This window comes from Cronobacter sp. HA18003 (assembly GCF_011605905.1).
Taxonomy (GTDB): domain Bacteria; phylum Pseudomonadota; class Gammaproteobacteria; order Enterobacterales; family Enterobacteriaceae; genus Cronobacter; species Cronobacter sakazakii.
Genome location: NZ_JAANQO010000011.1, coordinates 1,609,492 through 1,722,940, shown reverse-complemented (window position 1 = coordinate 1,722,940; position 113,449 = coordinate 1,609,492). Strand labels below are relative to the sequence as shown.

General features: G+C 57.9%; 103 protein-coding genes, 5 tRNA genes, 1 pseudogene and 1 riboswitch (2 of these 110 running past the window's edge). Of the genes and pseudogenes, 60 read left to right on the top strand and 49 right to left on the bottom strand.

The genetic code is table 11. The features are described 5' to 3' along the window. Together G6041_RS09255 and nei are read left to right on the top strand one after the other, a co-directional pair. Nucleotides 1-868: the 3' portion of a DUF2891 domain-containing protein gene (locus G6041_RS09255; RefSeq protein WP_012125338.1), read on the top strand. The gene continues 128 nt to the left of window position 1, outside the view; 868 of the gene's 996 nt are visible here — the last part of the coding sequence; its start codon lies beyond the left edge, outside the window; it ends in the stop codon at nt 866-868. 105 nt (nt 869-973) lie between these two features. Next, a complete protein-coding gene (gene nei / locus G6041_RS09250) occupies nt 974-1,765 on the top strand; it encodes an endonuclease VIII (protein WP_012125337.1) in 792 nt (263 codons plus the stop codon). A 148-nt stretch (nt 1,766-1,913) separates the two neighbouring features. Here the strand turns inward: nei and G6041_RS09245 are convergent, their stop codons facing one another. Beyond that, nucleotides 1,914-3,200: a citrate synthase gene (locus G6041_RS09245; protein ID WP_004387835.1), complete on the bottom strand. Its 1,287-nt coding sequence runs from the start codon at nt 3,198-3,200 to the stop codon at nt 1,914-1,916. Nucleotides 3,201-3,432: 232 nt separating this feature from the next. Further along, nucleotides 3,433-3,522: a hypothetical protein gene (locus tag G6041_RS21670; RefSeq protein WP_419715445.1), complete on the bottom strand. Its 90-nt coding sequence runs from the start codon at nt 3,520-3,522 to the stop codon at nt 3,433-3,435. Nucleotides 3,523-3,839: 317 nt separating this feature from the next. Between G6041_RS21670 and sdhC the strand changes: the two are divergent. The 8 genes and pseudogenes from sdhC (at nt 3,840) to sucD (ending at nt 13,717) form a co-directional block, all read left to right on the top strand. Continuing rightward, nucleotides 3,840-4,243, top strand: a pseudogene (sdhC, locus tag G6041_RS09240) (succinate dehydrogenase cytochrome b556 subunit). Beyond that, nucleotides 4,237-4,584: a succinate dehydrogenase membrane anchor subunit gene (sdhD, locus tag G6041_RS09235; protein WP_012125336.1), complete on the top strand. Its 348-nt coding sequence runs from the start codon at nt 4,237-4,239 to the stop codon at nt 4,582-4,584. Before sdhC ends, sdhD begins: the two are co-directional and overlap by 7 nt. Further along, nucleotides 4,585-6,351 carry a succinate dehydrogenase flavoprotein subunit gene (gene sdhA / locus G6041_RS09230; RefSeq protein WP_007781922.1) on the top strand — a complete coding sequence of 589 codons (1,767 nt, stop codon included), beginning with the start codon at nt 4,585-4,587 and terminating at the stop codon, nt 6,349-6,351. Nucleotides 6,352-6,366: 15 nt separating this feature from the next. Then, nucleotides 6,367-7,083, top strand: coding sequence for a succinate dehydrogenase iron-sulfur subunit (locus tag G6041_RS09225; RefSeq protein WP_004387831.1), 717 nt, complete (start codon nt 6,367-6,369; stop codon nt 7,081-7,083). 442 nt (nt 7,084-7,525) lie between these two features. Continuing rightward, nucleotides 7,526-10,333, top strand: a complete 2,808-nt coding sequence (sucA, locus tag G6041_RS09220; RefSeq protein WP_007848384.1) for a 2-oxoglutarate dehydrogenase E1 component — start codon at nt 7,526-7,528, stop codon at nt 10,331-10,333. A gap of 14 nt (nt 10,334-10,347) precedes the next feature. Then, nucleotides 10,348-11,571: a 2-oxoglutarate dehydrogenase complex dihydrolipoyllysine-residue succinyltransferase gene (odhB, locus tag G6041_RS09215; RefSeq protein WP_007900435.1), complete on the top strand. Its 1,224-nt coding sequence runs from the start codon at nt 10,348-10,350 to the stop codon at nt 11,569-11,571. 110 nt (nt 11,572-11,681) lie between these two features. Beyond that, on the top strand, nt 11,682-12,848 hold the full coding sequence (sucC, locus tag G6041_RS09210) for an ADP-forming succinate--CoA ligase subunit beta (RefSeq protein ID WP_004385341.1): 1,167 nt from the start codon (nt 11,682-11,684) through the stop codon (nt 12,846-12,848). Beyond that, nucleotides 12,848-13,717 (top strand): succinate--CoA ligase subunit alpha, encoded by an 870-nt coding sequence (gene sucD / locus G6041_RS09205; RefSeq protein WP_004385340.1) that lies wholly within the window; start codon nt 12,848-12,850, stop codon nt 13,715-13,717. The genes sucC and sucD overlap by 1 nt, the downstream gene beginning before the upstream one ends. A gap of 81 nt (nt 13,718-13,798) precedes the next feature. Here sucD and G6041_RS09200 read toward each other — a convergent pair whose 3' ends face one another. After that, complete coding sequence (locus G6041_RS09200; protein ID WP_012125335.1) at nt 13,799-14,515, bottom strand: GntR family transcriptional regulator; 717 nt, start codon at nt 14,513-14,515, stop codon at nt 13,799-13,801. A 181-nt stretch (nt 14,516-14,696) separates the two neighbouring features. On the opposite strand from G6041_RS09200, the gene mngA reads away from it, so the two are divergent. The 20 genes from mngA to pnuC all read left to right on the top strand — a co-directional run bounded on the left by mngA (nt 14,697) and on the right by pnuC (nt 31,885). After that, nucleotides 14,697-16,613, top strand: a complete 1,917-nt coding sequence (mngA, locus tag G6041_RS09195; protein ID WP_041460570.1) for a PTS 2-O-a-mannosyl-D-glycerate transporter subunit IIABC — start codon at nt 14,697-14,699, stop codon at nt 16,611-16,613. A gap of 24 nt (nt 16,614-16,637) precedes the next feature. Continuing rightward, entirely contained in the window at nt 16,638-19,280 is a 2,643-nt protein-coding gene (mngB, locus tag G6041_RS09190; protein ID WP_041460569.1) for a mannosylglycerate hydrolase, read from the top strand. Nucleotides 19,281-19,963: 683 nt separating this feature from the next. Further along, the gene (gene cydA, locus G6041_RS09185) at nt 19,964-21,532 is read left to right on the top strand and encodes a cytochrome ubiquinol oxidase subunit I (protein ID WP_004387907.1); all 1,569 of its coding nucleotides are present in this window, start codon (nt 19,964-19,966) and stop codon (nt 21,530-21,532) included. 15 nt (nt 21,533-21,547) lie between these two features. Continuing rightward, complete coding sequence (cydB, locus tag G6041_RS09180) at nt 21,548-22,687, top strand: cytochrome d ubiquinol oxidase subunit II (RefSeq protein ID WP_012125331.1); 1,140 nt, start codon at nt 21,548-21,550, stop codon at nt 22,685-22,687. Nucleotides 22,688-22,700: 13 nt separating this feature from the next. Further along, nucleotides 22,701-22,814 (top strand): cytochrome bd-I oxidase subunit CydX, encoded by a 114-nt coding sequence (gene cydX / locus G6041_RS09175; protein ID WP_004387905.1) that lies wholly within the window; start codon nt 22,701-22,703, stop codon nt 22,812-22,814. Further along, nucleotides 22,814-23,107, top strand: a complete 294-nt coding sequence (ybgE, locus tag G6041_RS09170; protein WP_004387904.1) for a cyd operon protein YbgE — start codon at nt 22,814-22,816, stop codon at nt 23,105-23,107. The genes cydX and ybgE overlap by 1 nt, the downstream gene beginning before the upstream one ends. Nucleotides 23,108-23,240: 133 nt before the next feature. Then, nucleotides 23,241-23,645, top strand: a complete 405-nt coding sequence (gene ybgC / locus G6041_RS09165) for a tol-pal system-associated acyl-CoA thioesterase (RefSeq protein ID WP_004387903.1) — start codon at nt 23,241-23,243, stop codon at nt 23,643-23,645. Continuing rightward, a complete protein-coding gene (gene tolQ / locus G6041_RS09160) occupies nt 23,642-24,346 on the top strand; it encodes a Tol-Pal system protein TolQ (RefSeq protein WP_071818018.1) in 705 nt (234 codons plus the stop codon). The genes ybgC and tolQ overlap by 4 nt, the downstream gene beginning before the upstream one ends. 3 nt (nt 24,347-24,349) lie before the next feature. Next, the gene (gene tolR / locus G6041_RS09155; protein ID WP_004387901.1) at nt 24,350-24,778 is read left to right on the top strand and encodes a colicin uptake protein TolR; all 429 of its coding nucleotides are present in this window, start codon (nt 24,350-24,352) and stop codon (nt 24,776-24,778) included. A 39-nt stretch (nt 24,779-24,817) separates the two neighbouring features. Beyond that, the gene (tolA, locus tag G6041_RS09150; RefSeq protein WP_012125328.1) at nt 24,818-26,056 is read left to right on the top strand and encodes a cell envelope integrity protein TolA; all 1,239 of its coding nucleotides are present in this window, start codon (nt 24,818-24,820) and stop codon (nt 26,054-26,056) included. A gap of 123 nt (nt 26,057-26,179) precedes the next feature. Next, complete coding sequence (gene tolB, locus G6041_RS09145; protein WP_004386752.1) at nt 26,180-27,472, top strand: Tol-Pal system beta propeller repeat protein TolB; 1,293 nt, start codon at nt 26,180-26,182, stop codon at nt 27,470-27,472. A gap of 34 nt (nt 27,473-27,506) precedes the next feature. Then, nucleotides 27,507-28,025: a peptidoglycan-associated lipoprotein Pal gene (gene pal, locus G6041_RS09140; RefSeq protein ID WP_004386751.1), complete on the top strand. Its 519-nt coding sequence runs from the start codon at nt 27,507-27,509 to the stop codon at nt 28,023-28,025. A 9-nt stretch (nt 28,026-28,034) separates the two neighbouring features. After that, nucleotides 28,035-28,832 (top strand): cell division protein CpoB, encoded by a 798-nt coding sequence (gene cpoB / locus G6041_RS09135; RefSeq protein ID WP_012125325.1) that lies wholly within the window; start codon nt 28,035-28,037, stop codon nt 28,830-28,832. Nucleotides 28,833-28,996: 164 nt separating this feature from the next. After that, nucleotides 28,997-29,072, top strand: a tRNA-Lys gene (locus G6041_RS09130). A 107-nt stretch (nt 29,073-29,179) separates the two neighbouring features. Further along, nucleotides 29,180-29,255: transfer RNA gene (locus G6041_RS09125), tRNA-Val, on the top strand. Between the two features lie 3 nt (nt 29,256-29,258). Continuing rightward, a tRNA-Lys gene (locus G6041_RS09120) sits at nt 29,259-29,334 on the top strand. Nucleotides 29,335-29,412: 78 nt separating this feature from the next. Continuing rightward, nucleotides 29,413-29,488: transfer RNA gene (locus G6041_RS09115), tRNA-Lys, on the top strand. Between the two features lie 96 nt (nt 29,489-29,584). Beyond that, nucleotides 29,585-29,660 (top strand) — tRNA-Lys (locus G6041_RS09110). Between the two features lie 422 nt (nt 29,661-30,082). Next, a complete protein-coding gene (gene nadA, locus G6041_RS09100) occupies nt 30,083-31,144 on the top strand; it encodes a quinolinate synthase NadA (protein WP_004386749.1) in 1,062 nt (353 codons plus the stop codon). A gap of 21 nt (nt 31,145-31,165) precedes the next feature. After that, nucleotides 31,166-31,885 (top strand): nicotinamide riboside transporter PnuC, encoded by a 720-nt coding sequence (gene pnuC, locus G6041_RS09095; RefSeq protein WP_012125323.1) that lies wholly within the window; start codon nt 31,166-31,168, stop codon nt 31,883-31,885. Here the strand turns inward: pnuC and zitB are convergent. Next, nucleotides 31,882-32,844, bottom strand: coding sequence for a CDF family zinc transporter ZitB (zitB, locus tag G6041_RS09090; protein WP_012125322.1), 963 nt, complete (start codon nt 32,842-32,844; stop codon nt 31,882-31,884). The two genes, pnuC and zitB, sit on opposite strands and share 4 nt — an antisense overlap. A 127-nt stretch (nt 32,845-32,971) precedes the next feature. Then, nucleotides 32,972-33,364 carry a protein YbgS gene (locus G6041_RS09085; RefSeq protein ID WP_014729294.1) on the bottom strand — a complete coding sequence of 131 codons (393 nt, stop codon included), beginning with the start codon at nt 33,362-33,364 and terminating at the stop codon, nt 32,972-32,974. 324 nt (nt 33,365-33,688) lie between these two features. Here G6041_RS09085 and aroG point away from each other — a divergent pair, with 324 nt between their 5' ends. Next, nucleotides 33,689-34,741 carry a 3-deoxy-7-phosphoheptulonate synthase AroG gene (gene aroG, locus G6041_RS09080; RefSeq protein ID WP_004386745.1) on the top strand — a complete coding sequence of 351 codons (1,053 nt, stop codon included), beginning with the start codon at nt 33,689-33,691 and terminating at the stop codon, nt 34,739-34,741. 202 nt (nt 34,742-34,943) lie between these two features. Here aroG and gpmA read toward each other — a convergent pair whose 3' ends face one another. The 7 genes from gpmA to modE all read right to left on the bottom strand — a co-directional run bounded on the left by gpmA (nt 34,944) and on the right by modE (nt 42,722). After that, nucleotides 34,944-35,696: a 2,3-diphosphoglycerate-dependent phosphoglycerate mutase gene (gene gpmA / locus G6041_RS09075; RefSeq protein WP_004386744.1), complete on the bottom strand. Its 753-nt coding sequence runs from the start codon at nt 35,694-35,696 to the stop codon at nt 34,944-34,946. A gap of 207 nt (nt 35,697-35,903) precedes the next feature. After that, the gene (galM, locus tag G6041_RS09070) at nt 35,904-36,944 is read right to left on the bottom strand and encodes a galactose-1-epimerase (RefSeq protein ID WP_004386743.1); all 1,041 of its coding nucleotides are present in this window, start codon (nt 36,942-36,944) and stop codon (nt 35,904-35,906) included. Then, the gene (galK, locus tag G6041_RS09065; protein ID WP_012125319.1) at nt 36,938-38,086 is read right to left on the bottom strand and encodes a galactokinase; all 1,149 of its coding nucleotides are present in this window, start codon (nt 38,084-38,086) and stop codon (nt 36,938-36,940) included. The genes galM and galK overlap by 7 nt, the downstream gene beginning before the upstream one ends. Before the next feature lie 2 nt (nt 38,087-38,088). Continuing rightward, entirely contained in the window at nt 38,089-39,135 is a 1,047-nt protein-coding gene (galT, locus tag G6041_RS09060; protein WP_012125318.1) for a galactose-1-phosphate uridylyltransferase, read from the bottom strand. A gap of 10 nt (nt 39,136-39,145) precedes the next feature. Continuing rightward, nucleotides 39,146-40,162: a UDP-glucose 4-epimerase GalE gene (gene galE, locus G6041_RS09055; RefSeq protein WP_004386741.1), complete on the bottom strand. Its 1,017-nt coding sequence runs from the start codon at nt 40,160-40,162 to the stop codon at nt 39,146-39,148. A 224-nt stretch (nt 40,163-40,386) separates the two neighbouring features. Continuing rightward, entirely contained in the window at nt 40,387-41,859 is a 1,473-nt protein-coding gene (modF, locus tag G6041_RS09050) for a molybdate ABC transporter ATP-binding protein ModF (protein WP_041460568.1), read from the bottom strand. A 71-nt stretch (nt 41,860-41,930) separates the two neighbouring features. Further along, complete coding sequence (modE, locus tag G6041_RS09045; RefSeq protein ID WP_012125314.1) at nt 41,931-42,722, bottom strand: molybdenum-dependent transcriptional regulator; 792 nt, start codon at nt 42,720-42,722, stop codon at nt 41,931-41,933. A gap of 128 nt (nt 42,723-42,850) precedes the next feature. On the opposite strand from modE, the gene G6041_RS09040 reads away from it, so the two are divergent. The 4 genes from G6041_RS09040 to modC all read left to right on the top strand — a co-directional run bounded on the left by G6041_RS09040 (nt 42,851) and on the right by modC (nt 45,667). Continuing rightward, nucleotides 42,851-43,000 carry an AcrZ family multidrug efflux pump-associated protein gene (locus G6041_RS09040; protein ID WP_004386739.1) on the top strand — a complete coding sequence of 50 codons (150 nt, stop codon included), beginning with the start codon at nt 42,851-42,853 and terminating at the stop codon, nt 42,998-43,000. Between the two features lie 143 nt (nt 43,001-43,143). Next, on the top strand, nt 43,144-43,920 hold the full coding sequence (gene modA, locus G6041_RS09035; RefSeq protein ID WP_012125312.1) for a molybdate ABC transporter substrate-binding protein: 777 nt from the start codon (nt 43,144-43,146) through the stop codon (nt 43,918-43,920). Next, on the top strand, nt 43,917-44,609 hold the full coding sequence (gene modB, locus G6041_RS09030; RefSeq protein WP_012125311.1) for a molybdate ABC transporter permease subunit: 693 nt from the start codon (nt 43,917-43,919) through the stop codon (nt 44,607-44,609). Before modA ends, modB begins: the two co-directional genes overlap by 4 nt. Further along, complete coding sequence (gene modC, locus G6041_RS09025) at nt 44,609-45,667, top strand: molybdenum ABC transporter ATP-binding protein ModC (RefSeq protein ID WP_012125310.1); 1,059 nt, start codon at nt 44,609-44,611, stop codon at nt 45,665-45,667. The genes modB and modC overlap by 1 nt, the downstream gene beginning before the upstream one ends. Here the strand turns inward: modC and G6041_RS09020 are convergent. Then, on the bottom strand, nt 45,664-46,482 hold the full coding sequence (locus G6041_RS09020; RefSeq protein WP_012125309.1) for a pyridoxal phosphatase: 819 nt from the start codon (nt 46,480-46,482) through the stop codon (nt 45,664-45,666). The two genes, modC and G6041_RS09020, sit on opposite strands and share 4 nt — an antisense overlap. 151 nt (nt 46,483-46,633) lie before the next feature. On the opposite strand from G6041_RS09020, the gene pgl reads away from it, so the two are divergent. Then, nucleotides 46,634-47,635, top strand: coding sequence for a 6-phosphogluconolactonase (gene pgl / locus G6041_RS09015; protein ID WP_007888520.1), 1,002 nt, complete (start codon nt 46,634-46,636; stop codon nt 47,633-47,635). Between the two features lie 186 nt (nt 47,636-47,821). Here the strand turns inward: pgl and G6041_RS09010 are convergent, their stop codons facing one another. From G6041_RS09010 to bioA, 4 genes are all read right to left on the bottom strand, one after another. After that, nucleotides 47,822-49,129 carry a putative acyl-CoA thioester hydrolase gene (locus G6041_RS09010; protein ID WP_041460567.1) on the bottom strand — a complete coding sequence of 436 codons (1,308 nt, stop codon included), beginning with the start codon at nt 49,127-49,129 and terminating at the stop codon, nt 47,822-47,824. 112 nt (nt 49,130-49,241) lie between these two features. Continuing rightward, nucleotides 49,242-49,718, bottom strand: a complete 477-nt coding sequence (locus G6041_RS09005) for a kinase inhibitor (RefSeq protein ID WP_007896459.1) — start codon at nt 49,716-49,718, stop codon at nt 49,242-49,244. 13 nt (nt 49,719-49,731) lie between these two features. Continuing rightward, on the bottom strand, nt 49,732-50,412 hold the full coding sequence (locus G6041_RS09000; RefSeq protein WP_007896458.1) for a type 1 glutamine amidotransferase domain-containing protein: 681 nt from the start codon (nt 50,410-50,412) through the stop codon (nt 49,732-49,734). Between the two features lie 67 nt (nt 50,413-50,479). Further along, nucleotides 50,480-51,772, bottom strand: a complete 1,293-nt coding sequence (gene bioA / locus G6041_RS08995) for an adenosylmethionine--8-amino-7-oxononanoate transaminase (protein WP_012125307.1) — start codon at nt 51,770-51,772, stop codon at nt 50,480-50,482. Nucleotides 51,773-51,853: 81 nt separating this feature from the next. Between bioA and bioB the strand changes: the two genes are divergently transcribed. From bioB to bioD, 4 genes are read left to right on the top strand one after another with little or no spacing between them, the layout of a single operon-like run. Then, nucleotides 51,854-52,894: a biotin synthase BioB gene (gene bioB / locus G6041_RS08990; protein ID WP_004385710.1), complete on the top strand. Its 1,041-nt coding sequence runs from the start codon at nt 51,854-51,856 to the stop codon at nt 52,892-52,894. Further along, complete coding sequence (gene bioF, locus G6041_RS08985; RefSeq protein ID WP_012125306.1) at nt 52,891-54,042, top strand: 8-amino-7-oxononanoate synthase; 1,152 nt, start codon at nt 52,891-52,893, stop codon at nt 54,040-54,042. Before bioB ends, bioF begins: the two co-directional genes overlap by 4 nt. Further along, complete coding sequence (bioC, locus tag G6041_RS08980) at nt 54,026-54,784, top strand: malonyl-ACP O-methyltransferase BioC (RefSeq protein ID WP_012125305.1); 759 nt, start codon at nt 54,026-54,028, stop codon at nt 54,782-54,784. Before bioF ends, bioC begins: the two co-directional genes overlap by 17 nt. Then, a complete protein-coding gene (bioD, locus tag G6041_RS08975) occupies nt 54,777-55,460 on the top strand; it encodes a dethiobiotin synthase (protein WP_012125304.1) in 684 nt (227 codons plus the stop codon). The genes bioC and bioD overlap by 8 nt, the downstream gene beginning before the upstream one ends. Here the strand turns inward: bioD and G6041_RS08970 are convergent. Continuing rightward, the gene (locus tag G6041_RS08970) at nt 55,457-56,164 is read right to left on the bottom strand and encodes an ABC transporter ATP-binding protein (protein WP_004386468.1); all 708 of its coding nucleotides are present in this window, start codon (nt 56,162-56,164) and stop codon (nt 55,457-55,459) included. The genes bioD and G6041_RS08970 overlap by 4 nt on opposite strands. 152 nt (nt 56,165-56,316) lie before the next feature. Here G6041_RS08970 and G6041_RS08965 point away from each other — a divergent pair, with 152 nt between their 5' ends. Next, nucleotides 56,317-56,574, top strand: coding sequence for a hypothetical protein (locus G6041_RS08965; RefSeq protein WP_012125303.1), 258 nt, complete (start codon nt 56,317-56,319; stop codon nt 56,572-56,574). Nucleotides 56,575-57,054: 480 nt separating this feature from the next. Continuing rightward, on the top strand, nt 57,055-59,076 hold the full coding sequence (gene uvrB / locus G6041_RS08960) for an excinuclease ABC subunit UvrB (RefSeq protein ID WP_004386467.1): 2,022 nt from the start codon (nt 57,055-57,057) through the stop codon (nt 59,074-59,076). Nucleotides 59,077-59,300: 224 nt separating this feature from the next. On the opposite strand, the gene yvcK is transcribed toward uvrB, so the two are convergent. Beyond that, nucleotides 59,301-60,209: a uridine diphosphate-N-acetylglucosamine-binding protein YvcK gene (yvcK, locus tag G6041_RS08955; RefSeq protein ID WP_012125301.1), complete on the bottom strand. Its 909-nt coding sequence runs from the start codon at nt 60,207-60,209 to the stop codon at nt 59,301-59,303. 221 nt (nt 60,210-60,430) lie between these two features. Next, a riboswitch (molybdenum cofactor riboswitch) is annotated at nt 60,431-60,566 on the top strand. Between yvcK and moaA the strand changes: the two genes are divergently transcribed. The 6 genes from moaA to G6041_RS08925 all read left to right on the top strand — a co-directional run bounded on the left by moaA (nt 60,554) and on the right by G6041_RS08925 (nt 64,060). Then, nucleotides 60,554-61,543, top strand: a complete 990-nt coding sequence (gene moaA / locus G6041_RS08950; protein ID WP_004387506.1) for a GTP 3',8-cyclase MoaA — start codon at nt 60,554-60,556, stop codon at nt 61,541-61,543. Its footprint overlaps the riboswitch before it by 13 nt. Nucleotides 61,544-61,564: 21 nt before the next feature. Further along, nucleotides 61,565-62,077: a molybdenum cofactor biosynthesis protein B gene (moaB, locus tag G6041_RS08945; RefSeq protein WP_004387505.1), complete on the top strand. Its 513-nt coding sequence runs from the start codon at nt 61,565-61,567 to the stop codon at nt 62,075-62,077. Between the two features lie 3 nt (nt 62,078-62,080). Beyond that, a complete protein-coding gene (gene moaC, locus G6041_RS08940; RefSeq protein ID WP_004387504.1) occupies nt 62,081-62,566 on the top strand; it encodes a cyclic pyranopterin monophosphate synthase MoaC in 486 nt (161 codons plus the stop codon). Beyond that, entirely contained in the window at nt 62,559-62,804 is a 246-nt protein-coding gene (moaD, locus tag G6041_RS08935) for a molybdopterin synthase sulfur carrier subunit (RefSeq protein WP_004387503.1), read from the top strand. Before moaC ends, moaD begins: the two co-directional genes overlap by 8 nt. A 1-nt stretch (nt 62,805) precedes the next feature. Next, a complete protein-coding gene (gene moaE / locus G6041_RS08930; RefSeq protein ID WP_007896449.1) occupies nt 62,806-63,258 on the top strand; it encodes a molybdopterin synthase catalytic subunit MoaE in 453 nt (150 codons plus the stop codon). Between the two features lie 94 nt (nt 63,259-63,352). Then, nucleotides 63,353-64,060, top strand: a complete 708-nt coding sequence (locus G6041_RS08925; RefSeq protein ID WP_004387501.1) for a Bax inhibitor-1/YccA family protein — start codon at nt 63,353-63,355, stop codon at nt 64,058-64,060. A gap of 217 nt (nt 64,061-64,277) precedes the next feature. Here G6041_RS08925 and G6041_RS08920 read toward each other — a convergent pair whose 3' ends face one another. Genes G6041_RS08920 through G6041_RS08910 form a run of 3 tightly spaced genes read right to left on the bottom strand, consistent with a single transcriptional unit; the run spans nt 64,278 to nt 67,305 of the window. Beyond that, nucleotides 64,278-65,306 (bottom strand): lysylphosphatidylglycerol synthase transmembrane domain-containing protein, encoded by a 1,029-nt coding sequence (locus G6041_RS08920; RefSeq protein ID WP_012125298.1) that lies wholly within the window; start codon nt 65,304-65,306, stop codon nt 64,278-64,280. Next, entirely contained in the window at nt 65,306-66,547 is a 1,242-nt protein-coding gene (gene clsB / locus G6041_RS08915; protein WP_004387498.1) for a cardiolipin synthase ClsB, read from the bottom strand. The genes G6041_RS08920 and clsB overlap by 1 nt, the downstream gene beginning before the upstream one ends. Then, nucleotides 66,544-67,305: an endonuclease/exonuclease/phosphatase family protein gene (locus G6041_RS08910; protein WP_004387497.1), complete on the bottom strand. Its 762-nt coding sequence runs from the start codon at nt 67,303-67,305 to the stop codon at nt 66,544-66,546. Before G6041_RS08910 ends, clsB begins: the two co-directional genes overlap by 4 nt. 135 nt (nt 67,306-67,440) lie before the next feature. On the opposite strand from G6041_RS08910, the gene G6041_RS08905 reads away from it, so the two are divergent. Beyond that, nucleotides 67,441-67,857, top strand: coding sequence for a YbhQ family protein (locus G6041_RS08905; RefSeq protein WP_004387496.1), 417 nt, complete (start codon nt 67,441-67,443; stop codon nt 67,855-67,857). On the opposite strand, the gene G6041_RS08900 is transcribed toward G6041_RS08905, so the two are convergent. Genes G6041_RS08900 through cecR form a run of 5 tightly spaced genes read right to left on the bottom strand, consistent with a single transcriptional unit; the run spans nt 67,819 to nt 73,462 of the window. After that, nucleotides 67,819-68,925 (bottom strand): ABC transporter permease, encoded by a 1,107-nt coding sequence (locus G6041_RS08900; RefSeq protein WP_012125297.1) that lies wholly within the window; start codon nt 68,923-68,925, stop codon nt 67,819-67,821. The genes G6041_RS08905 and G6041_RS08900 overlap by 39 nt on opposite strands. Before the next feature lie 9 nt (nt 68,926-68,934). After that, entirely contained in the window at nt 68,935-70,056 is a 1,122-nt protein-coding gene (locus G6041_RS08895) for an ABC transporter permease (protein ID WP_012125296.1), read from the bottom strand. Further along, entirely contained in the window at nt 70,053-71,783 is a 1,731-nt protein-coding gene (locus tag G6041_RS08890) for an ATP-binding cassette domain-containing protein (RefSeq protein WP_012125295.1), read from the bottom strand. Before G6041_RS08890 ends, G6041_RS08895 begins: the two co-directional genes overlap by 4 nt. Beyond that, nucleotides 71,770-72,771: a secretion protein HlyD gene (gene hlyD, locus G6041_RS08885; RefSeq protein ID WP_012125294.1), complete on the bottom strand. Its 1,002-nt coding sequence runs from the start codon at nt 72,769-72,771 to the stop codon at nt 71,770-71,772. Before hlyD ends, G6041_RS08890 begins: the two co-directional genes overlap by 14 nt. After that, a complete protein-coding gene (cecR, locus tag G6041_RS08880) occupies nt 72,764-73,462 on the bottom strand; it encodes a transcriptional regulator CecR (protein ID WP_012125293.1) in 699 nt (232 codons plus the stop codon). Before cecR ends, hlyD begins: the two co-directional genes overlap by 8 nt. Before the next feature lie 225 nt (nt 73,463-73,687). Between cecR and rhlE the strand changes: the two genes are divergently transcribed. Further along, complete coding sequence (rhlE, locus tag G6041_RS08875) at nt 73,688-75,112, top strand: ATP-dependent RNA helicase RhlE (RefSeq protein WP_012125292.1); 1,425 nt, start codon at nt 73,688-73,690, stop codon at nt 75,110-75,112. A gap of 416 nt (nt 75,113-75,528) precedes the next feature. Here rhlE and G6041_RS08870 read toward each other — a convergent pair whose 3' ends face one another. The 4 genes from G6041_RS08870 to licT all read right to left on the bottom strand — a co-directional run bounded on the left by G6041_RS08870 (nt 75,529) and on the right by licT (nt 81,223). Further along, complete coding sequence (locus G6041_RS08870; protein WP_054628494.1) at nt 75,529-76,920, bottom strand: glycoside hydrolase family 1 protein; 1,392 nt, start codon at nt 76,918-76,920, stop codon at nt 75,529-75,531. Between the two features lie 9 nt (nt 76,921-76,929). Further along, complete coding sequence (locus G6041_RS08865; RefSeq protein ID WP_012125290.1) at nt 76,930-78,402, bottom strand: glycoside hydrolase family 1 protein; 1,473 nt, start codon at nt 78,400-78,402, stop codon at nt 76,930-76,932. An 11-nt stretch (nt 78,403-78,413) separates the two neighbouring features. Further along, nucleotides 78,414-80,270, bottom strand: a complete 1,857-nt coding sequence (locus G6041_RS08860) for a beta-glucoside-specific PTS transporter subunit IIABC (RefSeq protein WP_012125289.1) — start codon at nt 80,268-80,270, stop codon at nt 78,414-78,416. A 107-nt stretch (nt 80,271-80,377) separates the two neighbouring features. Beyond that, nucleotides 80,378-81,223, bottom strand: a complete 846-nt coding sequence (gene licT / locus G6041_RS08855) for a BglG family transcription antiterminator LicT (RefSeq protein WP_054628493.1) — start codon at nt 81,221-81,223, stop codon at nt 80,378-80,380. Between the two features lie 292 nt (nt 81,224-81,515). Between licT and dinG the strand changes: the two genes are divergently transcribed. Further along, nucleotides 81,516-83,696 (top strand): ATP-dependent DNA helicase DinG, encoded by a 2,181-nt coding sequence (dinG, locus tag G6041_RS08850; RefSeq protein WP_012125287.1) that lies wholly within the window; start codon nt 81,516-81,518, stop codon nt 83,694-83,696. Here dinG and G6041_RS08845 read toward each other — a convergent pair. From G6041_RS08845 to G6041_RS08825, 5 genes are all read right to left on the bottom strand, one after another. Then, the gene (locus G6041_RS08845; RefSeq protein ID WP_004385900.1) at nt 83,687-84,196 is read right to left on the bottom strand and encodes a fimbrial protein; all 510 of its coding nucleotides are present in this window, start codon (nt 84,194-84,196) and stop codon (nt 83,687-83,689) included. The two genes, dinG and G6041_RS08845, sit on opposite strands and share 10 nt — an antisense overlap. Before the next feature lie 10 nt (nt 84,197-84,206). Beyond that, on the bottom strand, nt 84,207-85,181 hold the full coding sequence (locus tag G6041_RS08840; protein WP_041460724.1) for a fimbrial protein: 975 nt from the start codon (nt 85,179-85,181) through the stop codon (nt 84,207-84,209). A 23-nt stretch (nt 85,182-85,204) separates the two neighbouring features. Continuing rightward, complete coding sequence (locus G6041_RS08835) at nt 85,205-87,757, bottom strand: fimbria/pilus outer membrane usher protein (RefSeq protein ID WP_139153176.1); 2,553 nt, start codon at nt 87,755-87,757, stop codon at nt 85,205-85,207. Between the two features lie 41 nt (nt 87,758-87,798). Continuing rightward, complete coding sequence (locus tag G6041_RS08830; protein ID WP_012125284.1) at nt 87,799-88,470, bottom strand: fimbrial biogenesis chaperone; 672 nt, start codon at nt 88,468-88,470, stop codon at nt 87,799-87,801. Between the two features lie 66 nt (nt 88,471-88,536). Next, nucleotides 88,537-89,073, bottom strand: coding sequence for a fimbrial protein (locus G6041_RS08825; RefSeq protein WP_041460566.1), 537 nt, complete (start codon nt 89,071-89,073; stop codon nt 88,537-88,539). A 329-nt stretch (nt 89,074-89,402) separates the two neighbouring features. Between G6041_RS08825 and ybiB the strand changes: the two genes are divergently transcribed. Continuing rightward, the gene (ybiB, locus tag G6041_RS08820; protein WP_041460565.1) at nt 89,403-90,371 is read left to right on the top strand and encodes a DNA-binding protein YbiB; all 969 of its coding nucleotides are present in this window, start codon (nt 89,403-89,405) and stop codon (nt 90,369-90,371) included. A gap of 88 nt (nt 90,372-90,459) precedes the next feature. Here ybiB and ybiJ read toward each other — a convergent pair whose 3' ends face one another. The 3 genes from ybiJ to G6041_RS08805 form a co-directional block, all read right to left on the bottom strand. Continuing rightward, entirely contained in the window at nt 90,460-90,720 is a 261-nt protein-coding gene (ybiJ, locus tag G6041_RS08815) for a DUF1471 family protein YbiJ (RefSeq protein ID WP_012125281.1), read from the bottom strand. A gap of 259 nt (nt 90,721-90,979) precedes the next feature. Beyond that, the gene (locus G6041_RS08810) at nt 90,980-91,246 is read right to left on the bottom strand and encodes a DksA/TraR family C4-type zinc finger protein (RefSeq protein WP_007902057.1); all 267 of its coding nucleotides are present in this window, start codon (nt 91,244-91,246) and stop codon (nt 90,980-90,982) included. 92 nt (nt 91,247-91,338) lie between these two features. Beyond that, nucleotides 91,339-91,956 carry a flavin reductase family protein gene (locus G6041_RS08805; protein ID WP_012125279.1) on the bottom strand — a complete coding sequence of 206 codons (618 nt, stop codon included), beginning with the start codon at nt 91,954-91,956 and terminating at the stop codon, nt 91,339-91,341. 111 nt (nt 91,957-92,067) lie between these two features. On the opposite strand from G6041_RS08805, the gene rlmF reads away from it, so the two are divergent. After that, nucleotides 92,068-92,997, top strand: a complete 930-nt coding sequence (gene rlmF / locus G6041_RS08800) for a 23S rRNA (adenine(1618)-N(6))-methyltransferase RlmF (RefSeq protein WP_012125278.1) — start codon at nt 92,068-92,070, stop codon at nt 92,995-92,997. Here the strand turns inward: rlmF and ybiO are convergent, their stop codons facing one another. From ybiO to rhtA, 6 genes are all read right to left on the bottom strand, one after another. Next, the gene (gene ybiO / locus G6041_RS08795) at nt 92,998-95,256 is read right to left on the bottom strand and encodes a mechanosensitive channel protein (RefSeq protein ID WP_038881141.1); all 2,259 of its coding nucleotides are present in this window, start codon (nt 95,254-95,256) and stop codon (nt 92,998-93,000) included. A 463-nt stretch (nt 95,257-95,719) separates the two neighbouring features. Next, nucleotides 95,720-96,442 (bottom strand): glutamine ABC transporter ATP-binding protein GlnQ, encoded by a 723-nt coding sequence (gene glnQ / locus G6041_RS08790; RefSeq protein ID WP_004388458.1) that lies wholly within the window; start codon nt 96,440-96,442, stop codon nt 95,720-95,722. Next, nucleotides 96,439-97,098 (bottom strand): glutamine ABC transporter permease GlnP, encoded by a 660-nt coding sequence (glnP, locus tag G6041_RS08785; RefSeq protein ID WP_004388457.1) that lies wholly within the window; start codon nt 97,096-97,098, stop codon nt 96,439-96,441. The genes glnQ and glnP overlap by 4 nt, the downstream gene beginning before the upstream one ends. Nucleotides 97,099-97,181: 83 nt before the next feature. Next, nucleotides 97,182-97,925, bottom strand: a complete 744-nt coding sequence (gene glnH / locus G6041_RS08780; RefSeq protein WP_007782268.1) for a glutamine ABC transporter substrate-binding protein GlnH — start codon at nt 97,923-97,925, stop codon at nt 97,182-97,184. A 375-nt stretch (nt 97,926-98,300) separates the two neighbouring features. Continuing rightward, nucleotides 98,301-98,804, bottom strand: coding sequence for a DNA starvation/stationary phase protection protein Dps (dps, locus tag G6041_RS08775; RefSeq protein ID WP_007768605.1), 504 nt, complete (start codon nt 98,802-98,804; stop codon nt 98,301-98,303). 315 nt (nt 98,805-99,119) lie between these two features. Beyond that, nucleotides 99,120-100,007, bottom strand: coding sequence for a threonine/homoserine exporter RhtA (rhtA, locus tag G6041_RS08770; RefSeq protein WP_007902071.1), 888 nt, complete (start codon nt 100,005-100,007; stop codon nt 99,120-99,122). A gap of 349 nt (nt 100,008-100,356) precedes the next feature. On the opposite strand from rhtA, the gene ompX reads away from it, so the two are divergent. Next, nucleotides 100,357-100,869, top strand: a complete 513-nt coding sequence (ompX, locus tag G6041_RS08765) for an outer membrane protein OmpX (RefSeq protein ID WP_004388453.1) — start codon at nt 100,357-100,359, stop codon at nt 100,867-100,869. Between the two features lie 79 nt (nt 100,870-100,948). Here ompX and G6041_RS08760 read toward each other — a convergent pair whose 3' ends face one another. Both G6041_RS08760 and mntS read right to left on the bottom strand, forming a co-directional pair. Then, nucleotides 100,949-102,532 carry a phosphoethanolamine transferase gene (locus G6041_RS08760; protein WP_012125275.1) on the bottom strand — a complete coding sequence of 528 codons (1,584 nt, stop codon included), beginning with the start codon at nt 102,530-102,532 and terminating at the stop codon, nt 100,949-100,951. A gap of 292 nt (nt 102,533-102,824) precedes the next feature. Next, the gene (gene mntS / locus G6041_RS08755; protein ID WP_007848577.1) at nt 102,825-102,959 is read right to left on the bottom strand and encodes a manganase accumulation protein MntS; all 135 of its coding nucleotides are present in this window, start codon (nt 102,957-102,959) and stop codon (nt 102,825-102,827) included. Nucleotides 102,960-103,142: 183 nt separating this feature from the next. On the opposite strand from mntS, the gene mntR reads away from it, so the two are divergent. The 5 genes from mntR (at nt 103,143) to G6041_RS08730 (ending at nt 109,100) form a co-directional block, all read left to right on the top strand. Beyond that, a complete protein-coding gene (mntR, locus tag G6041_RS08750; RefSeq protein ID WP_004388452.1) occupies nt 103,143-103,610 on the top strand; it encodes a manganese-binding transcriptional regulator MntR in 468 nt (155 codons plus the stop codon). Between the two features lie 2 nt (nt 103,611-103,612). Beyond that, on the top strand, nt 103,613-104,731 hold the full coding sequence (locus G6041_RS08745) for an anion transporter (protein ID WP_012125273.1): 1,119 nt from the start codon (nt 103,613-103,615) through the stop codon (nt 104,729-104,731). Nucleotides 104,732-104,831: 100 nt separating this feature from the next. After that, nucleotides 104,832-105,989 carry an HlyD family secretion protein gene (locus G6041_RS08740; protein WP_012125272.1) on the top strand — a complete coding sequence of 386 codons (1,158 nt, stop codon included), beginning with the start codon at nt 104,832-104,834 and terminating at the stop codon, nt 105,987-105,989. Then, a complete protein-coding gene (locus G6041_RS08735; RefSeq protein ID WP_007792070.1) occupies nt 105,986-107,557 on the top strand; it encodes a DHA2 family efflux MFS transporter permease subunit in 1,572 nt (523 codons plus the stop codon). The genes G6041_RS08740 and G6041_RS08735 overlap by 4 nt, the downstream gene beginning before the upstream one ends. Before the next feature lies 1 nt (nt 107,558). After that, nucleotides 107,559-109,100 (top strand): efflux transporter outer membrane subunit, encoded by a 1,542-nt coding sequence (locus tag G6041_RS08730; protein WP_012125271.1) that lies wholly within the window; start codon nt 107,559-107,561, stop codon nt 109,098-109,100. A gap of 72 nt (nt 109,101-109,172) precedes the next feature. Here the strand turns inward: G6041_RS08730 and ldtB are convergent, their stop codons facing one another. Continuing rightward, nucleotides 109,173-110,093 carry a L,D-transpeptidase gene (ldtB, locus tag G6041_RS08725; protein WP_004388448.1) on the bottom strand — a complete coding sequence of 307 codons (921 nt, stop codon included), beginning with the start codon at nt 110,091-110,093 and terminating at the stop codon, nt 109,173-109,175. Nucleotides 110,094-110,312: 219 nt separating this feature from the next. On the opposite strand from ldtB, the gene G6041_RS08720 reads away from it, so the two are divergent. Then, nucleotides 110,313-111,905, top strand: a complete 1,593-nt coding sequence (locus G6041_RS08720) for an ABC-F family ATPase (protein WP_007902094.1) — start codon at nt 110,313-110,315, stop codon at nt 111,903-111,905. An 80-nt stretch (nt 111,906-111,985) separates the two neighbouring features. On the opposite strand, the gene G6041_RS08715 is transcribed toward G6041_RS08720, so the two are convergent. Next, nucleotides 111,986-113,449: the 3' portion of a filamentous hemagglutinin N-terminal domain-containing protein gene (locus tag G6041_RS08715; RefSeq protein ID WP_041460563.1), read on the bottom strand. 681 nt of this gene lie beyond the right edge of the window; the window shows 1,464 of its 2,145 coding nt (coding positions 682-2,145); the start codon falls outside the window, past its right edge; the stop codon is at nt 111,986-111,988.

The following is a 113,449-nucleotide window of genomic DNA, read 5'->3' as shown; positions in this document are numbered from 1 at the left end:
GCACCCGATTTTCTACGGCTGCTTTGACTGGCATTCGGCGGTGCATGGCTACTGGCTGCTGCTGCGCTGTCTGCGCCGCTATCCGACGCTGTCGTGCCGCGAAGAGATTATCGCGCTGTTCGATGAACACATCACGCCTGCGAATGTGGCGCGCGAAGTGGCGTATTTCACCGCGCCGTTCCGCGCCTCGTTTGAGCGCCCGTATGGTTACGGCTGGCTGCTGGCGCTCGCCCAGGAGCTGCACGAATCCGATCTGCCGCAGGCCGCGCGCTGGCATGAAATACTGGAGCCGCTGACCCAGGATATCCGCACGCGCCTTATCGATTACCTCAGCAAGCTGACGTACCCGATTCGCGTCGGCACCCATTACAACACAGCGTTTGCGCTCGCCCTCGGGCTGGATTACGCCCGCGCGCTTGGTGATGAGACGCTTGAGCGCGCCATTACTGACGCGACGACACGCTTTTATCAGGCCGACACCGACTACCCGGCGCACTACGAGCCGGGCGGCGATGAGTATCTCTCCGGCGCGCTCACCGAAGCGCTGCTGATGAGTAAAACGGCGGACAATTTCCCGGCCTGGTTTGACGCGTATCTGCCGGATATCGGCAACGTGGCGGCGCTGATGCACCCGGCGGTGGTGAGCGATCGCGCCGACCCGAAAATCGCCCACCTCGACGGGCTTAACTTAAGCCGCGCCTGGTGCATGAAGCATATCGCCGCGGCGCTCCCGGAAGATCACCCTGCGCAGACAGCGCTGCAGGAGGCGGTGCAGCGCCATCTCGCGGCAAGCGTTGAGCATGTGGTCGGCAGCCACTACAGCGGCGGCCACTGGCTGGCAAGCTTTGCGCTGCTGGCGCTGGAGTAAGCCGTTAACCGCCGCTTTTTTGCGGCGGTGGCCTGTTTCTCTTCGCCCGTGCTGCTACAGTTTATCCTTACGTTTTAATGCTTAAGTAACCTGAAAGGATGAACGATGCCGGAAGGACCGGAGATCCGCCGCGCGGCGGACAAGCTTGAAGCGGCAGTCGCGGGCAAACCGCTGACCCACGTCTGGTTTGCGTTTCCTGAATTGAAAGCGTTTGAAGCGCAACTGACCGGCGCGCGGGTCGAGCGTTTTGAAACCCGCGGCAAGGCGCTGCTGACGCATTTTTCCTGTGGGCTGACGCTCTACAGCCACAACCAGCTGTATGGCGTCTGGCGCGTGGTGAAAGCGGGGGAAACGCCGCAAACGACGCGAAGCCTGCGCGTGCGGCTCGAAACCGAAGATGCCGCGGTGCTGCTTTACAGCGCCTCGGAAATTGAGATGCTGGATGCCGACGGCGTGGCGGCGCACGCGTTTTTGCAGCGCGTCGGGCCGGACGTGCTGGATATGTCGCTGACGGTGGAGCAGGTGAAAGAACGGCTCCTGAGCCCGCGCTTTCACCGCCGTCAGTTCAGCGGGCTGCTGCTGGACCAGGCGTTTCTCGCGGGGCTTGGCAATTATTTGCGTGTGGAGATCCTCTGGCAGGCGCAGCTTGCGCCGCGCCACAAGGCAATAGAGCTGAATAATACGCAGCTTGATGCGCTGGCCCGCGCGTGTCTTGAGATCCCGCGGCTGTCTTATCAAACGCGCGGCACGGTGGATGAGAATAAGCATCACGGCGCGCTGTTTCGCTTCGAGGTGTTTCACCGCGCCGGGAAAAAATGCCGCCGCTGCGGGGGGATTATCGAGAAGACGACGCTGTCGTCGCGGCCGTTTTACTGGTGTCCGGGGTGCCAGGCGTAGGGGATGCGTGGACCAGGGAAATGGCGGGTGCGCGTTGCTTACCTTTGTGAAAACCCGGTGGGTGCGCTTCGCTTACCCACCCGCCGCCAACACGCCCATAAAAAAACGCGCCCGAAGGCGCGTTTTTCAGATTAACCGCAGCGTGGAATTAACGCTTCGTCAGATCGGATTTGAAATCACGCTGCTCGTAGCCGGTGTACAGCTGACGCGGACGCGCGATCTTCATGCCTTCGCTGTGCATCTCGTTCCAGTGCGCAATCCAGCCCACGGTACGCGCCATCGCGAAGATAACGGTAAACATAGACGACGGAATGCCCATCGCTTTCAGGATGATGCCGGAGTAGAAATCCACGTTCGGGTAGAGTTTCTTCTCGATGAAATACGGGTCGTTCAGCGCGATGTTTTCCAGCTCCATCGCCACTTCCAGCAGATCGTCTTTGGTGCCCAGCTCTTTCAGCACTTCGTGACAGGTTTCGCGCATTACGGTGGCGCGCGGGTCATAGTTTTTATAAACGCGATGACCAAAGCCCATCAGGCGGAAAGAGTCGTTTTTGTCTTTCGCGCGACGCACGAATTCCGGAATGTGCTCAACGGTGCTGATCTCTTCCAGCATCTTGAGCGCGGCTTCGTTAGCGCCACCGTGCGCCGGTCCCCACAGGGAGGCGATGCCCGCGGCGATACACGCGAACGGGTTCGCGCCGGAGGAGCCTGCGGTACGCACGGTAGAGGTTGACGCGTTCTGCTCATGATCCGCGTGCAGGATCAGAATGCGATCCATGGCGCGCTCCAGCACCGGGTTGACCTCGTAAGGCTCGCACGGGGTGGAGAACATCATATTCAGGAAGTTGCCGGAGTAGGAGAGATCGTTACGAGGATAAACAAACGGCTGGCCGATCGAATACTTGTAACACATCGCTGCCACGGTCGGCATTTTAGAGAGCAGACGGAATGCCGCAATCTCGCGGTGACGCGGGTTATTGACGTCCAGCGAGTCGTGGTAGAACGCCGCCAGCGCGCCGGTCACACCGCACAGTACGGCCATCGGATGCGAGTCGCGACGGAAACCGTGGAACAGACGCGTGATCTGCTCATGGATCATGGTGTGGCGGGTGACGGTGGTTCTGAATTCGTCATACTGCTCCTGGGTCGGCTTCTCGCCGTAGAGCAGGATGTAACATACTTCGAGATAGTTGGATTCAGTGGCTAACTGATCGATAGGAAAACCGCGGTGCAGCAGGATACCTTCGTCACCATCGATAAAGGTGATTTTGGACTCGCAGGATGCGGTGGAAGTAAAGCCGGGGTCGAACGTGAAAACACCTTTAGAACCAAGACTACGGATATCGATTACATCCTGACCGAGCGTGCCTTTTAGCACATCCAGTTCGATAGCACCATCACCGTTATAGGTTAGGTTTGCTTTTTTATCAGCCATTTACGGTCTCCTTAGCGCCTGTTGCTTGCGACGATTAACCGCCGATTTACCTCCAGCCAGCAGGGGGACAGTTGCCAGTTTGTTGTGTGGCGCGCAGCTCTGTTTCAGAGGGGAAACCAGGGTACAGAGCGATGGGCGGCTTGCAGGCAACCATTCAAACCTGGGTGAAACAACAGTAAATCAGGGTGTTAGCCGTCAGTATTTGTCAAACCTGTTTATCACTAATACCGGGCTAAATTACTGCGGTCAATACTGGCACACTGTTACATAACTTATTGTCAGGTGAAAGCATGACCCCATAACTTTTGCGAATTATATGCATTTCCTGGTGATGTTTGTAACTAATTTGTTTAACATTTGTCAAATCAGATGATTAAAATTTAAAATAATGTTGTTATCGTGATCCTGGTCACTGTTCCGACCAAAAGCGGCCAAAGAATTTGTAGGTTAATTGTAATGATATTGTGAACATCCTATACTGCCGCCAGGTCTCCGGAACACCTTGCAACCGCGAGCCACCCAGCGTAGTAACGCGTCATGCAGCCTTTGGAAGCGGTGATTTTGCATGACGCGGAGTTATAGAAAAATGACGCTGCTTGACCCGCCTGCAGACCGGAGGAAGGACACAATAAGAACAGCATGTGGGCGCATTCATGATAAAAAAGGTGAATAAACAACGACCTGTCAACCTGGATCTGACAACGATCCGGTTTCCTGTCACCGCGATTGCTTCTATCCTCCACCGCGTTTCCGGCGTGATTACCTTTGTCGCCGTCGGCATCCTGCTGTGGTTGTTAGGACTCTCTCTCTCGTCTCAAGAAGGCTTTCTGACTGCGTCCAACATCATGGACAGCTTCTTCGTTAAATTCATCCTGTGGGGCATTCTGACAGCGCTGGCTTACCACGTTGTTGGCGGCGTTCGCCACATGCTGATGGATTTCGGCTATCTTGAAGAAACCTTCGCAGCAGGCCAACGCTCCGCTAAGTTCGCTTTTATTATCACTGTCGTGCTTTCAATTCTCGCAGGAGTCCTCGTATGGTAAGCAACGCCTCCGCATTAGGACGCAACGGCGTACATGACTTCATCCTGGTTCGCGCCACCTCCATCGTAATGACGCTGTATATCATTTATATGATCGGTTTCTTCGCGATGAACGGCGACCTGACATATGAAGTCTGGACTGGTTTCTTCTCATCCACCTTCACCAAAGTGTTCACCCTGCTGACCCTGATTTCCATTCTCGTCCATACCTGGATTGGGATGTGGCAGGTGCTGACCGACTACGTAAAACATCTGGCGCTGCGTCTGTTTTTGCAGCTCGCGATTGTTGTCGCGCTGGTGGTTTACGTGATTTATGGATTTGTTGTGGTGTGGGGTGTGTAAATGAATTTGCCAGTCAGAGAATTTGATGCCGTTGTTATTGGCGCAGGCGGCGCAGGTATGCGCGCGGCGCTGCAGATTTCCCAGAGCGGCCAGACCTGTGCGCTGCTCTCCAAGGTGTTCCCGACCCGTTCTCACACCGTATCCGCCCAGGGCGGTATTACCGTTGCGCTTGGCAATTCCCATGAAGATAACTGGGAATGGCACATGTATGACACGGTAAAAGGTTCCGACTATATCGGCGACCAGGACGCGATTGAATATATGTGTAAAACCGGCCCGGAAGCGATTCTGGAGCTTGAGCACATGGGGCTGCCGTTCTCCCGTCTTGATGACGGCCGTATTTATCAGCGCCCGTTCGGCGGCCAGTCGAAAAACTTCGGCGGCGAGCAGGCGGCGCGCACCGCGGCGGCGGCGGACCGTACCGGTCACGCGCTGCTGCATACGCTCTATCAGCAGAACCTCAAAAACCACACCACCATTTTCTCTGAGTGGTATGCGCTGGATCTGGTGAAAAACCAGGATGGCGCGGTGGTGGGTTGCACCGCACTGTGCATTGAAACCGGCGAAGTGGTCTACTTCAAAGCCCGCGCGACCGTGCTGGCGACCGGCGGCGCAGGCCGTATTTATCAGTCTACCACCAACGCCCACATCAACACCGGCGACGGTGTCGGCATGGCGCTGCGCGCAGGCGTGCCGGTGCAGGACATGGAAATGTGGCAGTTCCACCCGACCGGCATCGCCGGCGCGGGCGTACTCGTCACCGAAGGGTGCCGCGGCGAAGGCGGTTACCTGCTGAACAAACATGGCGAGCGCTTTATGGAGCGTTACGCGCCGAACGCGAAAGATCTGGCGGGTCGCGACGTCGTGGCCCGCTCTATCATGATCGAAATCCGCGAAGGCCGCGGCTGCGACGGGCCGTGGGGCCCGCACGCCAAGCTGAAGCTCGACCATCTCGGTAAAGAAGTCCTGGAATCCCGCCTGCCGGGCATTCTGGAACTCTCCCGTACCTTTGCTCACGTTGACCCGGTTAAAGAGCCGATCCCGGTTATCCCGACCTGTCACTACATGATGGGCGGTATTCCGACCAAAGTGACCGGCCAGGCGCTGACCGTGAATGAGAAGGGCGAAGACGTGGTGATCCCGGGCCTGTTCGCCGTTGGCGAAATCGCCTGCGTATCGGTACACGGCGCCAACCGTCTGGGCGGCAACTCGCTGCTTGACCTGGTGGTGTTTGGCCGCGCGGCGGGCCTGCATTTGCAGGAATCCATCGCCGAGCAGGGCCAGCTTCGCGACGCCAGCGACTCCGACGTGGAGTTCTCGCTGGAGCGCCTCAACCGCTGGAACAACAACCGCAGCGGCGAAGATCCGGTCGAAATCCGCAAAGCGCTGCAGGAATGTATGCAGCATAACTTCTCGGTATTCCGCGAAGGCGACGCGATGGCCAAAGGGCTTGAGCAGCTGAAAGCTATCCGCGAGCGCCTGAAAAACGCCCGTCTGGACGACACCTCCAGCGAGTTCAACACCCAGCGCGTCGAGTGCCTGGAGCTGGACAACCTGATGGAAACCGCTTACGCCACCGCCGTATCGGCGAACTTCCGTACCGAGAGCCGTGGCGCGCACAGCCGCTTCGACTACCCGGACCGCGACGACGAAAACTGGCTGTGCCACAGCCTCTATTTGCCGCAAACCGAGAGCATGACGCGTCGCGAAGTGAATATGCAGCCTAAGCTGCGCCCGGCTTTCCCGCCGAAAGTGCGTACTTATTAAGAGCGGAGCAATGTGATGAAACTCGAGTTTTCCATTTATCGCTATAACCCGGATGTCGACGACGCGCCGCGCATGCAGGATTACACCCTGGAGCAGGAAGAAGGGCGCGACATGATGCTGCTCGACGCCCTGATGCTGCTGAAAGAGAAGGACCCGAGCCTCTCTTTCCGCCGCTCCTGCCGCGAAGGCGTCTGCGGCTCCGATGGCCTGAACATGAACGGCAAAAACGGCCTCGCCTGTATTACGCCGGTCTCAAGCCTGGGCGCGGGCAAGCAGAAAATCGTTATCCGTCCGTTGCCTGGCCTGCCGGTTATCCGCGACCTGGTAGTGGACATGGGACAGTTCTACGCCCAATATGAGAAGATTAAGCCTTACTTGTTGAATAATGGGCAGAATCCGCCAGCGCGTGAACATTTGCAGATGCCGGAGCAGCGCGAGAAGCTCGACGGGCTGTACGAGTGCATTCTGTGCGCTTGTTGCTCCACGTCGTGCCCGTCGTTCTGGTGGAACCCGGACAAGTTCATCGGTCCGGCAGGCCTGCTGGCCGCGTACCGTTTCCTTATCGACAGCCGCGATACCGAAACCAACGCGCGCCTGGATGGCCTGAGCGATGCGTTCAGCGTGTTCCGTTGCCATAGCATCATGAACTGCGTGAGCGTCTGTCCGAAAGGGTTAAACCCGACGCGCGCCATCGGCCATATTAAGTCGATGTTGTTGCAGCGCAGCGCGTAAGTAAGTGTTGCGGTAGTGGCGGGTGCGCTTACCCGCCCTACATATCAGTGTCCCTCTCCCTGAAGGGAGAGGGAAAAGCAGGAAACCTTTAAAAACCGCCATACAGAGAAAGGTCACTACTATTTTCTGTGCGATAACGTGGTGGCGGGTGCGCTTGCGCTTACCCGCCCTACGAAATCCGCTATGGAGAAATAGGTAACCGAGATTTTCTGAGCGAGACAAGGCGCGGCTGAACGAGTCCCCAGGAGCATAGTGAACTATGTGACTGGGGTGAGAGAAAGACGCAACGCCGTCGCAGCCAGAAAAGCGAGAGTTACAGACGGTTTTTAAAGGTTCCTTCGCGGGCCCCACTAACAAGAGCTCGCAGGTGAACCCCGGCACGTACAACACTGTACGTGGTAGTTTCTACGGCGAAATAAGCAGACATGCTTAAGGGATCACGATGCAGAACGGCGCAATGAAAGCCTGGCTGGACTCTTCTTACCTCTCTGGCTCTAACCAGAGCTGGATAGAACAGCTCTATGAAGACTTCTTAACCGATCCTGATTCAGTGGACGCCCACTGGCGCTCTATGTTCCAGCAACTGCCTGGCACCGGCGCGAAACCGGATCAATTCCATTCAAAAACGCGTGATTATTTCCGTCGTCTGGCGAAGGATGCCTCACGTTACTCTTCCTCGATTTCCGACCCTGACACGAATGCGAAGCAGGTTAAAGTCCTGCAGCTTATTAACGCCTATCGCTTCCGTGGCCACCAGCACGCGAATCTCGATCCGCTGGGCCTGTGGCAGCAGGAGCGCGTCGCGGATCTGGACCCTGCGTTCCACGATCTGACTGAAGCCGATTTCCAGGAAACCTTTAACGTAGGCTCTTTTGCGCTCGGCAAAGAGACCATGAAGCTCGGCGACCTCATCGAGGCGCTTAAGCAGACTTACTGCGGCTCCATCGGCGCGGAATACATGCATATCACCTCGACGGAAGAGAAGCGCTGGATCCAGCAGCGTATCGAATCCGTCGCGGGCCACGCGGGCTTTAGCGCGGACGAGAAAAAACGCTTCTTAAGCGAACTGACCGCCGCCGAAGGCCTGGAGCGTTATCTGGGCGCGAAATTCCCTGGCGCGAAACGCTTCTCGCTGGAAGGCGGCGATGCGTTAATCCCGATGCTCAAAGAGATGATCCGCCACGCCGGTAAAAGCGGCACGCGCGAAGTGGTGCTGGGTATGGCGCACCGCGGTCGTCTGAACGTGCTCATCAACGTGCTCGGTAAAAAACCGCAGGATCTGTTTGATGAATTCGCCGGTAAACATAAAGAACACCTCGGTACCGGCGATGTGAAATATCACATGGGCTTCTCGTCGGATATCGAAACCGAAGGCGGCCTGGTCCACCTGGCGCTGGCGTTTAACCCGTCGCACCTGGAGATTGTCAGCCCGGTGGTGATGGGCTCGGTGCGCGCGCGTCTCGACCGTCTGGACGAGCCGAGCAGCAACAAAGTGCTGCCGATCACCATTCACGGCGACGCAGCGGTTGCCGGGCAGGGCGTGGTTCAGGAAACCCTGAACATGTCCAAAGCGCGCGGCTACGAAGTGGGCGGTACGGTCCGTATCGTTATCAACAACCAGGTGGGCTTCACCACCTCTAACCCGCTTGATGCCCGTTCTACCCCGTACTGCACCGACATCGGCAAAATGGTCATGGCGCCGATTTTCCACGTCAATGCAGACGACCCGGAAGCGGTCGCGTTTGTGACCCGCCTGGCGCTGGATTTCCGTAACACCTTTAAGCGCGACGTGTTTATTGATCTGGTGTGCTACCGCCGTCACGGCCATAACGAAGCCGATGAGCCGAGCGCCACCCAGCCGCTGATGTATCAGAAAATCAAAAAACACCCGACCCCGCGCAAAATCTACGCCGACAAGCTGGAGCAGGAAGGCGTGGCGAAACTCGAAGACGCGACCGAAATGGTCAATCTCTACCGCGACGCGCTGGATGCCGGCGAGTGCGTGGTGAAAGAGTGGCGTCCGATGAATATGCACTCCTTTACCTGGTCGCCGTATCTCAACCACGAATGGGACGAAAGCTACCCGAACAAAGTGGAGATGAAGCGCTTACAGGAACTGGCGAAGCGCATCAGCACCGTGCCGGACGGCATCGAGATGCAGTCGCGCGTGGCGAAAATCTACGGCGACCGTCAGCTGATGGCGAACGGCGAGAAACCGTTCGACTGGGGCGGCGCGGAAACGCTGGCCTATGCGACGCTGGTCGATGAAGGCATTCCGGTGCGCCTGTCCGGTGAAGACTCCGGCCGTGGCACCTTCTTCCACCGTCACGCCGTGGTGCATAACCAGGCTAACGGTTCTACCTGGGTGCCGCTGCAACACATTCATAACGGCCAGGGCCAGTTCAAAGTCTGGGACTCCGTGTTGTCTGAAGAAGCGGTACTGGCGTTCGAATATGGCTATGCGACCGCAGAGCCGCGCACGCTGACCATCTGGGAAGCGCAGTTTGGCGACTTCGCCAACGGCGCGCAGGTGGTTATCGACCAGTTCATCAGCTCCGGCGAGCAGAAATGGGGCCGTATGTGTGGCCTGGTGATGCTGCTGCCGCACGGCTACGAAGGCCAGGGCCCGGAGCACTCCTCCGCGCGTCTGGAGCGTTATCTGCAACTCTGCGCCGAGCAGAACATGCAGGTGTGCGTGCCGTCGACCCCGGCGCAGGTTTACCACATGCTGCGCCGTCAGGCGCTGCGCGGTATGCGCCGTCCGCTGGTGGTGATGTCACCGAAATCGCTGCTGCGTCACCCGCTGGCGGTATCAAGCCTTGAAGAGCTGGCCAACGGCGCCTTCCTGCCGGCTATCGGTGAGGTTGACGAGCTTGATCCGCAGGGCGTGAAACGCGTCGTGCTCTGTTCTGGTAAGGTTTATTACGACCTGCTGGAACAGCGTCGTAAGAATGATCAGAAGGATGTGGCGATTGTCCGTATCGAACAGCTCTACCCGTTCCCGCACCACGCCGTGCAGGAAGCGCTGAAGCCGTTCGCGCACGTGCATGATTTCGTCTGGTGCCAGGAAGAGCCGCTCAACCAGGGCGCCTGGTATTGCAGCCAGCACCACCTTCGTGAAGTGATTCCGTTTGGCTCTGCATTACGTTATGCAGGCCGCCCGGCCTCCGCCTCGCCGGCGGTAGGGTATATGTCCGTTCACCAGAAACAGCAACAAGATCTGGTTAATGACGCGCTGAACGTCAATTAATTAAAGGATAAATAATGAGTAGCGTAGATATTCTTGTTCCCGACCTGCCTGAATCCGTTGCTGACGCAACCGTCGCCACCTGGCATAAAAAGCCGGGCGACGCGGTGAAACGCGATGAAGTGCTGGTAGAAATCGAAACTGACAAAGTGGTACTGGAAGTACCGGCGTCGGCTGACGGCGTTCTGGATGCGGTACTGGAAGACGAAGGCAGCACCGTCACCTCTCGCCAGATCCTGGGCCGCCTGCGCGAAGGCAACAGCGCGGGCAAAGAGAGCAGCGCCAAACCGGAAGCGAAAGAATCTACCCCGGCGCAGCGCCAGCAGGCGTCTCTCGAAGAACAAAATAACGACGCGCTGAGCCCGGCTATCCGCCGTCTGCTCGCCGAACACAACCTGGACGCGGCCGCCATCAAAGGCACCGGCGTCGGTGGCCGTCTGACCCGTGAAGATGTGGAAAAACATCTGGCGAAAGCGAACGGCAGCGAATCTGCCAAAGCGCCGGAACAAGCCGCCGCCGCGCCGCAGCCGCAGCTCGGTTCCCGCAGCGAAAAACGCGTACCGATGACCCGCCTGCGCAAACGCGTGGCCGAGCGTCTGCTGGAAGCGAAAAACTCCACCGCGATGCTGACCACGTTCAACGAAGTGAACATGAAGCCGATTATGGATCTGCGTAAGCAGTACGGCGACGCCTTCGAAAAACGTCACGGTATCCGTCTGGGCTTTATGTCCTTCTACGTGAAAGCGGTCGTTGAAGCGCTCAAACGCTTCCCGGAAGTGAACGCCTCCATCGATGGCGACGACGTGGTGTATCACAACTATTTCGACGTCAGCATGGCGGTCTCTACGCCGCGCGGCCTGGTGACCCCGGTTCTGCGTGATGTGGACGTGCTGGGCATGGCGGACATCGAGAAGAAAATCAAAGAGCTGGCGGTCAAAGGCCGTGACGGCAAACTGACCGTGGAAGATCTGACCGGCGGTAACTTCACCATTACCAACGGCGGCGTTTTCGGCTCGCTGATGTCCACGCCTATCATCAACCCGCCGCAGAGCGCGATCCTCGGCATGCATGCCATTAAAGATCGTCCGATGGCGGTGGACGGCAAGGTTGAGATCCTGCCGATGATGTACCTGGCGCTCTCCTACGATCACCGTCTGATCGACGGCCGTGAATCGGTAGGTTTCCTGGTGACCATTAAAGAGTTGCTGGAAGATCCGACTCGTCTGCTGCTGGACGTGTAGTTTCACAAGGGCGGCCCGACCGCCCTCAGGTAGTGTTTATGGTCGCGCCGCGAGGCGCGGCAATTTCGAACTCCGAGCGTGAATGCGCTTTTTCTTGATGGACTGAAGAGATGAACTTACACGAATATCAGGCGAAACAGCTGTTTGCCAGATCAGGCCTGCCGACGCCGGTAGGTTATGCCTGCTCGACTCCGCGTGAAGCAGAAGAAGCCGCCTCTAAAATCGGCTCCGGCCCGTGGGTGGTGAAATGCCAGGTACACGCAGGCGGCCGCGGTAAAGCGGGCGGTGTAAAAGTCGTTAAGAGCAAAGAAGAGATTCGCGCCTTTGCCGAGCACTGGCTGGGCAAACGCCTGGTGACCTATCAAACGGACGCGAACGGCCAGCCGGTTAACCAGATCCTGGTGGAAGCGGCGACCGATATCGCGAAAGAACTCTACCTCGGCGCGGTGGTTGACCGTGGCTCCCGTCGCGTGGTGTTCATGGCCTCTACCGAAGGCGGCGTGGAAATTGAAAAAGTGGCGGAAGAAACCCCGCACCTGATCCACAAAGTCGCTATCGATCCGCTGACCGGCCCGATGCCGTATCAGGGACGCGAGCTGGCCTTCAAACTGGGCCTTGAAGGGAAACTGGTTCAGCAGTTCACCAAAGTGTTTATGGGTCTTGCGAACATTTTCCTGGAGCGCGACCTGGCGCTTATCGAAATCAACCCGCTGGTTATCACCTCTCAGGGCGACCTGATCTGCCTCGACGGCAAACTGGGCGCTGACGGCAACGCACTGTTCCGCCAGCCGGATCTGCGTGAAATGCGCGACCAGTCTCAGGAAGATCCGCGCGAAGCGCAGGCAGCGCAGTGGGAGCTGAACTACGTGGCGCTCGACGGCAACATCGGTTGCATGGTGAACGGCGCGGGCCTCGCGATGGGCACTATGGACATCGTGAAGCTGCACGGCGGCGAACCGGCTAACTTCCTGGACGTGGGCGGCGGCGCGACCAAAGAGCGCGTGACCGAAGCGTTCAAAATCATTCTGTCTGACGACAAAGTGAAAGCCGTACTGGTTAACATCTTCGGCGGTATCGTGCGCTGCGACCTGATTGCCGACGGCATCATCGGCGCGGTGGCGGAAGTGGGCGTGAACGTTCCGGTTGTCGTGCGTCTTGAAGGCAACAACGCCGAGCTGGGCGCGAAGAAACTGGCCGACAGCGGCCTGAATATTATTGCAGCGAAAAGTCTGACGGATGCAGCTCAGCAGGTTGTTGCTGCTGTGGAGGGGAAATAATGTCCATTCTGATCGATAAAAACACCAAAGTTATCTGCCAGGGCTTTACCGGCAGCCAGGGGACATTCCACTCCGAACAGGCTATCGCTTACGGCACCCAGATGGTTGGCGGCGTAACGCCGGGCAAAGGCGGCACCACGCACCTCGGCCTGCCGGTGTTTAACACCGTGCGCGAAGCGGTAGAAGCGACCGGCGCGACCGCGTCCGTTATCTACGTTCCGGCACCGTTCTGCAAAGACTCCATTCTGGAAGCCATCGACGCAGGCATTAAGCTCATCATCACCATTACTGAAGGCATCCCGACGCTGGATATGCTGACGGTGAAAGTGAAGCTGGATGAAGCGGGCGTGCGCATGATCGGGCCGAACTGCCCGGGCGTTATCACCCCAGGTGAGTGCAAAATCGGCATCATGCCGGGCCACATCCACCAGCCTGGCCGCGTGGGCATCGTTTCCCGCTCCGGCACCCTGACCTACGAAGCGGTTAAACAGACCACCGATTACGGTTTTGGTCAGTCGACCTGCGTGGGTATCGGCGGCGACCCGATCCCGGGCTCTAACTTCATCGATATCCTGAAGCTGTTCCAGGAAGATCCGCAGACCGAAGCGATCGTGATGATCGGCGAGATCGGCGGCAGCGCGGAAGAAGAAGCGGCGGCGTATATTAAAGATCACGTCACCAAACCGGTAGTGGGCTACATCGCAGGCGTAACCGCGCCGAAAGGCAAGCGTATGGGCCACGCGGGCGCGATTATCGCGGGCGGCAAAGGCACGGCGGATGAGAAATTCGCGGCGCTGGAAGCGGCAGGCGTGAAAACCGTGCGCAGCCTGGCGGACATCGGCGACGCGCTGAAAACCATTCTGAAGTAAACGTCTTACCTCGTGGGTGGGAGGCTAAACCACCCGATAATAAGATTCGACATGGTTGGCTACTCGTAAGGGTAGCCTTTTTTATTGCCGGCGGCGCGCCACCAGCGTGAACTGGTAGTCGTCGCTTTTAAAGACGTTACGGCTGTATTCAAATACCTGGCCGTCGCGCAGGTAACCCTGTGAGCGCTTCTCAAGCGTCGGCTGCGCCGGGTCGATGCCAAGCGCCTGCACCACTTCGGCATCGGGCATGACCGGCAGGATCTCCTGTTCGCTGCGGTCAATAACGAGCTTTTTCACCTGCTCGATATAGTGATATTTCGACTGCTCCATCACCTCCCAGGTGAGATCGGTAAAAAGCCGCACCGGCATCCACGTCTCCTCCAGAATCACCGGCTTTTGCTTGATAAAGCGCACCCGTTTCACGTGCCACACTTTATCGGCGGTGGTGAGCTGAAGCCGCGTCGCCAGCGTCTCATCGGGGCGGATCACCTCAAACAGCAGCACTTCGCTGCGGGTCTCTGCTTGTCTGTCCGTCAGCTTTTCCTGAAAGCCGGTGAGCTGGTAGATGTCATAGCGCACGCGCTCTTCTTTCACATAGGTGCCGCTGCCCTGAACGCTCTCCACGATCTGCTCGCTGATGAGCTGTTTCAGTGCCTGGCGCACCGTCACACGGCTGACGCCGAACTGTGCCTGCAGCGCCGATTCCGTCGGCAGCGCGTCGCCGGGTTTCAGCACACCTTCGCGAATCTGCTCGCGCAGAGTATCGGCTATCTGGCGGTATTTGGGTTTGGCAGCCACAGCGTCTCCTGATTCGTCGTCCTGGTATTTTCTGATTATGCCCGTAATGTATTATCTGTAAATAAAACAAATTAAATACAAATTATCGGTAATATGAAAATGATCCCATAAAGGTGTGGTTATTGCTGGCAGGATCGGAAGCCTTGCTGGCGAAAGCTGGCGTCATTCCATGGAGGTAATGATGAATCTCAGGGCATTAACGGATCCGGGGCTTATCCAGATCCAGGCGCCGTTTTCCACGCGCGATGAGGCGATCGCCGCACTCGCCGGTCTGCTGGCGGCGCAGGGCAAGCTGCATGACCATACCGCGTTTGTAAACGAGGTTATGCAGCGCGAAGCGCTGGGGCCGACGGCGCTCGGCGAAGGGCTGGCGGTGCCGCACGGGAAATGCGCGGCGGTCAGGGAGGCCGCGTTTGCCGTAGCGACGCTGCGAGAACCCGTCGCCTGGCAGGGTGTGGAGGGCGATGAACCGGTACGGCTCATTTTCCTGCTGGCGATCCCGGCGGCGCAAGCGGGCACCACGCATATTCAACTGCTGACGGAGCTCACCACGCTGCTGGTGGATGATGCGGTGCGCGAGGCGGCTATCAACGCCCCTTGCGCTGAGGCGTTGCTCGCCATTCTCGAAGCGCGCCCGCTGCCGCCTCCGGTTGCCTCTGGCTCCGCAGACCAGCCGGTGGTGGTCTGCGTGACGGCGTGCCCGGCGGGGATCGCGCACACTTATATGGCGGCGGAGTATCTGGAGCGTGCAGGGCGGCGGCTCGGCATCACCGTATATACAGAAAAGCAGGGCGCGAATGGCATTGAAAGGCGGCTGACGGCGGCACAAATCGCCACGGCGCAGGGCGTGATTTTCGCCGCCGATGTCGCCGTGAAAGACGCGGAGCGTTTCGCCGGGCGGGCGGTGCTCAGCGTGCCGGTGGCCGCCCCCATTAAACAGGCGGAAAGCCTGCTGCGTCAGGCGCTGGCGCAGCAATCATCCGGTAACCCGCATCCCCCTGCGGCGGCGGGCATCGGTACGCTGTGGAAAACCGCGGTTAAGCAGGCATTGCTGAATGGCATTTCGTTTGCGGTGCCGCTGATTGTCGCAGGCGGCACGGTGCTGGCGGTCGCGGTGCTGCTGGCGCAGCTTTTCGATCTTCAGGCGTTGTTTGAGCACGAAAACTCCTGGCTGTGGCTGTGGCGTAAACTCGGCGGCGGTTTGCTCGGCACGCTGATGTTGCCGGTGCTGGCGGCCTACACCGCGTTTTCCCTTGCCGATAAACCCGCGCTGGCGCCGGGGTTTGCCGCCGGGCTTGCCGCTAACATGATTGGCGCCGGGTTTATCGGCGCGGTGGCAGGCGGGCTGCTGGCAGGCGGACTGATGCAACTGATTAAAACGTATCTGCGCCTGAACAGCCGGTTTAACGGTTTTCTGACATTTTACGTTTATCCGGTGGCCGGCACGCTCGCGACAGGCAGCCTGATGCTGTTTGTCATCGGCGAGCCGGTCGCCTGGATTAACAATACGCTGACCGCCTGGCTGAACGGCCTTTCCGGCTCTAACGCGCTGCTGCTGGGCGCCGTCATCGGCTTTATGTGCTCATTCGATTTGGGCGGCCCGGTGAACAAAGCCGCCTATGCGTTTTGCCTCGGCGCGATGGCAAACGGCGTGCTCGCCCCTTACGCCATGTTTGCTTCGGTAAAGATGGTGTCTGCTTTTACCGTAACGGCATCCACGCTGCTGGCACCAGGCCTCTTTAAAACCTTTGAAAAAGATCTCGGCAAATCCACCTGGCTGCTGGGCCTGGCGGGCATTACTGAAGGCGCTATCCCGATGGCGATTGAAGATCCGCTGCGGGTGATTGGCGCGTTTGTCACGGGCTCTATGGTGACGGGGGCCATCGTCGGTAGCCTGCACATTGGGCTTGCCACGCCGGGCGCGGGGATTTTCTCGCTGTTTTTGCTCAGCGACGGCGGGCTGGGACGGTTTATAGCTGCTGCTGGCTGGTTTGGCGCGGCGCTTATCGGCAGCGCCATCTCGACACTCGTTTTAATCCTCTGGCGTCGCCATGCCGTTAAGGCAGGCCGCTATCTCCCCGACGGCACGTTGCCGTAAGCATTCACTTTCAAGGATGACCTTATGAACGCTGTATCACGAGTCCATATCACGCCCCACATGCACTGGGACCGCGAATGGTATTTCACCACGGAAGCCTCACGGATTTTGCTGGTCAACAACATGGAAGAGATCCTGACGCGCCTCGAACAGGACGTGGACTATCTCTTTTACGTGCTCGACGGCCAGACGGCGGTGCTGGAGGATTATTTCGCCGTGAAGCCGCAGTACCGTGAACGCGTCCGCGCGCTGGTCGCTGCGGGAAAACTGATTATCGGCCCCTGGTATACCCAGACCGATACGACAATCGTCGCGGGGGAGTCGATTGCCCGCAATCTCCTTTACGGATTGCGCGACTGCCGCCCGTTCGGCGAGCCGATGAAAATCGGCTATCTGCCCGATTCGTTCGGCATGTCCGGCCAGTTGCCGCATATTTATAACCAGTTCGGCATTACGCGCGCTATGTTCTGGCGCGGCTGCTCGCCTCGTCACGGCAGCGATAAAACGGAGTTTCTCTGGCAGAGTGCGGACGGCAGCGTAGTGACGGCGCAGGTGCTGCCGCTGGGCTATGCCATTGGTAAGTACTTACCCGAGGATGAAACGGCGCTGCGTAAGCGTCTCGACCCGTGCTTTGCGGTACTGGAAAAGGCCTCGCTGACGAAAGAAATCCTGCTGCCGAACGGCCATGACCAGATGCCGCTTCAGCAGAACCTTTTCGCGGTGATGGAAAAACTACGGCAAATCTACCCGCAGCGCGAATTTGTGATGAGCCGGTTCGAAACGGTGTTTGAGCATATCGACGCCATGCGCGATCGCCTGCCGACGCTAAAAGGCGAGTTCATCGATGGTAAGACGATGCGCGTTCATCGCACCATTGGCTCCACGCGGATGGACATTAAAATCGCCCATGCGCGCATCGAAAACAGTATCGTCAATCTGCTGGAGCCGCTCGCCGCTATCGCCTGGTCGCTCGGGTTTGAGTACCACCACGGGCTGTTTGAAAAGATGTGGAAGGAGATTTTAAAAAACCACGCGCACGACAGCATCGGCTGCTGCTGTAGCGACGCGGTACACCGCGAAATCATGAGCCGCTTTAGCCTTGCCCAGGATATGGCAGATAACCTGCTGACGTTTTATATGCGCAAAATCGCTGACAGCATGCCTGCCTGTGACGGCGACACACTGACGCTGTTTAACCTGATGCCGCACCCGCGTCATGAGGTGGTTAACACCACCGTGCGGTTGCGCGGCCAGCGCTTTGCTCTGTGGGACGATCGGGGCGAGCCGGTGGCGTATTACATCCGGGCGGCCCGCACACTCGATCCGGGCCTGGTGGACCGGCAGCTGGTGCATTACGGTCATGATGAGCCGTTTATGGAGTATGACATTCAGCTCTGCCAGTCGCTGCCCGCGATGGGCTACACCCGGCTACGCCTTGAATCTGGCGTGGCGGGGCTGCTGTGCCAGTCGCCGCTGCAAAAAGCTTCGCTGCTCGAAAACCGTTTCTGGCGAATTACCGTTAACGCCAACGGCACGCTACAGCTTGAGGATAAGCAGCGCGGCCTGACGTATGATCAGGTGTTTGAATTTGAAGAGAGTTCTGATGATGGCGACGAGTATGACTATTCGCCCGCCCGCGCGGAGTGGGTGCTGCGTTCCGGCACGCAGACGGCAACGCAGCAAATCATCCACGAAGCCTGGCAGAGCCACGCCATCATCAGCCTGGCGATGCCTGTGCCGGTAAACCTGACGGCGCGCGCTGCCCGTAAGTGTGACGGGCAGCTTGACGCACAGTTGCGTATCACGCTTTCGCATAACAGTCCGCGCATTGACGTTGAGGTGACGCTGAATAATCAGGCAGATGACCACCGCGTGCGGCTGCTTATCCCGACGCCGTTCGCCTGCGAGCAGGTGCTTACCGACATTCCCTTCGGCAGCCTGTATCGCCCGGTTACGGACGAGGCGATGACGCGCTGGGAAGAAGAGGCGTGGGAAGAAGCGCCGGTGCCGGTATGGAATTTCCTGAACTATGCCGCGCTCGAACAGCAGGGGCAGGGGATAGCGCTCTTTACCGAAGGGTTGCGCGAGGTGGAGATTGTCGGCGAGCGGCACGACACCTTTGCATTGACGCTTTTGCGTGGCGTCGGTGCGCTCGGCAAAGCCGATTTGGCGCTCCGTCCTGGCCGTCCTTCCGGCATTCATCTGCCGACGCCGGATTCACAAATGCGGGGCGAGTTTTCTTGCCGGCTGAGCCTGTGGCCGTATCAGGGCGATGCGCTCACGGCAGGCGTGGCGCAGCAGGCGCGCACCTGGCTTACCCCCGTACAGTGCTATAACAAAATTCCCTGGGATGCGATGAAGCTGAATCCGTCCGGAATAACCACGCCGTGCCGGTATAGCCTCCTGCAGATGACAACGGGCGGTGCACAACTCAGCGCGCTGAAAAAAGCAGAAGATCGCGAGGCGCTGATCGTGCGCGTCTATAACCCGTCCTGTGTGGCAACGAGCGAGGCGCAGGTCACGTTCAGTGCCTCGCTTCAGGCCTGGCAGCAAACGGGTATGGATGAAGCGCCGCGTGCGGATAATATTCTCCCGAATGGCCACACCGGCGAGCTGAAACCATGCGAATCCCGGACCTTCAGCGTCACAGTCTGTCGCCCTGTTTAAGCCATTTTCTTGACGCCGTCGCCTGTACTTTACGGGCGGCGGCTTTTTTATTTTCAAAAAAAACAGTGCCGTTTTTATGCGGCTAAAGGGGAAATGGTAAATAAGTTGTGAAATAAAATTATCAATCCTGATCTCATGAATTCTTTTTGGCTGCCGATATTAACCAGGAAGTGTGATTAATATCTCATGTCAGGATTGACTAAAATAACGTGGGTTTATTATTGGTAGCGCTTTTATAACCCGCGCTACGTTAAAAAAATACTTATCGTTAACATTATTTTCACTTAACCCATTCGGGGTGAAACATAATTAACAATAGGTACAAAAACTGATTTTAATCAAAGTTTTTAGCTTGAAAAAAATCTGGAGAAGGCGCTAAATTGCGGTCGATCAATCTGGTGTTTACACGGCGTTTTGGGTATAAATTGATCGCCGTCGTAAAACGCAAATAAAGGGATAGGTAAATCTATTTATTATCCCTGGATTGCAGCGTAAAATATTCGCCGAATCAATTTGGAATTCTTTTAACTTATTTGTAACCTTTCGCCATTACTTTTTCACAAATACACGCAGTGATTTAAGCAAGGCTGACGGGAGCAAATGTCATTGGTATTGGGGCATGCGTTGTGGCGCTTTAAAAAGTGTCACGCTCGAAGTCTTCATGCGAGGAGCAAGGAGTCAAGATGTTAGATATAGTCGAACTGTCGCGCTTACAGTTTGCCTTGACCGCGATGTACCACTTCCTTTTTGTGCCGCTGACGCTCGGTATGGCGTTCCTGCTGGCCATTATGGAAACGGTCTACGTCCTCTCTGGTAAACAAATCTATAAAGACATGACCAAGTTCTGGGGCAAGTTGTTTGGTATCAACTTCGCACTGGGCGTGGCGACCGGCTTGACCATGGAGTTCCAGTTCGGGACTAACTGGTCTTACTATTCACACTATGTAGGCGATATCTTCGGTGCCCCGCTGGCTATCGAAGGCCTGATGGCATTCTTCCTTGAATCGACCTTCGTCGGCCTGTTCTTCTTCGGCTGGGATCGTCTGAGCAAAGTGCAGCACATGGCCGTTACCTGGCTGGTGGCGCTGGGCTCCAACCTCTCCGCATTGTGGATTCTGGTGGCGAATGGCTGGATGCAGAACCCGATCGCGTCTGATTTCAACTTCGAAACCATGCGTATGGAGATGGTGAGCTTCTCTGAGCTGGTGCTGAACCCGGTTGCGCAGGTGAAATTCGTTCACACGGTGGCCGCAGGCTACTGCACCGGCGCGATGTTCATTCTGGGCATCAGCGCGTGGTACATGCTGAAAGGCCGCGATTTTGCCTTCGCTAAACGCTCTTTCGCTATCGCGGCGAGCTTCGGCATGGCGGCAGTGCTTTCCGTTATCGTGCTGGGTGACGAATCCGGTTACGAAATGGGCGACGTGCAGAAAACCAAACTGGCCGCTATCGAAGCCGAGTGGGAAACCCAGCCGGCACCGGCCGCGTTTACGCTGTTTGGTATCCCGGATCAGAAAACCCAGGAAAACCGCTTCGCGATTCAGATCCCTTACGCGCTTGGCATTATCGCCACCCGCTCTGTGGATACGCCGGTGATTGGTCTTAAAGATCTGCTGGTGCAGCACGAAGCGCGCATCCGTAACGGGATGAAAGCGTACGCGCTGCTGGAACAACTGCGTTCCGGCTCGAACGACCAGGCGCTTCGCGATGAGTTTAATAGCGTGAAGAAAGACCTCGGTTATGGCCTGCTGCTGAAGCGTTATACCGATAACGTGGCTGAAGCGACCGAAGCGCAGATCCAGAAAGCGACGCAGGATTCTATTCCGAGCGTGGCGCCGCTGTACTTCTCGTTCCGTATCATGGTGCTGTGCGGCATCCTGATGCTGCTGATTATCGGCGCGTCGTTCTGGTCGGTTATTCGCAACCGTATCGGCGATAAAAAATGGCTCCTGCGCGCGGCGTTTTACGGCATTCCGCTGCCGTGGATCGCGGTGGAATCGGGCTGGTTTGTGGCGGAGTATGGCCGTCAGCCGTGGGCTATCGGTGAAGTCCTGCCGACCGCGGTGGCGCACTCTAACCTGTCTGCAGGCGACATCCTCTTCTCGATGGTGCTTATCTGCGGCTTGTATACGCTCTTCCTGGTGGCAGAACTGTTTCTGATGTTCAAATTCGCCCGCCTGGGGCCGAGCAGCCTGAAAACGGGTCGCTACCACTTCGAGCAGTCCACTGTGGCTTCTCAGCCGGCACGCTAAGCGAGGAGACGTAAAATGATCGATTATGAAGTACTACGTTTGGTCTGGTGGCTGCTGGTTGGCATTCTGCTGATTGGTTTTGCGGTTACCGATGGCTTTGATATGGGGGTCGGCATGCTGACCCGCATCCTGGGACGCACCGATACCGAGCGCCGCGTGATGATTAACTCCATCGCGCCGCACTGGGACGGCAACCAGGTATGGCTTATTACCGCAGGCGGCGCGCTGTTCGCGGCCTGGCCGCTGGTGTATGCCGCCGCGTTCTCTGGTTTTTATGTCGCGATGATCCTGGTGCTCGCCTCGCTGTTCTTCCGTCCGGTCGGTTTTGACTACCGCTCGAAGATTGAAGATATGCGCTGGCGTAACATGTGGGACTGGGGCGTGTTCGCTGGTAGCTTCGTGCCGCCGCTGGTGATTGGCGTGGCGTTTGGTAACCTGCTGCAGGGCGTGCCGTTCCACTTTGATAAATATCAGGGCATGTTCTACACCGGTAACTTCTTCCAGCTGCTAAACCCGTTTGGCTTGCTGGCGGGTGTTGTGAGCGTGGCGATGATCCTGGCGCAGGGCGCGACTTATCTGCAGATGCGTACCACCGGTGAGCTGCACCTGCGCTCCCGCACCACCGCGCAGATTTCAGCCCTGGTGATGATGGTCTGCTTCGTGCTGGCGGGCGTCTGGGTGATGTACGGTATTGATGGCTATGTGGTGACATCCGCTATCGATCCGCGTGCAGCCTCTAACCCGATGAATAAAGAAGTGGTTCGTCAGGCGGGGGCCTGGTTTGCTAACTTTAACAACATGCCGGCTCTGTGGGCGATCCCTGCGCTGGGCGTCGTGCTGCCGCTGCTGACCGTGCTGGCGTCGCGTCTGGAGAAAGGCGCGTGGGCGTTTGTGTTCTCTTCACTGACGCTCGCCTGCGTTATCCTGACTGCCGGTATCGCGATGTTCCCGTTCATCATGCCGTCCAGCACTATGCTGAACGCCAGCCTGACGATGTGGGACGCGACCTCCAGCCAGCTGACGCTGACCGTGATGACCTATGTCGCCGCGGTGTTCGTACCGATTATTTTGCTCTACACCACCTGGTGTTACTGGAAAATGTTTGGTCGTATCACCAAAGAGCATATCGAAAGCAACACGCATTCTCTGTACTAATAAGGAGCTGACTATGTGGTATTTCGCCTGGATTCTCGGAACGCTTCTGGCCTGTGCTTTCGGGATCATTACCGCGCTGGCGCTGGAACATGTCGAAGCGACCAAAGCCGGTAAAGTCGAGTCGTGATGAAACGCCTCATTACCGCGCTTTACGCGCTGATGGATAAGAGCCCGTTAAGGGCTCTTTCCTTAATCATGGCGCTGGTGCTGGCGGGTTGCATCTTCTGGGACCCGTCGCGCTTCGCGGCGAAGACCAGCGGTCTTGAAATCTGGCAGGGACTGTTCCTGATGTGGGCCGTCTGCGCGGGTGTGATTCACGGCGTGGGTTTTCGTCTGCGCGCTGTGCACTGGCAGGGCATTTTCTGTCCGCTGATCGCCTTTCTGGTGATGCTGGCCGGGTTGATTTTTTTCTTCGCCTGAACGCGGCAACATCAGTGATTCTATGGGCTTTCAGGAGCCCATAAATATTTACTCTCCGTTTACTTCTCCCCATTCCCAACCCACATTCACTTGCGTATAGTAGCAGCGTTTATTTGCATTACCGGGATGTAGAGTGAGCACAACGCTGTTTCGATGGCCGGTTCGTGTCTATTACGAAGACACCGACGCCGGTGGTGTGGTTTACCACGCCAGTTACGTCGCCTTTTATGAAAGAGCACGCACAGAGATGCTGCGCCACCACCACTTTAGTCAGCAAGATTTACTGGCGGAGCGAGTAGCCTTTGTGGTTCGCAGGATGTCGCTTGAATATCTTGCGCCTGCCCGACTCGACGATATGCTCGAAGTCCAGACCGAAATTACAACGCTGCGTGGCACCTCCATGGTGTTCAGGCAACGGATTGTTAACGCGGAAAACCAGCTCCTCAATGAAGCCGAGGTGCTGATTGTCTGCGTTGATCCACTCTTAATGAAGCCTCGTGCGCTTCCCAAGTCTATTGTCGCGGAGTTCAAGCAGTGACTGACATGAATATCCTTGATTTGTTCCTGAAGGCAAGTCTTCTGGTCAAACTTATCATGTTGATTTTGATTGGTTTTTCAATCGCGTCCTGGGCCATCATCATTCAGCGAACGCGCATCCTCAATGCCGCGTCGCGTGAAGCGGAAGCCTTTGAAGATAAATTCTGGTCGGGCATCGAACTTTCTCGCCTGTATCAGGAGAGCCAGGGGCGTCGCGAAAACCTCTCCGGCTCCGAGCAGATCTTCTACGCGGGTTTTAAAGAGTTCGCTCGCCTGCATCGCGCTAACAGCCATGCGCCGGAAGCGATTGTCGAAGGGGCGTCGCGCGCGATGCGTATTTCGATGAATCGCGAGCTTGAAACCCTCGAAACGCATATCCCGTTCCTCGGCACAGTAGGTTCCATCAGCCCGTACATCGGTCTGTTCGGCACCGTGTGGGGGATCATGCACGCCTTTATCGCGCTGGGCGCGGTGAAGCAGGCGACGTTGCAAATGGTGGCGCCGGGTATCGCGGAAGCGCTTATCGCGACGGCAATTGGTCTGTTCGCCGCAATCCCGGCGGTAATGGCCTACAACCGTCTGAACCAGCGCGTGAACAAGCTGGAGCTGAATTACGACAACTTTATGGAAGAGTTCACGGCTATCCTGCATCGCCAGGCTTTCACCAGCACCAGCACCAGCACCGAAAGCAACAAGGGGTAAGTCATGGCCAGAACACGTGGACGTGGTCGTCGTGATCTGAAATCTGAAATCAACATTGTCCCGCTGCTGGACGTGCTGCTGGTGCTGTTGCTGATTTTTATGGCGACAGCGCCCATCATCACCCAGAGCGTGGAAGTGGATTTGCCGGACGCCACGGATTCCCAGACCGTCAGCAGCAATGACAACCCGCCGGTGATTATTGAAGTCTCCGGCGTGGGTCAGTACAGCGTGGTGGTGGAAAAAGATCGTATGGATCAACTGCCTGCCGAGCAAATTGTTGCCGAGGCGCAGCGTCGCCTGCAGGAAAATCCAAAAACGGTCTTTTTAATCGGTGGCGCCAAAGAGGTTCCTTACGACGAGATTATTAAAGCGCTGAACCTGTTACATCAGGCTGGCGTGAAATCTGTCGGCTTGATGACGCAGCCTATCTGATCCACCGCCTGACAGGGCTATAAGTTTTGGAAACCGAGAGTGGCAAAGGCAACCGAACAAAACGATAAGCTGAAACGCGCGATCATCATTTCCGTAGTGCTGCATGTATTGCTCATTGCACTGCTGATCTGGAGTTCGTTCGATGAGCATATCAATGAAGACGCGGCGGGCGGCGGCGGCGGATCGGCTATCGACGCCGTGATGGTCGATCCCGGTGCGGTAGTGCAGCAGTACAACCGCCAGCAGCAACAGCAGGCAAGCGCTAAACAAGCCGCCGAACAGCGCGAGAAACAGGCGCAGCAGCAGGCGGAGGAACTGCGTGAGAAACAGGCCGCCGAACAAGAACGCCTGAAAAAGCTTGAGCAGGAGCGCCTTGAGGCGCAGGAGAAAGCGCAGCAGCAGGCGGAACAGCAGAAACAGGCTGAAGAAGCCGCGAAGCGCGCGCAGGAACAGCAAAAGCAGGCGGAAGAGGCGGCAGCTAAAGCCGCAGCAGACGCAAAAGCGAAAGCTGACGCTCAGGCGAAAGCCGCGGAAGAAGCGGCGAAGAAAGCCGCTGCCGACGCGCAGAAAAAAGCGCAGGAGGAGGCCGCTAAAGCCGCCGCTGCCGCGAAGAAAGCGCAGGAAGAAGCAGAGAAAAAAGCGGCTGCCGATGCGGCGAAAAAAGCCCAGCAGGACGCCGAGAAGAAAGCGGCCGCTGAGGCTGCTAAGAAAGCGGCAGCAGAAAAAGCCGCTGCGGCAGAGAAAGCCGCCGCTGAGAAGAAAGCGGCGGCTGAAAAAGCAGCCGCGGAAAAAGCCGCTGCTGATAAGAAAGCGGCCGCCGAAAAAGCGGCGGCGAAGAAAGCCGCCGCTGCGAAAGCCGCTGCAGAGAAAGCGGCCGCGGCGGAAGGCGTCGACGATCTGCTTGGCGATCTCAGCTCAGGTAAGAATGCGCCGAAAACCGGCGGCGGGGCGAAAGGCAGTAATGCAGCGCCGGCGGGAAGCGGTAATAGTAAGAACAACGGTGCCAGCGGCGCTGAAATCAATGGCTACGCCTCGCAGATAAAGTCGGCCATTGAAAGCAAGTTCTACGATGCGTCATCGTATTCAGGCAAAACCTGTACGCTGCGTATTAAACTTGCACCGGATGGCTTACTGCTGGATATCCAGTCGGAAGGGGGCGATCCTGCGCTTTGCCAAGCAGCCATTTCCGCCGCCCGACAGGCGAAGATTCCTAAACCGCCGAGCCAGGCTGTTTATGAAGTCTTTAAAAACGCGCCGTTGCTTTTCAAACCGCAGTGATTTCCGGTAAAACCGGGCTTCACTGTCCGGTTTAAGCCGGTGTGTGATGTGGTTGTCTATCTTTGAGTTTGTTAACATTCTGCTAAATTATCGTGGGCTCTGAGTCCAGATAAGGGAGATATGATGAAGCAGGCATTACGTTTAGCATTTAGTTTTCTGATGCTGTGGGCAGCCGTGCTGCACGCAGAAGTACGCATCGAGATAACGCAGGGGGTTGACTCGGCGCGTCCGATTGGGGTGGTGCCGTTCAAGTGGGCAGGCCCGGGTGCTGCGCCTGAAGATATCGGCGGCATCGTGGCGGCGGATCTGCGCAACAGCGGTAAATTCAATCCGCTCGATCGCTCTCGTCTGCCGCAGCAGCCTGCGACGGCACAGGAAGTTCAGCCAGCGGCCTGGTCTGCGCTCGGTATTGACGCGGTCGTGGTAGGGCAGGTGACGCCGAATGGCGACGGCAGCTATACCGTGGCGTATCAGCTGGTCGACACTGGCGGCGCGCCGGGCACCGTGCTTGCTCAGAACTCCTACAAAGTGAACAAGCAGTGGCTGCGTTATGCAGGCCATACTGCGAGCGACGAAGTGTTTGAGAAGCTGACTGGCATCAAAGGCGCTTTCCGCACCCGTATCGCTTATGTGGTTCAGACCAACGGCGGTCAGTTCCCGTATGAACTGCGCGTCTCTGACTACGACGGTTACAACCAGTTCGTTGTACACCGTTCGCCGCAGCCGCTGATGTCTCCGGCATGGTCGCCGGATGGCAGCAAGCTTGCTTACGTGACCTTTGAAAGCGGTCGTTCCGCGCTGGTTATCCAGACGCTGGCAAACGGCGCCGTGCGTCAGGTTGCGTCGTTCCCGCGCCACAACGGTGCGCCGGCGTTCTCCCCGGATGGCAGCAAACTGGCTTTCGCACTCTCTAAAACCGGCAGTCTGAACCTGTACGTGATGGATATCGGCTCTGGCCAGATCCGTCAGGTGACCGACGGACGTAGCAACAACACCGAGCCGACCTGGTATCCGGACAGCCAGACGCTGGCCTATACCTCTGACCAGGCCGGTCGTCCGCAGGTGTATAAAGTCAATATCAACGGCGGTGCGCCGCAGCGTGTGACCTGGGAAGGCTCTCAGAACCAGGACGCTGACATCAGCTCCGACGGTAAATTTATGGTGATGGTGAGCTCCAATGGCGGCGCTCAGAACATCGCTAAACTGGATCTGGCAACGGGTGGCGTACAGACGCTGTCGTCAACGTTCCTGGATGAAACGCCAAGTCTGGCACCTAACGGCACTATGGTTATCTACAGCTCTTCTCAGGGGATGGGATCCGTGCTGAACCTGGTTTCTACAGATGGGCGTTTCAAAGCGCGTCTTCCGGCAACTGATGGACAGGTAAAATCGCCTGCCTGGTCGCCGTATCTGTAATAATAATTAATTAATTACTAAAGGAATCAAAGAAATGCAACTGAATAAAGTGCTGAAAGGGCTGATGATCGCTCTGCCTGTTATGGCAATCGCAGCGTGTTCTTCTAACAAGAACGCCAGCAATGACCAGAGCGGCGAAGGCATGCTGGGTGCCGGCACTGGTATGAACGGCAACGGCGGCAACATGTCTTCTGAAGAGCAGGCGCGTCTGCAGATGCAGCAGCTGCAGCAGAACAACATCGTTTACTTCGATCTGGACAAGTACGACATCCGTTCTGACTTCGCTGCAATGCTGGATGCGCACGCTAACTTCCTGCGTAGCAACCCGTCTTACAAAGTGACTGTTGAAGGTCACGCGGATGAGCGCGGCACCCCGGAGTACAACATCTCCCTGGGCGAGCGTCGTGCTAACGCCGTTAAGATGTACCTGCAGGGTAAAGGCGTTTCTGCTGACCAGATCTCCATCGTTTCTTACGGTAAAGAAAAACCTGCAGTACTGGGTCACGACGAAGCGGCATATGCCAAAAACCGTCGTGCCGTACTGGTTTACTAAGAGAATTGCATGATCAGTAACTTCAGACATCACCTGTTGGGTCTGTCGTTACTGGTTGGCGTAGCGGCCCCTTGGGCCGCTAATGCCCAGGCGCCAATCAGTGATGTCGGCTCAGGCTCGGTCGAAGACCGTGTCGTTCAACTCGAGCGTATTTCCAACGCTCACAGTCAGCTTTTAACCCAGCTTCAGCAGCAGCTCTCCGATAACCAGTCCGATATTGATTCCCTGCGCGGTCAGATTCAGGAAAATCAGTATCAGCTTAACCAGATTGTGGAACGTCAAAAGCAGATTTTGCTGCAGATGGACAGTCTGACTAAGGGCAATGGCGGAGCGGCAGCGGCGCAGGGCGGCGATCAGGCGCAAAACGGCGCGGCGCAAGCCACACCGGATGCGAATGCCTCCGCGCCCGCAGCCAGCGCACCGACGCAAAGCGGGGATGCCAATACCGATTACAACGCAGCTATCGCGCTGGTGCAGGATAAATCCCGTCAGGATGAAGCCATCACCGCGTTTTCCAATTTCATTAAGCAATACCCGGATTCCACTTACCAGCCGAACGCCCATTACTGGCTCGGCCAGCTAAATTACAACAAAGGTAAGAAGGATGACGCGGCGTATTACTTTGCCTCGGTGGTGAAGAACTATCCTAAATCACCGAAAGCGGCGGATGCGATGTATAAGGTCGGCGTAATCATGCAGGATAAAGGCGATACCGCGAAAGCAAAGGCTGTTTATCAGCAGGTTATCTCCAAATACCCTGGCACCGACGGTGCAAAACAGGCGCAAAAACGCTTGAATGCGATGTAATGCATGCGGCTTGACCAGATACCGTATTATTTCTGGTCTTGCCGCATGAAACGTAAGCAGTTAAGTGATCTGCCTCGAAATTTTTGTTGCGTCAGAATCTTAAATCAGTAATATATGCCGCCGTTGCCACGGGATACGAAACAAACCCGCGGTGGCAAAAATGTGGGTCGTTAGCTCAGTTGGTAGAGCAGTTGACTTTTAATCAATTGGTCGCAGGTTCGAATCCTGCACGACCCACCACTCGCTCAGGTGGTTTAAATGAGCGATATCGTGAAGGCAACGTTGCAACGCTTCGTTAGTGTTATCCCCTCCACGACTGACCACACGCAGTAAACCAGCGTAGTATCGGGTGATTAGCTCAGCTGGGAGAGCACCTCCCTTACAAGGAGGGGGTCGGCGGTTCGATCCCGTCATCACCCACCACTCGGGTCGTTAGCTCAGTTGGTAGAGCAGTTGACTTTTAATCAATTGGTCGCAGGTTCGAATCCTGCACGACCCACCAACGCTTCATGTGAAAACATGCGCGAACAGCCAACGCTTTTGTTGGTAAAGCAGTAAATCTTTCAGATAACACCCGAATGGGTCGTTAGCTCAGTTGGTAGAGCAGTTGACTTTTAATCAATTGGTCGCAGGTTCGAATCCTGCACGACCCACCACTCAAAGCGTGGGTGTTAAAGACAGGTGTGAAGGATAATACTGCAAAGCAGCAAACATCTTCCACTACCTCCCTCTGAAAGAAGCAGTTCCCGAAAGGGTCGTTAGCTCAGTTGGTAGAGCAGTTGACTTTTAATCAATTGGTCGCAGGTTCGAATCCTGCACGACCCACCAGTGTAAAAAGGTGCCCTAAAGGCGCCTTTTTGCTTATCTGGACGTAAGAAAGATTCGAACCTGCAGCAGGTTCGGGCCGAGCCATTTATGGCGAGGCAACGGAGCCGCTTGCGGCGGCGGCCCGAAGGGCGAGCGAAGCGAGTCATCCTGCACGACCCACCAGTGTAAAAAGGCGCCCTAAAGGCGCCTTTTTGCTTTTCAGACGTAACCTCATCCGCACGCTGCAAAATGCTTCCCGCCATACGCTTGCTCACCTCTTTCATCCGATGATGCGCCACGCGCACCCCATGCCACCTTTTCCTGTGACTTTTGCCGTGCAATCCGCTATCTTGTTTAGCATATAAAACAAATGAAGCTGCCAGGTGGCTTTCAACGGCTCGGTTAAGCGGCTTTAGTTAAGTGCAAAAAACGAGATGGTGCAAATGAGTGTAATGTTCGATCCCGAGGCCGCAATTTATCCGTTCCCGCCAAAGCCCGTGCCGCTGAGTGCGGATGAGAAAGCCATTTACCGCGAAAAAATTAAGCGTCTCCTTAAGGAGCGCAACGCGGTCATGGTGGCGCACTACTACACCGACCCGGAAATTCAGGCGCTGGCCGAAGAGACGGGCGGCTGTATTTCGGATTCACTCGAGATGGCGCGTTTCGGCGCGAATCACCCTGCCACTACGTTGCTGGTCGCTGGCGTGCGCTTTATGGGCGAAACCGCCAAAATCTTAAGCCCTGAAAAAACCATTCTGATGCCGACGCTACAGGCGGAGTGCTCGCTGGATCTCGGCTGCCCGGAAGAGGAATTCGCTGCGTTTTGCGACAGCCATCCGGATCGCACCGTCGTGGTTTACGCCAATACCTCGGCGGCGGTGAAAGCCCGCGCCGACTGGGTCGTGACCTCCAGCATCGCCGTAGAGCTGATTGAACATCTTGATAGTCTCGGCGAGAAAATTATCTGGGCGCCGGACCGGCATCTGGGGCGTTATGTTCAGAAACAGACGGGTGCCGATGTGCTCTGCTGGCAGGGTGCCTGCATTGTGCATGATGAGTTTAAGACGCAGGCGCTGGCGCGTATGAAGGCGCTTTATCCGGATGCCGCCGTTCTGGTGCATCCAGAGTCGCCGCAGGCGATTGTCGATATGGCTGATGCCGTAGGCTCCACCAGTCAGTTGATTAACGCCGCGAAAACGCTGCCGCATCCGCAGCTGATTGTGGCGACCGATCGCGGCATTTTTTACAAAATGCAGCAAGCGTGTCCGGAAAAAACGCTGCTTGAAGCACCGACCGCAGGCGAGGGCGCAACCTGCCGTAGCTGCGCGCACTGTCCGTGGATGGCGATGAATGGCCTTCAGGCCATCGCTGAGGCGCTCGAGCATGGTGGTACGGCTCATGAGATTCATGTTGACGCCCGCCTGCGAGAAGCCGCATTAACGCCGCTTAACCGCATGCTGGATTTTGCGGCTACACTTCGTCTTTCGGTTAAAGGAAACGCGTAAGAATTTACGCTTCGGGGAGATATGGATTTTTTTAGCGTACAAAACATTCTGGTACATATTCCGCTCGGCGAAGGCGGATACTCATTATCATGGATTGAAGCCATCGGCACGCTCGCGGGCCTGCTGTGCATCTGGCTGGCGAGCCTTGAGAAAATCGTCAACTATGTGTTCGGTTTAATTAACGTCACGCTGTTTGCGATTATTTTCTTCCAGATCCAGCTCTATGCGAGTCTGCTGCTACAGGTCTTTTTCTTTGCGGCGAATATTTACGGCTGGTACGCGTGGTCGCGCCAGAGCAGCGACAACCAGGCGGCGTTGCATATTCGCTGGCTGCCACGCCCGAAAGCGTTTGGCTGGCTGGCGGTCTGCATGGTGGCGATTGGTCTGATGACGGTGTGGATTGACCCGGTTTTTGCGTTTCTGACGCGTATCGCGGTTCAGGTCATGCAGGCACTTGGGCTTAACGTCGCTATGCCGCAGCTTCAGCCGGACGCTTTCCCGTTCTGGGACTCCTGCATGACGGTTCTGTCCGTGCTGGCAATGATCCTGATGACCCGTAAATATGTCGAAAACTGGCTGCTGTGGGTCATCATTAACGTCATTAGCGTGGTGATTTTCGCGCGCCAGGGCGTTTATGCGATGTCGCTGGAGTATCTGATCCTGACGTTTATTGCGCTCAACGGCAGCCGGATGTGGATCAAAGCGGCGCACGAGCGGGGCTCGCGCGCGCTGTCTCATTAATGCGAATGGCCGTGGGCGTGCGGTGTCGCGTCCCCGGCATTTAAATCACAGTCTTTAACGCTGCATGACTGGTACTCAAGCTGTACCGTCGCATGGGCTATCTGATAGTGGTGTCGCAGATAGTCGTGAATGCTCGCCATCAGGGCGTCATGATCGTGCGGCGGGATCACCTGCACATGCAACGTCATCACCGGCTTTTCCCCTACCAGCCACAGGTGCACATGATGTACGTCGCGCGCCTCCGGAATTTCACGTACCAGTCTGCGACGCAGTTGATCGACATCCACCGCGCGGGGCGCGCCTTCCAGCAATTCATTCATGCTCTCCTGAAGCAGCCGCCAGGCGCTGCGCAGCACCAGGCACGACACCAAAATGGAAAGAATCGGGTCGATCGGCGTCCAGCCTGTCCAGAGAATAACCACCGCCGCCACAATCGCGCCGACGGAGCCCAGCAGATCGCCCAGCACATGCAACGCTGCCGCGCGCACGTTCATGTTCTTTTCATCGCTGCCGCGATGTAAAATCCAGAATGAGAGCAGGTTCGCTACCAGCCCTGCAATGGCGATACCGAGCATCGGCGCGCCCGCGACAGGCTCCGGCGTAATAAAACGCGCGATAGCCTCCCAGACGATAATCACCGTAATTACCAGCAGCGCCAGTGCGTTCACAAACGCGGCAAGCGTGGTTAAACGCAGCAATCCAAAGGTGTGACGCGCGTTCGGGCTGCGGCGTGCGAATCGCACTGCCATCAATGCCACCAGCAGCGCAGCGGCGTCGGTAAACATATGGCCCGCGTCGGCGAGCAGCGCCAGCGAGCCGGAAAGCAGGCCGCCTGCAATCTCCAGCACCATAAAAATGGCAGTGATGAGAAACGCAATCAGCAGGCGTTTACTGTTGGAGTTGTTATGAGAATGCTCGTGGGGCTCGTGTGAATGAGAATGGGTATGGGAATGGGCCATAGCGTGTGTCGCTCAACATTTTTGTGATTATCAATATCAGTTAATTGCGCGGCCACCGCGCGCTACCACAATAGCAAAAATAAAGGAGAGCCGAAGCTCTCCTTTTGTATTCAGGCGTTAAATACGATTACTGGGAGGTGCTGCCAGACGTGCTCGGGCAGGCATCGCCAGTACACTGTACGCTGCCGGTAGAACCGGAGGTGCTGCTGCCGGTCGCGCCCGCTTCACCGCTGGTGCTATGCGCGGTGCCGGAAGAGGTACCCGTGGCGGTACCGGTGCCGGTATTCACGCCGCTGTTTGCGGAGTTAGTGCCGGAAGTGTTGATATTGTTGTTATCCACGCCGTTCGGAGCGACATTCTGTTTAGCGTCCGGCGCTACCTGGCCTGCGTTAGCGGCGGCGTTTGCTGAGCCGGTGTCGCTACCGCCAGTCGATGAGCCGGAATCGGCGGCAAGCGCCGCGCCGCTGGCCAGAGTCAGAGTGGCGGTCAGAAAGAGTGAAGTCAGTTTATTCAGTTTCATAGTCATGCTCCTGTTCTGGTCGTTATTGCTGGATAACTTCTTCCAACAGTGCACTGTGAAAAAGTTGATCAGCGCGTGTGTTGCGGTCGAATAAACCACACCATCGCCCAAAGGCAGCAGGTGATTCGGTAAAATGTATAAAACAGAGTGCTAACAATTAAAAAGTGTAGACTCGATCTCTCTTTACGCTACTTTCTGGCGTTTTTAAGTTAACTTCCAGGAATTTTCCGTGCGAAGTGTAAATGCGTGTTTACACTACTGGCGCGACAAGATAGATTGAGGGGATTGCTTTCCCACAAAACTGCAGGGCCTCCTGGAACCATCATGACTTATCAGAACGACGATTTACGCATTAATGGCATCAATGAGTTACTCCCACCTGTCGCACTCCTGGAAAAATTTCCCGCTACTGAAAAAGCTGCCGAGACGGTTTCTGCGGCGCGCCAGGCGATTCATCAGATTTTGCATGGCGACGACGATCGTCTGCTGGTGGTGATTGGCCCGTGTTCTATCCACGATCCGATGGCGGCGAAGGAGTACGCCTCGCGTCTGCTGCCGCTGCGTAAGGCGTTAAAGAATGAGCTGGAAATCGTTATGCGCGTCTATTTTGAGAAGCCGCGCACCACGGTGGGCTGGAAGGGGCTTATCAACGATCCGCACATGGATAACAGTTTTCAGATTAACGATGGGCTGAAGATTGCGCGTAAATTACTGCTGGATATCAATGACACCGGCCTGCCGGCGGCGGGCGAGTTCCTGGATATGATCACGCCGCAGTATCTGGCGGATTTAATGAGCTGGGGCGCTATCGGCGCGCGTACCACCGAATCCCAGGTGCATCGCGAGCTGGCGTCCGGGCTTTCCTGCCCGGTTGGTTTTAAAAACGGCACCGATGGCACCATTAAAGTGGCGATTGACGCCATCAACGCCGCCAGCGCGCCGCACTGTTTCCTGTCGGTCACCAAGTGGGGCCACTCGGCTATCGTTAACACCAGCGGTAACAGCGATTGCCATATCATCCTGCGCGGCGGTAAAACGCCGAACTACAGCGCGGCGCACGTTGCTGAGGTGAAAACCGGTCTTGAGAAAGCGGGCCTGAAGCCGCAGGTGATGATCGATTTCAGCCATGCTAACTCCAGCAAGCAGTTTAAAAAGCAGATGGAGGTCGGCGCGGATGTCTGCGCACAAATCGCCGGTGGCGAAAGCGCCATCATGGGCGTGATGATTGAAAGCCATCTGGTGGAAGGCAATCAGAGCCTTGAGAGCGGTGAGCCGCTGGTGTATGGCAAGAGCGTGACCGACGCCTGCATCGGCTGGGAAGATACCGACGCCATCCTGCATCAGCTTGCCGAGGCCGTGAAAGCGCGTCGCGGTTAAATTTGTGTTGGTGGGTGCGCTAACGCTTACCCACCCTACATACTTCTCGCACCGTAGTAGGGCGGGTAAGCGCAGTGCACCCGCCATGCCACGCGAAACGCCTTATGCCGTAGGGCGGGTAAGCGAAGCGCACCCGCCATCACGCCCCCAATAAAAAAGGCGTGGTCTTCACCACGCCTTTTGCACATCTTACGGTTGCGAATTACTTCGCTTTACCCTGGTTTGCGACAGCCGCCGCTTTCGCTGCGATCTCGTCAGCGTTACCCAGATAGTAGTGCTTAATCGGTTTGAAGTTTTCGTCGAACTCATACACCAGCGGCACGCCGGTCGGGATATTCAGCTCAAGGATCTCTTCTTCGCTCATGTTATCCAGGTATTTCACCAGCGCGCGCAGGGAGTTACCGTGAGCGGCGATAATTACGCGCTCACCGCTTTTCAGGCGCGGCAGAATGGTTTCGTTCCAGTAAGGGATAACGCGATCGATGGTCAGCGCCAGGCTCTCAGTCAGCGGCAGTTCCTGCTCGCTCAGTTTCGCATAACGCGGATCGTGGCCCGGGTAGCGCTCGTCATCTTTGGTCAGCGCCGGCGGAGTCACCGCGAAGCCGCGACGCCACTGTTTCACCTGCTCGTCACCGTATTTTTCAGCGGTTTCAGCTTTGTTCAGACCCTGCAGCGCGCCGTAGTGACGCTCGTTCAGTTTCCAGGATTTTTCAACCGGCAGCCAGGCCTGATCCAGCCCGTCCAGGATGTTCCACAGCGTGTGGATGGCACGTTTCAGCACGGAGGTATAAGCAAAGTCAAAGCTGTAGCCTTCGTCTTTCAGCAGCTTGCCCGCGGCTTTCGCTTCGCTGACGCCTTTCTCAGACAGGTCAACGTCGTACCAACCGGTAAAGCGGTTTTCGTTGTTCCACTGGCTTTCGCCGTGACGAACCAGAACCAGCTTAGTAACAGCCATAGTATTACTCCTTCATAAGCCTGATTGAATGATAACAGTTATCATTATATTGCCGTGTTGAAGTTAGCGGCAACGTAAACCTTTAACATAGCGAAAATAGCGGTGCAGTGTAAGGCGCATGTGAATGGGCCGTGATTTTTTTGTCAGTAACTGGCGGTAATAACAGCAAAATGGCGAAAAAAAGCCCTCTTTGAAGAGGGCCTTGCGTTACTGAGGAATAAAGTGGTACTGCGTGATGCTCTGGTATTCCTGGTCCGGGCGCAGAATGCAGTCCGGCTGCGGCCATTCCGGGTGATTAGGGCTGTCCGGCAGAAATTCGCTCTCCAGCGCCAGCCCTTGCCAGGCGCTGTAGGTGCCCTGTTCGCGGGCGGGCGTGCCTTCCAGATAGTTGCCAGAGTAGAACTGCAACGCAGGGGCGGTGGTATAGACCGTCATCTTGAGCTTTTCATCGCTCGACCAGACATGCGCCGCCGGCTGATTCACGTCGCCTTTCGCGTCCAGCAGCCAGGCGTGGTCATAGCCTTTCACGCGCTGCTGACCTTCGTCTTTCAGGAAATCCTGCGCGATTTTTTTCGGCTCGCGGAAATCAAAACCGGTTCCCGCGACATCCGCCAGCCCCTCGCGCGGAATGCCCTGTTCGTCAACCGGCAGATAACGCTCTGCGAAGAGTTGCAGGCGATGATCGCGCACGTCGTTCTGCTCGCCGTCCAGGTTGAAATAGGCATGGTTCGTGAGGTTGACCGGGCACGGTTTATCCACGCGGGCGCGGTATTCAATGCTAATGCGGTTATCGTCGGTCAGGCGGAAATGCGCGGTGGCGCGCAGCTCGCCGGGATAACCCTGATCGCCATCCTGCGAATCCAGCGTATAAAGCACTTCCTGCCCGTTCTGGCGCACAATGCGCCAGCGGCGTTTATCGAACCCTTCCGGGCCGCCGTGCAGCTGGTTTTCGCCCTGGCTTGGCGTAAGGGAATACGTCTCGCCATCGAGCGTAAAGCGTGACTGCGCGATGCGGTTGGCGTAACGGCCCACCGACGCGCCGAGAAACGCGGTTTGCTCCAGCCAGATTTCCGGGCTCGGACAGCCCAGCAGCGTTTCGCGCACGCTGGCGTCTTTCATCGGGACGCGGGCCGACAGCAGCGTCGCGCCCCAGTCCATCACGGTGACCACCATCCCTGCGGCGTTGCGCAGGGTGGAAATACGATACGGCTGGCCATCCGGGGCCAGTTGTGGCGTCTCTTTTAGCACAGACCTGCTCCTTCTGAAGGTTTGCACACGTAAAACGTTTCTTTAATACCGGTGCGCGCTTCATATTGCGCTTCCACGGCAGCCTGCACTTCCGGCACGAGGGCTTCCGGCACCAGCGCCACGACGCAGCCGCCGAAGCCGCCGCCCGTCATGCGCACGCCGCCTTTGTCACCGATAACCGATTTCACAATTTCTACCAGAGTATCGATCTGCGGAACGGTAATTTCAAAGTCGTCGCGCATGGAGGCGTGAGATTCTGCCATCAGCTCGCCCATGCGGGTCAGATTGCCTTTCGCCAGCGCATCAGCCGCTTCGACGGTGCGGGCGTTTTCAGTCAGGACATGGCGCACGCGTTTAGCCACAATCGGGTCAAGCTCATGCGCCACGGCGTTAAACTGATCCAGGCTTACGTCGCGCAGCGCTTTTTGCGTGAAGAAACGCGCGCCGGTTTCGCACTGCTCGCGGCGCGTGTTGTACTCGCTGCCGACCAGCGTGCGTTTGAAATTACTGTTGATAATAACGACCGCGACGCCCTGCGGCATCGGCACCGCTTTGGTGCCGAGGCTGCGGCAGTCGATAAGCAACGCATGGTCTTTTTTACCGAGCGCGGAGATAAGCTGATCCATGATGCCGCAATTGCAGCCGACGAACTGGTTTTCCGCTTCCTGGCCGTTCAGAGCGATCTGCGCGCCGTCGAGTGAGAGATGATAGAGGTGGCGGAACACGGTGCCGACCGCCACTTCCAGCGATGCCGAAGAGCTTAAGCCCGCGCCCTGCGGCACGTTGCCGCTGATCACCAGATCGGCGCCGCCGAAGCCAGGATCGCGCTGTTGCAGATGCTTCACCACGCCGCGCACATAGTTGGACCACTGCTGGCTGTCGTGCGTCAGGATCGGCTCATCGAGAGAAAACTCATCGGTTTCGTTATCGTAATCGGCGGCAACGACGCGCACGCGGCGGTCGTCACGCTTTGCGCAGCTGATCACCGTCTGGTAATCGATAGCGCACGGCAGCACGAAACCGTCGTTATAGTCGGTGTGCTCACCGATAAGATTAACGCGGCCCGGTGCCTGAATGTGGGTGGTCGCAGGGTAGCCGAATTTTTCGGCAAACAGGGCATGTGTCTTTTCTTTCAGGCTCATTGTTATTCTCCGGATTCGCGAAAATGGACGTCGCTGACGGCGCGCAGACGCTCTGCCGCCTGTTCGGCGGTTAAATCGCGCTGGGTTTCCGCCAGCATTTCATATCCCACCATAAATTTACGTACCGTGGCGCTGCGCAGCAGCGGCGGGTAGAAGTGGGCGTGAAGCTGCCAGTGTGTGTTCTCTTCGCCATTGAACGGCGCGCCGTGCCAGCCCATCGAGTAGGGGAATGAGGTCTGGAACAGGTTGTCGTAGCGGCTGGTGAGTTTTTTCAGCGCCAGCGCGAGGCAGCTGCGCTGCGCGTCAGTCAGGTCGGTCATGCGCAGAATATGCGTTTTCGGCAGCAGCAGTGTTTCAAACGGCCAGGCCGCCCAGTACGGCACTACCGCCAGCCAGTGTTCGGTTTCAACTACCGTGCGGCTGCCATCCGCCAGTTCACGCTGTGCGTAATCCACCAGCATCGGCGAGCCTTGCTGTTCGAAATACTCGCGCTGCAGCCTGTCTTCACGCTCGGCTTCATTCGGCAAAAAGCTGTTAGCCCAAATCTGACCGTGCGGATGCGGGTTGGAGCAGCCCATCGCCGCGCCTTTGTTTTCAAACACCTGTACCCACGGGTAGGTTTTGCCAAGCTCGGCGGTCTGCGTCTGCCACGTATTCACCACTTCTTCGAGCGCGGGCAGCGTCAGCTCCGGCAGCGTTTTGCTGTGATCCGGCGAGAAGCAGATCACGCGGCTGGTGCCGCGGGCGCTCTCAAGACGCATCAGCGGATCGGCGCTTTGCGGCGCGTCCGGCGTATCGGTCATCAGCGCGGCGAAATCGTTAGTAAACACATAGGTGCCGGTGTACTGCGGGTTTTTATCCCCGGTAACACGGGTGTTGCCGGGGCAGAGAAAACAATCGGGATCGTGCTGCGGCAGCGTCTGTTTCGCAGGCGTTTCCTGCGCCCCCTGCCAGGGGCGCTTGGCGCGATGCGGCGAAACCAGAATCCATTGTCCGGTCAGCGGGTTATAACGACGGTGCGGATGATCCACGGGGTTAAACTGTTCCATCTGACTTCCTTTAATCGGGATAACCTTGGGGATGACGTGACTGCCAGCGCCAGGTGTCGTCCGCCATTTCCTGTAATGAACGCGTCACGCGCCAGTTCAGCTCCTGGTCTGCTTTGGTGGCGTCCGCCCAGTACGCGGGCAGGTCGCCGTCGCGGCGCGGCGCGAAGTGATAATTGATAGGCTTGCCGCAGGCTTTGCTGAAAGCGTTCACGACATCCAGCACGCTGCTGCCGACGCCCGCGCCGAGGTTGTAGATATGCACGCCCGGCTTGTCGGCCAGTTGTTGCATTGCGGCCACGTGGCCGTCGGCGAGATCCATCACGTGGATATAGTCGCGCACGCCGGTGCCGTCTTTGGTCGGGTAATCATTACCGAAAACCGCCAGCGATTCGCGACGACCCACCGCCACCTGCGCGATATACGGCATCAGGTTATTCGGGATGCCTTGCGGATCTTCGCCCATATCGCCCGACGGATGCGCGCCGACCGGGTTGAAATAACGCAGCAGCGCGATGCTCCACTCCGGGCAGGCTTTTTGCAGGTCGGTCAGGATCTGCTCGACCATCAGCTTGCTTTTGCCATACGGGCTTTGCGGCGTGCCGGTCGGGAAACTTTCGACATAAGGGATTTTCGGCTGGTCGCCGTAAACGGTCGCGGAGGAGCTGAAAATAAAATTGGTAACGCCCGCGGCGCGCATCGCAGAGATCAGGCGCAGCGTACCGTTGACGTTGTTGTCGTAATACTCAAGCGGTTTCGCGACGGATTCGCCGACCGCCTTCAGACCGGCGAAATGGATCACCGTGTCGATGGCGTAGTCGTGGAAAATCTCGCGCAGCAGCGCTTCATCGCGGATATCGCCATCGATAAACGTCGCGGCTTTGCCGCCCAGACGCTCAATCACCGGCAGAACGCTGCGCTTACTGTTGCAGAGGTTATCAAGGATGACCACATCATGATTGTTTTGCAGCAGTTGCACACAGGTATGACTTCCGATGTAACCGCTACCACCTGTTACCAGAACTCGCATATTTGGCTCCATTACGCTTATGGTATGTATTAACCATAGCATAACAGAGCGCTAAAAAGTGTGACATGGGATAAATTAGTGGAATCGTTTACACCGCTTTTCACTCCGTTAGCTGACAACGCTAAGCCATTGTAAAACAAAACGCGAAGCGCGCATTTGCAGCTAATCTGAAAGTGAAAGCGGGGCGCGGGCAGGGAACGCCCGGCCCGCCTGAATGCGCTGTGTTAACGCAGCGTATCGAACTGATAACGATAGCTGTCGCCGTCAGGAATGAAGGTTAAACGGTGGGTCATGCACTGCGGCGCGTCTTCGGCGTGGTGCGAGACAAACAGCAGCTGCGTTTCGCCTTCGCTAATCAACACATCCACAAAACGGCGTACCAGCTGGCGGTTCAGCGGGTCGAGCCCCTGCAACGGCTCATCAAGGATAAGCAGCGTCGGGTGTTTCACCAGCGCGCGTACAATCAACACCAGCCGCTGCTGGCCCCAGGAGAGGCTGTGAAACGGCGCGTCGGCGGTGGCGTCGTCCATGCCGAGAATATCGAGCCACTCGCGCGTCAGCTGCTGCTGGCGGTCCGAGACGGCCTGATAAATCCCGATGGAGTCGAAATAACCGGAAAGGATCACGCTGCGCACCGAGGCGCTGACGCGGTAATCAAGATGCAAACTGCTGCTCACATAACCGATATGCTTTTTGATATCCCAGATGGTTTCGCCGCTGCCGCGACGACGGCCAAAGAGCGTCAGGTCATTGCTGTAGCCCTGCGGATGATCGCCTGTCACCAGACTTAAGAGCGTCGATTTCCCCGCGCCGTTGGGGCCGACAATCTGCCAGTGTTCGCCGGGGTTGACCGTCCAGCTCAGGTTGTTAAGGACAGGGCGATCGTTGTACGAAACCACACCGTTTCGCAGCACAATACGCGGCTCGCTGGCATTGAGCGTGTGGCGCGCCGCGGGGGCGTCCGCCTCCGGCAGTTTCACGCCGGATAATCGCTCGCTGTGGGCCAGTTGCGCCACCAGCGCCTGGTTCAGCAGTGTGGCTTTATCGCCTGTCTCTACCAGCGTGCAGTCCGCCACCACGCCCGCGTGCTGCACAAAATCGGGAATTTCATCAAAGCGGTTCAGAATGAGCACCAGCGTCAGGCCTTGCGCGCTCAGCTCGCCAAGCAGCCGCGCCAGCTGCTCGCGTGAGGCGACGTCGAGACCATCGAATGGCTCATCGAGGATCAGCAAATCGGGCTGAGACATCAGCGCCTGACAAAGCAGCGTTTTGCGGGTTTCGCCGGTGGAGAGATATTTAAAGCGCCGCGCCAGCAGCGCGTCGATGCCGAAGCGCGCTGCCAGCGCCGCGCAGCGCGCCGGATCATGGATTTCATCCTGAATAATCTGCGCGGTGGTGCGTCCGGTGTCGTCTTCATCCGGGCTCAGCAAATCGGTGTTATTGCGCTGCCACTCGGCGCTGACCAGCTTTTGCAACTGTTCAAACGAGAGCAGGGCGATGCGGGAGAAGTGACAAACGCGCTCGCCTTTCTCTGTGGTGAGCTCGCCCGCCAGCGCCCGCGCAAGGGACGATTTGCCGCTGCCGTTAGCGCCGACAAACGCCCAGCTTTCGCCTGCGTGGACAGTCAGATCCTCAATATGAAGCGCGCGCATATCGCCAATGCGAAACGTGCCTTGCATAATTTGCAACGTTGTCATCCCGTATCCCATTTTTTGCAGCGTAAAACCACAGGGATACGTTTTTCACGGCGCAATGTCAACGACGCGCGTTAACAGAGGGTGGCGACGATCACGCTGTCGGCGTTAAACCAGGCCGTCACCGCCAGGCCTTCCTGCGGGTCTAACGCCTGCGCGGCTTCCGGCGTCAGCGTGGCGCAGAGCGTCTGGCCGTCATTAAGCGTCAGGAGAATTTCACAGTGCTGTGGAGTACGGGCGATATGGCTGATGGTACCGGCGAGCTGGTTATCGGCGTGAGCGGCCTCCTGCGGATCGCGGGCGAGATGCACCCACGGCGCTTTGATGAGCGCCAGCACCTCTTTGCCCGGCGAAAGCGCCAGCCGCTCGGCGCTCTGCGTGGTGACTGCGGCGTTGATTCGCGTGCCGCTCCCGGCGAGTGCAATCTCAATAGTTTCCTGAACCGGGCAGGCGTCGCGTCTGACCACTTCGCCGAACCACTGGTTGCGGGCGCTGGTTTGCAGCGAGAAGCGGGCGATGGCGGCCAGCAGGCTGTCCAGCGGCAGCGCGTCGTCAGAAAGCGCGTCAAACGCCTTTTGCTGGATCTGCCCCAGCAGATCGTAGAGCGCGATAAGCCGCTCGCCGTAAGGCGTCACCTGCGCGCCGCCGCCGCCTTTACCGCCGGTGGCGCGTTCCACCAGCAGTTTATCGCCAAGCTGATTCATCTCATTGATGGCGTCCCACGCGCTTTTATAGCTGATGCCCGCGAGCTTCGCGCCCTGGCTGATAGAGCCCGTCAGCGCCACCTGTTTCAGCAGGTTGATACGCCGTGGGTCGGCAAAAATTCTGTCGTGCAGTTTAAGCGTAAGGAGAATATCGGCCTGCATGGTGGCCTCCAGCCGGGCAAAAGGCTATTGTGAAGGAAAGCGGCGGGTCGGCGCAAATGGCACAAAAGGGCAGGATGTTTCGCGCGGATGCCGCTAGAATGACGGTTTACTGTTTTCAGGAGGCAACCATGTTCGAGTTGTTGAAAAGTCTGGCGTTTGCCGTGATTATGGTGCCGGTGGTGATGGCCGTGATCCTGGGGTTAATCTGGGGCCTCGGTGAAGTGTTCAATATCTTCTCCGGCATCGGTCACAAAGACCAGTCTAAACAGCACCGCTGATTCCCCCCGCGCCCGGCTTTGCCGGGCGTTTTCCTTTCTCTACCCTCAAGCCGACGCTTTTTTTGCCGATAGATAATTGCTGGGAAAACCCTGCCCGCAGCGTTATATTGTCTTATATATAACGAAACGGTAAGGACTCTCTCATGGCAAAATTGTGGTTAAAACTGGCACTCGGCGTCACCTTAAGCGCGGGCGCAGTCGGCGCTTCTCTGGCGCAGGACAACACGGTCACCGTGTTTGCCGCCGCGTCGCTGACCAACGCGCTGCAGGATATCGCTAAAGACTATGCCAAAGGGCATCAGGTGAAAGTGGTTTCGTCGTTCGCGTCCTCTTCCACGCTCGCACGCCAGATTGAAGCGGGGGCGCCGGCGGATATTTTTATCTCCGCCGATCAGAAGTGGATGGATTACGCCGCCGATAAAAAAGCGATTGACGCGCCGAGCCGTAAAACGCTCCTCGGCAATAGTCTTGTGGTGGTGGCACCGGCGAAAAGCGCGCAGGGCGATATCGTGATCAACCGCAGCACCGACTGGAAAAGCCTGCTGAAAGGCGGCCGTCTGGCGGTGGGCGATCCGGCGCACGTGCCTGCCGGGATTTACGCCAAAGAGGCATTGCAAAAACTCGGCGCGTGGGAGACGCTCTCCGCACAGCTTGCGCCAGCGGAAGATGTGCGCGGCGCGCTGGCGCTGGTGGAGCGCGACGAAGCGCCGCTGGGCATCGTGTATGGTTCTGACGCCGTGGCGAGCCACGGTGTGAAAGTGGTTGGCACCTTCCCGGAGGATTCCCATCAGAAAGTGGAATACCCGCTGGCGATCATCGACGGGCATAACAACCCGACGGTCAGCGCGTTTTACCGCTATCTGCAGGGCCCGGAAGCTGCCGCAGTGTTTAAACGATACGGATTTACAACCAGCCAATGATGTTGACGGAACCCGAATGGCAGGCGGTACTGCTTAGCCTGAAAGTCTCTACACTTGCGGTACTTATCAGTTTGCCCTTCGGGGTCCTTCTCGCCTGGGTGCTGGTGCGCTGCACCTTCCCGGGCAAAACGCTGCTGGACGGTATGGTTCATCTGCCGCTGGTGTTGCCGCCCGTGGTGGTCGGTTATCTGCTGCTGGTGGTGTTTGGCCGCCGCGGTCTGATAGGCGAATGGCTCTACGATCTCTTTGGCATCACGCTCGCGTTCACCTGGCGCGGGGCGGTGCTCGCCTCGGCGGTGATGGCGTTTCCGTTGATGGTGCGCGCCATTCGCCTGGCGCTGGAGGCGGTGGATATTCGTCTTGAGGCGGCGGCACGCACGCTGGGAGCCAGCCGCTGGCGTGTTTTTTTCACTATCACGCTGCCGCTGACGCTGCCGGGCATTATCGTCGGCACCGTGCTGGCCTTTGCGCGTTCGCTCGGCGAATTCGGCGCAACCATTACCTTTGTTTCCAATATTCCGGGCGAAACCCGCACGCTGCCGTCGGCGATGTATACGCTTATCCAGACGCCGGGCGGCGAGGGCGCTGCCGCGCGCCTGTGCGTTATCGCCATTGTGCTGGCGCTTTGTTCGCTGATGTTTTCTGAATGGCTGGCGCGCCAGAGCCGCCGCCGTCTGGGAGCGTCCTGATGCTGGAGCTGAATTTCACCCAGGTGCTCGGCAAGCATCGCCTGACGGTTAACGAAACCCTGCCGGGGAGCGGCATTACCGCCGTATTTGGCGTGTCGGGCGCGGGCAAAACCTCGCTGATTAACGCGATAAGCGGGCTGACCCGCCCGCAGCACGGACGCATTGTGTTAACCGATCGCGTGCTGAGCGACACCGAAACCGACACCTTTTTGCCGCCCGAGAAACGCCGCGTCGGCTATGTCTTTCAGGATGCGCGCCTCTTTCCGCATTATAAAGTGCGCGGCAACCTGAAATATGGCATGGCGAAAGAGATGGCGTCGCAGTTCGACAAACTGGTGACGCTGCTCGGCATCGAGCCGCTGCTCGACCGTTTGCCGGGCACGCTCTCGGGCGGTGAAAAACAGCGCGTGGCGATTGGCCGCGCGCTGCTGACGGCGCCGGAGTTGCTGCTGCTTGACGAACCGCTCGCCTCGCTCGACGTGCCGCGCAAGCGCGAACTGCTGCCGTACCTGCAACGGCTGGCGCGCGAAATCAATATCCCGATGCTCTACGTCAGCCATTCGCTGGAGGAGATCCTGCATCTGGCCGATAAAGTGCTGGTGCTGGAGCAGGGCGAGGTGAAAGCGTTCGGCAGCCTGGAGGATATCTGGGGCAGCAGCGTGATGCACCCCTGGCTGCCGCCCGAGCAGCAGAGCAGCGTGCTGAAAGTCACAGTGCTTGAGCATCATCCGCACTACGCCATGACGGCGCTGGCGCTGGGCGATCAGCATCTGTGGGTTAACCGTATCGAAAAACCGCTCCAGACGGCGCTGCGCATTCGCATTCAGGCGTCTGACGTGTCGCTGGTGCTACAGCCGCCGCTGCAAAGCAGCATCCGCAACATTCTGCGCGCCCGTGTGGCGCAGTGTTACGACGACAACGGGCAGGTGGAAGTGCAACTGGAGGTAGGCTCGCGCACCCTCTGGGCGCGCATCAGCCCCTGGGCGCGTGACGAGCTGGCCATCAAGCCTGGCCTGTGGCTCTACGCCCAGATAAAAAGCGTGTCGATAACGACTTAAAGCACCCACTGACGCAGCGCGTCGGCAATGCTGGCCTCGCTATTCGGGCCGATGACTTTGTCGGCGTGCGATTTCACGATGTCGTCGGCGTTGCCCATGGCGATGCCAAGCCCCGCGCGCTCCAGCATGGAGATGTCGTTATGGTTATCCCCGAACGCCACCACCTGATCCATCGATAATCCCTGCGATTCCACCCACTGCGCCAGGCGTTTGCCTTTGCTGTTGCCGGGGGCGGCCACATCCACCTGATCGTGCCATGACCACTCGCAGGCGAGGCCCAGCTCGCGCTCAATGGTCAGCGCGAGGTTTTGCAGGCGCGGAATGTCTTCTCCGGTGAGTGCGAATTTCCAGATATTCTCCACCGAGCGGGCCGCTTCGCGCAGCGAATCAACCTGACGGAACACGGGGCGCTGGGTTTCGGGCAGGCGTAATGCCCAGTTCTGAGTGCGTTCGATATGGCCGCAGGCGTGTTCATACAGCATCGCGTCATCCATATACATCAGCGCCGGTATTCCCGCGTCGCTCAGTAATTCCAGCAGTTTTTCAGCCTGTTGCGGGCTCATCGGATCGGCCCTAATGACCTTTTCCGCTTGATAATCATACAAATAAGTGCCATTACAACAAATGGCAGGTGTATCGAGCGCCAGTGCCTGATAAAAAGGATGGATGGCATTATGGTGGCGCCCGGTGACGATCACCGGTTTCAGCCCGGCGGCTTTCGCGCGCGCCAGCGCATCGAGGGATTCCGGGAGGATGGTTTTTTGAGCGGTTAACAATGTGCCGTCTAAGTCGAGAGCGATTACGCGAAAAGTCATGCAGGTTTCCAGAGTCGTCAGTCAGAATATCCGGTTGATGGTACACCGCGACAGACATCGCGCGAAACCCGCAAGGCCTGCGTCGGCACAGGAAGATAAAACGCGCTACCCTTGAAACAGTCTTTCAGGCTCAGTGAAGCAAGGAGTATTCATGAAACAAACCGTTTATACCGCAAGCCCGGAGAGCCAGCAGATCCACGTCTGGCGTCTGGAGCCGCAGGGCACGCTGACGCTATTGCAGGTGGTGGATGCGCCAGGGCAGGTTCAGCCGATGGTCATCAGCCCTGACAAGCGTTTCCTGTACGTTGGCGTGCGCCCGGAGTTTCGCGTTATCGCGTATCGCATCGCCGCCCATGACGGCACGCTCAGCGAGGCGGGCGAAGCGCCGCTGCCGGGTAGCCCGACGCACATTTCGACCGATCATACCGGCCGTTTCCTGTTCAGCGGCTCCTATAACGCGGGCAGCGTAAGCGTGGTGCGCCTGAACGACGGCCTGCCGGGCGAGACTGTCACGGTGGTAGAAGGGCTGGAAGGCTGCCACTCCGCGAATATCTCCCCGGATAACCGCACGCTGTGGGTGCCTGCGCTGAAGCAGGATCGCATCTGCCTGTTTACGCTGACCGACGATGGCCACCTTGAGCCGCAAACGCCAGCGGAAGTCACCACCGTCGCGGGTGCCGGGCCGCGCCATATGGTCTTCCACCCGAGCAAGCCGTTCGCCTACTGTGTGAATGAGCTGAACAGCTCGGTGGATGTCTGGGCGCTGAGCGATCCGCACGGCAATATCGAATGCGTACAGACGCTGGATATGATGCCGGCCGATTTCTCCGACACCCGCTGGGCGGCAGATATCCACATTACGCCGGATGGCCGTCATCTCTACGCCTGCGATCGCACCGCCAGCGTGATTACGGTCTTTACTGTTTCCGAAGATGGCAGCGTTCTGGCGGTGCAGGGGCATCAGCCCACCGAAACCCAGCCGCGCGGTTTTAACATCGACAACAGCGGACAGTATCTGATTGCCGCCGGCCAGAAATCGCATCATATTGCGGTTTACGGCATTGAAGGCGAACAGGGGCTGCTCGCGGAGAAAGGCCGTTACGCGGTAGGCCAGGGGCCGATGTGGGTCGTCATTAACGCCTTCGACGCGTAAAAATAAAAAACCTCGCCGCGGCGAGGTTTTTTATGGGCGGTGGTGAGCCACCCTGCACGTCTGTTGTTCTCAACGCCTTTATCATACGGGCCACCGCCGTCAGGCGATTGCCTTGCGTCAACAAACGGGCAAAGAAAAAGGGGGATTGCTCCCCCTTTTTTCTGATGCCTGACAGATGCCGGGCGATTACTTTTTCGGTTCGGCAACCACTTTGCTGCCCAGCCCGCGGTTGTTGTATTCCCACAGACGGTTGGCGTTCGCGTCGTTCAGATCGCGCTGGATATTGCCTTTGTCGTCCTGCGCGCCGGTGTTGCCGGTGAACGGACGCTGTGAGCCCAGCGCCGGGCCCCACGGCTGCGCGGTGTTGAAGCCGGCGTCAATCACGCTGTCGCGGATAACGACCTGGCCGTTTGGCGTCTGGCCAGGCGTATAGCCATTGGCGGCGTCCATATCCCATGCGCGGCCGAGCTGCGCCACGCCTTCACCGGCCGCGACAAAGCGGCTGTTCACGGCGAGGAAGCCGTAATAGAAGTTCGGCATGGTCGCTGGCGCAAACACATAACCTTCTTTCTGGGTACGGGTGTTCACTACGCGGAATTCGGTGTTATCAAACACCACCGCGCCGCGGCCCGCGACCAGATCCACATCGCCTTCCACGTAGCTGTTCGTCACCTGCGTGCGGGTCAGACGATCTGGCGTGAAGCGGTTGCGGATATCGCTGTTGGTCACCAGGAACGGATTCTGGCGGCCCAGAACATTCACTTTGTTGATCTGCACGCGGTCGCCATCGGTGCGCAGCGCGACACCCTGGTGCTGACCTTCGCCCGCGGCGTCGCCGAGGCTGTTTTCAATGGTCAGGTTTTGCAGTTGCAGGCCATTATTCTGTGACCAGAACACCGCGGAGCACATCAGGCCGACGCTGCCGTTGCGGCGGTTCTGGCAGTTGTCGAACATATACCAGGCCGGTTTGCCGGGCATATATTTGCCGGACGGGTTTACGGTACGACGCCAGGTGTTGGCATCCATTTCGCTGTCCAGCGCGGCGCTGATTTTCACATCCAGCGGTTTTTCGCCGGTGCCGTAAATCGTCACGCTGCCCGGTGCCGCAGGCACATAAACGGTGCCTTCGTAAGTGCCGGGGAGTACAGCGATGTACTGACGCGCCGTCGCGTGACGCGCAATCGCGGCGTCAACGGCGGCCTGAATGCTGGTGTGGGTCACGCCCTGCTCGCCTGCCTGGCCGACCACGAAGTCCGCTTTTTCAGGCAGTCGAATCGGGGAGGGTGACCACGGCGCGGCATTCGGATCGATATTGGAGAAATAGCGGGCCGGGGCGAAATTTTTCGCTTCATCCGCAGACAGCACCGGGCGAGCCGACGTACCCGGCGCGCGTTGTTCAGAAGGACGTTGGTCCGGTGGCGTTGAGCTGCATGCAGTCAGTGTCACGCCAAAAGCGAACGCCAGCGCCAGACGGGAAACCGAAAATGTGTTCAAGGGTTGCTCCTTGCTAAGCCTGTTTAAAATGGGGGAACGCACAAGAGCCTGCTTTTTTATACTAAGTTGAGCGAAACGGGAAGCCGATTGTGATAACCGGCTTCAAAATGATTCAGATGTAGTGCGCCGTCAGCGAGGCGCTGGCGAGCCGGTGGAAGTGCACATTAAACCCGACCATCGCGCCGCTGGCGTTTTCATCAACGTCAATGCGCTCCACATCCAGCGCGTGCACGGTGAAAATATAGCGGTGTGTTTCCCCTTTTGGCGGGGCCGCGCCGCCATAGCCTGCAGTGCCAAAATCGGTGCGCGTCTGGATGGCACCGTCCGGCAGGTCAGCCTGACCAGACCCCGCGCCCTGCGGCAGCACGCGGGTATCGGCGGGCAGATTCGCAACGACCCAGTGCCACCAGCCGGAGCCGGTGGGCGCGTCCGGATCGTAACAGGTCACCACAAAACTTTTGGTGCCGGGCGGCACCTCATCCCAGGTGAGATGGGGCGAAATATTATCGCCCTCGTAACCCATGCCGTTAAACACATGGCGTGCGGGGAGCTTGTCCCCGTCGTTAAAATTCACACTGATTAACTTCATGCTGTTTCCTCGTTTACAGATGAAGCAATTTTAACAGCGCTTCGGCGGTCGCCGCGGAAGACGCCGGGTTCTGGCCGGTCACCAGATGGCCGTCAACAACCACATGCACGCCCCAGTCATCGGTGCGCTCAAACTGACCGCCCGCCTCTTTGAGCGCATCTTCCACGAGGAACGGCACGACATGGGTCAGCCCGACCGCCTCTTCTTCGCTGTTGGTAAAGCCGGTAACGCGTTTGCCTTCCACCAGCGGGCTGCCGTCGGGCTTTTTCACATGACGCAACACGCCCGGCGCGTGGCACACCGCCGCGACGGGCTTGCCGCTGCCCCAGTAGTGTTCGATAAGCGCGATAGAAATCGGGTGATCGGCGAGATCCCACAGCGGGCCGTGGCCGCCCGGATAAAACAGCGCGTCGTACTCGTCGGCGTTGATTTCATCGAGCCGCGCGGTATTCGCAAGCGTGGCCTGAGCCTCATGATCTTCACGAAAGCGCCGGGTGTCGGCGGTTTGCGCGTCCGGCGCATCGCTTTTCGGATCGAGCGGCGGCTGGCCGCCCTGCGGCGTGGCGAGCGTCACGTCGATCCCCGCGTCGCGAAACACAAAGTAAGGTGCCGCAAACTCTTCCAGCCAGAAGCCGGTTTTTTTCCCGGTATCACCCAGTTTGTCGTGGGAGGTCAGTACCATCAGAATCTTCATCGCGCTCTCCTGGTTGTTTATCGCAAATCCTGAAAGTGTAGTGCATCCCTCACGGCTTGCCGGGCGCTCACTGTCTGAAAAACGACGGGTTTTTCACCGCTTCACACACCGCACGGGTGAGCCGCGTGAGCTGTTCTGGCGTGATGATATAGGGCGGCATCAGGTAGATCAGGCGGCCAAACGGGCGCACCCAGACGCCCTGTTCCACGAAAAAGCGCTGAAGCGCGGCCATCTCGACCGGCGCGGTGGTTTCCACGACGCCGATAGCGCCGAGCACGCGCACATCGGCGACCAGCGGCAGCTCACGACACGGCGCCAGCTCATCACGCAATTGCTGCTCAATGGCCGCGACCTGCGCGCGCCACTCGCCGGTTTCCAGCAGCGCCAGGCTCTCGGCCGCCACCGCGCAGGCAAGCGGATTGCCCATAAACGTCGGGCCGTGCATAAAACAGCCCGCCTCGCCGTTGCTGATGGTGTCGGCCACATGCCGCGTGGTGAGGGTGGCGGAAAGCGTCATCGTGCCGCCGGTCAGCGCCTTGCCGAGGCAGAGAATATCCGGCGTCACGCCCGCGTGCTCGCAGGCGAACAGCTTGCCGGTGCGGCCAAAGCCGGTCGCTATCTCATCGGCGATAAGCAAAATGCCTTCGCGATCGCACATACGGCGGATGCGCTTTAGCCACTCCGGGTGATACATCCGCATGCCGCCCGCGCCCTGCACAATTGGCTCAAGGATAACCGCGGCTATCTCCTGGCGGTGCGCGGCCAGCAGGCGGGCGAACGGCGCGAGATCGCGCTCATCCCATTCGCCATCAAAACGGCTCTGCGGCGCGGACGCGAAGAGGTTTTCCGGCAGGTACCCCTTCCAGAGACTGTGCATTGAGTTATCCGGATCGCACACCGACATCGCCCCGAAGGTGTCGCCGTGGTAGCCGTGGCGGAAGGTCAGGAAGCGCTGACGCGGCTCGCCGCGGGCGTGCCAGTACTGCAACGCCATTTTCATCGCCACTTCCACCGCCACCGAGCCGGAGTCGGCAAGAAACACGCACTCGAGGTTCTCTGGGGTCATCGCCACCAGCTTACGGCACAGGGCTATCGCGGCGGGGTGGGTAATGCCGCCGAACATGACGTGCGACATCGCGTCAATCTGGGTTTTCATCGCCGCGTTGAGGCGCGGATGGTTGTAGCCGTGAATGGCCGCCCACCACGACGACATGCCATCCACCAGCCGTTCGCCGCTAGCCAGATGCAGTTCGCAGCCGGCGGCGTGCGTCACCGGGTAGACCGGCAGCGGCGCGCTCATGGAGGTGTAAGGGTGCCAGATATGGTCACGATCGAAGGCGAGATCGGCAGGAGTTATCATGACTTGTAAACCAATTTAAAAAGATTTAGGTTTACAAGTATATCCATAACCCAGATAAATAAAACCCTTTGGAGACGCCCGATGGCTCACCTTTCACGCTGGACTTTGTCGCAAGTCACTGAACTATTTGAAAAACCGCTGCTGGATCTGCTGTTTGAAGCGCAGCAGGTGCATCGCCAGCACTTCGATCCGCGCCAGGTGCAGGTCAGCACGTTGTTGTCGATCAAAACCGGCGCCTGCCCGGAAGACTGCAAATACTGCCCGCAGAGCGCGCGCTACAAAACCGGCCTTGAGGCCGAGCGCCTGATGGAAGTGGAGCAGGTGCTCGATTCCGCGCGCAAGGCCAAAGCGGCGGGTTCGACGCGTTTCTGCATGGGTGCTGCCTGGAAAAACCCGAACGATCGCGATATGCCGTATCTGGAGCAGATGGTGCAGGGCGTTAAAGCGCTGGGCCTCGAAACCTGCATGACGCTTGGCACGCTGAGCGACGATCAGGCGCAGCGCCTCGGCGAAGCGGGCCTTGATTACTACAACCACAACCTCGATACCTCGCCGGAGTTTTACGGCAACATCATCACCACTCGCACCTATCAGGAGCGTCTCGATACGCTGGAAAAAGTGCGCGAGGCGGGTATTAAAGTCTGCTCCGGCGGCATTGTGGGGCTTGGCGAAACCGTCACCGACCGCGCCGGGCTGCTGCTGCAACTCGCTAACCTGCCAACGCCGCCGGAAAGCGTGCCGATCAACATGCTGGTGAAGGTCAAGGGCACGCCGCTTGCCGATAACGAGGATGTCGACGCGTTTGATTTTATCCGCACTATCGCAGTGGCGCGCATCATGATGCCGACGTCCTACGTGCGCCTCTCCGCTGGCCGCGAGCAGATGAACGAGCAGACCCAGGCGATGTGCTTTATGGCCGGGGCTAACTCAATTTTCTACGGCTGCAAACTGCTGACCACCCCGAACCCGGAAGAGGACAAAGATTTGCAGCTGTTCCGCAAGCTGGGCCTCAACCCGCAGCAGACCGCGGTGCTGGCGGGCGATAACGAGCAGCAGGAACGCCTGGAGCACGCGCTGCGCGACGCGGACAACCAGCAATACTACAACGCGGCGGCGGTATGACCTGGCAGGCGAGAATCGATGCAGCGCTGCGCGCGCGCGAAGCCAGCCATAGCCTGCGCCGCCGTGTCGTCTGCACGCCAGCGCCCGGCGGCGCGCTGGTGCATCAGGGCGTGCGCTACCGTAACTTTTCCGGCAACGACTATCTGGGCTTAAGCCAGCACCCGGCGCTCATCGCGGCCTGGCAACAGGGCGCACAGACGTATGGCGTAGGGAGCGGCGCGTCCGGCCACGTCAGCGGCTACAGCGACGCGCATCAGTCGCTGGAAAACGCGCTGGCGCACTGGCTCGGCTTTGACCGCGCACTGCTGTTTATCTCCGGCTTCGCCGCCAATCAGGCGGTGGTCGCCGCGCTGATGCAGCAGTCTGACCGCATTCTCGCCGACCGCTTAAGCCACGCCTCGCTGCTTGAAGCCGCAAGCCACAGCCCGGCGACGCTGCGCCGCTTCGCGCATAACGATTCGGGCGCGCTCGCAGCCCTGCTGGGCAAACCCTGCGACGGGCTGACGCTCGTCTTTACCGAAGGGGTGTTCAGCATGGATGGCGACAGCGCGCCGCTCGCGGATATCGCGGGCATCGCGCAGGGCGCGCAGACGCTGCTGATGGTCGATGACGCCCACGGCGTCGGCGTGCAGGGGCGCGAAGGGCGGGGCAGTTGCGATGTGGCGGGCATCCGGCCCGATCTGCTGCTGGTGACGTTTGGCAAAGCCTTCGGGCTGAGCGGCGCGGCGCTCTTGTGCAGCGCGCCGATGGCGGACTATCTGCTGCAAACCGCGCGCCACCTCATCTACAGCACCGCGATGCCCGCCGCTCAGGCCTGTGCGCTGAACGCGGCCTTAACGGTTATTCGCGAGGGCGACGACTTACGCGCGCGGCTTGCGCGCAACATTGCGCGGTTTCGTGCGGGCGCGGCGTCGCTGCCGCTGACGCTTGCCGATTCGCAGACCGCCATTCAGCCACTGATTGTGGGTGAAAACAGTGCCGCGCTGACGCTTGCGGAAAAACTGCGTGAACGCGGCTGCTGGGTGACGGCCATTCGCCCGCCGACCGTGCCTGCGGGTACGGCGCGCCTGCGACTGACGCTCAGCGCCGCGCATCAGGATGAGGACATCGACGCGCTGCTGGAGGCGTTATATGACGGTTGCCGTTGATAAACGCGCGGTGGCGGCAGCGTTTGGTCGCGCGGCGCAAACCTATGACGATTTCGCGGCGCTTCAGCGCCAGAGCGCGCAGTTGCTGGTGGAACACTGCGGCACGCAGGGCATTAACACGGTGCTGGACGCGGGCTGCGGCACCGGCGCAGGCAGTCTCGACTGGCGCGCGCGCGGCTGCGACGTAACGGCCTTTGATTTAAGCCCGGCCATGCTGGCGCGCGCCCGCGAGCGCGGTGCGGCGCACCGCTACGTGCAGGGCGATATCGAGGCGCTGCCGTTTGCCGACGGCAGTTTTGATCTCGTGTGGAGCAATCTGGCGGTGCAGTGGTGCCAGAGCCTGTCAGAGGCGCTCGCCGGGATGCTGCGCGTGGCGCGCCCTGGCGGACGCGTGGCGTTCAGCACGCTGGCGCACGGCTCGCTTGATGAGCTGCATCAGGCGTGGGCGGCGGTGGATGACCGCCCGCACGCCAACCGTTTCGCCAGCGCCGAAGCGGTTCATGCAGCGGCTCCGGCGGCGCGCATGACGTTGCGCCAGCATCCGGTGACGCTGCTCTTTGGCGATGCGCTCAGCGCCATGCAGTCGCTCAAGGGCATCGGCGCCACGCATCTGCACGCCGGGCGTGACAGCCGCACGCTCACGCGCCGCGAGCTTCGCAGGCTCGAAGACGCCTGGCCGCGTCAGGACGGGCGTTTTCCGCTGACTTACCAACTGATTTCTGGAGTAATTGAACGTGACTGAACGCTGGTTTATCACCGGAACCGACACGGAAGTGGGTAAAACTATCGCAAGCTGCGCGTTGCTTGAAGCCGCGAAAGCCGCAGGCTTTAGCACTGCAGGCTACAAGCCGGTCGCCTCCGGCAGCGATATCACGCCGCAAGGGCTTCGCAACAGCGATGCGCTGGCGCTGCAGCGACACAGCAGCGTGGCGCTGCGCTACGAGCAGGTGAACCCGCTGACGTTCGAAGAGCCCACCTCGCCGCATATCGTAAGCCAGGAGCAGGGGCTGCCGATTGACTTCACGGTGATGTCCGCTGGCCTGCGCGCGCTGGAGCCGCTCGCCGACTGGGTGCAGGTGGAAGGCGCGGGCGGCTGGTTTACGCCGCTCTCTGACGACGCGACGTTCGCCGACTGGGTGAAGCAGGAGCGCCTGCCGGTGATTTTAGTGGTCGGCGTTAAGCTTGGCTGTATCAACCACGCGCTGCTGACCGCGCAGGCGGTACAGGCCGCGGGCCTGCGTCTCGCGGGCTGGGTGGCAAATGACGTGCAGCCGCCAGGCCGCCGTCATCAGGAGTATCTCGCCACGCTTGAGCAGCTGTTACCGGCCCCGATGCTTGGCGAAATTCCGTGGCTGGGGGCCGAGCCTGACGTGACGCCTGCCGCGCAGTGGATCGATCTCAGCAAACTGGCGCGCTAGGGCGCTATCCAGTGCATAAGACGCGCATCGGTTAACTGCGCCGCGCTACCGCGGGCCACGGCGCGCCCGCGGTGCAGCAGGCAGAAGCGATCCGCCACCCGGCGGATAAACGACAGATGGCGCTCCACTACTAACAGGCTCATTCCCCATTCGCGGCTAAGCCGTGTGAGCAGATCCGCAAGCCTCGGAATGAACGCCTGCCCGAGGCCGCGCGTCGGTTCATCGAGGATCAGCAGACGAGGCCGCGTCACCAGCGCCTGGGCGAGCGACAGCTGGAGCGCCAGCTCCGGCTCAAGCCCCGCGGCCTGCGTGTGGCGGTTTGTCCAGAGCGTCGGGAACAGATCAAACACCGGCTCCGGGCTGGCCGCATTTTCAGGCTGCGCGCGCAGCGCGATATGCAGATTTTCTTCCACCGTCAGCTGTGAAAAATAGCGCCGCTCCTGGGGCACGTAGCGGATGCCGAGCGCCGCGCGGGCGTCCGGGCCGACGCGCATTAACTCCTGCGGCGCGGCGCCAGTCTCGTGCCAGAGCATGCTGCCGCTCTTAACCGGCAGATAGCCTGCCACGCAGTTCAGCAGCGTGGTTTTTCCCATGCCCGGCGCGCCGATAACGCAGGTGCACTCGCCGGGCAGAAGATCGAGGCTGACATCCCACAGCGTGTGCTGCGTGCCGTAAAAGTGGTTAACCGCGTGCAGACTTAACATGGCGCTTCTCCTTCAGACAGGGTATCGGAATACAGCATGGGTATATGCGTTCTGACGCCCGCATATAGAGTGACTTCCCCGGCCTGCCCGCGCGTCCTGCTGTCGCTTCCCGCCAATGACGGGAAGAGGGTGTAGTTCCGGTAAAAGGGAGATTGCAATTCTCTTGCCAGCCAGTGAAATGCCCTTCGATCGCGCCTGAAATTGAGACTAAACCTGAAAGCCTGCGTCAGGCGCAGTGGGTTATCCTGGAAAAAGCCGGGCGGCGTGCACATTTTGAGTGCTGGTCAGGGCGTGGTTTTGGTGCAGCGTTGCGCAAAAGTAAAGCAAAAATGTGTGAAAAGGATCGCGCAAAGCGCCGCGCGGAAAGCAAGGGAAATTCTTCAAAACCGGCCGGGAAAATTTTTTTCTGAGCCAGACGCGGGCACATCGAGCCAGGCGGCGACACGGCGCGCTTTCAGGGCTGGACGCAGTTATCCACTATTCCTGTGGATAACCTTGTGTATTAGAGTTAGAAAACGCGCCGTAAGCGAGAGCCGATGCGGCTTGCACCCGATCTGGCGCGAAAGCCGTCTTTTCAGGAAAATACTTTAAAATTAACAGGTTAATTAAAATCAAGCACTGAAGAAAAAGTGTCATCTGCTGCAACAAAAGTATCACAGCCTCGCTTGACAAATGTTAAAGGATGAAAAATTTTGGGGATAACCGCCCTCGTATAGTGTTTTATCCGGCGCAGGGGCAAATTTACTTCATACCAGATGGTAAAAATGCGCTGTGAACAAAATCCGCTAACCTGCCACTGATTTTATATCCAGTATTTATCGCTGGCAAAAATCGCTGTGGCGAGTAAAATTAACGCTCTGTCCGCGCAAATCTTCATCAGGTGTTTCTTCATGAGCAAACCGTTCAAACTCAATTCCGCTTTCAAACCTTCCGGCGACCAGCCTGAGGCTATCCGCCGCATCAAGGAAGGGCTGGAGGACGGGCTGGCGCACCAGACGCTGCTGGGTGTGACGGGCTCGGGGAAAACGTTCACCATGGCGAACGTCATCGCCGATTTGCAGCGCCCGACGATGGTGCTGGCGCCTAACAAAACGCTGGCGGCGCAGCTCTATGGCGAGATGAAAGAGTTCTTCCCGGAAAACGCCGTGGAATATTTCGTCTCGTACTACGACTACTATCAGCCGGAAGCCTATGTGCCGAGCTCCGACACCTTTATTGAGAAGGACGCGTCGGTAAACGAGCACATTGAGCAGATGCGTCTGTCGGCCACCAAAGCGCTGCTGGAGCGACGCGATGTGGTGGTGGTGGCGTCGGTCTCCGCTATCTATGGTCTGGGCGACCCGGATCTCTACCTGAAGATGATGCTGCATCTCACCAAAGGGATGATCATCGACCAGCGCGCCATTTTGCGTCGCCTGACGGAGCTGCAATACACCCGCAACGATCAGGCGTTCCAGCGCGGCACCTTTCGCGTGCGCGGCGAGGTGATTGACATCTTCCCGGCGGAATCAGACGAGCTGGCGCTGCGCGTTGAGCTGTTCGACGAAGAGGTGGAGCGGCTGTCGCTGTTCGATCCGCTCACCGGCACCGTCGACTCCATTATCCAGCGTTTCACCGTCTACCCGAAAACGCACTACGTCACCCCGCGTGAGCGCATTGTGCAGGCGATGGAAGAGATCAAAGTAGAGCTGGCGGAGCGCCGCAAAGTGCTGCTGGAAAATAACAAACTGCTGGAAGAACAGCGCCTGACCCAGCGTACCCAGTTCGATCTCGAAATGATGAACGAGCTGGGGTATTGCTCCGGCATTGAAAACTACTCGCGCTATCTCTCTGGCCGTGGCCCTGGCGAAGCGCCGCCGACGCTGTTTGACTATCTGCCGGCGGATGGCCTGCTGGTGGTCGATGAATCACACGTCACCATTCCGCAGATCGGCGGGATGTATCGCGGCGACCGCGCGCGTAAAGAGACGCTGGTGGAATATGGTTTCCGCCTGCCGTCGGCGCTGGATAACCGCCCGCTGAAGTTTGAAGAGTTCGAGGCGCTGGCTCCGCAGACGGTGTATGTCTCGGCGACCCCCGGCAACTACGAGCTGGAAAAATCGGGCGGCGAGATCATCGACCAGGTGGTGCGCCCGACCGGTCTGCTCGATCCGATTATCGAAGTGCGCCCGGTGGCGACCCAGGTGGACGATTTGCTGTCGGAAATCCGCAAGCGCGTCGCCATCAACGAGCGCGTACTGGTGACGACGCTCACCAAGCGTATGGCGGAAGATTTAACCGAGTATCTGGAAGAGCACGGCGAGAAAGTGCGCTATCTGCACTCGGATATCGACACCGTGGAGCGTATGGAGATTATCCGCGATTTGCGTCTTGGCGAGTTCGACGTGCTGGTGGGCATCAACCTGCTCCGTGAGGGGCTGGATATGCCGGAAGTGTCGCTGGTGGCTATCCTTGATGCCGATAAAGAGGGCTTCCTGCGCTCCGAACGTTCTCTTATTCAGACGATTGGCCGTGCGGCGCGTAACGTGAACGGCAAGGCGATTCTCTACGGCGATAAAATCACGCCGTCGATGGCGAAGGCGATTGGCGAAACCGAACGCCGTCGTGAGAAACAGCAGGCGTATAACGAAGAGCACGGCATTGTGCCGCAGGGGCTTAACAAGAAAGTGGTCGATATTCTGGCGCTTGGCGAGAATATTGCGAAAACCAAGCCGAAAGGACGCGGAAAAGGGCGCACCGTGGCAGATGCCGAAGCCGCTGAACTGGCGCTGACGCCAAAAGCGTTGCAGCAGAAAATTCATCAGCTTGAGGCGCAGATGGTGCAACACGCGCAGAACCTGGAGTTTGAAGAGGCGGCGCAGTTGCGCGATAAGCTTCATCAGTTGCGCGAGCTGTTTATCGCCGCGTCGTAAGTTCTTCTGGTTGTGACGGGTTTTGTGGTGTGGTGGGTGCGCTTCGCTTACCCACCCTACATTCCATCAACGTCCGCTCCGTGGGCTGTGTGGTGGGTGCGCTGCGCTTACCCACCCTACATATCATCAAAGCCCATTGCGGGAGCCGTAGGGCGGGTAAGCGAAGCGCACCCGCCGTAACCGTCACCCTCGCACCCGCCGTAACCCCAGCGCACCCATAGCGCTTACCCCAGCGCCTGAATCGCCTTTTCCAGCGCCGCACGCAACAGATGGCGGTCGTGGCGGTAAGGAATATCGCTCGCTTCCAGCGGTTCCTGAATCACAATTCTGTCCTGCGCGCCGCTCACGTCCACCTTCGGGCCAACGACCACGGCATCTACCACGGGTTTACCGATATGCGCTTCCATCAGCGCCAGCTTCTCTTCAAGCCTGAGCGCAGCAGCGGCCGGGCTTAACTCGCGGCCTAAATTGCCGATGTAAACCATCGGCGCAGGCGTGCGGCGCAGCGCTTTGGCGAGATCGTCAAGCAGCAGCAGTGGCATCAGGCTCGTGTAAAAACTGCCGGGGCCAATCACGATTAAATCCGCTTCGGCAATCGCTTCAACGGCTTCGCGCGTCGCCTGCACGGCAGGGTAGAGCATCAGCTCTTTCGGCGGATGGCTCAGCAAATCGATATTAACTTCGCCATACACTTCGTTATCGTCGCGATCGATAGCCATCAGATCGACCGGTTGCTCAGACATCGGGATCAGGAACGCGTCCACTTTAAGCAGATTACGAATAAGATTGATCGCCTCTAAAGGCCGCACGCTCAGGTGATCCAGCGCCTTTAACATGAGATTTCCGAGGTTATGCCCCGAAAGTTCCCCATTACCCCCAAAACGGTACTCAAACATCGCCGACGCGACGCTCGGTTCGGTAATTAACTGGTTAAGACAGTTGCGCATATCGCCCCAGGCGATGCCGCCTTCCGAGCGACGAATACGGCCCGTCGAGCCGCCGTTATCGGTCGTCGTGACAATGCCTGTGAGGCGCGAACCCAGAGAAGAGAGCGAGGACATAACGCGTCCTAAACCGTGACCGCCGCCGAGCGCCACCACCCGGTCGAGATCCGCAAACGTGCGATTGCGCATACCTAATCCTTATTATTTAAAACTCGCCTACGTTAGCTGAAAAGCGCGAGAAAAACGATCTGCTGGCGCTGAAAATGACACACATCAAAGTGAAACCGTGATTTTTACGTATTCTGGTGCCCGTTACGCGAAAAATGCCGTTATGTATCAATTTATATAGCGAAATCGCGCGTGGCGAAAACCGCGATAACGCGCTACTATCGCCGCTGGCAGGTTTAATAACCTGAAAATGACACTCAAGCCTTTGCGCCTACGTTTTTAAGAAATATGGTGCTCTGGCCGTGGCGAAACGCCACCAGGGTGCAGGAAGAAATGACTGCATCTCCCGATTTGGAAAGGTGTACATGGCTTCTCAACTTACCGATGCGTTTGCGCGTAAGTTCTATTACTTGCGCCTGTCAGTGACTGACGTCTGCAACTTTCGTTGCACCTATTGCCTGCCGGATGGCTACAAGCCCGCAGGCGTCACCAACAAAGGCTTTCTCTCGCTCGACGAAATTCGTCGCGTGACGCGCGCGTTCGCGAATCTCGGCACCGAAAAAGTGAGGCTGACCGGCGGCGAACCGTCGCTGCGCCGCGATTTTTGCGACATCATTGCCGCCGTGCGTGAAAACCCCTCCATTCGCCAGATTGCGGTGACAACCAACGGCTACCGCCTGGCGCGCGATGTCGCCCAGTGGCGCGAGGCCGGGCTGACGGCGGTGAATGTCAGCGTCGACAGCCTCGACGCCCGCCAGTTTCACGCGATCACCGGCCAGGACAAATTCCGCCAGGTGATGGCGGGCATCGACGCCGCCTTTGACGCAGGCTTTGAAAAAGTGAAGGTCAACACCGTGCTGATGCGCGACGTGAACCATCACCAGCTCGACACCTTCCTCAACTGGATCCAGTCCCGCCCCATCCAGCTACGCTTTATTGAGCTGATGGAAACCGGCGAGGGGAGCGATCTCTTTCGCAAGCACCACATTTCTGGCGCGACGATTCGTGACGAACTGCTTAAGCGCGGCTGGATCCATCAGCTGCGCAGCCGCGCCGACGGCCCGGCGCAGGTCTTCTGCCACCCCGATTATCAGGGCGAAATCGGCCTTATCATGCCGTATGAGAAAGATTTCTGCGCGAGCTGCAACCGCCTGCGCGTGTCGTCGGTCGGTAAGTTGCACCTGTGCCTGTTTGGCGACGGCGGCGTGGATCTTCGCGATCTGCTGGCCGAAGAGGGGCAGCAGGCGGCACTGATGGCGCGTATCGAAACGGCGTTGCTCGGCAAAAAGCAGACGCATTTCCTGCATCAGGGCAACACCGGCATCACCCAGAATCTGTCCTATATCGGCGGCTGACGCCGCGTACAAGGAGTCACTATGAGTCAGGTTAGCGCAGAGTTTGTGCCGGCGCGCGTCGCCATTCTTACGGTGTCCAGCCGTCGCGGGGAAGAGGACGATACCTCCGGCCATTTTTTGAGAGACGCCGCTCACGAAGCGGGCCATCAGGTTGTGGATAAAGCCATCGTCAAAGAGAACCGTTACGCCATTCGCGCGGAAGTTTCCCGCTGGATTGCGAGCGATGATGTCCAGGTGGTGTTGATTAACGGCGGTACCGGTTTTACCGCAGGCGATCAGGTGCCGGAGGCGCTACAGCCGCTGTTCGATCGCGAAATCGCGGGCTTTGGCGAAATGTTCCGTATGCTCTCGTTTGAAGAGATTGGCACCGCGATGATGCAGTCGCGCGCGGTGGCGGGGATGGCTAACGACACCCTGATTTTCGCGATGCCGGGCTCGACGCGCGCCTGCCGCACCGCCTGGGAAAACATCATCGCGCCGCAGCTCGACGCCCGTACTCGCCCCTGTAATTTTCATCCCCATCTGAAGAAATAAGTTATGTCGCAACTGACCCACATTAACGCCGCGGGCGAAGCCCATATGGTGGATGTCTCCGGTAAAGCGGAGACGGTGCGCGAGGCGCGCGCCGAAGCGTTTGTTGAAATGCGCCCCGAGACGCTGTCGATGATCGTAAGCGGCAGCCATCACAAAGGGGACGTGTTTGCCACGGCGCGCATCGCCGGTATTCAGGCCGCCAAACGCACCTGGGAGCTGATCCCGCTCTGTCATCCGCTGCTGCTGAGCAAAGTCGAAGTGCAGCTTTTCGCCGACGAAGCGCGAAGCCGCGTGCGTATTGAATCGCTGTGCCGACTCACCGGTAAAACCGGCGTCGAGATGGAAGCGCTCACCGCCGCGTCGGTGGCGGCGCTCACGATTTACGACATGTGCAAAGCGGTGCAGAAAGATATGGTCATTGGCCCGGTGCGGCTGCTTGCGAAGAGCGGCGGCAAGTCGGGCGATTTTCAGGTGGATGCTCATGATTAACGTGCTTTTCTTTGCGCAGGTGCGCGAGCTTATCGGCGTGGACGCCGAGCGGGTAGCGGCGGAATTTGCGACCGTTGAGGCGTTGCGTGAACATTTTGCAGCGCGTGGCGGCCGTTACGCGCTGGCGCTGGAGTCGGGCAAGCTGCTGGCGGCGGTTAACCAGACGCTGGTGCCGTTTGACCATCCGATCGCCGATGGCGATGAAGTGGCCTTTTTCCCGCCGGTGACCGGAGGCTGAAATGAGTGAAACCCGCATCCGCGTCGGCCATGAAAATTTCAGCGTCGGCGATGAGTACCAGTGGCTGGCGCAGTGTGATGAAGACGGCGCGGTCGTCACCTTTACCGGCAAAGTGCGCAACCATAATCTCGGCGATACCGTAAGCGCGCTGACGCTTGAGCACTATCCGGGCATGACGGAAAAAGCGCTGGCGGAGATCGTCGCCGAGGCGCGTGAACGCTGGCCGTTGCAACGCGTGTCAGTTATCCACCGCGTGGGCGAGCTGTGGCCGGGCGATGAAATCGTTTTTGTCGGCGTGACCGGTGCGCACCGCAGTCAGGCGTTTGACGCGGCGCAGTTTATTATGGATTACCTGAAAACCCGCGCGCCGTTCTGGAAGCGCGAGGCCACGCCAGAAGGCGACCGCTGGGTGGAAGCGCGCGACAGCGATCAGGCGGCGGCGAAGCGCTGGTAATGACATCACAGGAAATTTGTTCCAGGATTAACAGCGGGGAGGCGCATGTTACCTGCGCCTCGACAGAAGTTAACTGACTGAATGAGGCAGCGTCATGGATCGATTCCCACGCTCAAATGAAAGCATTGTGCAGCCGCGCGCCGGGCTGCAAACGTTTATGGCTCAGGTGTATGGCTGGATGACCTGCGGTCTGTTACTGACCGCCTTTGTCGCCTGGTATTCGGCCAATAACGAAAACCTGATGATGTATATCTTCTCCAGCCGGTTTGTGTTCTTCGGGCTTATCATCGCCCAGCTCGCGCTGGTGTTTGTTCTCTCAGGGCTTGTGCATAAGCTCAGCCCGGCGGTCGCCACCGCGCTCTTTATGCTCTATTCGGCGCTGACGGGGCTTACACTCTCATCTATTTTTCTGGTCTATACCTACGCGTCCATCGCCAGCACGTTTGTGGTGACGGCGGGGATGTTCGGCGTGATGAGCCTGTATGGTTACACGACTAAGCGCGATCTCAGCGGCTGGGGCAATATTCTGTTTATGGCGCTGATTGGGCTGATTATCGCGTCACTGGTGAACTTCTGGCTGAAAAGCACTGCGCTGATGTGGGCGGTGACGTATATCGGCGTTATCGTGTTTGTGGGCCTGACGGCGTATGACACGCAGAAGCTGAAAGCGCTGGGCGAGCAGATTGATGTGAACGACCACGGAAACCTGCGCAAATATTCGATTCTCGGCGCGCTGACGCTGTATCTCGATTTCATCAACCTGTTCCTGATGCTGTTGCGGATTTTCGGCAACCGCCGATAACCGGCGTTGAAACAATAAAAACCCTCTGCGGAGGGTTTTTTTATGGGCCTAGGAATAACGGCGGGTGCGCTTCGCTTACCCGCTCTACGGTGATGAGGCTAATGTCCGGTTTTGCATGGCGGGTGCGCTGGCGCTTACCCGCCCTACGGTGATGAGGTTAATTTTGACCTGTGTAGGGTGGGTAAGCGCAGCGCACCCACCAGAACCCACACACCCATCACTTCTCCTTCGCGAGACTCAGCGACGGCTCCTCGTTCTCCTCACGCACGCTGTCAGCGCCCTGTGCTTTCGCGAGCTTCTGCTCGTTTTTGGCGCGCAGCTTCTTCGCGCGGCTCTCCAGCACCAGATAGATAACGATAGCCAGCAGCAGCGGAGCGAAGAAATAGAGCATACGGTAGGCGAGCAGCGCCGCGATAATCGCGCCGTGGCTCACATGCTCGCCGCCAAGCAGCGCGATAAACACCGCCTCCAGCACGCCGATGCCCGCCGGAATATGAATAATCACCCCGGCGATACTGCTCACCAGCAGCACGCCCAGCACGAAGAAATAGTTAATCTCCTGGCCCAGCAACAGCCAGATAATCGCGCCCATCGCCATCCAGTTGGCGCTGGAAATCACCATCTGCGCTATCGCGAATTTCCACGACGGCAGCACCAGCTTCTGGCCTTTGATCGTCACATGGCGGCGCTTCGCGAACGCGCAAAACCACATATAGACCGCGATCACGGCGAGCAGCGCGATGCCGATAATGCGCAGCGTCATCTCGTCGATATACCAGTGCGCCGGCAGCTTCACCACGCCAAAGGTGAAAATCACGCCGCCGAGCAGGATATAACCGAGCCAGTTGGTCGTAATACTCAGCGAGAAAATGCGCGTGATGGTGCTCCCCGGCAGCCCCAGGCGTGAGTAAAGCCGGTAGCGCATCCCCACGCCGCCCACCCAGGTGCTGAGCGTCAGGTTAAACGCGTAGCAGACGAACGAGACCAGCATCACCTGCCGTTTGGCAAGCTTATGCCCGCAATAGGCGCGCCCCAGTAGATCGTAACAGCCATAGAGCAGATAACTCAGGATAACCAGCGCCACCGAGATAAGCAGGGCGGTGCGGTCGTAATTCTTAATGACCTTCCAGACTTCTTCCCAGTCGACTTTTTGCGCATACATCACAATCAGCACGACGACGGCGATAAAGAACACCCACGTGAGGATTTTCTTCGCGATGCGCCACTTCGGATGCGATTTCGCCATTACGGTTTCACTCCCGGATTTTCAGTCTCCACCCGGTCCTGGGTTTCGATCTCAGGTTGTACCGGCGGCGGCACCTGCGCGAGCTTCGGCGTATGCGCGGGCAGCCAGCCCACCATCGCCGGGAAGTGGCGCAGGAAGTGGAACACAATGACGCTCTTGGCGAGATTCCACCAGGTGCGCTTTGGCATCATGCTCTCATCCACCTGTTTACAGTCTTCGCGAATCAGACGCGTCAGGTTATCGCGCAGGGTCTGGTTAAACTGCGTGTCGTGAATAATCAGATTCGCCTCCAGGTTAAGCGACAGGCTCAGCGGGTCGAGGTTGCTGGAGCCCACCGTCGCCCAGTGATCGTCCATCAACGCCACCTTGCCATGCAGCGGGCGACGCAGATACTCGTAGACTTCGACGCCGCCCTTCACCAGATAGTTATAAAGCAGGCGCGCGCCTACCTTAACGATAGGCATATCCGGCTCACCCTGCACAATCAGCTTCACTTTCACGCCGCGGCGGGCGGCGTTGCGCATCGCATGCAGCAGGCGGTAGCCGGGGAAGAAATAGGCGTTGGCGATAATCACCTCTTTTTTGGCGTTCGCCAGCATCTTCAGGTAGTGACGCTCAATATCGTCGCGGTGATCGTTATTGTCACGCCAGACAAACAGCGCCTGCGCCTCGCCCGGCGTGGTGTTCTCCACCGCCTGCTGATAATGGCGCTGCCACCATCGGCTCACGCGCTCTTCGCCAAGATTGCTGAGCACAAAATGGTAGATATCCTGCACCACCGGCCCTTCGACGCGTACCGCGTAATCCTGTTTCGCCTCCGGGCCATAATCGCTCATATGCTCGGCGGAGTAGTTAATGCCGCCGACAAACGCCACTTCGCCATCAATCACCACGATTTTGCGGTGCATGCGGCGGAACACATTGGTGCGCATGCCCATCGTGCGCGGGCGCGGATCGTAATAGCGGAACATCACGCCCGCCGAGGTGAGCGTGCCGACAAACTCGTCGCTGAGATCGGGCGAGCCGTAGCCGTCCAGCAGCACTTCAATGCTGACGCCGCGTTGGGCGGCATTCAGGATGACGTCATGCAACTGGCGGCCCACGTTATCGTCGAACCAGATAAAGGTTTCGAGGATGACTTTACTGCGCGCCTTGTCAATGGCGTCAAACACGGCGGGATAAAACTCGTCGCCGTTTTCTAACAGCTCAATATGGTTTCCGTCACGCCAGGTCGTTTTCATAGATGGATCTCCACTGCCAGCGGGGCATGGTCGGAAAGATGGCGCCAGTTACGCAGCGGCAGCGCGGTCGGCGCGCTCGCCGAGGCGTTTTTCACATAGATTCGGTCAAGGCGCAGCAGCGGAAAACTCACCGGAAACGTGCGCGCCGGGCGGCCGTGGGCGCGGGTAAACACCTCATCAAGCCCGGCCTCGTTGCGCAGAATACGGTTCGCCTGCTGACGCCAGTCGTTAAAATCGCCCGCCACCACCACCGGCTCGCCTTCCGGCAGGCTATTGACCAGTTCGGCCAGCATCGTGAGCTGCGCCTGGCGATGCGCCTCTTTCAGCCCCAGATGAACGCAAATCACATGAATCGCTTTCGGAAAGCCGGGCGGGGTAATACGGCAGTGCAGCACGCCGCGCTTTTCGGTGCCGGGCACCGAAACGTCGCGGTTTTCGTAATGTTCAATCGGGTAGCGCGACAACACGGCGTTGCCGTGATGGCCTTCCGGGTAAACGGCGTTGCGCCCGTAGGCGTAGTCGCTCCACATGGTGTCGGCCAGAAATTCGTAATGCGTGGTGTCCGGCCAGTTCTCCACATGCAGCGGGTGGACTTCGTGCGCGCCCATCACTTCCTGCAGGCAGACAATATCCGCCGACACCGTCCGCACCGCGTCGCGCAGTTCCGGTAAAATAAAGCGTCGATTAAAAGCGGTAAAACCTTTGTGGGTATTAATCGTTAAAACGTTAAATGAAAATCGCTGTGTATTATCTGCCATGTTTCCCCAGCCACTTCTTATTCTCCTGATGTGTTTAAAGTGTAGTCTCAGTCACAAAAAGCGGCGGGGATACGGAATTTTCCGTAAACTGCGGTACTCTGAAGAATGCGTTGAAAATTCCACAGGAGTGCGGCCATGAAGTGGCAACAATATATTCGCGTAGTGACGGGCCTGAGCTGCTGGCAGATTATGCTGCATCTGGCGGTTGTGGCCCTGCTGGTGATGGGCTGGATGAGCGGGTCGCTGGTGAAAGTCGGCCTGGTATTATGCGCGCTTTATGCGCTTACCGTGGTGCTGATGCTGGCGTTCCAGCGCCACCACGACGGTCTCTGGCGCGAGGTGGGGGATTTCCTCGAAGAGCTGACCACCACCTGGTATTTTGGCGCGGCGCTGATTGCGCTCTGGCTGCTCTCCCGCGTTCTGCATAACAACCTGCTGCTGGCGCTCGCGGGTGTGGTGATCCTGGCCGGGCCGGCGCTGCTTTCACTGCTCGCCAAAGAGCGCAAGCGCGATTCAGCCAATTTTTCGTCGAAACATGGCATACGCCGCTAAGCCCGTTGTGGCCGTAATCACTATCAACGGCCACACGCTATGCCAGATGATATCAAGACTGGCATCCTTGAGATAAATCGCCTTCGTAATATCGGTAAAGTGCCGGATCGGGTTAATCCACGTCAGGTTTTGCAGCCAGACCGGCATATTCTCCACCGGCGAGACATAGCCCGAGAGTAAAATCGCGGGCATCATAAAGACAAACACCCCGATAAACGCCTGCTGCTGGGTCGAGCAGAGCGCCGAAATCAAAAGCCCGAATCCCACCAGCGACAGCCCGTAAATCACCATCGTGAAATAAAAGAGCGCAAGCGACCCGGCGAACGGGATCTGATAGCCCCAGATACCAATCGCCAGCACAATCGTGGCCTGAAAGGTAGCAACAATCAGCGCCGGCACCGCTTTACCGATGAAAATCTGCCAGGTGGCGAGCGGGGAGACTAACAGCTGGTCGAGCGTGCCCTGTTCGCGCTCGCGGGCCACCGACAGCGACGTCACAATCATCACGCCGATAGTGGTAATCATCGCAATCAGCGACGGCACCACAAACCATTTGTAGTCAAGATTCGGGTTATACCAGTTACGCACAATCAGCTCGCTGTTGTTGGGCTTCGCGCGGCCTGCGAGCAGCTCCTGCTGATAATCTTTGACGATCTGCTGAAGGTAATTAGCCGCGATTTGCGCGCTGTTGGAGTTGCGCCCGTCGAGCAGAATTTGCAGCGGTGCGGGTTCGCCGCGCGCCAGCTTGCGGGAGAAATCGGGTGGAAAGTTGATCGCCAGCAACGCCTTCTGCACATCAATCGTGGGGCGGATCGCCTGTTCGCTGTTGAGCAACGTCACGTGACTAAATGCGCTGGCGCGGGCGAAGCGCTGGGTCAGCTCCACCGCGTGCGCGCCGTTATCCTGGTTATAGATGGTGATGGTGGCGTTGGTCACTTCCAGCGTCGCCGCGAACGGAAACAGCAACACCTGCAAGACGACAGGCAGGATCAGAATCGCGCGCGTCTGCGGCTCGCGTAGCAGCGACTGCAACTCTTTGCGGATAAGCGTCCATAAGCGGTGCCACATAGCGTCTCCTTAATCGAGGCGGCGTCGGGTATTCACCCACGTCAGCCCGATAAACATCACGGCGGAAGCCAGCAGAAACAGCACGTTAACCAGCAGCACGCCCGGCAGCGTGCCCGCGAGAAACAGGCTTTGCAGCGTACTGACGAAATAGCGCGCCGGAATAATATACGTCACCGCGCGGATCACGGCGGGCATACTGTCTATCTGAAAAATAAACCCTGAAAGCATCACTGAGGGCAAAAACGCCGCATTCAGCGCCACCTGGGCGGCGTTAAACTGGTTGCGGGTGAGCGTTGAGATAAGCAGCCCCATGCCGAGCGTGCTCAGCAGAAAGAGGCTGGAGATAAAAAAGAGCGCCAGCAGCGAACCGCGATACGGCACGCCGAGAATAAACACCGACACCAGCATACAGAGCAGCATCGCCAGCATGCCGAGGAAATAGTAGGGAATGAGCTTGCAGAGCAGCAGTTCGCCGCGCGTGACTTCGGTTGAGAGCAGCGCCTCCATGGTGCCGCGCTCCCATTCGCGGGCGACCACCAGTGAGGTCAGGATCGCGCCGATAACCGTCATGATGATTGTCACCGCGCCGGGAATAATAAAGTGCTGGCTTATCGCCGCCGGGTTAAACCAGTAGCGGAGCTGCACATCAATCAGCGGCTCAAACGTCTCGCCGCGGTCTTCTGCGCGTTCCGCCTGCCAGAGCTGCCAGATGCCCTCCATATAGCCGCGCACAAAGTTGGCGGTGTTCGGTTCGCTGCCGTCGGTGATCACCTGAATCGGTGCGCTGTCGCCGGGGCGCGCCATCCGCGCCGCGAAATCGACCGGAATAACCACCAGCCCGCGGATTTTCCCGGCCTGCATCAGTTCAATCAAATGCTGGCGGTTGTCGCTGACCGTCGGGGCGATAAACGGCGAGGCGGTAATGGCGTGCGTGAAGTCGAGCGCTTCTTCGCTGCGCTGCTCCAGCAGGACGCCGACATGCAGGCGGCTGGAGTCGAGATTAATGCCGTAGCCGAAAATAAACAGCAGCAGCAGGGGAATGACCACCGCGATAAGCCAGCTACTCGGGTCGCGCAGGATCTGACGCGTCTCTTTCACGCACAGCGCGCGCACGCGCCGCAGTTTCATCATTGGCTGTGCTCCTTATCCCAGGCCTCGATAAGGCGAATAAACGCTTCTTCCATCGTCGGCTCGTCGTTTGCCTCGCGCGCCGCCTGGCGCTTTAAGTCGTCCGGCGTGCCGCTGGCGATAAGTTTGCCGTGATAGACAAGCCCGATGCGGTCGCAATACTCCGCCTCGTCCATAAAGTGGGTCGTGACCATCACCGTCACGCCTTTCTCCGGCATGCTGTTGATGTGTCGCCAGAATTCGCGGCGGGTCAGCGGGTCGACGCCGGAAGTCGGTTCATCGAGGAACAGAATATCCGGCTCGTGCATCAGCGCGCAGGCTAAGGCCAGGCGCTGCTTAAAGCCGAGCGGGAGCGCGTCCGTTGGCTGGCTGGCGATGCTTTTCAGCCCGAACGCCTCGCTCATGCGCGCCATTTTTTCCTGCTGCGCCCGGCCGCGCAGGCCGTAGACGCCGGAGAAGAAACGTAAGTTCTGCTCGACGGTCAGATTGCCGTACAGCGAAAACTTCTGCGCCATATAGCCGAGCCGCTGGCGCGCCTTGCCGGAGTCGGTTTTTAAATCGAGGCCCAGCACCAGCGCCTGGCCGTCGCTTGGTTTCAGCAGCCCGCACATCATCTTAAAGGTGGTGGATTTGCCCGCGCCGTTCGGCCCGAGCAGGCCGAAAATCTCGCCGCGCCGCACGGTAAAATTCACATGGTCGGTCGCGGTGAAATCGCCGAAGGTTTTGGTGAGTTCGCGCGCCTCAATGACCACATCGTCGCGGCTGCCGGGAATGTCATGCAGAATGGCGCCGAGCGGCGATTCGCGCAGCGCGGTACCGCCCGCCAGATCGATAAACGCGTCCTCAAAGCGCGGCGCGGTTTCACGAAGCGTCGCGCCGGGCAGGGCGCGCAGGGCGTCTGCACCGGAACCCTCTTTTAAAATCACCCGCACCGCCGCGCCCTGAATGGTGGCGTCGCCGACGTCCGGGCGCTGCATCACCTCACGCAGCAGCGCGCGGTTATCGCCGTTATCCGGGCGCAACAGCAGGCTGCGGCCCGCCATTTGCTCGGTGAGCGCCTGCGGCGCGCCCTGATACAGCAGCTCGCCTTCATTCATCAATAGCACCTCGCGGCACTGCTCGGCTTCATCGAGGTAAGAGGTACTCCAGAGAATTAACATCCCGTCGCCCGCGAGCTCATGCACCATCTCCCAAAGTTCGCGGCGGGAGATAGGGTCGACGCCGACGCCCGGCTCGTCGAGCAGCAGCACCTTTGGCTGGCCCACCAGCGTGCAGGCAAGGCCGAGCTTTTGCTTCATGCCGCCGGAGAGTTTGCCCGCGAGCCGCCCGGTGAACGGGCCGAGCGCGGTGAATTCCAGCAGCCGGGCGAACGTCTGCTCACGCACCGCGCCGGTGACGCTGCGCAGATCCGCGTAGAGATTGAGGTTCTCCTGAACGGTGAGATCTTCATACAGGCCGAATTTCTGCGGCATATAGCCGAGCACCGCGTGCAGCACGTTTTCCTCGGCAATCGGGTTCAGCCCGAGCACCCGCACGCGACCGTCGTCCTGGCGCATCAGCCCCGCGAGGATGCGCATCAGCGTGGTTTTCCCCGCGCCGTCCGGCCCCACCAGCCCGGTGACGCTGCCTGCGCGGATCGTCACGCTGAGCGGCGCGAGCGCCGGTTTTTCGAGGCCCGGGAAGCGTTTGACCAGGCCATCGAGCACGATGCAGTCGTTAGCGGTTGCCATCCGCCGCCTCATTCTGGAAACGCAGCGTGACCGGCATTCCCTGGCGCAGCGCGTCGTCGGCGTCGTTCACCACAATACGCAGGCGATAGACCAGATCGGTGCGCAGATCTTCGGTTTCAACCGTTTTCGGCGTGAACTCCGCGGTCGGCGAGACAAAACCGATCTGGCCGTGGTACGGCTTGTCGGGGCGGCCATCGGTATAAATCAGAATGTTGCTCCCCGGCACGGCGCGGCCCAGATTCACCTCATCAATGTAAGCGCGTATCCAGACCGGGCGGGTCAGCGAGAGCGTGAACACCGTACTGCCCGCATTGAGCATCGAGCCGGGCTCCACCGCGCGCGTCAGGATAGTGCCGTCAGACGGGGAAACCAGGCGCGTGTCTTGCGCGTTAAGCTGCGCCTGGGCCAGCTCCGCCTGCGCCTGTTCAAGGGCCGCCTGTGCCTGCACGATTTCCTGCGGGCGGTTACCGGCGCGGTACTGGCTGAGCTTATCCTGCGCGGATTTCAGCTGCGCCTGCGTCTGATCGCGCGCCGAGCGGGCGTTTTCCAGATCGTTGGCGGAGATAACTTTGGTGCGCCACAGCCCTTGCTGGCGCTGATAAAAATTCTGCGCGTAGTCATACGCGGCCTGCGCCTGATGCACGGCGGCAGCGGCCTGCGCTATCTCTTCATCGCGAAAACCGGCGACGGTAAGATCATATTTGGCGCGCGCGGCGGCGACGTTCGCCTGCGCCTGGCGCAGCGCGTTCTGCTGCGGCGTCGGGTCGAGATCGCCGAGCGGCTGGCCTGCGCGCACCGCGTCGCCTTCATCGACGGCAAGCGACGCCAGACGACCACTGACGCGAAAGCTTAAATTCACGGTACGAATATCGACATTGCCATAGAGCGTCAGCGGGGTGTGGCGCGCGGCGTACCAGCGCCACCCGGCAATAGCCGCAACGATAATGACCACCACCAGCGCCAGTAGCGCGACGCGTTTTTTATTCATCACTCAGGCTCCCTGAAAGACCCGCGAGGATCCAGTCGATATGCAGCGTGACCACCCGGTGGATCTGCGCGGCTTTGTCATCGTCGAACCCGCGCCATCCGGCGCGCAGCAGAATGGTTTCACGCCCGAGGCGGAACGCGAGGATTTCACCAATCAGCGCGTGGGTGTGCAGCACCGTTTCGGTGGCCTCCGGATCGGCACCCGTCAGTCGGGCGATAAGCCGCGTAAAGTGGTGGTGCAGCGGCGCGATGACCTGCTCGTGAATCAGCTGATACGCGGGCGACGGGGAGAGCTGCTCGCGGGAGATAAATTTGCTGACGCTCAGCGTCTCGTCGGCAGTCATCAGCTGGATCATCTGGCGGCAGGCGTCGTCAATCAGCGCGCGCATCGCGGCGGGCGGCGGCTCGGGCTTGCGAAGCAGCGCTTCGGCGGCATCGGCGTGGGGCTGAAAATGGGTGCGGATGAAATCGGCTATCCACTGCGCCGAGGCCATGTAGAGATCTTCTTTTGAGCCAAAGTAGTAAGGAATGGCGGCAATATTCTGCCCGGCGGCGGCGGCGATATCCCGCGTGGTGGCGTGCAGGCCGTACTCGCCGAACTGATTAATGGCGGCGCTGATGAGCTTCTCTTTGGCCTGTTCGCCGCGCGAAGTGGGCGGCGTGACGGAGAGCGACATATCGATGAGGTCCATAAAAGTTAATCAATCGATTGATTAACTTTATGACCAAAAAGTGCGCGTGTCGAGATGAAAAAAGCCGCGATGCACAGGTACACGCGAGAATTTATGCGGTAGTTCACAAAAACTGTTACACTCCGTTCCTCTGCGACATTGTGGTTTATGTCCCTTCTCCGGCCAGACGGCCATTAGACTCCCTGAAACTACACCCTTTGCGGTCGGGACGAGTCAGGAATAACTATGTCTTTTGATTCACTGGGCTTAAGCCCTGAGATCCTGCGCGCCATTGCCGAGCAGGGTTACAACGAACCGACTCCGATCCAGCGCCAGGCCATTCCGGTGGTGCTTTCAGGCAAAGATTTGATGGCCAGCGCCCAGACCGGCACCGGCAAAACCGCAGGCTTTACGCTGCCGCTGCTGCAACGCCTGACGGCGAACCAGCCGCACCCGAAAGGCCGTCGCCCGGTGCGCGCGCTGATCCTGACCCCGACGCGTGAACTCGCAGCCCAGGTGGGCGAGAACGTGCGCGAATACAGCAAATATCTCGACATCCGCTCGCTGGTCGTGTTTGGCGGCGTGAGCATCAACCCGCAGATGATGAAACTGCGCGGCGGCGTGGACGTGCTTATCGCAACGCCGGGCCGTCTGCTCGATCTCGAACATCAGAACGCCGTGAAGCTTGACCAGGTGGAAGTGCTGGTGCTGGATGAAGCCGACCGTATGCTGGACATGGGCTTTATTCACGATATCCGCCGCGTGCTGGCGAAACTGCCGCCGAAGCGTCAGAACCTGCTGTTCTCCGCGACCTTCTCCGACGACATTAAATCGCTCGCGGAAAAATTGCTGCATAACCCGGAAGAAGTGGAAGTGGCGCGCCGCAACACCGCCTCTGAGCAGGTGACGCAGCATGTGCATTTCGTGGATAAAAAACGCAAGCGGGAGCTGCTTTCTTATCTGATTGGCGACGGCAACTGGCAGCAGGTGCTGGTGTTTACGCGTACCAAACACGGCGCTAACCATCTGGCGGAACAGCTGAATAAAGACGGTATTACCGCCGCGGCTATCCACGGTAACAAAAGCCAGGGCGCCCGTACCCGCGCGCTGGCGGATTTCAAAACCGGCGGCATTCGCGTGCTGGTGGCAACAGACATCGCTGCGCGTGGTCTGGATATCGAAGAGCTGCCGCACGTGGTGAACTATGAGCTGCCGAACGTGCCGGAAGATTACGTTCACCGTATCGGCCGTACCGGGCGTGCCGCCGCGACCGGCGAAGCGCTGTCACTGGTGTGCGTCGATGAGCATAAGCTGCTGCGCGATATTGAACGCCTGCTGAAGCGCGAGATCCCGCGCATGGCTATTCCGGGCTACGAGCCGGATCCGTCTATCCCGGCGGAGCCTATCGTGAACGGTCGCCAGAGCCGCGGCGGACGCGGTGGTCAGGGCGGCGGCGGTCGTGGTCAGGGCCAGCCGCGTCGTCAGAACGGCGAAGGTAACCGTTCATCGGGCGAACGCAGCCGTCCGGCCGGTGAGCGCGGTCGTCGTCAGGATGGCGAAGGCAATCGTCCGTCGGGTGAACGTTCACGTCGCCCGGCAGGCGAGGGCAACCGCCCGGCAGGCAACAAACCGCGCACCCGTCGCGCGCCGCGTAAAGCGGCCGGGGATTAATCCACGGGTGTGTTAGCAGCGCCTGACAAGGCCGGTGAGTAAAAAGGGTGTGCGCAAGCGCACCCTTTTTTATGGTTAAGCGGCGGAACCGGGCGGTTAATCTCATGTGTAGGGTGGGTAAGCGCAGCGCACCCACCTCAGGGAAATTAAAAGCCACCGCCGGTGCCGGGGGTTTTCCCTTGCGGCTGCCCTTTGGCCGCGAGCCGGGATTGTTAAGGGGGCGGCGGCGAGCCCCCTTAACACGTTCGCGTGAGTAAACGTGACAGAGGGAATCAGCGTCGTGGCGAACGGAACGGGTAGCCGGGCGTGCATATTCGAGGCCCCAGCGGTTCCCCCGTGTAGGGCAGATAACGCCTTTCATTTATGACACCGCTGGCGGCGGGTGCGCTTACCCGCCCTACGAAAACCCTGCCCTCCTAAAGCCGCTCGCCGTTGCTTGCGATCACCTGCTGATACCACGCGAAGCTGCGCTTCCTGCGCCGCGCGAGAGTGCCGTTGCCCTCGTTGTCTTTATCGACATAAATAAACCCGTAGCGCTTTTTCATCTCGCCGGTGCCGGCGCTGACGATATCAATCGGCCCCCACCAGGTGTATCCCATGATGTCGCAGCCGTCCGCCACGGCTTCGGCCATCTCCTGAATATGCTGGCGGCCATACTGAATGCGCGCCTCGTCGTTAAACTCGCCATTTTCATCGGCGATATCCTCACCGCCGTAGCCGTTTTCCACGATAAACAGCGGTTTCTCGTAGCGGTCGGCCAGCTCATTACACACCAGTCGTAGCCCGACCGGATCAATCGGCCAGCCCCAGGCGGTTTTCTCAAGGTACGGATTGTCCTCGCCCATCGCGCCGCCGGTGTCCACGCGAAGCTTTGCGCCCGCTTTATGCAGCACGCTGCGGTAATAGCTAAAGCCGAGATAATCCGAAGGATATTGCGCCAGCAGTTCGGTATCGCCGGGGTGAATATCCAGCTGAATATCATTATCGCGAAACAGCCGCGTTGCGTAGGCCGGATAATGCCCGCGCATCATCACGTCGGCGTAAAACAGCGAACGGCGGCGCAACTGATACGTGGCGAACACGTCATCCGGGTTGCAGGTGGCCGGGTAGACCGTGCTTAACGACAACATGCAGCCGATTTTCGCCTGCGGGATAATCTCATGGCACAGCTTATTGGCGAGGGCGTTGGCGACAAACTGGTGATGATTGGCCTGGTAAATCGCCTGCGGCGATGCGCCTGCCTCCACTGCGCCGGTGGCGAACGGCATCCGGTTCATGTTGTTCAGCTCGTTAAAGGTCATCCAGTATTTGACCTTATGCTGATAGCGGCGGAACACCGTCTCGCAGTAGCGGGTGAAGAAATCAATAAGCTGCCGGTTCTGCCAGCCGCCGTATTCCTCAAACAGCGCCAGCGGCGTTTCGTAGTGGGAAAGCGTAATGACCGGTTCAATGCCATATTTCAGCAGCTCGTCGAACAGGGCGTCGTAAAAGGCGAGGCCCGCCTCGTTCGGCGTCTGCTCATCGCCGCGCGGGAAGATACGCGACCAGGCAATCGACGTACGAAAGCATTTAAAGCCCATTTCGGCGAACAGCGCCACATCCTCTTTGTAGCGATGATAAAAATCGATGGCCTCGTGGCTCGCGTAATAAAGCGCCGGGTCAATGGTCGCGTCGTGTTTGCCGGAGGCGATGCCGCCGCGCACCACGTCGGCGATGGACGGCCCTTTGCCATCCGCATTCCACGCGCCTTCGGCCTGATTGGCGGCAATCGCGCCGCCCCATAAAAAGTTATCCGGGAAAATCGCCATGTCTGCTCCTTAATCGCTGAGATCCGCGCCGTTCGAGGCGATGACTTTTTTGTACCAGTAGAAACTTTTCTTGCGCGAGCGCGCCTGGGTGCCGTTGCCCATGTCGTCCTGATCGACGTAGATAAAACCGTAGCGTTTGGAGATCTGCGCGGTACCGGCGCTCACCACGTCAATCGGCCCCCACCAGGTGTAACCAAAGAGCTTCACGCCGTCGGCAATCGCTTCCTGCATCTGCCCGATATGCTGGCGCAGATACTCAATGCGGTAGTCGTCGTTGATGGTGCCGTCGGAGGCGGGCGTATCTATCGCGCCGAGGCCGTTTTCGGCGATAAACAGCGGCTTCTGGTAGCGGTCATAAAGCTGGTTGAGCGCCAGGCGCAGCCCTTGCGGGTCTATCTGCCAGCCCCAGTCGCTCTGCGCCAGATACGGGTTGCGGATGCCGCCGGTGATGAGATTGCCGGTCACGCCTTCAAGCTGCTCCGGGTGCGCGCTGACGGTGCTCGACATGTAATAGCTGAACGAGACGTAATCGACCGGATAAAGGCGCAGGATCTCGTCGTCGCCCACCGCTTTTTCCAGCCGGACGTTTTTTTCCGCGAACATGCGTTCGGTCCAGGCCGGGTAGTAGCCGCGCGCCTGCACATCGCTGAAGAACAGCGAGACGCGCTGCTCCTCTTCGCACGCCTGCAAATCGTCCGGGTGACAGGTGTGCGGGTAGAGCATCTGGTAGCTAATCATGCAGCCCACCTGCGAGCCGGGGATTATCTCGTGACACGCTTTGGTCGCGAGCGCGCTCGCCACAAACTGGTGGTGCGCGCCCTGGTATTTCGCCTGCTCCAGATGCGGGTGATCTTCTTCAATCACGCCGACGCTGACGTACGGGTGGTGCTTCACGCAGTTGATCTCGTTGAAGGTCATCCAGTATTTGACCTTTTTGCGGTAGCGAGTGAAGACGGTGGTGGCGAAGCGCACATAAAAATCCACCAGCTGGCGGTTAGGCCAGCCGCCGTAATCGGTGACCAGCGCGAGCGGCATTTCGTAGTGCGAAAGCGACACAATCGGCTCGATATTGTGCTTTCTTAGCGTGTCGAAAACGCGGTCGTAAAAGGCGAGGCCCGCCTCGTTCGGTTCGGTCTCATCGCCACGCGGGAAGATGCGCGTCCAGGCGACAGACATGCGAAAGCATTTAAAGCCCATTTCGGCAAACAGCGCGATATCTTCTTCGTAGCGGTGATAGAAATCGTTGCCCTTGCGCTTCGGGTAATATTTCGTGCTGTTCGGATCCTGCGCCTGCGCCACCTGGCGGTGGGTCATGCCGAGCCACTGATCGAGCCAGCGTTCTTTGGGCGTGCTGACGTCAAAGGTGTAGACATCAGAGACCGACAGCCCCTTGCCGTCGACGTTCCACGCGCCTTCAAGCTGGTTAGCGGCGGTCGCGCCGCCCCACAAAAAATCTTCAGGAAATGTTCTGGAAAAGGCCATGCTGTTCTCCCTTAAGCCGCCGCGGCGGTCAGTTTCAGAAAGGCTTCACGGGGTGCCACGTCGCCCTGTTTTAACGGGCTTATCTCGCCGTAGCAGTGGGTATTGGTGACGATAACAATGACGCTCGGATCGATGTGGAGCGCGTTGAGCGCCGCCAGATCAAAGCTAATCAGAGGCTGTCCGGCCTCGACGAACGCCCCGTTCTCCACGTGGCGGGTAAAGTGCTGGCCGCCAAGTTTCACGGTGTCGATGCCGATATGAATTAAAACCTCTGCGCCGCAGTCGCTTCTGAGCGTCAGCGCATGGTTGCTGTCGAAAATCGCTTCGATGCGCCCGTTCACCGGCGAGAGCAGCTCGCCGCTCTCGGGCACGATGGCGATGCCTTTACCGAAGATTTCATCGGCGAAAACCGGATCGCTGAGGGAGGAAAGGGGCGTGAGGCGGCCACTCACCGGCGCGAAGAGTTGCTCCTCGCGGGCGAGCGCCACGGGGCTTAAGCCTGCCACCACTTCCGGCTCTGCCGGCGCTTCGGCGGGTTCCTCAAAGCCCAGCATTACGGTGATGAGCGCCGCCGCACAAAAGGCAATCGCCAGGCTCGCCAGCGCCCACAGGAACGTGGGGCCGACCAGCGCCGGAATACCCGGAATGCCGCTTAAGGCGAAGGCGTACGTTTTTACGCCGAGCGCCATCGCAAACGCGCCGCCGCAGGCACCGCCGATGAGCGCCGCGGCGAAGGGGCGCTTAAAGCGAATGTTAATGCCATACATCGCAGGCTCGGTGATGCCCATCGCGGCGCTGAAACTCGTGGAGAGCGCCAGCGTTTTGATTTTCTTATTGCGGGCGCGCAGGAAGACGCCGAACGCCGCGCCCGCCTGGCCCATATTGGCGACATAAAAGAGGATTTTGAACGGGTCGTAGCCGAGCTTGCTGATGTTGTTGATAACAATCGGCACCAGCACGTAGTGCATACCGGTAATAATCATCAGCGACAGCGTGCCGCCGACGATAACCCCCGCCAGCCAGCCCATGTTCGCCACCAGCCAGATAATGCCGCCGGAGAGCGCGTTGCCAAGCAGAATACCGGCCGGACCAATGGCGATAAGCGTAACCGGCGCGACAATCACCAGGCTCAGCAGCGGCACAAACATCGTTTTCAGCACGGCGGGCATCAGGCGGTCGATAAACCGCTCGACGTAACTGAGCAGCAGCACCGCCAGCAGAATAGGAATCACCGACGAGGCGTAAGAAACGCTGGAGACCGGCAGGCCGAGAAACGCCACCGGCGCGCCGGATTTCAGCAGCGTGGTGAGCATCGGGTGAAACAGCGTGGCGGCGAGCGCCACCGCCACATAGGGGTTGGCGCCGAATTTATTCCCGGCGCTGAAGGCGAGCACCAGCGGCATAAAGAAAAAAACGCCGTCACTTATCGCCATCAAAATTTGATACGTCTGGTTGCTGGCCTGCACCCAGCCGAGCGCGAGGCAGAGCGACAGCACACCCTTGAGAATCCCCGCGCCGGCGATGGCCGGAATAATCGGCGAAAAGATCCCCGCTAACCCCTCCAGCACCATGGAAATCGGGTTGCGGCGCTTCGGCGGCGCGGCCGCTTTTTTAGCTTCAAGCCCCGGCAACTGCGCGAGAATGGCCTGGCAAAGTGGCGCGACCTCGCTGCCGATAATCACCTGGAACTGATCGCCCGAGAGATTAACGCCCATAACGCCGTCGAGATGTTCAAGCGCCGCGCGGTCGACCTTTTCAAGCGAGACCAGCGAAAAACGCAGGCGGGTAATACAGTGATAGAGCGAAAGAATATTCGCCTCGCCGCCGAGAAGGGTAATTATCTGGCGGGCGGTATGCGGGTAGTTCATGGCTATTCCTCTCCAGAATGAAACCCTGCGGTTTCATTAAACAGTCGCCGGTATAATGACCGGCACGTTGCTGCCTCTGGGGTTTGCCTGAATGAACAGTAACAAGCCTAAAGGGAATGCGCTAAACGGTGTACGACATTATCGATATGCACCGTTAAATAGAGTTTTTCCGAATGCGTCATCGCGTGGCGATAATTCTTTTCCACAAATTCGCTAATGGCTTCCACGCACGCCACGGTATTTTTATACCGCTGCTGTACCATCGCGAATAATTCGCTGTCGTCGTTTTCCAGCCGCTGGCCCTCTATTACCCGCTGAGCGAAAAATTTCACGTGGGTAATAAAGCGCTGGTAATTAAGCGACTGTTCATCGGGGCCGACGGCGAACCAGTATTTTACAATATTCTGGATCTGATAAATCAGCCGGGTAATGTCGTTGATTTTGCCTTTCGGATCGTTAAGCCCGGCGTTCACAATATGCAGCGCGATGCTGCACGCCTCGCTGTCTGGCATCAGCACGCCGGTGCGCGCGGCAATCAGCGCCAGCGCCTGACGCCCGATGGCGTATTCTTCCTGATAAAAATGTCGTACTTCCCACTGTAACGGGTTGGCGATTTCAATGCCTTTCTGGCGGCGATCAATGGCGTAAAAAAGATGATCGGCGAGCGTGACATAAATGCCTTCGCTTAATTTGATACCGGGCGTCTGGCGCGCCAGCGCGACAATATCGTCAGTGAGCTGAACGATTTCTACCGGTATTTCATCCAGCAAAACTTTAAAGCGCGCCGAGACGGTATCGTCATGCAGACGAAACGTTTTCTCAATGTGGCTACTATTGACCGTTTCGCCCACGCGGGCGTTAAAACCGAGCCCACGGCCGGTGACAATCACTTCCTGGCCGCGTTCGTCGACGGCGCTGACGACATTATTATTAAGGATTTGCTTAATGATCATCGCCGACTCCTGAAAGCAAAAACGGGCAAAACATAAATACAGACGCCAGGGAATTTCCCGGGGCTGCATTCAGGTTTTGCCCGCCGAACGGTAACAAGCACAATGCAATGTTAAAAAACCTAACACCCGCCTGGTATTCGGTCAATGAATGACCCGCGATTTATGATTAGCGTGACGATAATTTGTGATCTGTCTTGCGAATCGGCTCCTGCCGCGCGGGTAAAAAAAGGTTCAGCTGGCGGTGGAAAAGTGCCACAATAGTGGCTGTTTATACAGTATTTCAGGGCTTCAGATGGCATTAACCGCCGCGCAGAAATCGCAAATCGCCGCCTGGTATAAGGCGCTTCAGCAGCAAATTCCGGACTTCATTCCCCGCGCCCCGCAGCGGCAGATGATTGCGGAAGTGGCGAAAACCCTCGGCGGCGATGAAGGGCGGCATCTGGCTATCGAGGCGCCGACCGGCGTTGGCAAAACGCTCTCGTATCTGATCCCCGGTATCGCTATCGCCCGCGAAGAGCAAAAAACGCTGGTGGTGAGCACCGCCAACGTGGCGTTGCAGGATCAGATTTTCAGTAAAGATCTGCCGTTGCTGCGCAAAATTATCCCGGAACTGCGCTTCACCGCCGCGTTCGGGCGTGGGCGTTACGTCTGCCCGCGCAACCTCGCGGCGCTCTCCAGCGACAGCGCCTCGCAGGGCGATCTGCTGGCGTTTCTTGATGATGAGCTGACGCCCAACAGCAAAGAGGAGCAGCAGCGCTGCGCGAAACTCAAAGCCGATCTCGACAGCTACAAGTGGGACGGCCTTCGCGATCACACCGACCAGGCGATTGACGATAACCTCTGGTCGCGGCTCAGTACCGATAAAGCGAGCTGCCTGAACCGCAACTGCCATTACTACCGTGAATGCCCGTTCTTTGTGGCGCGCCGTGAGATTCAGGAAGCCGAAGTGGTGGTCGCCAACCATGCGCTGGTGATGGCGGCGCTGGAGAGCGAATCCGTTCTGCCGGAGCCAAAACATCTGCTGCTGGTGCTTGATGAAGGCCACCATCTGCCGGACGTCGCCCGCGACGCGCTGGAGATGAGCGCCGACATCAGCGCGCCCTGGACGCGGTTGCAGCTCGATCTCTTCTGTAAACTGGTCGCCACCTGCCTTGAGCAATTCCGGCCCAAAACCGTGCCGCCGCTCTCCACGCCGGAGCGGCTTAACAATCACTGCGAAGAAGTCTACGAGCTGGTCGCCAGCATGAACCGTATCGTCGGGCTGCTGCTGCCGCCGGGCGAGGAGAGCGAGTTTCGCTTCCCGATGGGCGAACTGCCGCAGGAGGTGATGGAAATCTGCGAACGGCTGGCGAAGCTCACCGAAAACCTGCGCGGGCTGGCGGAACTCTTCTTAAACGATCTCAGCGAAAAAACCGGCAGCCACGACATCGTGCGCCTGCACCGGGTGCTGTTGCAGATGAACCGCGCGCTCGGCCACTTTGAAGCGCAAAGCAAGCTCTGGCGGCTCGCCTCGCTGGCGCATGCCTCCGGCGCGCCGGTCTCGAAATGGGTGACGCGCGAGACCCGCGAAGGGCAACCGCATATTTTCTTCCACTGCGTGGGCATTCGGGTCAGCGATCAGCTCGAAAAACTCATCTGGCGGCAGGTGCCGCACGTGGTGGTGACCTCCGCCACGCTGCGATCGCTGAACAGCTTTGCGCGGCTGCAGGAGATGAGCGGCCTGCGCGATAAAGCAGGCGACCGTTTCGTGACGCTCGATTCGCCGTTTAATCATATCGAGCAGGGCAAACTTGTGATCCCGCGCCTGCGCCATGAGCCGCTGATGGAGCATGAAGAGGCGCACCTCGCCGAGATGGCGGCCTATTTCCGCGCGGAATATAAAAAAGGCGAGCACAAAGGGATGCTGGTGCTGTTTGCCAGTAACCGCGCGATGCAGACCTTTTTGTCCTTTGTGCCTGACCTGCGCCTCGGCCTGCTGGTGCAGGGCGATCAGCCCCGCTACCGGCTTGTCGAGCTGCACCGCAAAAAAATTGAGCAGGGCGAGGCGAGCGTGCTGGTGGGGTTGCAGTCGTTTGCCGAGGGGCTTGATCTTAAGGGCGAGCTGCTAAGCCAGGTGCACATTCATAAAATCGCCTTTCCGCCGGTGGACAGCCCGGTGGTGGTCACAGAGGGCGAATGGCTGAAAAGCCTCAACCGCTATCCGTTTGAAGTACAAAGCCTGCCCGCGGCGTCGTTCAACCTCATACAGCAGGTGGGGCGGCTTATCCGCAGCCACAGCTGCTGGGGCGAAGTGGTGATTTATGACCGCCGTCTGCTCACTAAATCCTACGGCAAGCGGCTGCTGGACGCGCTGCCGGTGTTTGCGATTGAACAGCCCGAAGCGCCAGAGGCGTTAATCAAAAAAGCGCCCGCAAAGCGCGCTGCGCCAGGCCGTAAGGGCGCGCCCGCCCGGCGACGCAACGCTTACCGGTAAGTAAACGTCACCTGTACGGCGCTTTCAAACGTGCCGGGTACCAGCGGCTCTGTGGTACGGACATAGCGTGCGCGCAGCTGAAACGTGGCGCTGTGCGTGGCCTCGTCCACTGTTTCGGTGTATTTATCGCCACCGGGTAACATGTACATATTGTTTTTACCATCAACCAGTTGTAATGCCAGCCCTTTGCCGGTTCCGGTGCTCCTGTAAGCCGTACTGTTAGTCGGATCCAGTTCGCCGGAAAATGTCGCATCAACGGCCGTGGTGGCCACGGGGCAGTTCATCACGCTTAGTTCAAACGGTACCCAGGGGCCATAAGTAGAGGGTTGTGAAAACGCGTCAGCAGTCGCGATCCCCATATCGACCGTTTTGTTTTTGCTGGCACTTTCCACATCGCAGGCACTGGCAATAATCGCCCCGTTAACCTGCAGGTTGATATCGTCGGCCAGTGCCCGGTGTGCGCCAAGCGCAAACATTATCAGCAGCAGTAACTTTTTCATCACGGGGCTCCTACCGGTAAGACACGGTAATGGTCGCGACGGCGTTTGCAACGCCCGGCGTCACGGTGTCGGCAGTTTGATAGTACTGAACAGCAAACGGGATATTGAGCGTTGAGTTCGGCCTCAATGAGGCAACAAAGGTGTAATGGTCAAAATCGATGTTTTGCCCAAAAAGCGTCATCTGAACGCCTATGCCGCTGGCGACGCCGGGTTCGGAAGTGAGTTTAATCACGGATGGCTCGGTGGATGCGTAGCCATTGGCGCTGGAGACTTTCACTCCGACTTGTACCGGATCGTTGCAGGTGGCGTTGACCTCAAAGCTGCTCCAGCCCGAGCTGCTGCCCACGCCTGTAAACACGCTGGCCGGCACGTTGCCGAGAGTGACGCTGAGATTGTTACGATCGACGGAACAGGTGACGGTTTTATAGGTTATGTCGCCTGCGTAAGCGATGGTATTGGGTGCGCCAATCCCGGTCTGGTTGTAAACCCCTACGCCGAACACCGTTTGCGCCTGTTCAAGCGACCCGCTATAGATCGTTGTCGACGTTTTGACGAGCGCAAGCGTCACGGTGAAGTCGAACGTATTGTTGCCATCGGTGGATACATAGCCCAGCGGTGTATTACGCGTGTCGCAACCGACCCCGCCGCCGATGATGCGCTGGCCTTTATCATTCATCAGCGAAATGCCGATGCCTTCCACGCCTGTTTCGTAAACGCCCGGCATTCCGGACACTTCGTTGCCGCTGCCATAGTAGCAGGCGATGATCGGCTGGCCTGAATAGCCGTTGCAGGACCCGTGAATACTCACGAGCTCGTCAGTGCCTGGTATGGTTGCGCCGACCGGTAACGTACTGGAAACGGCGACATACGCGACTGAAACCGTATACGGCATCATGGGGGCCGTACAGGACGCCTTCGCATGAGGCATAAAGAACAGGCTACCGGCAAGTACCAGCAGCGCGCTTAATAATTTGATGAATCGCATAAAAAAAGTCCAGGTAACGCGCGTTAAAGGCATTGCGCGGAGAGGTTAATAAACTGGCTGTCGCCATTCCCGGTGGGGAGACGCCATGCGGCGGTGCAGCGCTGGCTGGCGTTAGCGCCCCAGCTCACCTGCAGCGTGCCTTTCGGCTGAAGACCGGTCAGATAAACCTGGCCATCTTCGCCGACGATAAATTCTTCTGCGGTATCATCCGCGGTTGCGGTCGCGCCAAACGGCACCGGGCGACCATCAGCCAGGTGCAGCGTCATCAGTACGCGCGCGCCGGTTCGGGTATCGAAACGGGCCCGTACTACTGCGCCGCGCGTGGGCGTTACGGTCTGTACCGCCTGCGTCACATCAGCGTCGGCGGGCAGCGTTTCGGTATCCAGCGCGACGGTATTGCGCCGATAGGGACTGATAAACGGTAAAATGGTGTATCCACGACCATCGGTTCTGACGCCGGTCTGGTTGTGAATAGCGGTATCATTTGCGCCCGGCGCTTCGACCAGCGCCACCGTTTCACCCATCGGCTGGCCAAGCGTGATGCCGTTAGCGTGGGCGATAAGCCCGCCCTGAATGCCGTAATGGATTTGCCGCTGGCTGAAATCCTGCCCGTAACCCGCGCTCAGTTCGCCGTAAGCGCCTTTGTAATCGGCATTAAGTGAGGTGTTACGCGTCTGGCCTTGACTGTCCTGGCTCTGCTGGATATTCCAGTTGAGGTTGTTATCCGAAAGCGCCGTTCCGTTAAGGCCGATGTTCTGCGTGGTGCCCTGCTTGCTGTGGCTTTGGTTGTAGCTTGCCCAGGTATTGGGCAACCAGCGTTCAAGCGGAATGGAGAGGGTGAGAGAAAAGACGCTGTCCTTTTCATGCTCCGGTTCGCCGTAGCCATTTTCACTGGTATTACGGTTCAGGCTGTAATTAAGCCCGTAACTGATATCGTGCCAGCTATTGTTGTAACCGACGCTGAGTGAAGACATCGTTTTGCTGCTGTTCCAGTAATTTTCCTGAATCAGGCTGGCGTTCAGCGAACCCAGCGCGTCGCCCAGCGGCTGCTCAAGCGTTAGCTCTTCACGGCTACGGCGATGCAGCGTGTCTGCCCACTGGTTATCGCGGCGCATCGTCTCAAAAACATCCTGCATGGCGTAATAGTTCTCGCTGCTAAAGCGGTAACCCGCCACCGAGAGCGTGGCGCCCGTCAGCGCGATATCCTTGCTGTAGCGGGCACGCCACGAACGGCCTTTCTGTGTCTCACCTGACGATAATGTGGCTTTCGCTTCAGTGACATCCAGCGAGAATGCGCCAAAATCCCCCACGTTTTCTCCGACGCCCAGCGCCAGCGAATGGTAGGGCTGGCTTGCCTGAATGCCGCCGTAAAGCGTAAACCCGTGTGGCAGGCCATAAACGGCCGTGCCTTGCATAAACGCAGTGGATAAAACGCTTTCGTCATACGAACGGTAGCGCCCGCCGGTAAGGCTATATTTCAACCGTCCTTCGCGTTGCAGAACCGGAACAGAAGCATAAGGCACGACAAAATGCTGTTCGCTGCCGTCGCTCTCTTTCACCGTTACGTTGAGATCGCCACTGCTACCGCTCGGGTAGAGATCGTTAATTTCAAATGCGCCAGGCGCGACGTTAGTCTGGGAGATGAGATACCCGTTCTGGCGAATAATCACCTGGGCGTTACTGCGTGCGATGCCATGTACCACAGGGGCGTAACCGCGCAGGCTGTCAGGCAGCATGTCGTCGTCAGAGGCAAGCTGCGCACCGGTAAAAGGAATGCTGTCGAAGACATCCGCGGGTGAGCTGCTCTGGCCCAGGGTAAGCTCGCTTTTCAGAGCAACAATGTCGCGCTCTGCGTAGGTATAGACGCTGGAGAACTTCTCCTGAGTGCCCGAATGGTCTTCGTTGCGACTCCAGGTAGAGTAGTTGCGCAGCCGCCAGGGGCCGAGATTAATGCCCGGACGCAGGTTGGCGTAAAGATTGCGGCTGTCCTGCGCATCCGGCGTCAGCGCTTTCTGGCGCGAGCCGTTCACGCTGTAGTTAAACAACAGCGCGTTAATGCCTTCGTTAAATTCCTCAGGCGGTATATACCCCTGCGGCACCTGGCCCAGCGCGCTTTGCGCAATGCTAAGCTGGAGTTGCTGGCGGCCGACATCAAAACGCGCGCTGGCAGAGGGGATGGCCGAAAGGTCAACGCATTTCGCATCTGCGTCTAACGCATCAAACTCGTCAGTCTTCACTCCCAGGCTTTTCAAATCTTCGAGAGTGAAGCAGGGTTGCAGCGTGCTGCTACCATCGGACGCGGTTTTAAGCGTAAATTCTATCTCACGGGTATCGATGCGTTCATTATTAATATAAACATCGACACGGTATTTCCCCGGTGCCGCACCTGGACCTTTTTCATAAAGCGTTAAATCGGTTTTACCCTGCGAAGGATTATCAATATCCAGCAATGCCGGGTTGAAATAATCATCTGCCCTCGCTTGCACCAGCGGCAGGCCTGCACACAGACAGGATATTGCCAGCGCTAAGTGACGAGCGCGAAATACATTTGGCCGTCTGGCTTTATTAAAGGACATGATGATTACCGTATTATAAAATTAACGGGTGTGGATTATTTTCAGAAGTTTTGAGACCAGCTTTTCGAAATGGCACCGAAATCATTAATTATTGTCCAGGAGACAGCGTGAACATTTGTCATATTCGCAAGCTGAAAGCGGCTTTCGCTTTTCGGGGCCGCGATATTGACTTTTTCAACTTCTTTTCCGTTAACCTTGACGCTGTTAAAATTCATATAAAACGGCGTTGGGTTTTCAACCACCAGCATGTTTCCTTCGGTATGCCATTTCAGCATGCCTGCGACATCGTCAGGTCTGCCGGTGACCAATGCCGGGCGATACATTAATTTAATGCGTGTTCTGACGGCGATTTGTAAATCATTAACGCCTGCTTTTTTAACTGAGGAAGGAATAGATTTAATATTTAACCAGTAGAGAGATTCACGATCTTTTGGCAAATCGCCACCAGTGCGTACCACGCGTAGTGTATTATCCTGATGTGCATTAATACGAAAAAGGGGCGGAGTCACCATAAATGGTGCTTTAGCCGCGCCGGGCGCATCGGTATCAACCCAGGACTGAATAAGATAGTTGATATCGTCATTATTGGTCACGGGAACAGACGCTTCTTTTTTATCGCCAGGATAAATAACACGGGTACCGCCAATAATGACGCCAGCCTGTGCCGCTGTTGTCGCCATGAGTAAAGCTGAAATAACGAGTAATTTACGCATAATAATATCGTCTCTTTAAATATGGGCTATTTGCCACGACAGAAGTAGCAAATAGCCCATCGGGAATCAGTTATAGGTCACTGTAAACGTAGAGGAGCCATTGGCGACCCCTGCTGTAACGGTTGCGCCTGTCTGAATATAACGGGCACCAAATTCCAGATTATTGGTGGCGGTTCCTGTCTCCAGCGCGTAATCGGCCGACGCGGTATAGAGATTCAGCGGCGTGCCGTCGGCATCCACCAGTTGAATACCGACCCCGCTGGCGGCTCCCGTGCCACCCGTCAGGGCCAGGACATCGACATTATTGGTGTCTGCGGTGCCACCGAATTTGATAGAGGCTTTGGTCACGGTTTCCGGACAGTTTTTTAACTGCAAGACAAAACTGGTGATGTTGGTCGTGGAGCCGATGCCGGTAAAGGCCGTTTTCGAGATTTTCCCCAAGTCAACGGCCAGCGGACTGCTCTGGCTGTTGACCACTTCACAGGCGGCGTCAAGGATTTCGCCGGTAAAATTCACCTGGCCTTCACCGGTTGTGGCGGCCCATGTGAGCGAGGAGGAGCAGGCCAGCGCGGCCATCGTGGTCATAAGCAATATCTTTTTCATCATGGATCCTGAATCAGGAGAGAACAAAGTCTTAAATAATTAAGACGAGAATAATTTCGATGAAAAATATGCTTCCTGTGAGGTAAATGCTCCAGTTATGAACACTTAACGATTCTTTTAGTAAAAAAATACAATTTGAATTCGGGCGGATTTATCTTATCGGCAGAGGCGTCTGACGACCCGATGATTGCGCCAGACGCTTGTCATATCAGACGCTTAACTTGTATTGTGCGCTAAGGCGGCGCGTCGTCGGCGGTAAGCACGCGGCAACGCATCACAGAGTATGATTGACCGGAGCTATGATTAAGAGCACCTGTCGGGAGGATAAGATGGATTATCGTGCGATCGTTAAAGAGATAGGCCGGGGCAAAAATCACGCCCGCTCTCTGGACCATGAAACGGCCAGAGCGCTCTACAACCATATGCTGGATGGCGATGTGCCGGATCTGGAGATGGGTGCCATCCTCATTGCGCTGCGTATTAAAGGCGAGGGTGAACAGGAGATGCGCGGCTTTTACGATGCGATGCAGCAACATATGCTGCGCCTGACGCCGCCGGTGGCAAAACCGGTGCCTGTGGTTATCCCAAGCTATAACGGCGCGCGTAAGCAGGCCAACCTGACGCCGCTGCTGGCGCTATTACTGAGCCGTCTCGGCTTTCCGGTTGTTGTACATGGCGTGAGCGACGATCCGACGCGCGTGCTGACAGAGACGATTTTTACGCTGATGGGCATTTCGCCGACGCTGCATGCAGGCCAGGCGCAGGCGAAACTGGACGGGCGCGACCCGGTCTATATCCCGGTTGGCGCGCTCTGCCCGCCGCTTGAAAAACAGCTGGCGATGCGCTGGCGACTTGGGGTGCGCAACAGCGCCCATACGCTGGCGAAACTCGCTACGCCGTTTGGCGAATCTGACGCGCTGCGTCTGTCCAGCGTCTCGCACCCGGAATATGTGAATAAAGTCGGGCAGTTTTTTATCGATATCGGCGGACGCGGCCTGCTGATGCACGGCACCGAAGGCGAAGTGTACGCCAACCCGCAGCGCTGCCCGCAGATAGCGCTGATTGAGAATCAGGCGATGCGCATTCTGCTTGAGCGCCAGAGTGAGGCGGCAACCAGCCCCATAGCGCTGCCAGAGACGAAAGACCCCGAAGTGACCGCCCGCTGGACCGAGCGCTGCTTATCGGGGCTTGAGCCGGTGCCGGAATCATTAAAAACGCAGATGGCGTGCGTGCTGGTGGCAAGCGGTGAGGCGCAGGATATCCCGTCGGCGCTGGCGCGTATCGCACAGACCTTTTGATAAAAAAAGCCCGCAGCATCCGCCGCGGGCAAAAAGGGTAACAAAGGGTCAATTAAGGGTAATGAAGGTATCGGTCAGCGCGTGGCAATCAGTTGTAGATAACTGCGGTGCCGCTCGCCAGATCGTTGGTACGGGCAGAGGTGATGCTGTAGGCCTTCGCACCCGCCGCTTCGGCCTTCGCCGCCAGCGTATCGTTCAGTTCATCCAGCGTGCGTGCGCCCTGAGCGGATACGACGCCGATTTTGTTCAGGTTCTGCGCCTGAGCGGGGCTCACCTGCTCAGCAGCGCCAGCCGCAAAGGTAAAGGCGGAAAGGGCCAGGGCAGCAACAACATATTTGATGGCTTTCATAGGGATTCTCTCGCAGTTTATTCTGTAAATAACGGGTTGTTCCGTTGATGTGATGATTGTCACATTCACGAGCAGAATATAAAACCGAAGAGAATTGACAGGCTTATTCTAAAAATTTGAATGTAATATAACCAGTTGAATGAGTTGGAAATATTCCACCTCTCCCACGCTTCTTTACACGCTCTTACCGTCCCGCTGCTTGAGGGCACAAATGGACACATCGAAACGGTAAAAGAGTGTATGTGGACCGCCGAAAGGCCTAGCGGAGCTGGCTGTCTTTTGAGCCGCGGCGGTTATAGAGGGAGTAGCGCTGGCGGTGTTCATCCTCTTTTTGCTGACAATTCACGCACAGACGCACGCCCGGAATCGCCTTGCGGCGCGCCTCGGGGATGGGCTCGTCGCACATCTCACAAAACGCAAGACTTTCGCCGCGTGGCAGGTCGCGTCGCGCGCGCGCCACGGCATCTTCCACGGTGCTGTCGATTTGATCCTGCACCGCGCCGTCATTTGCCCAACCTGAAGCCATAAGACCTCCTCTGTGGTTAAACACAGTAGTGATTATAGCAAAAACGGGGGTGCCCTGCCGGGAAGAGCCCGCCGTGGCGGGCATGGAAGCGGTTAACGGGCGTCAGGGCGAATCAGATCGAAGCGCTGGGCGTCATCGATACCGTAATAGGCGCTCGGGCCGCCCGCGCGCAGGATCGGCTGCGCTTTAGAGGTCTGGTAGATGCCGTCTTCAAGCAGCGTGTCGGCGATATGCACCGCCACCACTTCGCCCAGCACAAGCCAGGTATCGATGGGCTCGCCGCTCGCGGAGGTGAGCTGAATGCACTGGCTTAAGCGGCACTCAAAGTTCACCGGGCTTTCAGCGACGCGCGGGGCGCGTACCAGACGCGAGGGCGCGGCGGTCAGGCCCGCGCGTACGAACTCATCTTCATCATGGGGCAGCGAGGCGGAGGTTTCGTTCATCGCCACGGCCAGGTCGCGCGTCGCAAGATTCCAGACGAACTCTTTGGTTTCGGCGATATTTTTCACGCTGTCTTTCCAGCCATTGCTGGAGAAGCCAATAATCGGCGGGCGATAGTTAAAGCAGTTGAAGAAGCTGTAGGGCGCGAGGTTGCGATGGCCTGCGCCGTCCTGTGAGGCTATCCAGCCAATCGGGCGCGGGCCGATAATGGCATTCAGCGGATCGTGCGGCAAACCGTGGCCGCGTGCCGGTTCGTAGTAGTAGCTCATAGCATTTCCCTGGGCAAAAAAACTATCATAGCCGCCCCGCTAAATTTTGCCGTGCTTATTTACCAGGGGCGGGTCAGCGGGTATTGTACGCGCCCACACAGGAGGAAGCCGATGAACCGCAAACCGGGCCTGCACCCACGCAACCGCCACCACAGCCGCTATGATTTCGACGCGCTGACAGAGAGCTGTCCGGCACTTGGCGCTTTTGTCCGCCCGTCGCCCGCAGGCGAGCCGACAATTGATTTCGCCGATCCGCAGGCGGTGAAAACCCTTAATCAGGCGCTGCTGGCGCACTTTTACGGCGTGCGGGAGTGGGACATTCCTGACGGTTTTCTCTGCCCGCCCGTACCGGGCCGCGCGGATTATATTCATCATCTCGCCGATCTGCTTGCCGAAGGCAATGGCGGCGCACTGCCCGCGCAGGCGAGCGTGCTGGATATCGGCGTTGGTGCCAACTGTATTTATCCGCTGATCGGCCAGCATGAATATGGCTGGCGTTTTACCGGCACCGACACCAGCGATGAGGCGATCCGTAGCGCGAGCGCGATTATCGACGCCAATCCGGGGCTCAACCGCGCGATCCGCCTGCGTCGCCAGAAAAGCCCCGGCGCGATTTTCAACGGCATTATTCACAAGAATGAGAGTTACGACGCCACGCTGTGCAACCCGCCGTTCCATGACTCCGCCGACGCGGCAGAAGCGGGCAACGCGCGCAAGCGCCGCAATCTGGGGCTTGCCGCTGACAGCGGGCTTAACTTCGGCGGCCAGCAACAGGAGCTGTGGTGCGAGGGCGGCGAGGTCGGGTTTATTACGCAGATGATCGCCGAGAGCAAGCTGTTCGCCCGTCAGGTGCTGTGGTTTACCACGCTGGTGTCGAAAGGCGATAACCTGCCGCTGCTCTACCGCGCGCTGGAGCAGGCGGGCGCGGTAAAAGTGGTTAAAAAGGAGATGGCGCAGGGGCAGAAGCAGAGCCGTTTTATCGCCTGGAGTTTTCTCGATACGGCCCAGCGCGAACGCTGGGCACAAAACCGCCTGCGGTAATCAGACGGTCGGGTTGGCGGGCGGCAGTGCGCCGCCTGCCGCGGCCTGTGCTTCGGCTGCTGCCGCGGCATCGGGCATTGGCTGCATTACCTGCACCGTCTGTACCGGCGGGCGAATGCCTGCCAGATCGAAGTGTTTTTTCACCATCCCGTCGAGCGCGAAGCGCACCGTCCACTGCTTGAGCGGCTGGGTAGTGAAGGTCACGCGGATCGTAAAGGCCGTATTGGTCAGTCCCACAATGCCCACCACGTTTGGCTCGCCTATCACCAGCATGCGGATATCTTCCTGCTCCATCAGTTCATCCACCGCGGCGCGCAGAGCGCGGTTGGCTTTCTCGGTCTCTTCAAACCTGTCGACATCGTAGTTCGCCACAAACGAGCCGATACCGCGCACAAAGTTCGCGAAAGTGGTGATCGATGACCACGGAATAATGTGGTACGCCCCGGTATCCTGGCGCACGCCCACCGAGCGGATCGACATACGCTCAACCGTTCCCGTAAGCGGGCCGATCGTCACCAGATCGCCGGTGTTCATCCCATTTTCAAACTGAATAAAGATGCCGGTAATAATATCTTTCACCAGCGTCTGGGAGCCGAACGACACGGCGAGACCCAGCGCGCCTGCGCCCGCCAGCAGCGGGGCGATATTCACGCCAATCTCCGAGAGCACAATCATGATGGTAATGGTGCTGATAATTACGGCGAGGGCGTTGCGAAACAGCGTCAGCAGCGTGCGGGTGCGGGCGCTCGGCATCGGGCGGCCGTGGATATCGGAGGCGAGGCGGCTCTCGATCAGGCTCGCCAGCAGCGTCCAGCCGACGGCGGAGAAGAACACTATCAGCGAGATGCGAATTAAAATATCGACGGCTTTCTCGCCCGCGCCGACGGTGAGCCACGTCCAGAAATCAAACAGTCCCCAGGCGTTCAGCAGCAGCATCACCGCCACGCAGACGGTAAGAAAGCGCGCGAGCTTCAGCGAAACCGACAGCCAGCCGTTCAGGCGCTTTTGCAGCTCCGGATAGTTGCGCTGCACCGGCGGCGAGAGCGTGATGGTTTTGCTGAGCCAGCGGGTGAATACGCCGCAGATAAACGCCGCGACGCTCACAATCGCCAGCGTTTTCAGCGACGCGCCCATCATCGTTTTCAGGCTGTTGCCCGGATCGAAGAGGGAAAAGAAAAACAGCACGATGAAATAGGCGCTGGCGAGCCAGTGCCAGATGAGCGCGAAGGCGCGGATAAACAGGCTGAAAAACGCGAGCGAGCGGTCCGCGAGGCGCGTCAGCCCGGCGGTGATGGCGCGCTTGTTATGAAAGATAAGATAAAGCGCCCAGGCGGTCATCGTCAGCATGATGATGACATTCGCCAGCGCGCCAACCTGCACGTTAACCTGTGCTGAGATAATCGGCACGGCCACCAGCAGGCCGTAGCCAATGAGACTGCTCAGCCCGCTCAGGCGCAGGTGCCAGTAACGCGCGCTGGCGTCGCTGATGACAAACGGGCGCAGCGACGGAAAACGCGGGGAGAACATCAGGCGCAAAATCGCTTTGAAGAACTCAATAAGCGCGAAAGCGTTGAGGAACAGCCCTTGCTGGCGGGCGATGGTGCGGCTGCCGGCGTTCATCATCTCAATGGCGAGCTGGCCGACAAACAGCGTCAGCGCCAGCAGCGCGAGATCGATAAGAAACGCGAGGATAATCATCAGCGGCAGCTGAACCCAGCTCGCCCGGTGGATGTTTTTACGCCGTCCCCACTGGCCCATTTTGCGATACAGCGGAATAGCGCAGGCGCGCACTGCAAAATAAAAGAGGAAGACCGAGACCGCGAGCAGGCTGAAATGGCTCAGCGCGTTGAAGAACGTTTTTTCGTTGAAAGGTTTATGCGGCGCATTAGTGATATTGCGATGGAGCTGCGCAAAGCGTCCGGCAAACTCGCCGCCGTAGTGACGGGTGACCTCGGTGACGTTCTCCAGTACCGTTTTATCTTCTTCATTATTCACCGGCGGCTTGATGACCGGCGTCGGCTGATCGGCGGGCGTCGCCGCCGCCTGGCGCAGCTGTTCGATAAGCGCTTTGCGGGAAGCCTCGTTTTCCAGCACGTCCGCGAGCGCCGCGTAAGCGGCTCTCTTTTTATCGGCATCGGGCTCGGCGGGCGGCGTCTCGCTTTTCTGGGTGGTCGACGCGCCGACCACCGCGGCGGGCAGGCTTACGGCGTTGGCTGAGACGCTAAACAGGCTGACAAGCAGCAGCAAAATCCACGGCACGCTCTCCTCCGGCTGAGAAAGTGACACAAAGAGGTAAGTATAGTGCCCGGATAAGCGAAGCCCGGAAAAGAGGAGTATTCCGCAGCGGGTTTAATGTAACCGTTGGATACAGCGACTGACGATAAAGGTGGGTGCGCTTGCGCTTACCCACCCTACAAAGAACTCAGGGCAGCGAGGTAGGGCGGGTAAGCTTGCGCACCCGCCGGGCGGCGAAGATGGGTGCGCTTACGCTTACCCACCCTACAACAGACAAACCAGCTTGAGAGAGCGTAGGGCGGGTAGGCTTGCGCACCCGCCGGGTGGTGAAGGTGGGTGCCCTTACGTTTACCCACCCTACAACAGACAAATCAGCCTGGAGCAATGTAGGGCGGGTAAGCTTGCGCACCCGCCTTAAAAGCGCCATACCCACCGCAAACCCATAAAAAAACCCTCTCCGGGGAGAGGGTTCGTCATGATGAAAACCTTACGACACGTGCTGCAAAAACTCCTGCAGGCGCGGGCTTGGCGGGTTCTCGATAAGCGCCTGCGGGTTGCCGTCTTCGGCGATGCGGCCTTTATCGATAAAGATCAGACGCGAGGCCACTTTCTCGGCAAAGCCGATTTCGTGAGTCACGATCACCATCGTCATGCCTTCTTCGGCCAGATCCTGCATCACTTTCAGCACTTCGTGGCGCAATTCCGGGTCGAGCGCGGAGGTCGGCTCATCAAACAGCATCATCTTCGGCTTCACTGCCAGCGCGCGGGCGATCGCCACACGCTGCTGCTGGCCGCCGGAGAGCTCGGATGGGTAATGGTGACCGCGCTCGGCAAGGCCCACTTTCGCGAGCAGCTCTTTCGCCAGCTTCTCGGCTTCCGCTTTGCTGGCGCCGCGCACGCGGATTGGCCCGAACATCACATTCTCCAGCGCCGTCAGATGCGGGAACAGGTAGAACTGCTGGAACACCATGCCCGCTTCCTGGCGAATCAGGCGCTCGTCGACTTTCGGGTCGTTGACTTTCAGGCCATCGACAATCAGATCGCCGCTGGTAATCTCTTCAAGCTTGTTAATGCAGCGCAGCAGCGTGGATTTGCCGGAGCCGGACGGCCCGATAATCACCACCACTTCACCCTGGTTAATTTTTAAATCGATATTGTGCAGCACCTGGGTTTGACCAAAGTGCTTGGAGACATTTTTAAATTCAATCACAGGATTTTCATCCTTCTTTCCAGACGACGCAGAACAAAGCTCAGAACGAGGGTAATGATCAGGTAAATCACCGCAACGGCGCTCCAGATCTCAAGCGCACGGAAGTTGCCCGCGATGATCTCCTGGCCCTGACGGGTCAGCTCGGCGACGCCGATAACGATAAACAGCGAGGTGTCTTTAATGCTGATGATCCACTGGTTGCCAAGCGGCGGCAGCATACGACGCAGCGCCAGCGGCAGGATCACGTGACGAATGGTTTCACGCTTCGACAGCCCCAGCGCCAGGCCCGCTTCGCGAAAGCCTTTATGAATAGAAAGCACCGCGCCGCGGGTGATCTCCGCGATATACGCCCCCGAGTTGATCATGATAGTGACCACTGCCGCGGTGAACGGATCGATACGCAGGTCGTTAAACGCCATCGGCAGGGCGAAGTAGATAAACATCACCTGCACCACAATCGGGGTGCCGCGGATGATTTCGATGAAGACCAGTGCGATATGATTTGCAATCCAGCCGCCAAACGAGCGGGCGAAACCGGCCACCAGACCGATTATCAGACCGCCCACCAGACCGAGGACCGAAATCCATAAGGTCATTTTGGCGCCTTCAAGTAAGAGGGGAATGGCAGGCCAGATGGCGCTCCAGTCAAACTGCATGATGATTTCCTGTGTTACCGTGGTTCAAAAATAGCAGGGGCGAAGGCCGCCCCTGACTGATGATAACTGCTTAATAAGAATTATTATTTTGGCTCAGTGCCGAACCATTTTTTGTAGATTTCGTTATAGGTGCCGTTCTCTTTCAGGGTTTTCAGCGCGCCGTTGACTTTGGTGCGCAGCTCGTCGCTGCCTTTCGGGAACGCGATGCCATACTGTTGGCCCGCCAGAGAATCACCTACCGCTTTGAACTGGCCGTTGCCTGCGGTTTTGATGAAGTAAAGGATGTTTGGCGTGTCGTGCAGCACGGCGTCAGCACGGTTGGTGCCAAGCTCCATGTACGCGTTGTCGATGTTCGGGAACTGACGCAGATCTTTCGTTTTGATGTTCGCTTTCGCGTAATCCACCGAGCCGGTACCGCTCTTCACAGCAACGACTTTACCGTCGAGATCTTTCACGCTTTTCACGTCGTTGTTATTCGCTTTTACCATCACCAGCAGGCCGCTGTTGTAGTAGCCGTCGGAGAAGTCGATCGCTTTTTTACGTTCGTCGGTAATGGTGATGCCAGCCAGCGCCAGGTCAACGTTTTTGGTTTGCAGCGCCGGAATAATGCCGCTGAAATCCATCGGTTTTAAGGTGTAGTCGAGCTTAAGCTCTTTAGCGATAGCGGCCCACAGGTCGACATCAAAGCCGACATACTTATCGCCTTGTTTAAATTCGAAGGGAACAAACGCGGTGTCGGTTGCTACAACCAGCTTATCCGCCGCCTGAGAAGAGACCGCAAAGGCCAGAGTCAGGGCTGCCAGGGAAACTTTAAAAACAGACTTCATAGCATTTCCTTTATTTATCCGCGGGGCGATCCCCGATAAGAACATAGCGCTGCATGAAAAAATCATGCCAGTTTTACAAGCCGCTGTTTTGAAAGGCAAGAAAAAAGTCCTTTTGCACAAATTGCGCGCTTTTTCAACAGCCATGCACCACAATGGCGCACCAAAATAGTGCGTCAGGGCGAGCCATCGGGTGGATAGCCTTTTTAGCCTGAAAAGCGGTGATAAAACAATCTCTGGTTAACGATTGTGTGAGGGGATTATTACAAATAGATAACGTTTGCGGTGGGAGAGGGCAAAAGCATGCCCCTTTATAGTGCAAAACCCCCTCCGCAAGGGAGAGGGCGTGATAAGTAAAGCGTCTGGTCGGTTATCGAATTATTCGATGTTCGATTCGATAAACCACAGGAATTTATCCAGGTCGCGGGACGCGGCGGTGAAGATATCAGCCGTGTCTTCATCCTGCGCTTCGCTGATGGCTTTACGCACATCGTTGGCGACGATAGCGTAACGATCCGCCAGCTCTTTCAGGTGATCCTGAACGCTGTGGATGTCCAGCGGGTAGCTTTTCAGCGGAGTTTTGCTGTTGATCACCTGTGTGGTGCCCAGCGCCACGCCGCCCAGCTGTACAGCACGTTCAGCGATGGTATCCATATGACCGGTCAGCGCGGTACGGAAGCCGTCCAGCATTTCATGCACGCCAATGAAGTTAGCGCCGCGCATATTCCAGTGTGCCTGTTTAGTAATCAGCGACAAGTCAATGAAATTAACCACCTGGCGGTTTAACAGCTCGATGGTGGCCTTTTTGTCGCTGTCAGCTACATCGTTACGCGTGTAGAGCAGATCGGAAGCCTTTGTTTTAACCAGTTTAGCGGTACCCATAATTTCATATCCTCTTGATGATTGTGTCCCAGGAAATTACGGAATTAAGTATAGCACCGTGTTTTGGTTTTGCTGGCGAGGCTGTACCTATCAAATAAATAGCAAGGGTATGTTTGCTTTATTTTTGCTTAAGGAACAGATGGTTGTGTAATTTTGTAAGTATTTTTATAGCGCTAAAATCAGGGCGTGATTAATGACGAAGCGCGCGCGTAGATATTTTAAAAGCGAATGAGTCGCAACGCGGAAATATCTTAAAACTGTCATAAAAGGTTATTCCGGCACAGCATCAACCGTGCCGGGAAATAATTATTTTTTTTAATCAATGTCGAGGCTTTTTATCTGCGTTTCACGTCTGAGCGTCAGGGTTGATCCCACAGAGGCGATAATAATCGACAGCAGCGCCAGCCATTGCACCAGTGTCAGCGTCTCGCCCAGAAAAATCATGCCGGTAAAGGCTGCCAGTGCCGGCTCCATACTCATTAGCGTACCGAATGTACGCGTGGGCAGACGCGTCAGCGCCGTCATCTCCAGCGAGTAGGGTAGCGCGGTAGAAAGAATGGCGATCCCAATACCGGCGGGCAGCACTGACCAGTGCCAGAGCGCCTCGCCCGCCGCCGCCGCGCCGATGGGCACGAAAACGATAGCCGCAATGAGCGACCCGAGGGCGACGGTCGCCGGGCCGTGCTCCGCGCCCGCTTTCTGCCCGGCGATAATATAGATGGCCCAGCATACGCCCGCGCCCAGTGCACAGGCGGCACCGAGCGGATCGACATGCGTGACGTCCTGTCCGAGCGGCAGCAGGAACCACAGCCCAAGCACCGCAAGCGCTACCCACAGAAAATCCACCGGACGCCGAGAGCCAAACAGCGCCACCGCCAGCGGGCCGGTAAATTCCAGCGCGACGGCGATGCCCAGCGGCACGGTACGAATCGACAGATAAAAGAGATAGTTCATCGCACCCAGCGCCAGGCCATAGATCAGCAGCGGCATGCGCTGGCTGCGGGTAAAGCGCAGCCGCCAGGGTTTAAACACCACGGCCAGAATCAGCGTGCCGAGCGCCAGACGCAGCGCGGTGACGCCAGGCGCGCCCACTACCGGGAACAGCGATTTGGCAAGCGAAGCGCCGCTCTGAATCGACGCCATCGCAACGATGAGCACAATAACGGGCAGCCAGAGAGGCGTTTTACGGGGTAACGTTGGCATCCTGCACCTGTAAAAGTTAAAGATAAGTAAATGCGATAGCTTACTGTATTTAACTCTCTGGTGGTTGAGCAATCATTGATAAACGCACCCGAAATAACCGGTATCATACTTCCGTCAGCGCAAAAAATGCGCAGTCGCGTTTAGGAATAATCCGGATGCAGTCGTGCGTAACCTGAGACGATAATGATTCCCGCCTGGTAAAATCCAGTGTTTTTAGCAGGATAGACGCGGGCGGAAACGTTCTGTTACAGGAAAGAGCGCATTAGACAACGCGAACAACAAAGAGTTTCCTGCTGGGTTTTGATATATTTAAATCTTAGGACTTACTTGAAGCACATTTGAGGTGGTTATGAAAAAAATTGCATGTCTTTCAGCACTGGCTTGTGTTCTGGCCGTTTCCGCAGGTTCTGCTGTTGCTGGCACCGCTACCGTTACCGGTGGCTACGCGCAGAGCGACGCTCAGGGCGTGATGAACAAAATGAACGGTTTCAACCTGAAATACCGTTATGAGTTCGACGACAGCAACCCGCTGGGCGTGATCGGTTCTTTCACCTACACCGAAAAAGACCGCACTGAAGATGGCGTATATGGTAAAAACCAGTACTACGGCATCACCGCGGGTCCGGCTTACCGTATCAATGACTGGGCAAGCATCTACGGCGTAGTGGGTGTTGGTTACGATAAAGCACAGGCTACCAACGGCACTGATAAAGCAGACACCAGCGACTACGGCTTCTCCTATGGCGCAGGTCTGCAGTTCAACCCGGTACAGGACGTAGCTCTGGACTTCTCCTACGAGCAGAGCCGTGTGCGTAACACCGACATCGGCACCTGGATCGCAGGTGTGGGTTACCGCTTCTAATCACTTCGGTGATGAAAAAATCCGCCCACGGGCGGATTTTTTTTATCTGCACATCATGCAGCGCATCGCATTTGCCGTATTAACGGGTACGCGCGTCAAACAGATCCGTACCGAGGTGATCATAGCTCACCTTGTTAAGTTTAAAGTTAGTGACAAACACCGGCCCCGCCTTTAGCCCGGAAATAAATTTATATTTCGGCGCAATCTCTTTCACTTTGATTCCCGTCCACTGAACAAAAAAGCTCAGGAAATCATTGGCTGAACGCCGCGCTTTGATAATGCGGTGGGCTTTGTCATCGCTCGACAACACCATAAACGGCACCTGGAAATTCTGCTGAAATTTATCGTCGTGCGCCAGGTACTGCACCGCCTTGCCGCGCTCTTTGATGGCAAGCCCGTGATCGGAAAAGTAAACCATTGAGAAGCTCTGCCCGCTGTTTTGCAACTGCTGGTACAGCTTGCTTAGCAGGTCGTCGGTCTGACGAATGCTGTAGAGATAGCAGGAGGTCTCTTTCGACTGCACAAACTCGTCATATTTGCCCTGGGTGCGGTCGCAGGCCTGGGGGTGTGAGCCCATCAGGTGCAGCACGATAAGCTGGGGCTGCGGGCGTTGCGTTGCCAGCACCTGAGCCGTCATCTTCAGCAGCGCTTCATCGCGCGTGTTTTTATCCGCCTCGAAATCACCGCTTTTTAAGAAATGCACTTCATCGGCGCGCTTAGCGATGCTGGCGATGGCAGTGTCATATTCGCCAATCTGCCCCTGGTTGGAGAACCACCAGGTCTGAAAACCGGCGCGGTTAGCGAGCGTGACGAAGTTATCCTGATATTGCGGTTTATTATCGACGACGCGGTTAAGCGTCAGCCCCAGTGATTTCTGTGTTGACCCGCTGGCCGCGATGTAATCGGTAAAAAGGTAGCCATTGACGTGGCTTGCAAACGGGCTGTTATCCCACTGGCCGCCAAAGGCGCCTACCGCGTCGCGGCGCACGCTCTCGCCTATCACCACCACATAGGTGTGATATTTCGGTGCGACCGCCAGCACATTCCAGGAGTCTTTCATTCTGGAGAGGGCCTCCATGCGTTGCTGCTCCTCCAGCACTTCGCGGTTATTCACCACCACATCTTTCACAAAGCGAAACACCGGATAGCCGCTGTCTTTCAGCGCGAAAACGCCGCCGTAAAGCTGGTTTTGCACTGGCGTAACGAAAAAACTCACCATGCTGACCGCAAGGCAGAGGCTGTCGAACGGCTGCCAGCGCGAGGGTGCCTGCGGTGTACGGCGCAACGCGATAATGCCGAGCGTAAAAATAAACAGCGACACCAGATAGCTGTACCACGGGAAAATCGTCAACAGCTCCGTCGACTCTTCCATATTCGTGGCGTGCAGGGCCAGCAGCGTATTGAAGTTCGGCGCGCCGTAGGTCTGCCCGAAAGGGAAATAGAGCCCGGCCACCAGAGAGCAGACGGCTAAAAGGCCTTTCTGCGCGCGCGGCGCGGTTTTCCACAGCAGCAGCAGCACGCAGCAAAACGCGATGGCGTACAGCAGGCTGAATTCATAACCCAGAGCGAAATTAATTAATAACGATTGCAGAAAATAGAAGCCAATCCACGGATCGAGAGCGATGCCGCGCGCAGCAAGAGTATTTTTTAGCGTTAGATTCATAGTACGGATTCAACGAAACGCCATGCGTAAACCCTGGCGTCAAGGGTATTCGCCCGTCAGAGTGCTGGACCAGAAGGGAGGGAGATCCGCATTCGGTATCGTCGTAAGAGCAGGGCTGCAAGAAGATAGAGCCGCACGAAAAGAATAGCAACGGGGGGAAACCAACTAGTTTGCGAGAAAGGCTGCAAATTTCGCCAAAAGAGAGGTTAAAGCCAACGTGAGGAGCGCCAGGGCTCAGGATAACGCAAAAAAATGACAAAAAAATGGCAAGCGCGTGGGAAAGGGGAGCGGGTTATTGTTGCCCGTTATCATCCTGCCCTGGCTGGGGTTTGGGATTAAACATATCGCACAGCATATTCAGCAGCCGCAGCCGCACCTGAAAGGGGGAGTGAGTAAACACGTTCAGACACCTCATTAATTCGTTCATACCACACCTCCGCGTCTCACAGTCAGTAAACATCACGACTGTTCGCATTACATACAGATATAGCACAGGCTATGTTATATAGCTATGGCTAACGCGTTAATTTTTTGTGCTCGTGAATCTGTGGTTTACAATGGCCCGCAAACAGCGTTAACCGTATCGCGCCACTGTAATGAGGAAGTATCAATGAGCCGTCGGGCAGGTAAGCAGAGCAGCATGAAAGTGACGCAGCTGGTCAATGTCGAAGAACATGTGGAAGGCTTTCGCCAGGTACGTGAAGCCCACCGCCGCGAACTTATCGACGATTACGTCGAGCTGATTTCCGATCTCATTCGGGAGGTGGGCGAAGCGCGTCAGGTAGATATGGCGGCGCGTCTTGGTGTTTCGCAACCAACCGTTGCGAAAATGCTCAAGCGTCTTGCCTCTGTAGGGCTGATTGAGCAGATCCCGTGGCGCGGCGTGTTTCTGACGCCGGAAGGCGAAACGCTGGCGCAGCAGAGCCGCGAACGACATCAAATCGTTGAGAACTTCCTGCTGGCACTCGGCGTTAACCCGGATACCGCACGACGCGACGCCGAAGGGATGGAGCACCATGTCAGCGAAGAGACGCTTGAGGTCTTTCGTCGTTTCAGCCAGCAAAACGGGTTCGAATAATCATGTTACTTCGCCTCGCGCGTCCTTTTCTGCATGACCGGTTTTTCCAGCTTTTACTGATTACCGGCGTGATCCTCTCCTTTTTTGTGCCTTTCGCGCCGCGCGAGTGGCCGCAGGCCGTCGACTGGCGCACCATCATTACCCTTGCCGGGCTGATGATGTTGACCAAAGGCGTTGAACTGAGCGGCTATTTCGACGTGCTGGGCCGCCGTCTGGTGCGGCGTTTTTCGACAGAGCGCAGCCTGGCGCTCTTTCTGGTCTGCGCCGCCGCACTGCTCTCCACTTTTTTAACTAATGACGTGGCGCTGTTTATCGTGGTGCCGCTGACGCTGACGCTGAAAAAACTCTGCGCCATTCCGGTTAACCGCCTCATTATTTTTGAAGCGTTGGCCGTGAATGCCGGTTCGCTGCTGACGCCTATCGGCAACCCGCAAAATATTCTCTTATGGGGCCGCTCGGGCCTCGCGTTTGGAGAATTTATTCTGCACATGGCACCGCTTGCGCTGGCGCTGATGGCGAGCCTGCTGCTGCTCTGCTGGTTTTGCTTTCCGGGCAAGGCGCTGCATTATCAGTCGCACGATAAACAGCACGAGTGGCAGCCGCGCCTGGTCTGGAGCTGCCTTGCGTTCTACATCGTGTTTTTAACCGCGCTGGAGCTGAATATCGCCCTGTGGGGGCTGGCGCTGGTGGCGGTGGGGTTCCTGCTGGTGGCGCGCCGGGTGCTTATCAGCATTGACTGGAGCCTGCTGCTGGTCTTTGTGGCGATGTTTATCGATGTGCATCTGCTGACCAAACTGCCTGCGCTTACGTCCAGTTTGCATCATGTTTCGCAACTGCCGCCCGCTGGTCTGTATGCGCTGGGCATCGGCCTGTCGCAGTTTATCAGCAACGTGCCCGCGACTATTTTGCTGCTCAACTATGTACCGCCGACGACGCTGCTCGCCTGGGCGGTCAACATCGGTGGATTCGGGCTCCTGCCAGGCTCGCTCGCGAACCTGATTGCGCTGCGTATGGCGGCTGACCGCCGCATCTGGTGGCGCTTTCATCTCTATTCGCTGCCGCTATTACTGTGGTCTGCGCTGGTGGGGTATGCGCTACTGTGGGGACTGTTTCTCAGATAATGCTAATTTGTCAGTTTTTCCTGGCAAATGTATAGACTGCTCCTAAGTTTAGTAAACGGTATTTTGTGATGGTGTTAACTTACAGGACTGTTGCTGAACTATGGCGGAAAATCACAATAACAACGCTGACGAAGAGAAACGTCAGGATCAACAAGACGATAACAGCAAAACTGAGGATGGCGGTAAGGACAAGGGGAAAGGCGACGGTGAAAACCGCAAGCGCCCCGGTAAAAAGCCGCTGATTATTCTCGGTATTGTTGTTGTCATTATGGTTATCGGGGCCATCATCTGGTGGTTTATGACCCGAAACCTTGAAACCACTGACGATGCCTTTATTGAAGGTGATGCCGTGACCGTCGCGCCGAAAGTGGCGGGGTATGTCACGGAACTGCGCGTGAAAGATAACCAGCGGGTGAAAAAAGGCGATCTGCTGGTGGTTATCGACCCGCGCGACGCCACCGCACAGCGCGATCAGGCGCAGGCGCAGTTGTCGCTTGCCGAGTCGCAGCTCCATCAGGCGCAGGCGCAACTGGCGCTCGCCAAAGTGCAGTACCCGGCCCAGCGCGATCAGGCCAAAGCGCAGGTGCTGCGCGCCCAGGCGGAGCTTGCCAACGCCCGCGCCGAATATCAGCGCCAGCGCGGTGTTGACCCGCGCGCCACCTCGAAACAAAACATCGACGCTGCCAACGCCCAACTGCGCAGCGCCGAAGCGGGCCTTGCTAACGCGCAGGCGCAGCTGGAAGTGGCCGAGCAGGTGCAACTGCAAATTCGTCAGCAGGAAACCAACGTCGAAGCGCGCCAGAGCCAGGTGGAACAGGCCCGTGCGCAGTTAAAAACGGCCGAGCTGAATCTCTCTTATACCGAAGTGCGCGCGCCGTTCGACGGCTATGTCACGAAGCGTAACGTCCAGAACGGCACGCTGGTGCAGGCGGGCAGCGCGCTCTTTTCGATTGTCTCGCCGGATATCTGGGTGGTGGCGAACTTTAAAGAGTCGCAGCTTGAGCGGATGCGGCCTGGCAATAAAGTCGAGATCTCTGTAGATGCGTTCCCCGACCTGGAACTTGAGGGCCATGTCGAGAGCATTCAGCAGGGCAGCGGCTCGCGCTTCTCGGCGTTCCCGGCGGAAAACGCCACCGGCAACTTTGTGAAAATCGTTCAGCGCGTGCCGGTGAAAATCGTTATCGACAAAGGGCTTGAGAACTGGAACCAGCCGCTACCGCTGGGGCTGTCCGTCGAGCCTGAGGTGACGGTGGAATGAGCGAGCAGGCCCACAGCGGCTGGCGTCCGGCCAGCAACCCCTGGTCCGTCGCGATCGTCGTGACGATCGCGGTGTTCATGGAAATCCTCGACACCACTATCGTTAACGTGGCGCTGCCGCACATCGCCGGGTCGCTGTCGTCGAGCTATTCCGAATCGACGTGGGTCCTGACCTCGTATCTGGTGGCGAACGGCATCGTGCTGCCGCTGTCGGCATTCTTCAGCCGGCTGTTCGGGCGCAAACAGTTTTTCCTGATTTGCATTGTGATGTTTACCGTCTGCTCGTTTCTGTGCGGCATCGCCACTGAGCTCTGGCAAATTATTCTGTTTCGTATTTTGCAGGGCTTTTTCGGCGGCGGCCTTCAGCCGACGCAGCAGTCGGTGCTGCTCGATTACTTCAAGCCGGAAGATCGCGGCAAGGCGTTCGGTCTCTCCTCAATTGCGATTATTGTCGCCCCGGTGCTTGGCCCGACGCTCGGCGGCTGGATAACCGATAACTACTCCTGGCGCTGGGTCTTTTTCATCAATATTCCGGTCGGCATCGTCTGCGTGCTGGCGGTCTATCAGTTGCTGGAAGACCCGCCGTGGGAGAAAAAGTCCGAAGAGAAAATCCCGGTCGACTGGACGGGCATCGGGCTGATTGCGCTGGGTCTCGGCTGCCTTCAGGTGATGCTCGATCGCGGTGAAGACGAAGACTGGTTCGCGTCCGATTTTATCCGCACCTTCGCGGTGCTGACGCTTATCGGGATTGTCGGCGCGATTTACTGGCTCATCTATACCCGCCGTCCGGTGGTGGATCTGCACTGCGTGCGGGATAAAAACTTCGCCGTTTCCAGCGTGCTGATGGCGGGCATGGCGCTGATCCTCTACGGCAGCTCGGTGGTTATTCCGCAGCTGGCGCAGCAGGATCTCGGCTACACCGCCACCTGGTCGGGGCTGATACTCTCGCCCGGCGCGGTGCTGATTGTCTTTACCATCCCGATTGTGCTGAAGCTGATGCCGCTGGTGCAGACCCGCTGGATAATCGCGTTCGGCTTCCTCTGCCTTGGCGTGTCATTTTTCTGGTCACGCAATCTGGTGCCGAACGTCGATTTCGAAACGCTGGTGCTGATGCGCAGCGCGCAGTCTATCGGGCTAGGCTTTTTGTTTGTGCCGCTTACCACGATTGCGTTTATCACCATTCCGCAGAAGCTTAACGCCGACGCGGCGGCGCTGTTTACGATGTTCCGAAACGTCGCAGGCTCGATAGGAATTTCGCTCTCCACCGCCGCGATTACCGAACGTTCACAGGTGCAGAGCGCCCATCTGAGCGCGCACATGACGCCTTTTGACGAACAGTTCCAGCAGGCGATACGCAGCGGCGCCGAGGCGGTGCGCAATTTCACCGCCCAGCTCGGCGACCCGACCGGCATCGCCACCGGGCAGCTTTATAAAACCATGATTGCCCAGTCGCGCATTCTCGCGTATGTCGACGTGTTCACCATGCTGAGCGTGGTGGCGATCCTGTTGATTCCGTTTTGTTTATTGCTTTCGCCCATCAAGAGCGAAGGCTCCGCAGGAGCACATTAATATGTCCGGGAGAGTGACCTTCCCCTTTACGCTGACGGCGCTGGCGCTGCTGCTGGCAGGCTGCGCGGTTGGCCCCGATTACCAACGGCCGGAGCCCGTAACGCCGGGCGCTTTCGGCGAAACCGCCCGGCAGAACGCGCCGGATGTGGCATCGAAGGCGCGCAGCACCGCGCCGGACCCGCGCTGGTGGCGCACGTTTAAATCGCCGCAGCTCGACAGCCTGATTGAGCGCGCCATCGCCGGTAATTTATCGCTACAGCAAACGGTGCTGCGTATCGCCGGGGCCCGTGAACAGATAAACCAGGCGGGCGGCGCGTTTTTCCCGGCGGTCAACGGCAACGTGCGCGCCACGCGCCAGCAGCTTGGTCTGGAAGGCGAGCTGAAATCGCATGATGTCTATGGCCAGCTTGATGCGGTCGATCCGCAAATCAGTTCCGCGCTCGGGCCGCTGACGCAGCCTATCAACCTCTATCAGGGCAGCTTTGACGCGCAGTGGGAAATTGACCTGTGGGGCAAAGTGCGTCGCCAGGTGGAGGCCGCAGACGCGCAGCAGAAGGCGGCCATTGAGCAGCGCAACGACGCGCTGGTCTCGCTGGAAGCCGAAGTGGCGCGCGCCTGGCTGCAACTGCGCGGCGCGCAGAGCATTCTCGCCACCATGAATCAGCAGATCGCCTCAGCGCAGCAGACGCTGGAGCTGACGGAAAGCCGCCAGCAAAGCGGGCTGTCGCCGCAGCTGGATGTGGAAAATGCCCGCGCCCAGCTTGGTACGCTTCAGGCGCAGCTGCCGCAGTATCAGGCGCAGGAGCGTCAGGCGATGAACGGGCTGGCGGTGCTGCTTGGCAAGCCGCCGGGCGCGCTTGATGCAGAATTGCAGGCCGCGCAGCCGTTACCACCGCTGCCGGAAATCGTGCCGGTGGGCATTCCCTCAACGCTCGCGCGCCGTCGCCCGGACGTGCGTGAAGCCGAAGCACGGCTCCACGCCGCGACCGCGCAAATCGGGGTGTCTGTGGCGCAGCTCTTCCCGAGCCTGTCGCTCTCGGGCCAGTTCGGGATGCGTAACAGCGAAACCAGTTACCTCACCGACTGGAGCAGCCACTTTTACAGCTTCGGCCCGCAGGTTTCGATTCCCATTTTTCAGGGCGGGCGACTGGTCTCCAGCGTGAAACTTGCCCGCGCGGAGCAGGGCGCGGCGGCGTTGCAGTATCGCCAGACGGTGCTGACAGCGTTAAGCGATGTGGAAAATGCGCTGGTCAGCTACCGCACCGACCAGCAGCGCGAGGCCGGGCTTGAGAAAACCCTTGAGGCGCTGCAAACCTCATTCGATCTGGCGAGCGACAGCTACCGTAAAGGCATCGCCACGTTTATCGACGTGCTCGACGCCCAGCGCCAGCTGGCACAGGCCGAGCAGCAGCGCGCGCAGGCGCGGGTGCAAAGCAGTCTCGATCTGGTCGCGCTCTATAAAGCACTCGGCGGCGGCTGGGAGCCTTATCAGAACGTGCGTCTGCCGGACTACGACGTGTTTGGCCCCGCGCCGCGCGGCTAAGGGCTTTCACCATCAATAAAAAACCCCGCGGGCAGCGATGCGCGCGGGGTTTTTTTATCGCCTTGCGGCAGATTAGTTCAGACGGACCGGCATACCGGAACGGTTCTGCACCGCCTGTTCAACGACGTTCTGATCGACATCGCTCTGGCTTGTGACTGTCGTGACCGCTTTGGTCAGCGTAATCGGCACCAGTTCGTTGTTGTTGATCTGATCTTCGCTGGTAGAGAGCGGGTTATGCACCTCGATGTAACGGCTGCCATCTGGCTCGGTGGTCGCTTTCACCGGCTCGTTGACAAACTGTACGCGGGTGCCGACCGGCACGTTCTCAAACAGGAATTTAATGTCTTCGTTACGCAGACGCACGCAGCCGTGGCTCACGCGAAGGCCGATACCGAAGTTAGCGTTAGTACCGTGAATAGCGTACAGGCGACCGATGTAGAGCGCGTAGAGGCCCATCGGGTTATCCGGGCCAGCCGGTACCACCGGCGGCAGCGGTTCGCCCGCGGCCGCGTATTCCGCGTGCATCTTGGCGGTTGGCGTCCAGGTCGGGTTCGCGCGCTTGCGCTCCACTTTGGTCACCCAGTTGATCGGGGTGTCTTTACCGAGCTGACCGATACCAATCGGCAGCACGATAACGGTGTTGGTGCCTTTCGGGTAGTAATACAGACGCATTTCGGCGCTGTTAATCACAATCCCTTCATGCGGCGTATCCGGCAGGATCAACTGCTGAGGAATGTTCAGAATGGTGCCGCCTTTCGGCAGATACGGGTCAACGCCCGGGTTGGCTTCCAGCATGTTGGAAAGCCCCATCTGATACTGAGCGGCGAAATCTTCCAGCGGCAGCGTATTGCCATCCGGGATCGTCACTACCTGGTTTTCACCCACCAGACGGCTACCGTCGGTCGGCAGAGGATAAGTCACCGCAGAGGCGGATTTACAAAACCCGACGACTGCGAAGGCTGCCACTAAAAGCGTGCGTAATTTCATCTTCATGTTATGCAAATATCGTTGCCAGACCGGCCGTTAGAGTGAACGAAACAATACAGGGAGCGCATTATATGTGCATTCTCCGTGGCAGGGAATTGAGTTGTGTGCTTATTCACATTTTTTTCCCATTCCTGAGTCAGTGTAGTCAGTCCATTGACGGGGGAAATAAATTCGGAGTTATGGCATAATGCGTTGTTTATCACACATCTTACCCAGGAATTACGCGTGTTAGTTACCAGCAACGTCACCATGCAGTTCGGCAGTAAGCCGCTGTTTGAAAACATTTCCGTCAAGTTTGGCGGCGGCAACCGTTACGGTCTGATTGGCGCCAACGGGAGCGGCAAGTCCACTTTCATGAAAATCCTCGGCGGCGATTTACAGCCGAGCGCGGGCAACGTTTCGCTCGACCCTAACGAACGCATCGGTAAGCTGCGTCAGGATCAGTTCGCGTTTGAACAATATACCGTGCTGGACACCGTAATCATGGGGCACAGCGAACTGTGGGAAGTGAAGCAGGAGCGCGATCGCATCTACAGTCTGCCGGAGATGAGCGAAGAGGACGGCTATAAAGTGGCCGATCTCGAAGTGAAATATGGCGAAATGGACGGCTATAGCGCGGAATCCCGCGCGGGTGAGCTGCTGCTGGGCGTCGGCATTCCGCTGGAGCAGCACTACGGCCCGATGAGCGAAGTCGCCCCTGGCTGGAAGCTGCGTGTCCTGCTGGCGCAGGCGCTGTTCTCTAACCCGGATATCCTGCTGCTCGACGAACCGACGAACAACCTGGACATCGACACCATTCGCTGGCTGGAGCAGACGCTGAACGATCGCGACAGCACCATGATTATCATTTCGCACGACCGTCACTTCCTGAACATGGTCTGCACCCACATGGCAGATCTCGATTACGGCGAGCTGCGCGTTTATCCGGGCAACTACGACGAATACATGACCGCGGCGACCCAGGCGCGCGAGCGTCTGCTGGCCGACAACGCCAAGAAAAAAGCCCAGATTGCGGACCTGCAGTCGTTTGTGAGCCGCTTTAGCGCCAACGCCTCGAAATCCCGTCAGGCGACGTCCCGCGCCCGCCAGATTGATAAAATCAAACTGGAAGAGGTGAAAGCCTCCAGCCGTCAGAACCCGTTTATCCGCTTCGAGCAGGACAAGAAACTGTTCCGCAACGCGCTGGAAGTGGAGGCCATGACCAAAGGCTTCGATAACGGCCCGCTGTTTAAAAACGTCGGCCTGCTGCTGGAAGTGGGCGAGAAGCTGGCTATCCTCGGCGCCAACGGCGTGGGTAAATCCACCATGCTGAAAACGCTGGTGGGCGAACTGCAACCGGACAGCGGCACCGTGAAATGGTCCGAGAACGCGCAGATTGGCTACTACGCGCAGGATCACGAATATGAGTTCGACAACGATCTCACCGTTTTCGACTGGATGAGCCAGTGGAAGCAGGAAGGCGACGACGAGCAGGCGGTACGCAGCATTCTCGGACGTCTGCTGTTCAGCCAGGACGACATCAAAAAGCCCGCCAAAGTGCTCTCCGGTGGTGAAAAGGGCCGTATGCTGTTCGGCAAGCTGATGATGCAAAAGCCGAATATTCTGGTGATGGATGAACCGACCAACCACCTGGATATGGAATCGATCGAATCGCTGAACGCCGCGCTGGAAATGTATCAGGGCACGCTGATTTTCGTCTCCCACGACCGTGAATTCGTCAGCTCTCTCGCGACCCGCGTGATTGAAATTACCCCGGAACGCGTGGTGGATTTCTCCGGCGGTTACGAAGATTATCTGCGCAGCAAAGGCATCGAATAACGATTCGCCGCATTAAAACAATAACGGGTAGTCAGATGACTACTCGTTTTTCCGTCAGGTTTCAGAATCGCAATAATCGATTAATAATCGTGCAGATCGTAATACCCTTCGATGCGGCCATGATTCACAAAGCGATCGGTGAAGATCTCATTATCGTCGCTGGAGATTTTAGCACCGCTATGGTTAGTGACTTTATGTGAGCGCAGCGTGATCGTATCATAGGAATAGAGCGAACCTTCGTTATCCAGCGTATTAACCGCCTCAATCGACAGTCCGTTGCGACCGTTGATATAACCGTGGTTTTCATTCTCGAACGATTTTGCCGCGTAAATTGCGATTTTATCGCCGGTAGAGATGCTGCCTTTGTTGGAGAATGTGCTGCTATTAAGGTTAATCGCCCCGGTCGCTTTGATGGTGCCGTCGTTTGAGAAATTGTCGGCAGCATTGATGTTAATATTTCCTGCTTTCGATTCCACGGAGCCGTGGTTATTGACATAGAAATCGTCATCCGCGTTAACCGTAATATCGCCGGTTGCCGCAATATGACCGTTACCGATATCAAACGTATCGCCCTGCAGATAGATCTTATTACCTTTCACTGTCCCTTTGTCATTATTGAAATACCCACTGCTGACCGTAACAGTGTTACCGGCGATTGTCCCTCCCTCGGTAAATAAACCTGCGCTGTTATCAATCTTGTCGGCAACAATATCCAGCTGTCTGGCGCTAAAAATGCTACCGGCGGTATTGGATAATGTTTTGGTATCCAGCGTCATATTCCCGATGGCCGCAAGGGTGCCCTGTTCGTTATCCAGCGAATGGGACGCATAGGCATCCAGCGCGCCTTGCGCATAGATTTTGCCGCGGTTGCGAATGTCATGAGTCTGAAGCCGTGTGTCGGTTCCACTGCTGATAAGCCCGTCTTTTTCGTTTTCCAGCGTGTCGCTCACAATCGTCAGCGCCTGCTGCGCCTGAATCAGATCCTGGTTATTGAGTTTTCCTGCGGAAATAGACACCGTATTGGCGCTTATTTCGCCGCGGTTATTCAGCGTTCCGGCGCTTATCGTGAGGTCATCATTGCCTGTGATACGGCTGCCGTTGGTAATATCACCCGCAGCGATGTTGATACTGCCGCTCGCAATAATACCCCTGCCGTTATTATCCAGCGTATTGCCGTGTGTGTTGATATTAATGTCTTTAGCAGTAATCAGGCCGTTGTTATTGTTATCAAGCTTGCTGCTGGCGATGGCGAGATTACGTTCGGCCTGAAGGCGGCCATTATCGTTATCGACATCATGCTGGTTGGTATCGATCAGCAAATCGGTATTCGCAGAAATAATATTGTTGTTTTCGAGCTTACCGTCTACTGAAATAGAAATGTCCTGCGCCGCAGTAGAGATAATACCGTTGTTACGCACCCCCACGCCGTTTTCCGTACCAATAAGCTGAATCTTATTGGCATACATCCCCCCAAGACTGGACACATCCAGTGCCAGGGATGGCTCGTCGCTAAAGAGATCCGGCAGGATTTTCTTCGTATTCAG

What these genes read in the sequence shown, in the direction of transcription:
- bioA (WP_012125307.1), bottom strand. Translation starts at nt 51,772, where the DNA reads ATGATAACTCCTGCCGATCTCGCCTTCGATCGTGACCATATCTGGCAC.
- moaC (WP_004387504.1), top strand. Translation starts at nt 62,081, where the DNA reads ATGTCGCAACTGACCCACATTAACGCCGCGGGCGAAGCCCATATGGTG.
- yvcK (WP_012125301.1), bottom strand. Translation starts at nt 60,209, where the DNA reads ATGCGCAATCGCACGTTTGCGGATCTCGACCGGGTGGTGGCGCTCGGC.
- cydA (WP_004387907.1), top strand. Translation starts at nt 19,964, where the DNA reads ATGTTAGATATAGTCGAACTGTCGCGCTTACAGTTTGCCTTGACCGCG.
- zitB (WP_012125322.1), bottom strand. Translation starts at nt 32,844, where the DNA reads ATGGCCCATTCCCATACCCATTCTCATTCACACGAGCCCCACGAGCAT.
- G6041_RS08920 (WP_012125298.1), bottom strand. Translation starts at nt 65,306, where the DNA reads ATGGCGAAATCGCATCCGAAGTGGCGCATCGCGAAGAAAATCCTCACG.
- G6041_RS08745 (WP_012125273.1), top strand. Translation starts at nt 103,613, where the DNA reads ATGTTACTTCGCCTCGCGCGTCCTTTTCTGCATGACCGGTTTTTCCAG.
- bioC (WP_012125305.1), top strand. Translation starts at nt 54,026, where the DNA reads ATGACGGTTGCCGTTGATAAACGCGCGGTGGCGGCAGCGTTTGGTCGC.
- G6041_RS08870 (WP_054628494.1), bottom strand. Translation starts at nt 76,920, where the DNA reads ATGGCGATTTTCCCGGATAACTTTTTATGGGGCGGCGCGATTGCCGCC.
- G6041_RS21670 (WP_419715445.1), bottom strand. Translation starts at nt 3,522, where the DNA reads ATGCATATAATTCGCAAAAGTTATGGGGTCATGCTTTCACCTGACAAT.
- nadA (WP_004386749.1), top strand. Translation starts at nt 30,083, where the DNA reads ATGAGTGTAATGTTCGATCCCGAGGCCGCAATTTATCCGTTCCCGCCA.
- ldtB (WP_004388448.1), bottom strand. Translation starts at nt 110,093, where the DNA reads ATGAAGATGAAATTACGCACGCTTTTAGTGGCAGCCTTCGCAGTCGTC.
- sdhA (WP_007781922.1), top strand. Translation starts at nt 4,585, where the DNA reads ATGAATTTGCCAGTCAGAGAATTTGATGCCGTTGTTATTGGCGCAGGC.
- gpmA (WP_004386744.1), bottom strand. Translation starts at nt 35,696, where the DNA reads ATGGCTGTTACTAAGCTGGTTCTGGTTCGTCACGGCGAAAGCCAGTGG.
- G6041_RS09040 (WP_004386739.1), top strand. Translation starts at nt 42,851, where the DNA reads ATGTTCGAGTTGTTGAAAAGTCTGGCGTTTGCCGTGATTATGGTGCCG.
- bioB (WP_004385710.1), top strand. Translation starts at nt 51,854, where the DNA reads ATGGCTCACCTTTCACGCTGGACTTTGTCGCAAGTCACTGAACTATTT.
- G6041_RS08735 (WP_007792070.1), top strand. Translation starts at nt 105,986, where the DNA reads ATGAGCGAGCAGGCCCACAGCGGCTGGCGTCCGGCCAGCAACCCCTGG.
- G6041_RS08740 (WP_012125272.1), top strand. Translation starts at nt 104,832, where the DNA reads ATGGCGGAAAATCACAATAACAACGCTGACGAAGAGAAACGTCAGGAT.
- rhtA (WP_007902071.1), bottom strand. Translation starts at nt 100,007, where the DNA reads ATGCCAACGTTACCCCGTAAAACGCCTCTCTGGCTGCCCGTTATTGTG.
- hlyD (WP_012125294.1), bottom strand. Translation starts at nt 72,771, where the DNA reads ATGAATAAAAAACGCGTCGCGCTACTGGCGCTGGTGGTGGTCATTATC.
- G6041_RS08830 (WP_012125284.1), bottom strand. Translation starts at nt 88,470, where the DNA reads ATGCGTAAATTACTCGTTATTTCAGCTTTACTCATGGCGACAACAGCG.
- G6041_RS08840 (WP_041460724.1), bottom strand. Translation starts at nt 85,181, where the DNA reads ATGCGATTCATCAAATTATTAAGCGCGCTGCTGGTACTTGCCGGTAGC.
- glnP (WP_004388457.1), bottom strand. Translation starts at nt 97,098, where the DNA reads ATGCAGTTTGACTGGAGCGCCATCTGGCCTGCCATTCCCCTCTTACTT.
- G6041_RS08845 (WP_004385900.1), bottom strand. Translation starts at nt 84,196, where the DNA reads ATGAAAAAGTTACTGCTGCTGATAATGTTTGCGCTTGGCGCACACCGG.
- G6041_RS08900 (WP_012125297.1), bottom strand. Translation starts at nt 68,925, where the DNA reads ATGTGGCACCGCTTATGGACGCTTATCCGCAAAGAGTTGCAGTCGCTG.
- nei (WP_012125337.1), top strand. Translation starts at nt 974, where the DNA reads ATGCCGGAAGGACCGGAGATCCGCCGCGCGGCGGACAAGCTTGAAGCG.
- G6041_RS08825 (WP_041460566.1), bottom strand. Translation starts at nt 89,073, where the DNA reads ATGAAAAAGATATTGCTTATGACCACGATGGCCGCGCTGGCCTGCTCC.
- moaA (WP_004387506.1), top strand. Translation starts at nt 60,554, where the DNA reads ATGGCTTCTCAACTTACCGATGCGTTTGCGCGTAAGTTCTATTACTTG.
- cydB (WP_012125331.1), top strand. Translation starts at nt 21,548, where the DNA reads ATGATCGATTATGAAGTACTACGTTTGGTCTGGTGGCTGCTGGTTGGC.
- G6041_RS09020 (WP_012125309.1), bottom strand. Translation starts at nt 46,482, where the DNA reads ATGACTTTTCGCGTAATCGCTCTCGACTTAGACGGCACATTGTTAACC.
- G6041_RS09245 (WP_004387835.1), bottom strand. Translation starts at nt 3,200, where the DNA reads ATGGCTGATAAAAAAGCAAACCTAACCTATAACGGTGATGGTGCTATC.
- mntS (WP_007848577.1), bottom strand. Translation starts at nt 102,959, where the DNA reads ATGAACGAATTAATGAGGTGTCTGAACGTGTTTACTCACTCCCCCTTT.
- G6041_RS09005 (WP_007896459.1), bottom strand. Translation starts at nt 49,718, where the DNA reads ATGAAGTTAATCAGTGTGAATTTTAACGACGGGGACAAGCTCCCCGCA.
- modE (WP_012125314.1), bottom strand. Translation starts at nt 42,722, where the DNA reads ATGCAGGCCGATATTCTCCTTACGCTTAAACTGCACGACAGAATTTTT.
- modF (WP_041460568.1), bottom strand. Translation starts at nt 41,859, where the DNA reads ATGACAACGTTGCAAATTATGCAAGGCACGTTTCGCATTGGCGATATG.
- tolR (WP_004387901.1), top strand. Translation starts at nt 24,350, where the DNA reads ATGGCCAGAACACGTGGACGTGGTCGTCGTGATCTGAAATCTGAAATC.
- galK (WP_012125319.1), bottom strand. Translation starts at nt 38,086, where the DNA reads ATGAGCCTGAAAGAAAAGACACATGCCCTGTTTGCCGAAAAATTCGGC.
- G6041_RS08925 (WP_004387501.1), top strand. Translation starts at nt 63,353, where the DNA reads ATGGATCGATTCCCACGCTCAAATGAAAGCATTGTGCAGCCGCGCGCC.
- G6041_RS08810 (WP_007902057.1), bottom strand. Translation starts at nt 91,246, where the DNA reads ATGGCTTCAGGTTGGGCAAATGACGGCGCGGTGCAGGATCAAATCGAC.
- G6041_RS08905 (WP_004387496.1), top strand. Translation starts at nt 67,441, where the DNA reads ATGAAGTGGCAACAATATATTCGCGTAGTGACGGGCCTGAGCTGCTGG.
- G6041_RS09000 (WP_007896458.1), bottom strand. Translation starts at nt 50,412, where the DNA reads ATGAAGATTCTGATGGTACTGACCTCCCACGACAAACTGGGTGATACC.
- mntR (WP_004388452.1), top strand. Translation starts at nt 103,143, where the DNA reads ATGAGCCGTCGGGCAGGTAAGCAGAGCAGCATGAAAGTGACGCAGCTG.
- G6041_RS08835 (WP_139153176.1), bottom strand. Translation starts at nt 87,757, where the DNA reads ATGTCCTTTAATAAAGCCAGACGGCCAAATGTATTTCGCGCTCGTCAC.
- moaD (WP_004387503.1), top strand. Translation starts at nt 62,559, where the DNA reads ATGATTAACGTGCTTTTCTTTGCGCAGGTGCGCGAGCTTATCGGCGTG.
- G6041_RS08730 (WP_012125271.1), top strand. Translation starts at nt 107,559, where the DNA reads ATGTCCGGGAGAGTGACCTTCCCCTTTACGCTGACGGCGCTGGCGCTG.
- sucA (WP_007848384.1), top strand. Translation starts at nt 7,526, where the DNA reads ATGCAGAACGGCGCAATGAAAGCCTGGCTGGACTCTTCTTACCTCTCT.
- G6041_RS08910 (WP_004387497.1), bottom strand. Translation starts at nt 67,305, where the DNA reads ATGGCAGATAATACACAGCGATTTTCATTTAACGTTTTAACGATTAAT.
- odhB (WP_007900435.1), top strand. Translation starts at nt 10,348, where the DNA reads ATGAGTAGCGTAGATATTCTTGTTCCCGACCTGCCTGAATCCGTTGCT.
- moaB (WP_004387505.1), top strand. Translation starts at nt 61,565, where the DNA reads ATGAGTCAGGTTAGCGCAGAGTTTGTGCCGGCGCGCGTCGCCATTCTT.
- dinG (WP_012125287.1), top strand. Translation starts at nt 81,516, where the DNA reads ATGGCATTAACCGCCGCGCAGAAATCGCAAATCGCCGCCTGGTATAAG.
- clsB (WP_004387498.1), bottom strand. Translation starts at nt 66,547, where the DNA reads ATGAAAACGACCTGGCGTGACGGAAACCATATTGAGCTGTTAGAAAAC.
- aroG (WP_004386745.1), top strand. Translation starts at nt 33,689, where the DNA reads ATGACTTATCAGAACGACGATTTACGCATTAATGGCATCAATGAGTTA.
- galE (WP_004386741.1), bottom strand. Translation starts at nt 40,162, where the DNA reads ATGCGAGTTCTGGTAACAGGTGGTAGCGGTTACATCGGAAGTCATACC.
- rlmF (WP_012125278.1), top strand. Translation starts at nt 92,068, where the DNA reads ATGAACCGCAAACCGGGCCTGCACCCACGCAACCGCCACCACAGCCGC.
- G6041_RS08895 (WP_012125296.1), bottom strand. Translation starts at nt 70,056, where the DNA reads ATGATGAAACTGCGGCGCGTGCGCGCGCTGTGCGTGAAAGAGACGCGT.
- licT (WP_054628493.1), bottom strand. Translation starts at nt 81,223, where the DNA reads ATGATCATTAAGCAAATCCTTAATAATAATGTCGTCAGCGCCGTCGAC.
- mngB (WP_041460569.1), top strand. Translation starts at nt 16,638, where the DNA reads ATGAACGCTGTATCACGAGTCCATATCACGCCCCACATGCACTGGGAC.
- galT (WP_012125318.1), bottom strand. Translation starts at nt 39,135, where the DNA reads ATGGAACAGTTTAACCCCGTGGATCATCCGCACCGTCGTTATAACCCG.
- G6041_RS09225 (WP_004387831.1), top strand. Translation starts at nt 6,367, where the DNA reads ATGAAACTCGAGTTTTCCATTTATCGCTATAACCCGGATGTCGACGAC.
- G6041_RS08805 (WP_012125279.1), bottom strand. Translation starts at nt 91,956, where the DNA reads ATGAGCTACTACTACGAACCGGCACGCGGCCACGGTTTGCCGCACGAT.
- G6041_RS08860 (WP_012125289.1), bottom strand. Translation starts at nt 80,270, where the DNA reads ATGAACTACCCGCATACCGCCCGCCAGATAATTACCCTTCTCGGCGGC.
- modB (WP_012125311.1), top strand. Translation starts at nt 43,917, where the DNA reads ATGATGTTGACGGAACCCGAATGGCAGGCGGTACTGCTTAGCCTGAAA.
- sucD (WP_004385340.1), top strand. Translation starts at nt 12,848, where the DNA reads ATGTCCATTCTGATCGATAAAAACACCAAAGTTATCTGCCAGGGCTTT.
- ybgE (WP_004387904.1), top strand. Translation starts at nt 22,814, where the DNA reads ATGAAACGCCTCATTACCGCGCTTTACGCGCTGATGGATAAGAGCCCG.
- G6041_RS09085 (WP_014729294.1), bottom strand. Translation starts at nt 33,364, where the DNA reads ATGAAACTGAATAAACTGACTTCACTCTTTCTGACCGCCACTCTGACT.
- ybiJ (WP_012125281.1), bottom strand. Translation starts at nt 90,720, where the DNA reads ATGAAAGCCATCAAATATGTTGTTGCTGCCCTGGCCCTTTCCGCCTTT.
- moaE (WP_007896449.1), top strand. Translation starts at nt 62,806, where the DNA reads ATGAGTGAAACCCGCATCCGCGTCGGCCATGAAAATTTCAGCGTCGGC.
- pnuC (WP_012125323.1), top strand. Translation starts at nt 31,166, where the DNA reads ATGGATTTTTTTAGCGTACAAAACATTCTGGTACATATTCCGCTCGGC.
- sucC (WP_004385341.1), top strand. Translation starts at nt 11,682, where the DNA reads ATGAACTTACACGAATATCAGGCGAAACAGCTGTTTGCCAGATCAGGC.
- pgl (WP_007888520.1), top strand. Translation starts at nt 46,634, where the DNA reads ATGAAACAAACCGTTTATACCGCAAGCCCGGAGAGCCAGCAGATCCAC.
- G6041_RS08865 (WP_012125290.1), bottom strand. Translation starts at nt 78,402, where the DNA reads ATGGCCTTTTCCAGAACATTTCCTGAAGATTTTTTGTGGGGCGGCGCG.
- G6041_RS08760 (WP_012125275.1), bottom strand. Translation starts at nt 102,532, where the DNA reads ATGAATCTAACGCTAAAAAATACTCTTGCTGCGCGCGGCATCGCTCTC.
- ompX (WP_004388453.1), top strand. Translation starts at nt 100,357, where the DNA reads ATGAAAAAAATTGCATGTCTTTCAGCACTGGCTTGTGTTCTGGCCGTT.
- modA (WP_012125312.1), top strand. Translation starts at nt 43,144, where the DNA reads ATGGCAAAATTGTGGTTAAAACTGGCACTCGGCGTCACCTTAAGCGCG.
- cecR (WP_012125293.1), bottom strand. Translation starts at nt 73,462, where the DNA reads ATGGACCTCATCGATATGTCGCTCTCCGTCACGCCGCCCACTTCGCGC.
- G6041_RS08970 (WP_004386468.1), bottom strand. Translation starts at nt 56,164, where the DNA reads ATGTTAAGTCTGCACGCGGTTAACCACTTTTACGGCACGCAGCACACG.
- pal (WP_004386751.1), top strand. Translation starts at nt 27,507, where the DNA reads ATGCAACTGAATAAAGTGCTGAAAGGGCTGATGATCGCTCTGCCTGTT.
- ybiB (WP_041460565.1), top strand. Translation starts at nt 89,403, where the DNA reads ATGGATTATCGTGCGATCGTTAAAGAGATAGGCCGGGGCAAAAATCAC.
- rhlE (WP_012125292.1), top strand. Translation starts at nt 73,688, where the DNA reads ATGTCTTTTGATTCACTGGGCTTAAGCCCTGAGATCCTGCGCGCCATT.
- cpoB (WP_012125325.1), top strand. Translation starts at nt 28,035, where the DNA reads ATGATCAGTAACTTCAGACATCACCTGTTGGGTCTGTCGTTACTGGTT.
- mngA (WP_041460570.1), top strand. Translation starts at nt 14,697, where the DNA reads ATGAATCTCAGGGCATTAACGGATCCGGGGCTTATCCAGATCCAGGCG.
- glnH (WP_007782268.1), bottom strand. Translation starts at nt 97,925, where the DNA reads ATGAAGTCTGTTTTTAAAGTTTCCCTGGCAGCCCTGACTCTGGCCTTT.
- sdhD (WP_012125336.1), top strand. Translation starts at nt 4,237, where the DNA reads ATGGTAAGCAACGCCTCCGCATTAGGACGCAACGGCGTACATGACTTC.
- tolB (WP_004386752.1), top strand. Translation starts at nt 26,180, where the DNA reads ATGAAGCAGGCATTACGTTTAGCATTTAGTTTTCTGATGCTGTGGGCA.
- bioF (WP_012125306.1), top strand. Translation starts at nt 52,891, where the DNA reads ATGACCTGGCAGGCGAGAATCGATGCAGCGCTGCGCGCGCGCGAAGCC.
- G6041_RS08890 (WP_012125295.1), bottom strand. Translation starts at nt 71,783, where the DNA reads ATGGCAACCGCTAACGACTGCATCGTGCTCGATGGCCTGGTCAAACGC.
- cydX (WP_004387905.1), top strand. Translation starts at nt 22,701, where the DNA reads ATGTGGTATTTCGCCTGGATTCTCGGAACGCTTCTGGCCTGTGCTTTC.
- dps (WP_007768605.1), bottom strand. Translation starts at nt 98,804, where the DNA reads ATGGGTACCGCTAAACTGGTTAAAACAAAGGCTTCCGATCTGCTCTAC.
- modC (WP_012125310.1), top strand. Translation starts at nt 44,609, where the DNA reads ATGCTGGAGCTGAATTTCACCCAGGTGCTCGGCAAGCATCGCCTGACG.
- uvrB (WP_004386467.1), top strand. Translation starts at nt 57,055, where the DNA reads ATGAGCAAACCGTTCAAACTCAATTCCGCTTTCAAACCTTCCGGCGAC.